The organism is Streptomyces sp. Isolate_45 (genome assembly GCF_024721315.2).
Taxonomy (GTDB): Bacteria; Actinomycetota; Actinomycetes; order Streptomycetales; family Streptomycetaceae; genus Streptomyces.
In genome coordinates this window covers 1-104,409 of sequence record NZ_JANFAK020000009.1, presented here as the reverse complement: position 1 = coordinate 104,409, position 104,409 = coordinate 1, and the positions used below count along the sequence as shown (strand labels likewise).

The 104,409-nt window shown below is 68.5% G+C and carries 88 protein-coding genes and 9 pseudogenes; 40 read left to right on the top strand and 57 right to left on the bottom strand.

Features of this window, described 5'->3' with window-relative positions; translation table 11 throughout:
• The first annotated feature begins 657 nt into the window (after positions 1–657).
• Together NOD94_RS05590 and NOD94_RS05585 are read left to right on the top strand one after the other, a co-directional pair.
• Complete coding sequence (locus tag NOD94_RS05590; RefSeq protein ID WP_281204574.1) at positions 658–1,026, top strand: hypothetical protein; 369 nt, start codon at positions 658–660, stop codon at positions 1,024–1,026.
• A gap of 45 nt (positions 1,027–1,071) precedes the next feature.
• Positions 1,072–1,506, top strand: coding sequence for a hypothetical protein (locus tag NOD94_RS05585; RefSeq protein WP_281204573.1), 435 nt, complete (start codon positions 1,072–1,074; stop codon positions 1,504–1,506).
• A 26-nt stretch (positions 1,507–1,532) separates the two neighbouring features.
• On the opposite strand, the pseudogene NOD94_RS05580 reads toward NOD94_RS05585, so the two are convergent.
• The 5 genes and pseudogenes from NOD94_RS05580 to NOD94_RS05560 form a co-directional block, all read right to left on the bottom strand.
• Positions 1,533–2,177: pseudogene (locus tag NOD94_RS05580) on the bottom strand (transposase); the annotation flags it as partial.
• Between the two features lie 86 nt (positions 2,178–2,263).
• Positions 2,264–3,072 (bottom strand): IS5 family transposase gene (locus NOD94_RS05575; protein WP_281204572.1). Its coding sequence is split into 2 segments (ribosomal slippage): positions 2,264–2,725 and positions 2,728–3,072, totalling 807 coding nucleotides; the frame shifts between segments, so codons are not numbered across the junction.
• Positions 3,073–3,147: 75 nt separating this feature from the next.
• Positions 3,148–3,750: a hypothetical protein gene (locus tag NOD94_RS05570; protein ID WP_281204571.1), complete on the bottom strand. Its 603-nt coding sequence runs from the start codon at positions 3,748–3,750 to the stop codon at positions 3,148–3,150.
• Between the two features lie 169 nt (positions 3,751–3,919).
• On the bottom strand, positions 3,920–4,144 hold the full coding sequence (locus tag NOD94_RS05565; protein WP_281204569.1) for a hypothetical protein: 225 nt from the start codon (positions 4,142–4,144) through the stop codon (positions 3,920–3,922).
• A 55-nt stretch (positions 4,145–4,199) separates the two neighbouring features.
• The gene (locus NOD94_RS05560; RefSeq protein WP_281204568.1) at positions 4,200–4,613 is read right to left on the bottom strand and encodes a hypothetical protein; all 414 of its coding nucleotides are present in this window, start codon (positions 4,611–4,613) and stop codon (positions 4,200–4,202) included.
• Positions 4,614–4,713: 100 nt separating this feature from the next.
• Between NOD94_RS05560 and NOD94_RS05555 the strand changes: the two are divergent.
• Both NOD94_RS05555 and NOD94_RS05550 read left to right on the top strand, forming a co-directional pair.
• Positions 4,714–5,484: pseudogene (locus NOD94_RS05555) on the top strand (transposase).
• Between the two features lie 125 nt (positions 5,485–5,609).
• The gene (locus NOD94_RS05550; RefSeq protein ID WP_281204567.1) at positions 5,610–6,890 is read left to right on the top strand and encodes an IS701 family transposase; all 1,281 of its coding nucleotides are present in this window, start codon (positions 5,610–5,612) and stop codon (positions 6,888–6,890) included.
• A 124-nt stretch (positions 6,891–7,014) separates the two neighbouring features.
• Here the strand turns inward: NOD94_RS05550 and NOD94_RS05545 are convergent, their stop codons facing one another.
• Both NOD94_RS05545 and NOD94_RS05540 read right to left on the bottom strand, forming a co-directional pair.
• Complete coding sequence (locus NOD94_RS05545) at positions 7,015–7,308, bottom strand: hypothetical protein (RefSeq protein ID WP_281204566.1); 294 nt, start codon at positions 7,306–7,308, stop codon at positions 7,015–7,017.
• On the bottom strand, positions 7,309–7,590 hold the full coding sequence (locus NOD94_RS05540; protein ID WP_281204565.1) for a hypothetical protein: 282 nt from the start codon (positions 7,588–7,590) through the stop codon (positions 7,309–7,311).
• Positions 7,591–8,936: 1,346 nt separating this feature from the next.
• Between NOD94_RS05540 and NOD94_RS05535 the strand changes: the two genes are divergently transcribed.
• From NOD94_RS05535 to NOD94_RS05510, 6 genes are all read left to right on the top strand, one after another.
• Positions 8,937–12,215 carry a DUF6603 domain-containing protein gene (locus NOD94_RS05535; RefSeq protein WP_281204564.1) on the top strand — a complete coding sequence of 1,093 codons (3,279 nt, stop codon included), beginning with the start codon at positions 8,937–8,939 and terminating at the stop codon, positions 12,213–12,215.
• Between the two features lie 6 nt (positions 12,216–12,221).
• Positions 12,222–14,450: a hypothetical protein gene (locus tag NOD94_RS05530; RefSeq protein ID WP_281204563.1), complete on the top strand. Its 2,229-nt coding sequence runs from the start codon at positions 12,222–12,224 to the stop codon at positions 14,448–14,450.
• Positions 14,450–18,091, top strand: a complete 3,642-nt coding sequence (locus NOD94_RS05525; RefSeq protein WP_281204562.1) for a hypothetical protein — start codon at positions 14,450–14,452, stop codon at positions 18,089–18,091. Before NOD94_RS05530 ends, NOD94_RS05525 begins: the two co-directional genes overlap by 1 nt.
• 26 nt (positions 18,092–18,117) lie before the next feature.
• Complete coding sequence (locus NOD94_RS05520) at positions 18,118–19,473, top strand: hypothetical protein (protein ID WP_281204561.1); 1,356 nt, start codon at positions 18,118–18,120, stop codon at positions 19,471–19,473.
• Between the two features lie 364 nt (positions 19,474–19,837).
• Positions 19,838–20,041, top strand: coding sequence for a transposase (locus tag NOD94_RS05515; RefSeq protein WP_281204560.1), 204 nt, complete (start codon positions 19,838–19,840; stop codon positions 20,039–20,041).
• A 36-nt stretch (positions 20,042–20,077) separates the two neighbouring features.
• Positions 20,078–20,305, top strand: a complete 228-nt coding sequence (locus tag NOD94_RS05510; RefSeq protein ID WP_281204559.1) for a hypothetical protein — start codon at positions 20,078–20,080, stop codon at positions 20,303–20,305.
• Between the two features lie 6 nt (positions 20,306–20,311).
• Here NOD94_RS05510 and NOD94_RS05505 read toward each other — a convergent pair whose 3' ends face one another.
• From NOD94_RS05505 to NOD94_RS05495, 3 genes are read right to left on the bottom strand one after another with little or no spacing between them, the layout of a single operon-like run.
• Positions 20,312–21,595, bottom strand: a complete 1,284-nt coding sequence (locus tag NOD94_RS05505; RefSeq protein ID WP_281204558.1) for a multidrug effflux MFS transporter — start codon at positions 21,593–21,595, stop codon at positions 20,312–20,314.
• 3 nt (positions 21,596–21,598) lie between these two features.
• Positions 21,599–22,243: an NAD(P)H-binding protein gene (locus NOD94_RS05500; RefSeq protein WP_281204557.1), complete on the bottom strand. Its 645-nt coding sequence runs from the start codon at positions 22,241–22,243 to the stop codon at positions 21,599–21,601.
• Between the two features lie 23 nt (positions 22,244–22,266).
• On the bottom strand, positions 22,267–23,019 hold the full coding sequence (locus tag NOD94_RS05495; RefSeq protein ID WP_281204556.1) for an MBL fold metallo-hydrolase: 753 nt from the start codon (positions 23,017–23,019) through the stop codon (positions 22,267–22,269).
• A gap of 81 nt (positions 23,020–23,100) precedes the next feature.
• Here NOD94_RS05495 and NOD94_RS05490 point away from each other — a divergent pair, with 81 nt between their 5' ends.
• The 3 genes from NOD94_RS05490 to NOD94_RS05480 all read left to right on the top strand — a co-directional run bounded on the left by NOD94_RS05490 (position 23,101) and on the right by NOD94_RS05480 (position 25,468).
• Complete coding sequence (locus NOD94_RS05490; RefSeq protein ID WP_281204555.1) at positions 23,101–23,730, top strand: helix-turn-helix domain-containing protein; 630 nt, start codon at positions 23,101–23,103, stop codon at positions 23,728–23,730.
• A 691-nt stretch (positions 23,731–24,421) separates the two neighbouring features.
• The gene (locus NOD94_RS05485; protein ID WP_281204554.1) at positions 24,422–24,673 is read left to right on the top strand and encodes a hypothetical protein; all 252 of its coding nucleotides are present in this window, start codon (positions 24,422–24,424) and stop codon (positions 24,671–24,673) included.
• A gap of 57 nt (positions 24,674–24,730) precedes the next feature.
• Positions 24,731–25,468 (top strand): protease inhibitor I9 family protein, encoded by a 738-nt coding sequence (locus tag NOD94_RS05480; RefSeq protein ID WP_281204553.1) that lies wholly within the window; start codon positions 24,731–24,733, stop codon positions 25,466–25,468.
• Here the strand turns inward: NOD94_RS05480 and NOD94_RS05475 are convergent.
• The 3 genes and pseudogenes from NOD94_RS05475 to NOD94_RS05465 all read right to left on the bottom strand — a co-directional run bounded on the left by NOD94_RS05475 (position 25,422) and on the right by NOD94_RS05465 (position 28,036).
• A complete protein-coding gene (locus NOD94_RS05475; RefSeq protein WP_281204552.1) occupies positions 25,422–25,784 on the bottom strand; it encodes an Imm51 family immunity protein in 363 nt (120 codons plus the stop codon). The genes NOD94_RS05480 and NOD94_RS05475 overlap by 47 nt on opposite strands.
• A gap of 85 nt (positions 25,785–25,869) precedes the next feature.
• Positions 25,870–26,013 (bottom strand): annotated as a pseudogene (locus NOD94_RS05470) (ATP-binding protein); the annotation flags it as partial.
• Positions 26,014–26,773: 760 nt separating this feature from the next.
• Positions 26,774–28,036 carry a TerD family protein gene (locus tag NOD94_RS05465; RefSeq protein WP_281204551.1) on the bottom strand — a complete coding sequence of 421 codons (1,263 nt, stop codon included), beginning with the start codon at positions 28,034–28,036 and terminating at the stop codon, positions 26,774–26,776.
• Positions 28,037–28,933: 897 nt separating this feature from the next.
• Between NOD94_RS05465 and NOD94_RS05460 the strand changes: the two genes are divergently transcribed.
• Together NOD94_RS05460 and NOD94_RS05455 are read left to right on the top strand one after the other, a co-directional pair.
• The gene (locus tag NOD94_RS05460; RefSeq protein WP_281204550.1) at positions 28,934–29,467 is read left to right on the top strand and encodes a hypothetical protein; all 534 of its coding nucleotides are present in this window, start codon (positions 28,934–28,936) and stop codon (positions 29,465–29,467) included.
• A gap of 355 nt (positions 29,468–29,822) precedes the next feature.
• Positions 29,823–30,422 carry a hypothetical protein gene (locus tag NOD94_RS05455; protein ID WP_281204576.1) on the top strand — a complete coding sequence of 200 codons (600 nt, stop codon included), beginning with the start codon at positions 29,823–29,825 and terminating at the stop codon, positions 30,420–30,422.
• Here the strand turns inward: NOD94_RS05455 and NOD94_RS05450 are convergent.
• A pseudogene (locus NOD94_RS05450) lies at positions 30,410–30,758 on the bottom strand (transposase); the annotation flags it as partial. The gene NOD94_RS05455 and the pseudogene NOD94_RS05450 sit on opposite strands and share 13 nt — an antisense overlap.
• Positions 30,759–31,084: 326 nt before the next feature.
• Here NOD94_RS05450 and NOD94_RS05445 point away from each other — a divergent pair.
• From NOD94_RS05445 to NOD94_RS05435, 3 genes and pseudogenes are all read left to right on the top strand, one after another.
• Positions 31,085–32,266, top strand: a complete 1,182-nt coding sequence (locus NOD94_RS05445) for a HEAT repeat domain-containing protein (RefSeq protein WP_281204549.1) — start codon at positions 31,085–31,087, stop codon at positions 32,264–32,266.
• A 605-nt stretch (positions 32,267–32,871) separates the two neighbouring features.
• Positions 32,872–33,777, top strand: a complete 906-nt coding sequence (locus tag NOD94_RS05440) for an alpha/beta hydrolase (protein ID WP_281204548.1) — start codon at positions 32,872–32,874, stop codon at positions 33,775–33,777.
• A 733-nt stretch (positions 33,778–34,510) separates the two neighbouring features.
• A pseudogene (locus NOD94_RS05435) lies at positions 34,511–34,743 on the top strand (IS481 family transposase); the annotation flags it as partial.
• A gap of 81 nt (positions 34,744–34,824) precedes the next feature.
• Here NOD94_RS05435 and NOD94_RS05430 read toward each other — a convergent pair.
• The 3 genes and pseudogenes from NOD94_RS05430 to NOD94_RS05420 all read right to left on the bottom strand — a co-directional run.
• Positions 34,825–35,191, bottom strand: a pseudogene (locus tag NOD94_RS05430) (MFS transporter); the annotation flags it as partial.
• Positions 35,192–35,623: 432 nt separating this feature from the next.
• Complete coding sequence (locus NOD94_RS05425; protein WP_281204547.1) at positions 35,624–36,163, bottom strand: hypothetical protein; 540 nt, start codon at positions 36,161–36,163, stop codon at positions 35,624–35,626.
• Position 36,164: 1 nt separating this feature from the next.
• Positions 36,165–36,719, bottom strand: coding sequence for a hypothetical protein (locus NOD94_RS05420; RefSeq protein ID WP_281204546.1), 555 nt, complete (start codon positions 36,717–36,719; stop codon positions 36,165–36,167).
• A gap of 665 nt (positions 36,720–37,384) precedes the next feature.
• Between NOD94_RS05420 and NOD94_RS05415 the strand changes: the two genes are divergently transcribed.
• The 3 genes and pseudogenes from NOD94_RS05415 to NOD94_RS05405 all read left to right on the top strand — a co-directional run.
• Positions 37,385–37,615 carry a hypothetical protein gene (locus tag NOD94_RS05415; protein ID WP_281204545.1) on the top strand — a complete coding sequence of 77 codons (231 nt, stop codon included), beginning with the start codon at positions 37,385–37,387 and terminating at the stop codon, positions 37,613–37,615.
• A 344-nt stretch (positions 37,616–37,959) separates the two neighbouring features.
• Positions 37,960–38,619: an MSMEG_1061 family FMN-dependent PPOX-type flavoprotein gene (locus NOD94_RS05410; protein ID WP_281204544.1), complete on the top strand. Its 660-nt coding sequence runs from the start codon at positions 37,960–37,962 to the stop codon at positions 38,617–38,619.
• Between the two features lie 553 nt (positions 38,620–39,172).
• Positions 39,173–40,063: pseudogene (locus tag NOD94_RS05405) on the top strand (SMI1/KNR4 family protein); the annotation flags it as partial.
• 1,278 nt (positions 40,064–41,341) lie between these two features.
• Here the strand turns inward: NOD94_RS05405 and NOD94_RS05400 are convergent.
• The 3 genes from NOD94_RS05400 to NOD94_RS05390 all read right to left on the bottom strand — a co-directional run bounded on the left by NOD94_RS05400 (position 41,342) and on the right by NOD94_RS05390 (position 45,061).
• Positions 41,342–41,623 carry a hypothetical protein gene (locus NOD94_RS05400; RefSeq protein ID WP_281204543.1) on the bottom strand — a complete coding sequence of 94 codons (282 nt, stop codon included), beginning with the start codon at positions 41,621–41,623 and terminating at the stop codon, positions 41,342–41,344.
• Positions 41,624–41,738: 115 nt separating this feature from the next.
• Positions 41,739–43,277, bottom strand: coding sequence for an MFS transporter (locus tag NOD94_RS05395; RefSeq protein ID WP_281204542.1), 1,539 nt, complete (start codon positions 43,275–43,277; stop codon positions 41,739–41,741).
• A 1,085-nt stretch (positions 43,278–44,362) separates the two neighbouring features.
• Positions 44,363–45,061 (bottom strand): triacylglycerol lipase, encoded by a 699-nt coding sequence (locus NOD94_RS05390; protein WP_281204541.1) that lies wholly within the window; start codon positions 45,059–45,061, stop codon positions 44,363–44,365.
• A 359-nt stretch (positions 45,062–45,420) separates the two neighbouring features.
• On the opposite strand from NOD94_RS05390, the gene NOD94_RS05385 reads away from it, so the two are divergent.
• Positions 45,421–47,217: an oleate hydratase gene (locus NOD94_RS05385; protein ID WP_281204540.1), complete on the top strand. Its 1,797-nt coding sequence runs from the start codon at positions 45,421–45,423 to the stop codon at positions 47,215–47,217.
• A gap of 315 nt (positions 47,218–47,532) precedes the next feature.
• On the top strand, positions 47,533–48,810 hold the full coding sequence (locus tag NOD94_RS05380) for a hypothetical protein (RefSeq protein ID WP_281204539.1): 1,278 nt from the start codon (positions 47,533–47,535) through the stop codon (positions 48,808–48,810).
• 232 nt (positions 48,811–49,042) lie between these two features.
• On the opposite strand, the gene NOD94_RS05375 is transcribed toward NOD94_RS05380, so the two are convergent.
• The 6 genes from NOD94_RS05375 to NOD94_RS05350 all read right to left on the bottom strand — a co-directional run bounded on the left by NOD94_RS05375 (position 49,043) and on the right by NOD94_RS05350 (position 54,207).
• Positions 49,043–49,597 (bottom strand): hypothetical protein, encoded by a 555-nt coding sequence (locus tag NOD94_RS05375; RefSeq protein ID WP_281204538.1) that lies wholly within the window; start codon positions 49,595–49,597, stop codon positions 49,043–49,045.
• Between the two features lie 426 nt (positions 49,598–50,023).
• Positions 50,024–50,260, bottom strand: coding sequence for an HD domain-containing protein (locus NOD94_RS05370; protein WP_281204537.1), 237 nt, complete (start codon positions 50,258–50,260; stop codon positions 50,024–50,026).
• 134 nt (positions 50,261–50,394) lie between these two features.
• A complete protein-coding gene (locus NOD94_RS05365) occupies positions 50,395–50,676 on the bottom strand; it encodes a hypothetical protein (RefSeq protein WP_281204536.1) in 282 nt (93 codons plus the stop codon).
• A gap of 373 nt (positions 50,677–51,049) precedes the next feature.
• Positions 51,050–52,168 (bottom strand): NADAR family protein, encoded by a 1,119-nt coding sequence (locus NOD94_RS05360; RefSeq protein ID WP_281204535.1) that lies wholly within the window; start codon positions 52,166–52,168, stop codon positions 51,050–51,052.
• A 313-nt stretch (positions 52,169–52,481) separates the two neighbouring features.
• A complete protein-coding gene (locus NOD94_RS05355) occupies positions 52,482–53,888 on the bottom strand; it encodes a hypothetical protein (protein WP_281204533.1) in 1,407 nt (468 codons plus the stop codon).
• Positions 53,889–54,000: 112 nt separating this feature from the next.
• Positions 54,001–54,207 (bottom strand): hypothetical protein, encoded by a 207-nt coding sequence (locus tag NOD94_RS05350; protein WP_281204532.1) that lies wholly within the window; start codon positions 54,205–54,207, stop codon positions 54,001–54,003.
• An 89-nt stretch (positions 54,208–54,296) separates the two neighbouring features.
• Here NOD94_RS05350 and NOD94_RS05345 point away from each other — a divergent pair, with 89 nt between their 5' ends.
• Positions 54,297–54,608, top strand: a complete 312-nt coding sequence (locus NOD94_RS05345; RefSeq protein ID WP_281204531.1) for a hypothetical protein — start codon at positions 54,297–54,299, stop codon at positions 54,606–54,608.
• 162 nt (positions 54,609–54,770) lie between these two features.
• Here the strand turns inward: NOD94_RS05345 and NOD94_RS05340 are convergent, their stop codons facing one another.
• The 16 genes from NOD94_RS05340 to NOD94_RS05265 all read right to left on the bottom strand — a co-directional run bounded on the left by NOD94_RS05340 (position 54,771) and on the right by NOD94_RS05265 (position 69,120).
• A complete protein-coding gene (locus NOD94_RS05340) occupies positions 54,771–55,778 on the bottom strand; it encodes a CU044_5270 family protein (RefSeq protein ID WP_281204530.1) in 1,008 nt (335 codons plus the stop codon).
• Positions 55,775–56,341, bottom strand: coding sequence for an RNA polymerase sigma factor (locus tag NOD94_RS05335; protein WP_281204529.1), 567 nt, complete (start codon positions 56,339–56,341; stop codon positions 55,775–55,777). Before NOD94_RS05335 ends, NOD94_RS05340 begins: the two co-directional genes overlap by 4 nt.
• A gap of 167 nt (positions 56,342–56,508) precedes the next feature.
• Entirely contained in the window at positions 56,509–57,180 is a 672-nt protein-coding gene (locus tag NOD94_RS05330) for a TetR/AcrR family transcriptional regulator (RefSeq protein ID WP_281204528.1), read from the bottom strand.
• A 91-nt stretch (positions 57,181–57,271) separates the two neighbouring features.
• Positions 57,272–58,477 carry a cytochrome P450 gene (locus tag NOD94_RS05325; protein ID WP_281204527.1) on the bottom strand — a complete coding sequence of 402 codons (1,206 nt, stop codon included), beginning with the start codon at positions 58,475–58,477 and terminating at the stop codon, positions 57,272–57,274.
• A gap of 188 nt (positions 58,478–58,665) precedes the next feature.
• On the bottom strand, positions 58,666–59,871 hold the full coding sequence (locus NOD94_RS05320) for an FAD-dependent oxidoreductase (protein WP_281204526.1): 1,206 nt from the start codon (positions 59,869–59,871) through the stop codon (positions 58,666–58,668).
• A gap of 137 nt (positions 59,872–60,008) precedes the next feature.
• Positions 60,009–60,848, bottom strand: a complete 840-nt coding sequence (locus tag NOD94_RS05315) for a patatin-like phospholipase family protein (protein ID WP_281204524.1) — start codon at positions 60,846–60,848, stop codon at positions 60,009–60,011.
• A gap of 488 nt (positions 60,849–61,336) precedes the next feature.
• Positions 61,337–62,332 (bottom strand): aldo/keto reductase, encoded by a 996-nt coding sequence (locus NOD94_RS05310; RefSeq protein ID WP_281204523.1) that lies wholly within the window; start codon positions 62,330–62,332, stop codon positions 61,337–61,339.
• A 51-nt stretch (positions 62,333–62,383) separates the two neighbouring features.
• Positions 62,384–63,643, bottom strand: a complete 1,260-nt coding sequence (locus NOD94_RS05305; RefSeq protein WP_281204522.1) for an MFS transporter — start codon at positions 63,641–63,643, stop codon at positions 62,384–62,386.
• Positions 63,644–63,645: 2 nt separating this feature from the next.
• Positions 63,646–63,885 carry a hypothetical protein gene (locus NOD94_RS05300; protein ID WP_281204521.1) on the bottom strand — a complete coding sequence of 80 codons (240 nt, stop codon included), beginning with the start codon at positions 63,883–63,885 and terminating at the stop codon, positions 63,646–63,648.
• The gene (locus NOD94_RS05295; RefSeq protein ID WP_281204519.1) at positions 63,882–64,961 is read right to left on the bottom strand and encodes a beta-ketoacyl-ACP synthase 3; all 1,080 of its coding nucleotides are present in this window, start codon (positions 64,959–64,961) and stop codon (positions 63,882–63,884) included. The genes NOD94_RS05300 and NOD94_RS05295 overlap by 4 nt, the downstream gene beginning before the upstream one ends.
• Positions 64,958–65,659 carry an HAD-IB family hydrolase gene (locus NOD94_RS05290; RefSeq protein ID WP_281204518.1) on the bottom strand — a complete coding sequence of 234 codons (702 nt, stop codon included), beginning with the start codon at positions 65,657–65,659 and terminating at the stop codon, positions 64,958–64,960. Before NOD94_RS05290 ends, NOD94_RS05295 begins: the two co-directional genes overlap by 4 nt.
• Before the next feature lie 142 nt (positions 65,660–65,801).
• Positions 65,802–66,674: a carboxymuconolactone decarboxylase family protein gene (locus NOD94_RS05285; protein WP_281204517.1), complete on the bottom strand. Its 873-nt coding sequence runs from the start codon at positions 66,672–66,674 to the stop codon at positions 65,802–65,804.
• Between the two features lie 86 nt (positions 66,675–66,760).
• Positions 66,761–66,988, bottom strand: a complete 228-nt coding sequence (locus NOD94_RS05280; protein WP_281204516.1) for a tautomerase family protein — start codon at positions 66,986–66,988, stop codon at positions 66,761–66,763.
• 13 nt (positions 66,989–67,001) lie between these two features.
• Positions 67,002–67,853: a hypothetical protein gene (locus NOD94_RS05275; protein WP_281204515.1), complete on the bottom strand. Its 852-nt coding sequence runs from the start codon at positions 67,851–67,853 to the stop codon at positions 67,002–67,004.
• A gap of 69 nt (positions 67,854–67,922) precedes the next feature.
• Positions 67,923–68,540, bottom strand: coding sequence for a hypothetical protein (locus NOD94_RS05270; protein WP_281204514.1), 618 nt, complete (start codon positions 68,538–68,540; stop codon positions 67,923–67,925).
• A 91-nt stretch (positions 68,541–68,631) separates the two neighbouring features.
• Positions 68,632–69,120 (bottom strand): AfsA-related hotdog domain-containing protein, encoded by a 489-nt coding sequence (locus NOD94_RS05265; RefSeq protein ID WP_281204513.1) that lies wholly within the window; start codon positions 69,118–69,120, stop codon positions 68,632–68,634.
• Here NOD94_RS05265 and NOD94_RS05260 point away from each other — a divergent pair.
• Both NOD94_RS05260 and NOD94_RS05255 read left to right on the top strand, forming a co-directional pair.
• A complete protein-coding gene (locus NOD94_RS05260; RefSeq protein ID WP_281204512.1) occupies positions 69,091–69,435 on the top strand; it encodes a hypothetical protein in 345 nt (114 codons plus the stop codon). The two genes, NOD94_RS05265 and NOD94_RS05260, sit on opposite strands and share 30 nt — an antisense overlap.
• A gap of 243 nt (positions 69,436–69,678) precedes the next feature.
• Positions 69,679–70,371 carry a TetR family transcriptional regulator gene (locus tag NOD94_RS05255; protein ID WP_281204511.1) on the top strand — a complete coding sequence of 231 codons (693 nt, stop codon included), beginning with the start codon at positions 69,679–69,681 and terminating at the stop codon, positions 70,369–70,371.
• A gap of 177 nt (positions 70,372–70,548) precedes the next feature.
• On the opposite strand, the gene NOD94_RS05250 is transcribed toward NOD94_RS05255, so the two are convergent.
• The gene (locus tag NOD94_RS05250) at positions 70,549–70,803 is read right to left on the bottom strand and encodes a hypothetical protein (RefSeq protein ID WP_281204510.1); all 255 of its coding nucleotides are present in this window, start codon (positions 70,801–70,803) and stop codon (positions 70,549–70,551) included.
• Positions 70,804–70,884: 81 nt separating this feature from the next.
• Here NOD94_RS05250 and NOD94_RS05245 point away from each other — a divergent pair, with 81 nt between their 5' ends.
• The 3 genes from NOD94_RS05245 to NOD94_RS05235 all read left to right on the top strand — a co-directional run bounded on the left by NOD94_RS05245 (position 70,885) and on the right by NOD94_RS05235 (position 72,443).
• Entirely contained in the window at positions 70,885–71,247 is a 363-nt protein-coding gene (locus NOD94_RS05245; RefSeq protein WP_281204509.1) for a hypothetical protein, read from the top strand.
• 256 nt (positions 71,248–71,503) lie between these two features.
• On the top strand, positions 71,504–71,920 hold the full coding sequence (locus NOD94_RS05240) for a hypothetical protein (protein ID WP_281204508.1): 417 nt from the start codon (positions 71,504–71,506) through the stop codon (positions 71,918–71,920).
• A 172-nt stretch (positions 71,921–72,092) separates the two neighbouring features.
• Positions 72,093–72,443 (top strand): hypothetical protein, encoded by a 351-nt coding sequence (locus NOD94_RS05235; protein WP_281204507.1) that lies wholly within the window; start codon positions 72,093–72,095, stop codon positions 72,441–72,443.
• A gap of 18 nt (positions 72,444–72,461) precedes the next feature.
• Here the strand turns inward: NOD94_RS05235 and NOD94_RS05230 are convergent, their stop codons facing one another.
• Positions 72,462–72,629: a hypothetical protein gene (locus tag NOD94_RS05230; protein ID WP_281204506.1), complete on the bottom strand. Its 168-nt coding sequence runs from the start codon at positions 72,627–72,629 to the stop codon at positions 72,462–72,464.
• 340 nt (positions 72,630–72,969) lie between these two features.
• Positions 72,970–79,389: an RHS repeat-associated core domain-containing protein gene (locus NOD94_RS05225; RefSeq protein ID WP_281204505.1), complete on the bottom strand. Its 6,420-nt coding sequence runs from the start codon at positions 79,387–79,389 to the stop codon at positions 72,970–72,972.
• A gap of 392 nt (positions 79,390–79,781) precedes the next feature.
• Between NOD94_RS05225 and NOD94_RS05220 the strand changes: the two genes are divergently transcribed.
• Positions 79,782–83,936, top strand: a complete 4,155-nt coding sequence (locus NOD94_RS05220; protein WP_281204504.1) for a LamG-like jellyroll fold domain-containing protein — start codon at positions 79,782–79,784, stop codon at positions 83,934–83,936.
• Between the two features lie 214 nt (positions 83,937–84,150).
• On the opposite strand, the gene NOD94_RS05215 is transcribed toward NOD94_RS05220, so the two are convergent.
• From NOD94_RS05215 to NOD94_RS05195, 5 genes are all read right to left on the bottom strand, one after another.
• Complete coding sequence (locus tag NOD94_RS05215) at positions 84,151–85,587, bottom strand: FAD-dependent monooxygenase (protein ID WP_281204503.1); 1,437 nt, start codon at positions 85,585–85,587, stop codon at positions 84,151–84,153.
• Positions 85,588–85,698: 111 nt separating this feature from the next.
• Positions 85,699–86,934, bottom strand: a complete 1,236-nt coding sequence (locus NOD94_RS05210) for an MAB_1171c family putative transporter (RefSeq protein WP_281204502.1) — start codon at positions 86,932–86,934, stop codon at positions 85,699–85,701.
• A gap of 154 nt (positions 86,935–87,088) precedes the next feature.
• On the bottom strand, positions 87,089–88,255 hold the full coding sequence (locus NOD94_RS05205; RefSeq protein WP_348652316.1) for an MAB_1171c family putative transporter: 1,167 nt from the start codon (positions 88,253–88,255) through the stop codon (positions 87,089–87,091).
• Positions 88,256–88,257: 2 nt separating this feature from the next.
• Positions 88,258–88,704 carry a toxin-antitoxin system, toxin component gene (locus NOD94_RS05200; RefSeq protein WP_281204500.1) on the bottom strand — a complete coding sequence of 149 codons (447 nt, stop codon included), beginning with the start codon at positions 88,702–88,704 and terminating at the stop codon, positions 88,258–88,260.
• Between the two features lie 274 nt (positions 88,705–88,978).
• The gene (locus NOD94_RS05195) at positions 88,979–89,653 is read right to left on the bottom strand and encodes a helix-turn-helix transcriptional regulator (RefSeq protein WP_281204499.1); all 675 of its coding nucleotides are present in this window, start codon (positions 89,651–89,653) and stop codon (positions 88,979–88,981) included.
• Positions 89,654–90,238: 585 nt separating this feature from the next.
• On the opposite strand from NOD94_RS05195, the gene NOD94_RS05190 reads away from it, so the two are divergent.
• Together NOD94_RS05190 and NOD94_RS05185 are read left to right on the top strand one after the other, a co-directional pair.
• Positions 90,239–90,583 (top strand): hypothetical protein, encoded by a 345-nt coding sequence (locus NOD94_RS05190; RefSeq protein ID WP_281204498.1) that lies wholly within the window; start codon positions 90,239–90,241, stop codon positions 90,581–90,583.
• A gap of 147 nt (positions 90,584–90,730) precedes the next feature.
• Positions 90,731–91,306: a dihydrofolate reductase family protein gene (locus NOD94_RS05185; protein WP_281204497.1), complete on the top strand. Its 576-nt coding sequence runs from the start codon at positions 90,731–90,733 to the stop codon at positions 91,304–91,306.
• Between the two features lie 369 nt (positions 91,307–91,675).
• Here the strand turns inward: NOD94_RS05185 and NOD94_RS05180 are convergent, their stop codons facing one another.
• Complete coding sequence (locus tag NOD94_RS05180) at positions 91,676–92,692, bottom strand: IS630 family transposase (protein ID WP_348652315.1); 1,017 nt, start codon at positions 92,690–92,692, stop codon at positions 91,676–91,678.
• Between the two features lie 570 nt (positions 92,693–93,262).
• Here NOD94_RS05180 and NOD94_RS05175 point away from each other — a divergent pair.
• The 4 genes from NOD94_RS05175 to NOD94_RS05160 are packed head-to-tail and all read left to right on the top strand — an operon-like array spanning position 93,263 to position 97,065.
• Positions 93,263–93,898, top strand: coding sequence for a hypothetical protein (locus NOD94_RS05175; RefSeq protein ID WP_281204496.1), 636 nt, complete (start codon positions 93,263–93,265; stop codon positions 93,896–93,898).
• 11 nt (positions 93,899–93,909) lie between these two features.
• Positions 93,910–94,479 (top strand): hypothetical protein, encoded by a 570-nt coding sequence (locus NOD94_RS05170; protein ID WP_281204495.1) that lies wholly within the window; start codon positions 93,910–93,912, stop codon positions 94,477–94,479.
• On the top strand, positions 94,479–95,675 hold the full coding sequence (locus tag NOD94_RS05165; RefSeq protein WP_281204494.1) for an MAB_1171c family putative transporter: 1,197 nt from the start codon (positions 94,479–94,481) through the stop codon (positions 95,673–95,675). The genes NOD94_RS05170 and NOD94_RS05165 overlap by 1 nt, the downstream gene beginning before the upstream one ends.
• A complete protein-coding gene (locus NOD94_RS05160; RefSeq protein ID WP_281204493.1) occupies positions 95,668–97,065 on the top strand; it encodes an FAD-dependent monooxygenase in 1,398 nt (465 codons plus the stop codon). The genes NOD94_RS05165 and NOD94_RS05160 overlap by 8 nt, the downstream gene beginning before the upstream one ends.
• A 253-nt stretch (positions 97,066–97,318) precedes the next feature.
• Here the strand turns inward: NOD94_RS05160 and NOD94_RS05155 are convergent, their stop codons facing one another.
• The 3 genes from NOD94_RS05155 to NOD94_RS05145 form a co-directional block, all read right to left on the bottom strand.
• Entirely contained in the window at positions 97,319–97,699 is a 381-nt protein-coding gene (locus tag NOD94_RS05155) for a DUF6009 family protein (RefSeq protein ID WP_281204492.1), read from the bottom strand.
• Between the two features lie 163 nt (positions 97,700–97,862).
• Positions 97,863–99,443: a phage/plasmid primase, P4 family gene (locus NOD94_RS05150; RefSeq protein ID WP_281204491.1), complete on the bottom strand. Its 1,581-nt coding sequence runs from the start codon at positions 99,441–99,443 to the stop codon at positions 97,863–97,865.
• On the bottom strand, positions 99,440–100,465 hold the full coding sequence (locus NOD94_RS05145; RefSeq protein ID WP_281204490.1) for a bifunctional DNA primase/polymerase: 1,026 nt from the start codon (positions 100,463–100,465) through the stop codon (positions 99,440–99,442). The genes NOD94_RS05150 and NOD94_RS05145 overlap by 4 nt, the downstream gene beginning before the upstream one ends.
• 810 nt (positions 100,466–101,275) lie before the next feature.
• Between NOD94_RS05145 and NOD94_RS05140 the strand changes: the two genes are divergently transcribed.
• The 3 genes and pseudogenes from NOD94_RS05140 to NOD94_RS05135 all read left to right on the top strand — a co-directional run.
• Entirely contained in the window at positions 101,276–101,398 is a 123-nt protein-coding gene (locus tag NOD94_RS05140) for a hypothetical protein (protein ID WP_281204489.1), read from the top strand.
• A gap of 193 nt (positions 101,399–101,591) precedes the next feature.
• Positions 101,592–101,747, top strand: a pseudogene (locus NOD94_RS41390) (DUF6879 family protein); the annotation flags it as partial.
• Positions 101,683–101,961, top strand: a pseudogene (locus NOD94_RS05135) (helix-turn-helix domain-containing protein); the annotation flags it as partial. The pseudogenes NOD94_RS41390 and NOD94_RS05135, both read left to right, overlap by 65 nt.
• A gap of 279 nt (positions 101,962–102,240) precedes the next feature.
• On the opposite strand, the gene NOD94_RS05130 reads toward NOD94_RS05135, so the two are convergent.
• The 3 genes from NOD94_RS05130 to NOD94_RS05120 form a co-directional block, all read right to left on the bottom strand.
• Complete coding sequence (locus NOD94_RS05130; RefSeq protein ID WP_281204488.1) at positions 102,241–102,456, bottom strand: hypothetical protein; 216 nt, start codon at positions 102,454–102,456, stop codon at positions 102,241–102,243.
• 23 nt (positions 102,457–102,479) lie between these two features.
• Positions 102,480–102,815 carry a DUF6233 domain-containing protein gene (locus tag NOD94_RS05125; RefSeq protein WP_281204487.1) on the bottom strand — a complete coding sequence of 112 codons (336 nt, stop codon included), beginning with the start codon at positions 102,813–102,815 and terminating at the stop codon, positions 102,480–102,482.
• Between the two features lie 385 nt (positions 102,816–103,200).
• Positions 103,201–103,422: a hypothetical protein gene (locus tag NOD94_RS05120; RefSeq protein WP_281204486.1), complete on the bottom strand. Its 222-nt coding sequence runs from the start codon at positions 103,420–103,422 to the stop codon at positions 103,201–103,203.
• A 579-nt stretch (positions 103,423–104,001) separates the two neighbouring features.
• On the opposite strand from NOD94_RS05120, the gene NOD94_RS05115 reads away from it, so the two are divergent.
• The gene (locus tag NOD94_RS05115; RefSeq protein WP_281204485.1) at positions 104,002–104,406 is read left to right on the top strand and encodes a transglycosylase SLT domain-containing protein; all 405 of its coding nucleotides are present in this window, start codon (positions 104,002–104,004) and stop codon (positions 104,404–104,406) included.
• Positions 104,407–104,409 lie beyond the last annotated feature (3 nt).

The window sequence follows — 104,409 nt, the reverse complement described above, 5'->3', positions numbered from 1 at the left end:
AGCGCGACCGCGTCCGCCTTGAACTCCGGCGGGTAGTGCTTCATGACCACGAGATGTCCGTTCTCAGATCCTCAGGATCCAGTGTCTCGTGTGTTCAGGATCCGGGGTCAAGGCCCTCCACCTCGCCGCCATCTTCATCTGGTCAGCGAGATGATCCGAAGGAAACGGCCTAAGCCGCCTCCTTTGTTCACCACGGCTGCTTGCACCTCGCCGCACTTCATTCCGCCCCCATCTTCTCCGGGACCGCTGGGTAACCCAGGGAAAGCACCTTCCTGGCGGGTGCACGACGCCGACTGCGGGCACTTTGGTGCGTTGCCGGAACGCCCCGAACACGCCCGGTATGTGGACGCCCCTCCGCATTGCGATGCACCGCAGCCGACGCCGTGCTCTGATCCGGCACGGTTACAGGACAACCCATTAGGTGGCAGCCTCGCTGCCCCCGACCGACTCGCCTTGATTAAGTGCAGAGAAGGGCATAACACTGACGATCACCGGCCCGACTCCGCAGGACTCTCGGGAATCCGGCCGAGGCGGATGTGTTCAGCGGGCCTTTCAGCGGTAAGGGCTCCAGCCGCCGAAGCGGACTGAGCGTTCTACTTGGCCAGTTGAGTGAAAGCCCAGCGTGGTTGGCGCATGACACGAGATGACCTCTGCGAGATGCTCGCCGAGCAGACGCCAGCATATGGCCGCGCGAGAGAGGCCCTGCTCTCGGGAGGCGCATTCGATGTCTGGGAGGGCCTAGTCCCCGCCGCCCGGCACTTCCATACCTACCGGATCCGCAGCCGGGTCACCCAAAGGCACGGGCTGGTGACCCTCGGCCTCGATGAGACGGTCGGCATCCTCAAGGGCGCAGGAGACGAACTTCTTCGCACCGGCTTGATCAGGGCGACAGACGGGGTATGGACGTTCACGCTCTTTTTCAACGCCGCCGCCACGACGGTGCTGGCCTGCGCTGGCGTCGCCTGTCGGCGTACTCGTCAATGTGCTCAGGCAAGCACGGACGAACGTGCCCAGTTTGAAGGCTGACCGCATGCGCGGAACGGCTTCCGGGGTTTGAGGCATCATGCCCGGGTGAGCAAACTGGTGGAGTTCTTCATAGCGCCTGATGACGTCGTGGCTGCCCTTGTGCTTCGAGGCGGACCGGGCCGTTCCTTGGAGTCGGTGTCTTGCGGGAACTTTGACCCCGAAGAGGCCGTGATCGAGTGGGAGTCCCTCTTCACCGGCAGGGGTTTCGAGGAGCTCGTGGATGCCGACGAGCCTCGTATTGTTGCTGGCCAGGACAACGATGGCAGTGTGGTCTTCGCCTTCTCGGACCGCTTGGTCTCAGCGTTGGGTGCTGCCGACGAGCCCAGGATCTGCGAGGTGACTGGGCTGTGGTCTCAGCTGCGAGATGAGGACGGAGAGTCCCTCGACGTGGCCGTAGCTGGCGAGATTCTGGGCGATCTGGCCCGTCTTGCCCGTGCCGCCGAAGGACAGGGAAGCGGTGTCTATTGCTGGGTTGCATGAGTCACGACCACCCCTAAGCTTGGCGTTTATGCAGGTGTGCTGCTTGTGATGGCTGTTGCGATGCTCGGTTTGGCTTGCTTCCCGACAGGGTGCTCGCGTGCACCCTGCTTGTTCTTCATGCCGGTTGGCCGGCCGGGGCCTGCGGTTGTGGGTTTCGGTGCACTGGCTGGCTGAGGGGTTTTCCCGTGGATGCGGCGAAATCCTCGACGGACGCGTGCGGGTGTCAGGCGCCCTTGGCGTGCAGGCCGTTCCCAGGGTTTGCGGAGGTCTTCTGCGAGGGGCCGGGCAAGTCGGAGCTGGGCGTGCGCGGCGAGGATGAGCCAGGTCCAGCGGTCAGCGGCGGCCGGCTCGCGGAGTTTGGGAGCGGTCCACCCCAACGTCTGCTTGAGCATCCTGAAGGTGTGCTCGAGGTCGAATCTGCGCAGGAACGCCTGCCAGAGCCGGTCCACGTCCCCGGCGGTAGCGGCGGTGGACGACCACCACAACCAGATGGGCCTGGGGCTGCGGTCTCCGCGAAGGTGGTCGACCTGTAGACGGATGACGGTGCCTTCGATGACCGGCAGCTCTCCTTCGGGGTGGTCGGCCCAGGCCGAGCGTCGGACCAGCAACGGGTGCAGGCGGTCCCAGGCAGTGGCGACGGCCGTCCCGTAGTGCGTGGTGTCGGTCACCGTGGTGATGGACGGGACCGGCTGAGTGGCCGCACACCGCCACCACACCCACTGAACTTACGAAAAGATCAGTAGAGCTCGTAACACGATCATGAGTCGGGCTTGTTGAGGCGTCGCCAGCAGATGAGGGCGCAGGCGAGGGAGACGAGGGCGTCGTGGAGTTCGGTGCGGCGTTCCCAGCGGACGGCGAGGCGTTTGAACTGGTGGAGCAGGGCGAAGGTCTGCTCGACGACGTAGCGGAGCTTGCCCATGCCCTTGATGTTCGGGGCTCCCTTGCGGGAGATGACCGGCAGGATCCGGCGTTTGCGCAGCTCATCGCGGTTGGGGTTGGAGTCGTAGCCCTTGTCGCCGAGCAGGGCGTCCGGGCGTCGGCGTGGCCGGCCGGGGCGGCCCGCCACGGGCGGGATGCCGTCGACCAGGGCGAGGGTTTGGGTGACGTCGTTGACGTTGGCCGCGGTCGTGATGACTTTCAGCGGGGTGCCGCGTCCGTCGCAGATCAAGTGGTGTTTGCTGCCCGTCGTCCGCCGGTCGACCGGCGACGGACCGGTGTCGGCTCCCCCCCTTTCGCGCGGATGTGGGAGCCGTCCACGCACGCCCTCGACCAGTCGAGCCGGCCGGCCGCGTTCAGCTCGGCGAGCAGGATCCGGTGCAGCTGGTCGAAGACCCCGGCCTGCTGCCACCGCTCCAGGCGCCGCCAGCAGGTCTGCCCGGAGCCGAACCCCAGCTCAGGGGGTAGAAGTTGCCACGCGATGTCATTGCAGAGCACGTACAAGATGCCCTGCAGACACAACCGGTCTGCCACCGGCCGCGGCCCTGGCGACCTCGTCGGCCAGGGCGGCAGCAGCGGCTCGATCAATGCCCACAAGTCGTCGTCCACGATCCACGGCCGAGTGCTCACGCATTCACGAACGGCCGAATCATCACACCGGTTACGCCCGACCAGGACATTTCAACAAGATCCTGTTACGAGCTCTTAGCAGTTCTCGGTGGTGTACTTCGTAGCGGGTTCGGTGCCAGTTCCGGTGTCAGTGGTCGGCAGTTTCCAGCGGGCTAGGCTGCCGTACTTGTCCTCGATCAGAAGAATTCCACCCTGCGCGGGCACATTGAAGTCCACGATCGCCTTATATTCTTCACCGGCCTTAATCTTGACAAATGGAGTGTATTCATCAATGCATCCTCGCCATGGAGCATCCTCGTAATCCCAAGCTTCCACCATCTCAGGACCTCGGGACCATTTGAGATGGTTATCCATCCTACCGAGCAGGCGACCTCCCGTCTCCGACCTCATCGTGAAGGCGACAACCAGTGCGTACTTTCCTTCCAAGGGAAGAGTCTTATCTTTCGCAAAAGCGTCTCTGTAAGCCACGCCAGTGGGAGTGACCTGCAATGGATGACCGCCATCGTCTCTTAGAGTCACGGTCTGACCAAGTTCCCTGAGCATCGGGTCAGTGGCGCCAGCTTCTCCAGGAACCTGGCCTGGATCCCAAGGCTCCTTGAATCCGTCTACTCCTCTGTTCGCTTCTCCATTCGATCCACAGCCGGAGACAGCAAAGATGATGACCATCAGGGCTGCCATTATTTTTGCCTTCATCGAAACCTCAAACTCTCTACGAAATTAGACATTCGGTCGCTGGTTGTGATTCATCACCTACGGCACGCCACCGATGTCCACATCGCTCGAATTGAACCGGACGAACAGCATTCATGATCCACCGATGAGGTTACGAAGCCTTGGGTCCCAAATATCAGCGCAGGATGCCGCTCTTTGGCAGGAGTGTGCTCAGCAGTTGGGCCGTCTCAGCTTCCATGTCCACTCCGCCTCCGAGACCTCCATTGATGCGGGCCAGCCGTGAAGCAGCGTCGCGGAGGGCATCCATGTCTCCGACGGCATGGTGGGCCAGGAAGATCTGCCGGAGGAGAAGTTCAAAGAGATAACCGCCCATCAAATGACATTCGGCAACGCCGCGCACACAACCGCGCCAGGACGCCGCTAAGAGCTGTCCCGTAATCCCAGTAGGTTGAGGGTCATGCTGTGTCCAGGTCGGCGCCGATGGCACCAGCGGAACGAAGCGAACGCCCGAGGTCTCCGGTGAGGATGCGGGGGTGTCTCCGCCACCACCACAGGTCGGGGCCGGGCAGCCTGTGGAACTGGTCGAGTGCCTGGCCGTCGTCGTCGGTCGTCGCGGCCTTGTACTGGTCGTCCAGGGCTTTGATCTGCGGGGTCCAGAGCTGGACCATGTGTTCGTCCAGCAGGAGCCACGCCTCGTGCAGCCAGTTTCGGCAGTAGAGGTCGTTGGTGTACTCGGAGATGTCGTCGCCGTAGCCCCGCTCGATGGCACTTACCAGGGCGGCCCACGCGTTCACCCGTTCAGCGACCGTGAATGCCGTCCGCCAGCCGCGCTGGTGCAACAGCTCTCCCACCTCAGATTCAGTAGCCACGGACGTGAGGCTCTCATGCCGAGTCCGTCCGGGCGACCGAGATGTGTACGGCCAGAGGCTGGCGGGCCCCGCAGCGTGATCAAGGTGAGACGATCTCGCCGTGGCTGATGTGATCACGGCGTCGGAGCCGTCTTGGATAGCCCCGTTCAGTGGGCTCAGCCCCCGGTAGTTCGGCAAGCTGGTGACGGTTCTGCGGCGCGAGGGAGCGGACGCGGTACGTAGGGGCCGGCCGTGGAGCCTTCCGCTGGAGGACCGGGCCCTGCTGGTCGCGGCGTACTGGCGCATGAACCTGACGATGCGGCAGCTTGCGCCGTTGTTCGGGGTGTCGAAGTCGGCGGCAGACCGGATCATCGACCACCTGGGGCCGATGCTCGTTCTCCAGCCCCGCAAGCGGTTCGCCAAGGACGCCGTGCTGATCGTGGACGGCACCCTGGTGCCCACCCGAGATCACACCATCGCCGCGCGGTCAAAGAACTACCGGTACTCCACCAACCACCAGGTCGTCATCGACGCCGACACCCGCCTGGTCGTCGTGGTCGGCCGGCCACTCGCCGGGAACCGCAACGACTGCAAGGCGTGGGAGGAATCCGGCGCCAAAGCCGCGGTCGGCAAGACCCTCACGATCGCCGACGGCGGCTACCCCGGCACCGGACTCGTCATCCCACACCGCCGTGAGCGTGGCCAGGCTGAACTTCCGGACTGGAAGGAGGAACACAACAAGTCCCACAAGCAGGTCCGGGCCCGCGTCGAGCACGTCTTCGCCCGCATGAAGACATGGAAGATCCTCCGCGACTGCAGCCTCAAAGGCGACGGCGTCCACCACGCCATGCTCGGCATCGCCCGCCTGCACAACCTCACCCTCGCCGGATAGGTGAGCGGGCCACACGACCACCGAGCACGCCAAAGACGACTCGGAGATCATTTACGGGACAACCCTTAGTAGGACTCCGTTAAGTCTTCCGATTGGGGCTGCTTCAGTGTGGGCATGCCGGATGTGTGGATGCGCGCGAAGTGGACCGTATGCGTGCCGAGTTGGCGTCGTATGTGGCTGACGTTTTCGCCTCGCTGAGGCGTAAGGACCAGCGAGCGAAGAGCGACTGCTACCTGCGGGGACTGATGCTGGACGGTCGGCGTAAGTCGATCCAAGCCATGGCCGGGCGGCTGCCGGACGGCAACGAGCAGAACCTGCAGCAGTTCGTGAACCAGTCCACCTGGGATCCGGTGCCGGTGCAGCGCCGGATCTGCGAACGCATGCTCCCGCTCATCGACCCGACGGCCTGGGTGATCGACGACGTTTCGCTGCCCAAGGACGGAAAGATGTCGGTCGGGGTGGCTCCGCAGTACTGCGGAGCCCTGGGGAAACGCGCCAACTGCCAGGTCGCGGTCAGTGTTCATGCCGCGACGGACGCCGCCTCCTGCCCGCTGCAGTGGAGGTTGTTCCTGCCTCGAGCGTGGGAAGCGGACGACGATCGCAGGACGTCCACCCGCGTCCCGTCCGAGGTCACCCACCGTGAGAAGTGGCGGTTGGCCCTGGACATGCTCGACACGCTGGTCGGCTGGGGCATGAGGCCTCCGGTCGTGGTGGCGGACGCCGCCTACGGCACCAACGCACCCTTCAGGGCCGGACTTGCCGACCGCGGAATCCACTATGTCCTGGCCGTTCGGGCGGACGTGAGTGTCTATCCGTTCGACGCCGAGCCCGAAGCTCCGCCCCGCAAAGGGACGGTCGGCTGCTGGCCCCAGCCGCGCTACCGGCACCCCGCGCCGTCGGTGGCGACCCTGGCCGCCGGTCTCGGGCCGGAGGCGTTCACCACCCTCACGTGGCGGCAGGGGACACGAGGCCGGCTGACGTCCCGCTTCGCCGCCGTGCGGGTCCGGCCCGCCGGCAAGGCCGTCGAGCGTCCGATCAAAGCCGCGGCCTCGTCCACTCAGGGCTGGTGGGACGGGGTCTTGCCGGACTGCTGGCTGCTGGTCGAATGGCCGGAGAACGCCGAGTCACCTACCGACTATTGGCTCTCCAGCCTCCCGGCCGACACCCCGATCGCCGAGCTGGTCCGGTTGGCCAAGGTCCGATGGCGCATCGAACACGACTACCGGGAACTCAAGCACGGCCTGGGCCTCGACCACTTCGAGGGACGGTCCTGGCCGGGCTGGCACCACCACGTCACCCTCGTGACCGCAGCCCAGGCCTTCCTCACAGAACAGAGGCTGGCCCCAAAAGTCCCAGCACCGGCCTCACCCTCTACCAGACCCTCGACACCCTCCAAGACATCCTGAGGTGCTGGACCGGCGTCTGCACCACCTGCCGCCAGCCCCTCCCGAACAGACCACACACCACACCAAGATCAAGAACAACCTAACGGAGTCCTATTAGCATTCGCAATTGACTCACAGAAAGATCTTACTGCAATTCACGAGGAACGAGGGAGCCGATCCGTTCCTGGATCTCCGCATCTGAGAGATCCCCACCAACTACATGCCAACGCGACAACCGTTTAGCATCCCAAAGCGACATATCAAATGCATCATGCATGCACCCTATCAGCGCAAACGCCACCTCGCCGATATCATCACGCGGGCCAATCAACGACACCAGCAAATACATTACAGAAATGCCAGATTTTTCACGCTCCCAGCACCCTTGAAGGTTCCGAACAATCCCCCTCCTTTTCGCGAAATATTCCTCTGAATCCATTCACCCTCCCGGACACGTGAAATTGACAACAAACTCTTCGTAATTTCCCGGATTACCCTTGCGACTATCCCAGTCGATCACGGCGTCTATAAATCCATTGCGAGCGGCAAACTTCCCGGTAGCCGTTCGCCAGACAGCTTGTCGAGCAGTCATCCCCATTTGCACGGCGGCATTGAGAGATGTCAAATTATCAGGCAGGCCGCCCCGGGCAACCCAGGCTCCACGAATTCCATCCACCGGCAGGCCCGCACCCTCAAATGCCGCTACAGCTTCACCGATCATCCGCGACCCCCCTAGGAACCCCTTCCACATTCGGTGCCCGCACCACCATTTCCAGGAATCCATAATCGTAGGTTGCTTCAATTCCCTGCTGACCGATGTTGCCGCTGTAGCTATTTACCCATTTCTCATTAAGCCTCGGATCCGGGCCGCTTCGCGGGCTGCCGACCACCGTACGTCAACCAGCGGCTGATGGTCGAGAACAGCCGGCTGATCGCCGCAGGCGCTGCAGAGCCAATGAACAATCAGTAAATGCCTGTCAGGCACGGTTCGCTGCGGGCTACTTACCTCCCAGGCGCTTGTCGCTCTCTCGCACCCGAGGTAATGCTGACAGCGTGGACGAGGCCCGATTCACGGACATCGAGCACCTGGAGTTTGACCTGTAGCAGCCGCGTCCCGCACTGCCGTGAGTCCCGAACCAGTCGGTCCGGGACTCACTTGCATGACCGCCGTGTGAGCCATTCCGCCCGATTTCCATCGTGAGTTAGTCAATGACCCACCGACCTATTCCACCCTCGCAACGCAGTGCAACGTCAATCCGCTGGCCGTGCAGGAAGTTGACCGAGGACGGCTCGGGAGACCTCTGACCCGCAGAACGGCGGCAGCCCATCAACTGGAACAATGAAGTGTGCCCTCGGCGCCCGCCGGCCGCCGAGTCCCGTCGGCGCCGCGCGGCCAGCGAACCCACCACCCGACGGATGTTCCAGAACGTCGACCCCGCCCGCACCTGCGCGGCACCGCTGCCTACCTGCTGGAACAGCGTCACGCCGACTACGCCCTGTCGGCCAAGGGCAACCAGGCGGCCCCGCTCGCCTGGGTCCACGCAGCTCTGCTACCCGCGGTCCCCGAAGCGGAGGAGCACGTCCAAACCGAGCGTTCCCACGGTCGCATTATCCGCCCGTCGGTCTGGACCGCCCCGCTACCTGATCAACTGACTTTGATGCTGTCCTGGGGTGCATGGCTGAATCCTGTAATTCGGTCATTCATTCGGGACGGCGGATCGCGAAGTGGGGAGGGCAGCGGGCAGCGGATTCGGTCGTCTGAAAATGCGCTGACCGAATCGATTCTCCGAACGGCCCTTCGGTCAGATATCCGCTTCCGGTGGCCCGTAGAATATTCCAAATCCCCTCACGTGAAAGCGCGTTTGGCGGGAAAGAGGTGTCCATTTCCAGGGCCCTGGCCAGTGTTTTCCAGACGTAATGGCCGGATGGCTGTGCCACGCACACGCTCCGTATTGATGTTTCCGTGACCCTCGCCTATTTTATTTTCCGTAACGGCACATAACGGCACAGGGGCCCCGCAGTTCCGCGGGCGCCTCACCCAACCGTGTCCACAGGCGGGGGTCACCCATGGCGCTGACGGTCGATGAACTGGTTGCACTGTTCCCGGCGGGGGGTGCCGGTACGTTCGAGCTCGACACCGGGCGGCTCGGGCTGAGCGGCGAGTCCGAGTCCCTGGAGCACCTGCCCAGCGGCATTCTGACCCTCACTGAGGCGACTGCCGACAGCGCCGCTCTGACACTGACCGGCAAAGTCACTTTGGCCGGTGAGGAGATGCCGGCCAGCGCCCGGTTCTTCGCCACCGGCACGGCGGTCGACGCGCTGCTCTTCGAGGCGAGCCCGGCGACCTGGCTACTCCAGACCGCCGTCGCCCGCGTCGACCTGTCCGGACTGTCCGGCGGCCGGTCACTGCGGGTCCTGCTGGCCGCCGGACAGGCCGCGGCCGCGGCAGGACGGTGCCCCGGCACCGGGCCCTGGGTGGGCTTCCAGCTCGGCGGGGCGGTCGCCGACCCGCTGGAGTTCCGCGCCGAACTGCGCAAGGAGTCCATCGGCACGGCCCAGCCCCTCGACGGACCGCCGCTGCTGATCACCCCGCTGCTCGAAGCCCTCGGCGAGTACGGCGTCGAACTGCCCGGACCGCTGGTCGACTGGCTGGAGCGGGTCCAGCTGCACCAGCACCCGATGGGCAAGATGGACAACCTGATGGTCACCGCCGAAGCGCCGGTGGACCACGGCACCGGCGCGAACCCGGTGGAACTGCTGGTGCTGCGGACCACGGTGCTCGGCCGCACCGGCCAGGACGGCAAACCCAAGGCCACCACCGTCGCCATGGTCCGGGCCCGCACGGACTGGAACGGTTCCGGGCTGCCGGTGGTCGGACCCATGATCGGCAATGGGCTGCTGTCCCTGCCCGCGCTCCAGATCATGTACGTCTCCGAGAACCTCAGCGCCGAAGACGTCATCAAGATCAACCGGGTCGTCACCGAGTACGACCTCGGCCCGCTCCAGCAGTTGCCGGTGGTGAACGCGGCGGCAGGGGTCCCGCTGGGTAAGAACGTGAGTGCGGCGGTCTACCTCGCGGTCATGGGCAAGCCGACCCCAGCACTGGTGATCACCGTCCCGCCGAAGTTCGGACCGGATCCGGAGAGCCCGGACAAGCCGAAGCTCGAATACGAGTTCGTGATCGGCAAGCAGTTCGGACCGGTCTACCTCTCGTCGATCGTATTCCGCCACGACTTCAAAAAAGGCCTGCTGATCGAGCTCCAGGGCCAGGTCACGATCGGTTCTCTCACCTGGCAGGTCGCCGGACTCGGCTTCTACGTCGGCATGAGCGGCGGCTTCCCGCTGCTGCCCTTCCTGCACGGCATGAACATCGAAGCCACCGCCGCCGACGGGGTCATCGGCCTCAAGGGCGGCCTGCTCAACAAGACACCTGACGACCCCACCCTTGACTTCGAACTCGCCGGACTGATCCTCGTCCAGGCGATGGCCGTCGAACTCGGCGCCCAGGCCGTGTGGGCACGCAGCATCGAAGGCTGGCACTCAGTCTTCATCTACGGCGAGGTCTCCCTCCTCGGCGGCGCCTCGGTCTTCGGCCCGCCGCCCTTCACCGTCACCGGCTTCTCCGCCGGATTCGGGATCAACAGCTCCTTCAAGAAGGTCCCCACCGGCGCCGAGATCGCCGAATTCCCTCTGGTGGCACGGCTGGACGCGGCCCAAGCGCTGCCCGGCATGCCGGCCCCGACGCCGTACACCCCCGAGGACGCGCTCAAGGCCCTCACCGGACCCACCGGCTGGATCCGCCCCACCGAGGGCCAGTATTGGATCGCCGCCGGAGTGAAGTTCACCAGCTTCGGCTTCATCGAGACCAAAGCCCTCGCCGTCATCGAACTCGGCGACTCCGTCAAGGCCATGCTGCTCGGCCGCACCTCCGTCAGCCTGCCGCGCACCCTCGACCCGAACGCCCGGGCCATCGCCAAGGTGAACATCGGCCTGAGCCTCGGCTTCAGCTCCGCCGAGCACTGCCTGTCCATGGACGTGGCCCTGCTGCCCGGCAGCTACGTGCTCGATCCGTCGATCGAACTCACCGGTGGCATTGCCGTCTACGTCTGGACTGGCGGAGGCCGCGCCGGGGACTTCGCCATCAGCCTCGGCGGCTACCACCCCGACTACAACGTCCCCACGCACTACCCCCGGCCCAAACGACTCGGGTTCGTGTGGTCCCCGGCCAGCGACATCACCGTGCGGGCCGAGGCCTACGCCGCGATCACCCCCGCCGCGTTCATGTTCGGCGGGCGCCTGGCCGCCGTCTACGACAAGGGCATCTTCTCCGCGTGGTTCACCGCACACCTCGACGTGCTGGTCCAGTGGAAACCCTTCTACCTCGACGTCCGGCTCGGCATCAGCATCGGCGTCGCGGCCACCATCAAGGTCTGGTTCGTCCGGGTCCGCATCTCCGTCGAGGTCGGCATCGACCTCCACCTGTGGCTGCCGCCCTTCGGGGGCCGGGCCACCGTCAAACTCTGGTTCATTTCCTTCAGCTTCGGCTTCGGCTCCTCCCGCGACAACACCCCCACCGTGGACTGGCCCGAGTTCCGCACCCAGATCCCCGCACCCGCCCGGGTCATCCCCAACGAGGGCCTGCTCGCCGACGCCGACCAGGGCGAGATCGCCCGGCGCGCGGCCGCCAAGGAACCGACCCTCGTCTCCTCGGCCGGATTCACCTTCACCACCGAAGCCGGCATCCCCGCCTCGCACCTCTACATCAACGAACGGCTGATCAAGCAGTCCGACGAGGGGACCATCGACATCCGCCCCATGCGGAAAACCGGTGTCACCTCCGCCCACCGGGTCACCATCACCAAGGACGGCACGACCTTCCACCCCACCGACCATCACTGGGTGGTCAAGCCGGTCACCGGCACGGTCGCCCCCGGCCTGTGGGGCAAGCCCCTGGCCAAACCCGGTGATGCGCTCGACGGCGACCAACTGCTCGAAAACCGCCTCACCGGACTGAGGATCACCCTCCCCAAGCCGGACTACGGCACCGACACCGGGCCCGTCACCTCACAGGCGCTTTCGTACGAAGGACTCCCGGACGGTCGCATGCCCCTGCGCGTGTCCGACCCCGCCGGGCCCGAGCCGCGGGCCGACGACCAGAGCGTCCGGACCATCGTCGACACCGTCGCCGCCGACACCGTCAAGGACCGCCGCACCGCCGTGCTCAGCACCCTCGCCCGGCTCGGCGCGGGACCCGGCGCCGACACCGACAGTCCGCTCACCGGCTACGCCGCGCTCGCCGGCCGCAGCCTGACCACCCCGCCCCTGACCACCACCGCGACGAGGTGACCGGCCGTGACCGCTGAACCGGATCTGCGCATCCACTTCCTCGACCACCTGATCCCGCGTGCCACCCCCGGCGACTACCGGGTCGTCGTCAAGAACACCCTCAGCGACCCCGGCGGCGAACTGGACGCCCAGGACAAGCTGCTCCCGTCCGAGGAGACCTTTGAGATCAAGGCCGTCCGCTTCGTCCTCGGCGAAGCGTCCGTCCACGCCTACTACCCGCCGCGCGAGAGCACCGGCGCCTACACCAGGACCCTGCCGCACATCACCCTCAGCCGGTCGATCCTGCCCTGGGAACGCAACCTCGCCGGAACGCGCGCCGAGCAGCCCCCGGCCCGACCGCCCTGGCTCGCCCTGCTCGTCTTCGGCGAGAACGAACTGCCCGACGACCCCGCCGCGTCCGGGGACACCGCGCTGCGCACCGTCGAGGAGCTCCGCAACCCTGCCGAGGCAGGGGTCAAGGGCCCGGACCTGCCGTCCGGCGGCGTCGACGAGGCCGAGGCCCGGAGCAAGTGCCAGACCATCGACGTCCCGGCGGACCTCTTCAACGCGGTAGCCCCGCGCGATGACGAGATGTACTACCTCGCCCACGTCCGCAAAGTCGTCGACGCTAACAAGACCCGGGCCGACGGCGAAGTCCTCGAAGAAGGGGAGTACGCGGTCGTCAACGCCAACCGCTTCCCCCACAACCCCGGTAACTACGCCGTCCACCTCGTCTCCCTCGAAGGCTTCGAGGGCCGCCTGTCCGGCACCCTGCCCGGCGGCACCACGGCCGTCCGCCTGTGTTCGCTGCACAGCTGGAGCTTCACCAGCAGCGAAGGACCCGCCGCCGACCCCGGAGCGCTGCTGGAGAACCTCGTCGCCCCCGGCGCCGAGGACCCCGAACAGCTCGCCCTGCGCCTGCCGGTGACCGCACCGGTCACCGACGACACCGAGGACGACTACGTCCGCGACCGCCTCGCACTCGGCTACACCGCCGTCCCGCAGCTGACCCTCTCCGGCGAACGCACCTTCGCCTGGTACCGCGGCCCGGCCACGCCGGTCACCGCCTTTGACGTGCCCACCGAGCACAGCCCCGGCCCGCACACCACCTCCGACCACGCGCTCATCTACGAGCCCGAGCACGGGATCTTCGACGTCAGCTATGCCGTCGCCTGGACTCTCGGTCGCACCATCGGCCTGGCCGACCCCGAATACACCACGGCCGTCGGCCGGGCCCGCCGCGAACTCGCAAACCGGGCGACGACGCTGATGGCGCTGGCCGGAGATCCGGCGCGCGCCTCGGTCGACCCGGATGCCCCGCCCGCCCTCGGCGCGCTGCGCGAACTCGCCTCCGCAGGCTTCCGCGAGCGGCTCAGCACCGGGCTCAAGAGCCCTCAGCTCCCGGACGACGCCGGACGCAGGACGCCGCAGCCGCGAGTGACACGTGCACAGTCATGGTCCGTGCTCGCGGAAGAACGCGCCGTCTCCCTGCTGCGGACCACCGCGGAACGCAACGCCGAGGCCATCGCCGCCTGGCAGGCCCGCCTCGGCCTGCTCCAGGGCGTGCCGTTCCACCACCTCGTGCCCGACCCGCGCATGCTGCCCCTGGAATCCCTCCGGATGTTCCGCCTCGACCAGGGCTGGCTGGACGCGCTCGTCGCCGGAGCCGCCGACGTCGGCGTGCACACCTCCGTCGACAGCCGCCTCGCCCCCGAGCTCAACCGGGCCACCGCCCGGTCGGGCAGCGCGAAGCGGGCCGCCGGCGGGCTGCTCATCCACTCCGAACTCATCCCCGCCTGGCCGGACATCAAGGTCAACGCCCACCTCAAGGACGGCACCGTCCTCACCGAACTGCGCCGCGCCAAACCGGACAAGAGGGTTCTGCTCGTGCTCTGGGACGGCGTTCCCGACAAGGTCGTCATCCGCGAACCGGGACAGGGCATCCACTACGGCATCGACTTCGGGAACCGCCTCGGCCTGCGCAGCCTTGCCGCCGACCCGCCGATCGGCACCCCGCTGGAGACCTACTACCCGGCCACCGGCAGCCTCTTCGACCTCCACCTGCGCTCCGACCCGGACACCGGACCCGCGGTGCTCCAGATGTTCGGCACCGGCGGCCTGGTGCCCGCCCTGGCCCGGGAGTTCGGGCTCACCGACCTGGACCCCGGACAACTGGCCCTGGAAATCGTCAACGCCCCGCTGGAACAGGAAATCCTCAGCCCCACCGGCACCGCTGCCCGGACGGAGACCGCCTGATGAGCGCCACGGACCTGATCGTCCCCGTCAAGGTGAACGCCCTTGTCGTCAACCGGCTGACCCGCACCGCCGAGACCTTCAACCGGTGGACACCGAACTTCGACGCCATGATCGAGGAGGGCTCGGGCGCGGAGCCGCCCCCCGGCGTCGGCACCGAGACCATGGGCCCGGACAGCGAAGGCGTCTACGTCCAGTGGCAGCTGCCCGAGGCGCTGGCCAATGGGCACTACGACCAGACGACGGGGGAGACGACCTTCCCCTTCGTCCCCAACCGCTGGCTGGTCGTGCGCTACAGCACCACAGCGGCGGCGGCGGACCGCAAGGCCGCCGGGTGGATCGTGCAGAGCGACTACCTGGAGAGCCGCCCGGTCCAGGACGCCGAAGGCAACGACATCTACGGCACCAACAAGCACCCGAACCCCGAATCGCCGGAGGGCGCTCCGCTGGAGCTGACCTTCCTCGGCCGCCGCCACGACCTCACCCAGGCGCCGTGGACCGAACCGCCCGCCCAGAAGCCGCACCTGACCGCGGCCGGGCCCGGACTGCCCGGCTTCGCGGCCTACCAGCCGTACAACAAAGACGTGTTCTCCATCCACGACACCCTTGAGGACCTCAAAGGCGGTCTGGACAACTACCCGCCCGACGCGACGCTGAGCTACTTCGTCGTCGGCTGGTACAGCGACGACACGCTCGACTACCTCAACCGCGCCGCGTCCGTGCCCGGCCTGCTCCCGCCGGACGCGGGCGGGACGGCCGACCTCCTCGAAGCCCTCGGCTGGGGAACCCCCGAAGGCACCGCCGCCGACGCCTTGGACCGCACCCTCTACAGCGGCTCGGCGCTGGGGGTCGACTGGCAGCGCGAAGGCGCCACCTACGAGTCCGACAAACCGAGCAACATCGAGCTCAGCAAGATCCTCACGCTGGGCAGCAGCAGCGCCGAGGCCCTCGGCCGGCTGGCCGCCCGCCAGACCCGGTCCGCGCGCACCGGGGACCTCGTACGCTCGCTCTTCCACGGCACCCTCGAAACACTCGACACCGCCGACGGCGAAGAGGACCTCGACACCCTCACCCATCACTCCTGGTTCTCCGGCTCCGACGGCGGCCATGTGTGGAAGGTGACCGCGCGCCCCGTCGAAGGCGACGACGAGCTGCCGCCCCCGCCGCCGGAGCCCGGGTGGCTGACCGAACTCAACGGTGTCCAAAGGCGGTACGACGACCTCACACCCAGGCTCCGCCGCTCCCAGCAGCGCCTGTGGAACATCTGGTGGCTGCGCAACAAGCCGGTTCCCGCGTTCACCCCTGAGCACCCCGCAGGGTTCGACGCCGCAGCCGATGTCGAGCTCGACGAGAGCGATGCGACGAGTCTGGCCGGGCGGACCAAGGCTTTGCTCGACGAGCAGTTCGTGCTGTCGAGGCAACTGCCCACCGGCGGCACCCCGGAGGAACTCGCGGCCGACATCGGGAAGTACGCGACCGAACGCGGACTCGACCCGCGCTACCAGCTGGAGCGCACCGCCCGCGAGTCCTACTACCGCCCCGCCGACCCGGTCGTGCTCATCAAGGACACCGGTGCCAAGGAGCCCCTCACCCGGGACACCCCGCTGCCCTGCCGCCTCCCCGAGGCCCTGATCACCAGGATCACCGTCGGCGGCACGACCTACGACCGGCCCACCACCCCGCCCAGCCCGGGACTGGCCGGACTCCCCGACGCCTGCACCCCGCTGCTCGCCGAGTTCGCCCTCCTGGACCAGGTGGCCCGGGTCCCCGGCGCTCTCGACGCGGCTCTCGCGGACCCCGCCGCCGTCGCCGGGCCCGTCCCCGAGCACACCGCGCCGTGGCGGCAGCCCTGGCTGCCCATGCACCTCGAATACGAACTGAATTACTGCCCCACGCCCTTCCAGGCCGGCGACACCACCTACTGGACCTTCAACGGCAGCCGCTACGAATGGTCCGGCCGGGGAGCCCAGCCCGGCGGCGGCGAAGCCGACCTGCGCTGGCTCACCTTCAAGAACCGGGCGTTCCTCACCCCGAGTGCGCCGTTCGTCCTGCAGAAGCAGATCGACCGCTACCTCGACACCTACTCCGGTGCTCCCACCGAAGGCCTGCTCGCCCTGCGCGAGGAACTCGGTGACCCCGGAATGCTCTCCCAGCGCCTCGACGGCTTCCACGACTGGCTCCTCCAGCAGGACGGCACCGCCAGGACCACCGTGCACGTCCCCGAGGCCACCGCCCGGCTCGTCGGCGACATCCAGAGCGTCCCGGAAGGCGGCCCGCTCGAACCGCCCGCCGACGACCCCGGAACACCGTTCCAGCCGGTCCGCGCCGGCCAGTTCGCCTTCCACGACCTGCGCATCGTCGACCGCTTCGGCCGCACCTACGACATCGTCAACAGCGGCAACCACGAACAGGTCTCCCTCAACCTCGCGGAGAGCGTTGCCCCTGACAGCGTCCTGCACGAGGACCTCATCGGCACAGCCCGCTTCGTCCAGCTCGGCCCGCGTCTCCTCCAGGGCGCCCGCGTCCGGCTGGAGACCGTACGCGCCGTGGACGGGCAGCGGCTCTCACCGATGGCCCGCGCGGCCACGACGGAAAACCCCCTGGCCGGCTGGCTGCTGCTCAACCATCTCGACCAGACCCTCGTCGTCCACGGACCCGACGGCGTCGCCCTCGGCGAACTCCGCGTCGTCAAGGACATCGACGCAGCGGACGACAGCGTGTGGCTACCGCTCCCCGGCTCGCCCCATCCCGACGTCGACGCCCAGGAGTTCGAGGACGCCATGCCGCACCTGGCCCGGTTCGTCCGCACCCTGAAGGACAAACCCGCCGCCGCCCTCACCGGTCTGCTCGACACCATCGACCAGACCCTCGACACCATCCTCGACGACGCGGCCCATGAGGACGGCTCTCCATTGCGGCTCATCGGCCGCCCGCTCGCACTGGTGCGCGCCGACCTGGGCGTCGAGCTCGAAGGACCGCTGCTGAGCAACCCGAGCTGGGACCAGGTACTGGGCGAGTCGCAGGAGGAGTACGACGGCTACCGCTGGCCGGTCCGGCTCGGCAACGAGAAGCGGCTCGGCGACGGCCTCATCGGGTACTTCGTCGGGGCGACCGGGCCCGAGCAGGAGACTTCGTACGAGCTCTTCCACGCGGTCATGCCCCAGGGCGGCGGGGGCTACCTGACCCCGATCGACAAAGGCCACGGCCTGGCCGTGCCCGCCCGCACCCCGGACCAGCCGGTGAAGCACCACCTGACACTGCTGATGGATCCGTACGCGGCGGTGCATGCCACCACGGACATCCTCCCGGTGACCAAGGTCCAGCTGCCCGACGACCTGGTGTCCGAGGCGATGCGGCGGATCCGGGCGTCCTTCCGGCTCGGCCCACTGCTCGCGGCCGAGCGGGTCGACAAGGCCGAGGAAGCCCGGCGGGCACGGGCGGGAGAGGAACCGACGGAGGCAGGCGTGGTGCTACCGCAGCCCGCGTCGTGGCACGGAACGTGGAGTTGGGCCGAGCCGCGCGGATCGGAGACCGAGTGGGTGGAGCTGCCGATCGTTCCGGCTGATTCCGCGGCGCACTTCGGGGATCCGCAGGCGGAAGCCCGGTACGGATACCTGCTGCTCGACGCGACCGAAACGTCCTGAACCTCCTTTTACAGAAAGGCTGTTGCATGAGCGTCATCATGGTGAACGCCACCAACCTGCTGCCGTACGAACCGTCGACCGATCCCAAGCCCTTGCGGGTGAGCTCCGCCGAGGAAACCGAATACGGCTCCGTCAACATCAATGTCGGCGGCGGCATCACCACGTCGGCCTGGTGCAACAAAATCACCGTCCGGGTGCCGGTCGGCGCGGGGGCCGAGCACCTCACCACCGAAGGCGCCGATATCAAGACCGGTGCCAGCACCGGCTGGACGCCGTCCGCCCCCACCGTCTCCGGCGGCTTCGCGGTCATCACCTTCACCCCGGCCCGCGCGGTGCAGTTCACCGGGCAGATCGTCACCCTCACCCTGTCCAACATCGCAGTCAACCGCACGGCGGGTCAGGTCTCCATCGCGATCATCGAAAGTTCGTCAAGGACGAACGGGAGCTTCACCAACAAGGACGCCGCGGTCGAGGTGGACAAGTTCCCGGCCGGGTTCGTGTTCCGGAATTTCGCGCCCGAGAAGATCATGGTGGAGAACGGTGAGGTCGCCGTGCTCCGCTGGGAGGGCTCGGACGCGAAGTACACGATGCACTGGGGCGACACCCCCGCCGGAGTCCCCCTCGACAAGGAACGTGTCTGGTCCACCCCGCGCGGCCTGACCACCGTCACCGGCTTCATGCTCCGCGCCGAAGTCACAGCCGGTGGCGTCACCCTCACCCACACCCTGACCACGGCGGTCACCGTACGCATTCCTGACCTCGTCGTCAGGAACCTAACCGTCCAGGGCCCGGCCACGTTCGCCGACAGCGTCAGCCTCAGCAACACCGCCAAGGACCTGACGGTCGCCGGATCGGTGCGGGGTGCGGGCAGCAACCCGCTGCGGGTCAGCCAGAACGCGGGCCTGAAGGTCGACGCGGTCCTGAACGTCACCGGGGCGAGCACCTTCAACGGCGACGTGACTGCCAACGGCTTTGTCACCGCTGTCGGGGCCGGGAAGGTCGTCCGGATCGCCGACCTCCGCGGCCCGTACGGCGAACCGCTCAAAATCAACAGTCACGTCAACGTCTTGCCCGGCAACAGCGTCACCATCACCGACAATCTCACCGCCAACGGCAATATTATGGCCGGAGGGAATCGGGTGCTCCGGGCGGGCGACTCGCTCCGCTTCGTGGGCTTGTCGAGCAGGTACCTTACGGAAGATTACGACTATGGCGGCGAGTCTTTGAGGGTCACTACTGATAGGACCCTCTACACAAACGCCCGTTGGAAGGCACAGCATGTCTCCTCTGCCAGCTCGTTTGAGGAGGAGCCGGAGGGAAAACAGAAGCCGGAAGACCGCGCACAGGATGAGCGGACCCTCACCCCAGACCCGGAACTCTGACCCGGCCGCCGGGGGCGCCGGCGCAGCTCACGCATTGGCCCCGGTCACCGTCAGTTCTGCCGGCGCGGGCACCATTCTGGTCGGTGATGTGTAAGAAGCCGTTGTCGTACCGATCTTGCTGGACGTGGGTTCGACGGTGGGAACGCGGTCGGGTGGTCTTGCCACATGCAGAGCATGAAGACAGGGCCTCTGGTGCAGCTCGGGGTTGTCGAGACCTTAAGCGCGCCAGGAGGCCCTGTTGTCGCAGTTGTACGCCCTCGCGCCAGTCCGCTCCAACTCGGCTGCCCGGGAGTGTGATTGCCTCGCCCACCGGTTCGGGAACGCCGGGAACAACCCGCACAGGCGTCCGAGATACCCCTCGGACATGACGGACGCGGAATGGGCCGTCGTGCGGGACGCGATGCCCGTGCCCTCCTGGCTGGAAGGCCGCGGTGGGCAGCCGGAAGGCTACTGCCACCGCCGGCTGGTCGACGCGGTGCGCTACCTGGTCGCGGGTGGCATCACCTGGAGGGCGATGCCGGCGGACTTCCCCGCCTGGGACCGCGTCTACGCGCTCTTCCGGCGCTGACGGGACAAGGGCCTGGTCGCCGAGTTCCACGACCGGTTGCGGGATCGGGTCCGCGAGGCGGCGGGCCGCGATCCGGAGCCGACCGCGGGCGTCATCGACGCCCAGTCGGTGAAGGCGGCGGCGTCGGTGCCGGCCGCAGGCCGGGGCTTCGACGGCCTGGAGAATCCTGGTCAAGCTGCGCTGCTGCCCGCGGGCCGAGCCACCGCAATCGTGCAGGCCGTCCTCGTCCTGCACCACGTCGAGTCACCGCGCTACGAAGGATGAAACGGCTCACTGGATGCCGGCTCGTCTGCGATCGATGTGCCGGCGCGGCCGCCGGTGCCCGGCAGGTCCTCGGCGAGCCGGCCTGCGAGTGCGGTCACCGGGCATCGACCGGGTGAGGACGCCGAGTGTGAGCAGAGCGAGCGCCGGCAGCACGGCGACGATGATTCCCATCGGCAAGGCGTCGGTGGCGCCACCCGCGCCGGCCAGCGGAGCAAGTGCTCCGCCGAACATGAACTGGCTGAAGCCGAGCAGAGCGGCGGCCGACCCGGCGTGTCCGCCGTGGTCGGCCAGGGCCTGGGCCGCGGCGTTCGGCATGACCAGGCCCACGCTGGAGACCAGGACGAACAGGCCGATCAGGAGCACGGGCAGGGGTGCCCGTGTCAGCACCGCGCCCAGGACCGTGGTGCCACCGGCTGTCGCGCCCAACAGACCGGCGAGCAGCAGCACGCGGGCGCCGGCCCGGGCCACCAGCCGGCCGCTGATCTGGGCGGCCACGATGAGTCCGGCGGCCACGATGAGTCCGGCGGCGTTGACGGCGAACACGGCGCTGTACTGCTGCGGTGACAGGCCGTGGATTTCCTGCAGGATGAACGGCGAGCCGGAGATGTAGGCGAACATCGCCGCGAAGACCAGGCCGTTGGCCAGGACGTACCCGGTGAAGACCCGGTCGCTGAGCAGCTGCCCGACGACAGCCGGCAGCGGCTGGCGTGACGCGGAGGGCCGGGTCTCCGGCAGTCCTGCGGCGGAGGCCGCCAGCATCACGGCGCCGAGTACGGCCAGGGCCACGAAGATTCCAGGCCAGGCCGTGACGCGCAGTAGCTGGCCGCCGAGGACCGGCGCGAACACCGGCGCCAGGCCGGTGATCAAGGTCAGTGCGGAGAAGAGACGTGCGGTGCGGGTTCCGGAGGTGCGGTCGCGGACCATGGCGTTGGCGATGACGATGCCGAACGCCCCGCCGATGCCCTGGACCAGGCGTAGGCCGACGAAGGTCCGGAGGTCGGGTGCCACCGCGCAGAGCGCGCTGGCGATCGTGTAGAGGGCGAGGCCCGCCAGCAACGGACGCCGCCGGCCGTAGGTGTCGCTCAGCGGCCCGGCGATCAGCTGCCCGATGGCCAGCCCGGCCAGACAGGCGGTGATGGTGAGCTGGGTGGCCGCGGCGCTGGCGCGCAGGTCGCCGGCGAGGTCCGGCAGTCCGGGCAGGTAGCCGTCGATGGACAGTGGTCCCAGGGCCACGAGCGCTGCGAGCAGGACGACGAATCGGGTGTGCCGGCCGGCGGCGTCGTTGCTCATGGCTCAGTACGCCACGGTGATGCGGTGGCGGATCGCGGTGCCGCTCTCGATCGTGTCGGCCAAGGCGATCGCGTAGTCGGCGTACGAGATGCGGCTGTTGCCGTCGTCGTCGGTGAGCAGGGTGTCCCCGGCGCTGCGGTAGGCCCCGGTCCGCTCGCCCGCTCCGATGACCGCGGCGGGCGACACGTACGTCCAGTCGAGGTCGTGCACGCCGCGGTAGAGGTCGAGCGCTTCGGACTGGGCCTGGGCGTTGGCCTTCCACAGCGCGGGGAAGTCCGGGTCGTCCATGACCCGGGCGCCGGTCGGCGTGCGCAGGCTACCGGCACCGCCGATGGTGACCAGGCGGGTGACGCCGGCTCGGCGGAGTCCGTCGATCAGCGCACGGGCGGCACCGACGATCGTGGCGCGGTCGCTTTCCTGGCCGATCCGGGGGCCGACGGCCGAGAGCACGGCGTCGTGGGAGGCGGCGAGGCCGGCGACCGCCGCGGGGTCGGTGACGTCACCGGTGGTCACGGTCAGGGCCTTGTGCTCGAGGCCGTCGACGTGGCCGGCTCGGGTGACCGCGGTGACGGTGTGGCCGCGCCGCAGCAATTCCTCCGTGGTGGGCCGACCGATGTTGCCGCTGGCACCGAACAGGACGATCTTCATGTGTTGCTCCTTGTTTCTGATGGTCAGAGGACGGGCTGGCCGTCGGCGATGATGGCCGCGGTGATGCCCCGCTCGTCGGCGGCTTGCTGAAAGCGCTGCTCGATGTCGGGTTGTTCGGTGTAGAACGGCGGGTTGTGGAACAGGCCGTAGTGCATGGCGCAGACGGTGCCGGCGCCGAGTGCGACGGCGGCCTCGACGCCCTGCTCGGGGGTCATGGTCGCCGGGACGTTGGCCGCGTAGCCCTCGAAGTGGGCGATGACGCCGTTGACCGGGACGAACGCGACGTCGAACGGGCCGTGGTCACGGGCGATCTGCCACCAGCTGCCGTGCCACTGGGTGTCGCCGCAGTGGATGACCCGCCGGCCGGCGCCTTCGACGACCCAGGCGACCTGGTCACAGTCGTTGCCGCGCCAGTCCAGCGAGGTCACCGGGGTGACGGTCAGCTTTCCGATGCGCCGTGACCGGCCCAGGTCCTGGGCAACGGGGGTGATGCCCGCCTCGCGCAGCCCGGCCGCGCTCGGGGTGTGGCAGCCGATCGTACCGGTGGCCGCGATCCGGGCGATCAGGTCGTGGTCGTAGTGGTCGGGGTGCAGGTGGGTAATGAGGGCGTGGGTGCCGGGCGGGGTATCGACCGGGTCGACCGGCCGGTGCGGCGGCCCCATCACCGGCGCCAGCGGAGCGACGTTCTCGAGCGGGTCTATCAGCAGGCGGGTGTCGCCGAGACGGATCTCGACGCCGGCCCAGGCCAGCCGACGCACGGAAAGGGTGGTGGTCATGGGCAGCGACGCTAGACCGACGTTGTTGAAAAAGTCAACAAGAGAGTTTTGAATCTCAACGTCGCAATGTAGGGTGGTGGCATGCGCACCTACGGGCAGTACTGCGGCATCGCGAAAGCACTGGACACCATCGGCGACCGATGGACCCTGCTGATCGTCCGCGAACTGCTCGCCCTGGGTCCTTGCCGGCACACCGACCTGCGCAACGGGCTGCCCGGGATCGCCAGCAACCTGCTGGTCGCCCGGCTCCGCGAACTCGAGGAAGCCGGCCTGATCCACCGCGAGGCCGCCCCGCCGCCGGTGGCCACCACCCTGTTCTCCCTCACCGAGCGTGGCCGCACGCTGGAGCCGGTGCTGCAGGAACTGAGCCGATGGGGAATTCCGCTGTTGCGTGAACCGGCCGGCAGCGACACCTTCCGCACCCACTGGCTGGACATGCCCGCCCGGGCACTGACCGACCACCGCCCCGACCAGCCGGCAATCGCCCTGCAACTGCACGCCGACGGCAACGAAGACCTGGTCATCGAAGTCAAGGACGGCTCGGTGCACACCCACGCCGGCCGGGTCGACCACCCCACCGCGTCACTGACCGGACCGCCGCACCTGCTGGCCGCGACCCTGCTCGGCGACCTCGATCTGAGCGCCGCAGTACAGCAAGGCCTGCGGCTCAGCGGCGAACACGAGGCAGTACTGCGCATCCTGCCCCGCTGAACGACCGGCCGCTCGCGAGACTGCGACCTCAAACTCTACCGAGTCTGCGCCGGTCTCAAAAACGGTCCATTGAGCGTTTTCCAACTGGCTTTGGGCAGCTGAAGGCGCGTATCGGGGTATAGCGCGGGGTCGGGTGAGGCTCCCGGTAGGTGCGACGCAACAGTGAGTTCGGCTCGGTGCGTAAGGAAGAGCTCCATGCCCTCCGCACTCCGGTCCCAGAACCCCCGGAAATCCTGACGTTTTGCAAGGAGCCCGTCAGGCCGGACCCGCTCCAGAATGGCGAGGGTCTCCTCTATCGCCGTCAGGATGGGGCTTCGCCACCACGCATCTGGATCTACGCCAAGGGCTCCAACACCCAGACCTTGGGGCTGCTCCGCACCGCTCCCGGCGCAAACTGGAGTGGATGGGACTGCCTCAGCTGCGCCGACCGCTGAGTCCTTCCCCGTCGCGGGGGCTCGACCGCGTTCGACCATTGCGAATGGCCCCGGGCGGTATGCGTTCCGCCCGCAGTGGCTGCGACATTTGCAGTCCCGACCCGCTGTAGCTCCACCGGCGGGCACGGCGGCGGCGATGCGGTCGCCGCAGGGAGGCCGACCGCAACGAAGCGCGCCGCCAGCCCCGACTGGAGAGGAATCCTCTTCCCCACGGCTATCGCGTGAGAAAGAGGTGTCCTCGTCGCCAGGTTCCGGGAGTGAAGGGCATCGGCGCCAAGACGGCCGGCGCGCTCCTGGCCGGCGGGCTCACCCTTGAGGCCCTGCCCGACTCCGGGCGCCTTACCGGAGCGAAGGGAGCGGCCATCACCGCGGGCTGGAGCGATGTGCTGCGGTGGCGCGAGCTCAGCCGGATGCGGCGGGACGTGCCCGTCACCTGGCAGGCCACCGGCGCCGTCAGCCCGCTGCTGCCCAAGCCCGCCGACGTCGTCGAGAAGCTGGGCCTGTGGTGACCCGCACCGGTTCATCCCGGGGGTCCGGCTTCCCGGACGCATGGTGCCCTCATCGGTATGACCGCACGCACCCGGCTCGCTCTCGCAGCCGCCATCACCGCCACCCTGTCCCTGGGCGCGCCCCTGGCGGCCGCCTCACCGTCCGCTTCTGCGGCCCCGGAGCCCACCCCGGCTCCTCTGGTCCGCACGGCCAACCCGGTACCGGGTCAGTACATCGTGACCCTCGACAGGCTCGTCGATCCGGCCAAGACCGCCCAGAAGCTCGGGCTGAAGCCGACGTTCCTCTACAGCAAGGCCCTCAACGGCTTCGCCGTCCCCCTGACCGATCTTCAGCTGACGATCGTCCGCCACAGCCTCGGCGTAAAGGCTGTGGAGGAGGACGCGAAGGTGTCCTCCCCCGCTTCGGAGGGCGTCCCCGCCCCTTCCGCTCCCCGCAGCCCGACCACGCTCTGGGGGCTGGACCGCATCGATCAGCGGAACTTCCCCCTCGACGACGACTTCACCGCCCAGGGCAACGGCGCCGGAGTGACCGCCTACATCCTGGACAGCGGCATCGACTACCAGCATGTCGAGTTCGGCGCCGCGCCACATTCGGGTTCGACGCGATCGGCGACGGCAGGAACGGCGCGGACTGCAACGGTGTCGGCGTACTCCTCTGACTGCTCCGCCAGGTACAGATATACGTGCCCCACTCGATGGTCGATGAGGTGGGCCCCGGTTCCGGCCTGCTCTGGCCCCACTCGCGGGTTCATCGGGGTAGGAACCGTGGGGCGGCCGTCAGGATGTACTCGCTGAGGCGTTCGCGGTTGTGGAAGGCGGAATGCAGGAGGACGGCCAGCTCCGTGAGGGCCTCGAGGTCGGGGCTTGTGACTACGAAGGTGCCGGCCTCTGATCCGAAGAATCGGAGCTTGTCGCCGTTTTCGGGCATCTGGGAGTGGGCCAGTGACTGGGCCAGGCCTTCCCAGCCGTGACCGTGGCATTCGGCGTTGTGTTCCTCGAAGACGTCGGCGACCTGCTCCATGTCACCGTCGAACAGATAGAGGCAGTGGGAGCCGTCGGACTCACTGTGTTCGTCCAGGTGGAACGGGGCCAGGGCTGATGCATCGGTCATGCGGCGATGGTAGAGATCGCCGTGTCCCGACGCCGGTCCGGTTGGTTTATCAGGATGAGCGGGTGTGCGTCCTGGCGATGATCGGTCAGGCTGCGTCGTCTCGTTCTCGTTCGATGGCGGCGAGTCGGTTCTTGAGGCGAGAGCTTGGGCCGTTGATGGAGATGACTCCGCAGTGGTGGAGGAGGCGGTCGAGGATGGCGGTGGCCAGGACCTCGTCGCCGAACACCTGAAGGTTTCGTCAGTGGCGGAGCCCGGTGCGGCCCCGTTGTCGTACAGCCGCCGGCGCAGGTGGAGAAGGGTGTTGGTGTCGGCCACCGCCGCGTGTTCCACGAGCAGGTTCCGGATCCGCGGATCGTCGCCGTCGTGCACGGCCCAAACGATCCCCTCGATGAGCCGACGGATGTCGGGTCGACGTGGTCTGGGTAGAGGCATCGGATGCTCTCCTTCACCCAGCCGGCCACCGCCGCATCGTCCGCGCTCGACCGCCCGGCGGGCCGGAATCTGGTGGCTCCAGCCGTGTCTCCGCATCTGGGAGATCCCCGACAGCGGAACCGCCGCCCGATCATGGTCGTGATCCGGGCGAGCGTCCACCGCCGATCAGGCCGGCCGTGAGCGATCGGCCCCTTGGCCTACTCCTCCTCTAGCACTGCGAACAGTCGGTCATTCAGCTTTGGACGGAACACCGGGCCGCGGGAACGAACCGCGTCCTGGCCTGCCTCCCCCAGGACCGTCGCCACCGCTGCACGGACCGAACGCTGACCCGTTACTCCTTCGCGATCCCCGTACTGCCCCGCCCATCGGGGAACAGCGCGACCGCTTCCATCCGGACCCGCTCACGGAACGCTTGCCTCTCCGCGGTCAGCCCCCCACCCCTGCGGATAGCTCACACACCCGGCATATCGCGACGATCACCGATCGTCAGCCCCTACGACAACCCACCTTCAAAGTCAGTAACGATCAGATGGTCGGCATGAATCGGCCGGGGCGGCTCAGCGCGCATCGCGTCGCAGCCAGCTCCGGGCCCTGCGGGGCTCGGGCAGTTTCGCCACGCCGCCGACGTCTTGCCACCCGCTGTGCGGCTGCGCGTTCCGCAGTCGCGCGTGCCAGGGACCGTCCGCCATGATCAGATGAACGAGGAGCGGACCCTCTGGCAGCGGCACGGTCTCCCGGCGGCCACCGATCTCATTGACGACGGCGCCTCCGGGATCCGGCAGCGTGGTGGCGTCCTCGTGCTCCGCCAGTCTGTGGATGAAGACGGCGAAGTTGCTGTCGCCCTGGTAGCGGAAGGCGACGTCGGCCGTCCCTCCGGTATGCAGCAGGATGTCGGGGCCCCAGCCCTTCAGCCGGTCCTCGGTCAGACGGCGGGCTTCCGCCAGCGGCAGGATCCGCGCCTTCCAGGAGCCGCGCGCCTTCAGCCGCAGTCGCAGACGCCCGCTTCCGGGGACGGAGGCGAGCACTCTGCCCCGGAAGTCCTCCTCCAGGCTGTTGACGAGGGCGTCCCCCTCTTCGTTGGACTCATCGAGCGGCTGCAGGGCTGTGTGTCCTTCACCCTTTACGGCCAGTTCGACCATGACCGGGCCGGGCGGGAGATCTACTGCGGTAATCACGTCGTTGTCCCGGCCGGTGATCGTACGTGGCGCGAAGACGGTCCCGAACGTCCAGCTCGACGGGCTGTCCGCAACGGGCGGGTCGGGGAGGGGGGTCGGGCTCTGGATCTTGGCGAGGGTCGGGATGGGGACCGGGGCCTGCGGCAAGTCCGCCGGCGCTTCCTCCGCCACGTCCACGCCGTGGTCCACCGCCAGGCCGACAAGGCCGTCCAGGTAACCCTGGCCCACCGCACGGAACTTCCAGCCGCCCGCCCTGCGGTACAGCTCCGCGAGGACCATCGCCGTCTCGCCGCCGGCATCCGTGACCTCGTACCCCGCGACCGTCGTCCCATCGAGCCCGAAGACCTCCACGGACAGCCCGGGCACGTCCCGCAGCACGCCATCTTCCGTCGACGCGACGATGAGAACGCGGGTGACGGCCTGCTCGACGCCCGCCAGGTCAATATCCAGCCAAACTATGCCGTCCTCGCCATCGGACAGCCGTACCGCGCCCGACGAGTGGACCGGCACGCCGTGGAACACGATGTCCGTGTCCCCCCGGACCCTCCCCTGTTCCGTCAGCAGCAACGCCGCAACATCCATATCGTTCCGGACGGCAACGCGCAGTGCCGTCGTCGGGACGAAGGCGTTGTCTCCCTTGATCAATCTTCTGAGCATGACCGGATCTTGCGACCGATTGCGGCCTTGCGCAAGGCTCCGGTCGCACAGGGCGACCGGAGCCTTGCGCAGTACCGCGAGTATGAGAAGCCGGTCGTGCCCAGCGAACCTGTCGGATGCCAAACGTCTTCGTCTCCAGAAGACGGTCACGCGGTCCACCCCCGGGTCCCGCCACGCGATGAAGATTCTTTCAGGAGAATTGGTTGGTCAAGGTATGTCAGAACGCCTGAAGGTGGTACGCCAAGACCGGCCCCTCGCCCCCGACGAATCCGGCCAACCCAGGACGGCTTCGCGCAGCTTGGTGACATACGCGGTGGGGGTGTCGAAGCGGGGGACGTCGGTGCGGAAGCGGACGTCGTCCCGGAGCTGGTCGACGACCCAGGTCATGAAGTCGGCGCCGGTCTACTCAGCTTGTTCCTATTCTTCCGGACACGTCCGCTGAACCCCCTCCTGAGCGATCAAGTTCGGGACGCCGTTCAAGGCCGGAAAAAGAACAAGCTCGCAGGCCGGGCCGGACCGCCAGGTAGCTCTCGCCCAGACCGGCCCCCAGCCGTGGACGTACGGCGCCTCGGCGTCCCCGCCGAGGCGGACCAGGAGGCCGGCCGCCATCAGGTCCCCGGCCCTCCGCGCCATCACCACCGGCCGGCGCACCGGCAACGAAACCCCCAGCGCGCGCCGGCCGCTCCGCCGCCGCGAACGCGTCCCGCACCACCAGGGCAGCGCGGACGCCCTCCACGTCGACCTCGTCCATCAGGTCGTCGGACCGGCCGGCCGTGGCCCGGACTGCCAGGCGGCGACTACGGTGCGCATCGGCTCCCACCCAGCGCCGGGGCGAAGGCATCTTGAGCGGCCGTGATGAGCTGAATACCTGTCTGGAAGGGAGATATGACCGTGACAGAGGACATGGACTGGACGGACTGGGCGGAGCGGACCTCAGAGGACGGGCAGCGCATATCGCGGACGCGGATGGGCGTGCGCATCGCCACAGAGGACTGGGGGCGCAAAGTGCTCCGGCTGAAGCTGCAACGGCTGACCTACCACCAGAGTGACGGTGTACGCCGGATCGAAGCACCGCGCATCTTCCAGGGCGAGGCCGGACTCGCTACGGGAGTCGAGATCCTCACGCCGGGCAGGCCTCGCCGATTCGTTTCCTTCGGTCAGGGGGGAAGCCGGATCCACCTGGACGACGGCGTGGAGTTCTTCGCCTACACCGAGCTCGACGACGGAGAGTACATCGTGCGCCTGAGAGAAGACGCGACGACCACCTGGACCATCGGCCACGAGTACCTCAAGGCCCCCTTGCCGCCCTACGAGTTCACGTTCACCATCGAGGGCAGCGCACCACCATCGGCCAAGCCCCGCCCGGAACCCTCGGCCTACGCCCCCGAGGGCGACCCCTACTTCCCCTCCTTGTGGTGACCGGCGGCCGCCGCCAGGCCGACGACCTACGCCCCCAGGCCCCCAGGCCCCCAAACACGGAAGGCCGCGGTCAGCTCAGGTACTCGTAGCGGGCCGGCCGCGAGCCGGCCGCCTTCGTGACCCCAAGAGCCTCCGCCGCCTTCAGGCCCAGCACTACCTGTGTCGCCGGCGCCTTCTGGGGCAGACGACTTCTACACGCTCAAGAACGAGTCGTCGCGCTACGAAGTGCCCGACGGCAAGTGGGGGACGGTTCCCCACGGGTAAAAGGTGTGGGCCTACAAGCCCATGGGTGTCTGCTTCAATCAATGGGCACAGTGAATAAGATTTGATTACGACCTGAATGAGGTGCAGCCCCATGGCTCGAGCCACACGCACTCTGGCCATCGGGGCTGCCACCATCTTCTTACTCGCCGGATGCCAGGCGGATAAAGAGAATGAACCGCCGGTCGATGAAGAGCGGAACTTTCGGCTGATCAAGCTGGAATCTACTCCCGTATCAGGCGACCCATTGACTGATACCAAAGGCCCCGTTCATGTTCTCGCCGAGCTAAAGTTCGGGCAGGATCGAATCATCGCGTATGTGAACAATAATTCCTGTGGAGTTCTGTCCGAGAGCGAAAGTCAAACGGATACGCTGCACCTGGTGTCGAAGTGGCCAACTCGATGGGAAGGCAGCAACCCCTACCCCGCTGGCCCCTACAACACTGTCTCCGGGGCCGGGGCTCCCGAGACCTGGGCGTCCATGCTGTGCAGCGAAAACGCCATGGTGATCGACTACGTTTCCACTGAACGTGCCACCCCCGACCAGATTCGTGGCCAGGTGTCCGTCACTCAAGTCAGCGAACATCCCGCCACCTTGAGGATCACGGTGGCGGAGCCCACCCTGCGCCAAAAGATCGAGGACAAGGCACAGCAGTCTCCCCAGCCCAGGCCCCAGGCAGTGTCTGACAAATGATCACGGGCTGGTTTCGCGGAGCCAGAGGATCAGCGAGGCCAGGACGACTCCGGCCCGGTAGCGGTCGGCGAGTTTGTCGAATCTGGTCGCGATTGCGCGGAACTGCTTGAGGCGTGCGAAGCATCGTTCGACCACGTTGCGGTCGCGGTAGACCTCCTTGTCGAATGCGGGGGGGGGCCGGCCGCCGTGGCGCCCTCGGCGCCTGCGGTTGGCCGCCTGGTCGCGGCGCTCGGGGATCGTTACAGCGATGCCGCGGCGCCTCAGCAGGTGCCGGATCGCCCGGCTGGAGTAGGCCTTGTCGCCCAGGACGCGGGCCGGGGTCGTGCGCGGGCGGCCAGTACACCCAGCTCCGGCTCGCCCGGCCACTCGCCGAAGACCTCCGCCGACCCTGTGTCGATGCAGGGTGTGGGCCTTGGCTGGTGTGCCTGACGCCACGATGTTGCATGCGATGCAACTGCGGCAGAGGGGCGACGGCGAGCTCCTGGTGACCGAATCCCTTGACTGCGTCGGCTGTGCCCGGTGCCGGTGGGCTGGATGGGGCAAACCTAGACTGAGCTGCGGGGACACGACGAGGGTGTGAGGTCATGGATGTGGGTGGGCGTGTGAGCGGTGTGGGGGAGCCTCCTCTGGTCGCCGCTGCTCGGGCGGGGGAAATTTTCCTGGTGAAGCGGATTCTGGAGGAGGACGGGGATTACGACGAGCGGGCCGCTGCGTTCGGTGTGGCTGTCCGGGCGTGGCGCGGGGACATCGCTCAACTGCTGCTCATACGTGGCGCCGATGCCGGCCAGTGCGCGCCGGACGAGCTGGTGTCCCTGCGTGAGGCGGTTGATTGGGGTTCGCCCGCGCTGGTCGAGGCTCTCCTGGACAACAGCATCCGGGACAGGTATGCCGAGTCCGAGCTGCTGGAGATGCGGGATCTCGTGCGAAGCTGGCACGAGGCGGGGGGCGAAGCCGAACTGCGGCGCCGCACGGGCTCCGGGGACGACGTCGTCCGGACCAGGGTCCAGGACGACGAGCACTACACAGTCGGCGAGCTCACTCTCGGCGGAATGACCGTACGGGACGGTCACGGGGCGATCCTCACATACCTGGAGGAACTACTCGGTATCCGCACCTCGTGTGAGGAGCTGATGGCACGCGCGTTGGAGCACGACCAGGACCACACGACGTGGGGACGGGCCGCCATTCTGCTGTCTCACCGACGTGATCAGGCGACCTGGACGGCTGCCGCGGCCTTGCGCGCTCATACGGACCCGGCTCACCGCTTGTTCGCTGCCGAGCTGATGCGGCTGATCAAACTTTTCGCCGACAGCCACGAGGACGAGTTCGCGGTCCTCGCCGTGGACGCCCTCACCGACTGGTCGGCCGAGGAGACGGACATCGCCGTCCTCACAGGGGTGCTGCACGGCCTTGATTCGTACTCCGGACCGCGCGCCGAAGCGACCCTCCTGGCCCACATCGGCCACCCCGATGCCGGTGTCCGGCAGGCGGTGGCCAACGGGCTCGGTACGCGGTTGGAGTCCGGGGCCTTGTCCGACGAGGCTCGTGAGGCACTCCTGTCGCTGATGACTGACGTCGACACGGACGTACGGGTCGCGGCCTGCCGCCAGGCCGGTGAGAGCAGGAACGGCGATCCCGTCCTGACCGACGCCATGGCGGCTCTCCTTCACCACCCGGAGCGCCGGGTCCAGCTCGTTGCCGTGTACGGTCTTGCGCTCCACGACGACGAGCGGTGCGTGGAAGCGTCACGACGTCTGGGCCCGCCGCGGCCCGGCTTCCGTGACGAGGAGATGGGCTACCTCGACGCGGCGTGGCGGTACGAGTGGCGCCGCGACGGCATCTGACGTCAACCTGAGCCTCTCAGGTGCTCCGGAGCCGGGAATACCGCACAGGTCGAATGACGCTCCCCGCCAACTGGGGCCTCGGCCTGGTCGGCGGCCCGCCGTGAGGCGTATGCCAACGACCAGGGTCAGGCAGCCTGCTGGACATCGCGGCGGGTTGCGGCGGAACCGCCGTCGAGTTCATCCCCGCCCCGTAGCCCAGTGACGGCAGTGCTGAGGGCGACCACTCCGCGACGGGTCCGTAACGACGTCCGCGCGACTTCGCCCGACGCCGAGGCTCGCGTCGCCCCCCACACCGAGCCGACCCCGGCCGTAGCGGCGGCGGCCCGGTGACCGCGCCCGCGGTCGACGCCGGCGTCATCGAGGCCCTCGAGCAGGCCCTCAAGCGCCAGGAATATGGTCTGCCGTCGCCGGAGCGCACCAGATGCCGCAGGCGGCTTATGCGCTACGGGACTCGGAGGCTATCGAGACGGCTCTGGCCCCGTTCGAGTGTCCGGCCAATAACGAGACGAAACGTATTGCATCACTCCGGGGTGTACGTCATGATGGTGACGCACGATGGCGAGACGATCCGTCTCGTCTTTGTCGAACATGTGGGGAGCGGTGCCATGAATCAGCGGTTCGTCCAGATCGACCCGACGGTGCGACTGTGGTCCGAAGTGCGCGGCGACCCCCGGAATTCCACCCTACTTCTGATCATGGGGGCCGGGGCGTCCGGGCTGGGCTGGCCGGAGGAACTGGTTGATGCGTTCGCCGTTCACCACCGCGTCATCCGCTACGACCACCGGGACACCGGCCGCTCCAGCTTGAGTTTCGACACGCACCCGTACCGCATCGTCGACCTCGCCTCGGACGCGATCGCCGTCCTCGACGCGCACGAAGTCAAGCGGGCGCACATCGTCGGCCTCTCCATGGGTGGGATGCTCGCCCAACTGTTGATCGCCGATCATCCCGAAAGGCTGCTCAGCGCGACAGTGATGGGCGCCGGCGCTCTCAGCAGCACCCCGCTGTCGCACCCGGACGGCTCCCGAACTCCCGTGGACCGGCTCCCGCCCATCGACGCACGAATACTCGAACTATGGTCCCACCCCCACGAGGACCGCGGCCTGGAGGACGAGCTGGACCACCGCGTGGAGCACTGGCGGCTGCTAAATGGTGATCAGATCCCCTTCGATCCCGAGGAGTTCCGAGCCTCGGAGCGCCGCATCGTCGAGCACTCCGGGCGCTACCAGGCACCCACGACCCACGGGCGCGCGGACCACTCCGGCATGGACCGCACCGAGGAACTTGCGCGCACCGAGGTGCCGACCCTGGTCATCTCCGCCCCGGCCGAGCCCGTCTTCCCACCGCCGCACCCCGACCATCTCGCCCAAGTGATCTCCGGGGCAAGGCTGGTGGAGATACCGGGCATGGGTCACGCCCTGCCCCGCGCCGTCCACGTACCCCTGGCCGCGGCCGTTCTCGACCACACCCTGGCCACGGACGCCCACGCCCGATCAGGGGCGGGGGCGTAACCTCGATCGCCTGATCGGCGAAGCGCGGCACCCGGCGAGGAAGACCCAGGTGGGTTCGTCAGCCGGCGGCGGACGGTGTGCCGTCACCAGGCCGCCGCTTTCGGATCATGCCTGTCTTCGGGACCGGCGGGCCTGGCCGTTTCCGAGGCGGGGGGCTCCGGAACTGTCAGCAGGGGCTGGCGGACTGGGACAGCCCTTTGGAGGGTGTGGTCTTTCCGCGCGGTCCATCCGCTGATGGACTGGTTGTGCGTATGGGAGGGGTCCTACGCGGGGCGACGGAGCCCCTCACCGACGGCGAGGTGGGGCGCCTGGGCATGCGAGCCCCCGGCTACGGCGTGTGCGGTGACGGAGGCGTGCGAGTCGGGGAGGACGGGTGCTGGCACCCCGTCCACGGGCAACTGGTGCACCGGCAGCATCCTCACGGAAGAAATACGCGGCTCGGCCCAACACCCCACCACGAACTTCTGCGGGGTAGCGCTAGCTGTATTGATCACGAGGGTTGTTGATAGTCGACGGGTGTGGTGGGAGCTGTCCAGGAACCCATTGCGCAACGGAGGTCTTCGTGTCCCACCGTAATGCCCGGCTGACCGCCCTCGGAAGGCGACTGCTGGTCGAACGTGTCCGCTCAGGCCGACCCGTCGCCACGTCGCGGCCGAGATGGGAATATCGCGGGCCACCGCCCACAAGTGGATGCGTCGGTGACGAACCGAGGGTGAGGCCGGGCTCCACGAGGCGGATTACCGACGGCGGTGGCCACAGGATCTGGGTCGCCAGGCCGGCCGTGCCACCCGCAACTCCATGGGCTTCGACCACGTCCACTCGGCGGTCGACGACCACTCCCGCCTCGCCTACAGCGAGATCCACGCCGACGAGAGGGTCGCGACCAGCGCAGCCTTCCTGGCCCACGCGGCCGCGTTCTTCCACCGCCACGGCATCACCCGTATCGAACGGGTCCTGACCGACAACGCGTGGGCCTGCCGCAAAGGCCTGGCCTGGAAGAACGTCCTCGACGACCTTGGCGCCACCGGCCAACTCACCCGCGTCCACGTAATACTCCAGCAGGACGCCGCCCACCACGGGGCCGAGGGCGCCGCCGTGCATGAAACTCACGGACCGGATGGTGATGGCCACCGTGCGCTGGTAGGCCAGCGGGAACATGTTGCGGATCAGGGAGAGCGCCGAGGGCGCCAGGGTGGCTCCGGCCACGCCCAGCAGGGCGCGTGACGATGAGCATCTCAGGGCACTGGGCGTAGGCGGTGGCGACGGAGGCCACGCCGAAGGCGACGGCTCCCAGCAGCAGCCTGCGGCGGCCCACCCGGTCGCCGAGGGTGCCCATGGTGACGACGAAGCCGGCTATGAGGAAGCCGTGGATGTCGGTGATCCACAACAGTTGCGAGCCGGTCGGATCGAGGTCCGCGCCTCGATGTCGGTTGAGGTCAACCGCGCAGCGGCGGTACGAAGTCGAGGGCACGGAGGCGGGCACGGTGCGCGAACTCCGTGCCCGCTCGTCTCGTGCTCTGGCGGCACACGTCGAAGACAAGGCACCGGACACAGATGGACAGCTTTTTCGGTGCAAGTCCGCAATTCAAGTGGCTTGTAAGCGAGTTGGCACAAAATGCAGCAGGCGCTGACGTCCGGAGCCGAACGGTGTCGCCGTGGCGCGAAAGCTCCAGCTCCACCGGCCCCGCACGGTCAGCCGTCGGGCAGGCCCTGTCCCTGCGATGGTCCCGAGCACTCGGTGCTTGCCTGATCCAGGAACCTCTCGGGTGCCCCCGCGGCCCGGGTGCGTCAGACCGTGGACAGCCGGAGCGGTCCCCGGTGCACTTCAGGGGCGGAGGGAATTTCCTCAGCTCGCGACCACGTCGTTGCACGCCGGCTCGACGTACTTCTTCGTCTGCTCGGCCTTCCAATGCTCGGCCAACACGGCAGCGGCCTTCCCCTTCGCCGGCCGCGCGAACACCACCGTGCCCTCCCCGGCGTCCGGGAAGACAACACCCTCCGCATACCGGCCCGGGGGCAGCTGCTGGACCGCCACCTCGAACTGGCTGCCCGGCTCCAACAGCCGGTTGTCCTCCTCCGTCGGCGCAGTGCTCTGCGTGATCTGCGTCTGCACGGGCAGCGTCCCCTTGAACACGCTGTCGGTGCGTACCTCGAACACCTGGACTCCGTCCGAGTCCTCCACCGTCTCGTTGTAGAGCTTCCTCTTCCCCAGCACGGTGACGAGGGCGACGACGTCGGAATTGCGCAGCACCGCGGCGTCCGAGGAGAGGTCCGTCGAGCACAGGCTCTCGGTGCTCGACGCTGCCCGGTCGTAGTAAACGAACCCGCCGGCGGCGGTGAGCACCGCGACGGCGCCGCAGGCCCCGAACAGAAATACCTTCTTCATCTCAGCCCCAGAGCTTCTTGTGGTTCGCCTTGTCCGCGTCCTGCGGCCGGTTCATCGAGATCCTGATCTCTTTCCACATCAGGGTGGCGACCTTGCCCTCCGGCTTGTGGCACAGGCCCAGGGCGTGCCCCAACTCGTGCAGTGCGACGTGACGCCCGTAGTCGGCGTCCTTGCCCATCCGCTGCTTGTTGAACACGATGTAGTCGGTGAAGCCGGGCGCCGCGCGGTACCGGTACTCTCCGACAGGCGCGTCCCTGCCGCTACCGAGGTTCTCGTCCCGGAACTCCAGATCGTTCACGGTCGTAGCGCTGTCGCCTAGGATTTTGATCTTCGTCCCGCTGTACTGCCAGGCCGAGATCGCGAACTTGCGCGCATCGTCGTAGACGGTCTCGTCGGTGAATCGGATCTCCCCGTCGTCGACCGCGGACCTGTCTCTGGACTCGGACTCACCCTTCACGCAGGGGAGGGGGTCCGCCGCGTATGCCGGCGTCGGAGGAGTGGCGAGCACTGCGCAGGCCGCTGCGATGGGGAGCAGTGGTAAGCGTCGACTGTTCACACAGGGCAGCGTAGTGGTTGCGCAGAGTGCCCATTCACCGGTTCGTACCAATGCGCCGCCCACGCTCGCGCGGCGGTGATCGTCTCGACCAACCCGGTCATCCGGTACGCCCGCCGGTGTTCGCCGTGCGGGCTTCTGCTTCGGTCCAACACGGGCCCGCCAGCACGTTGTCGGCGAGACCCTCAACGTCCCCGCCCAGCGGCCGGTATACCTCCCGGGCAGGCCGGAGCAGGTCCTTGAGGAAGCCGACGATCTGGCGGAGCGAGAGCAGAACCCAGGTCCCCGCGCCGAGTCCGCCGACCCCGGAACAGATCAGGGCCAGAAGGGTGTCATCAGCGCGTGCGGGCGCGGGGTGCGAGGCCCCATGTGAGCACGCCGCTGACAGGACCAGTCCTCTCGCTGCATCAGACCCAACTCGGCGGCCGCGTCCCGGAACGCCTTGTTGCAGTACTGGCCGGCCGAGCATCCGATGACACCACGGCCCTTCTCATGGTGGAGGGCGTCCCCTCGCGGGCCGCCCAACGGTTCGCTGCAAAGGCGCCGGTCACCGGCCGCCCCCTCCGTGCCGGCCGAAGCAACGGGCGCCACCGCCCGACCCGCCGACCCACCCTGGCAGACTGCGACCTGCGACCTGCGACCTGCGACCATGAACACGAAAGCTCCTGATGACGGTCACTGCGCGCCCACTCGCCGGCTACGCGGAGGGCGAGATCGCCCGGGCGGAGATGATCGAGACCGTCGCGTCATGGCCGGTGGAGAAGAGCGGCTTCGATCCGGCCAACACCCCGCCGACCCACCAGGACAACACCCCGGACGTACTGGCGACGGCACTCCTCAACAGCCGGATCGCCGAGGCCGACCAGCAGGAAATCAACCGCCGTCGACAGCAGCCCTGACGACACCGGGAGTGAGCGTGCGCCAGGGGCGCCGGCCGGGCGCGGTTGCGGTGCGGATCAGGTCGGAGCCCGCGGTGCAGCAGCGGGGCCGCGTCGGTGAGCGTGATCCGTTCGAACTGGCCGTGACCGTCGGCGGATCCCGGCACGCACCAGACCCTCGGGCATCGTGGACTTCAAGAGCGTGCGGCGCTCCTCGTGCGGGCGGTCCAGAGCTCCGTCCCGTCCGGCTGGAGGACGTCGAGGGCGATGAAGTAGGCAAGCTGGATCGCGACGAGGTGCGACAGCGTCTCCATTTCCCCGTGCTCACCGGCCAAGATCGAGGGCCGCCCATTAGGGTCGGGAACATGACAACACCCCTCACCGGCAGTGCCTTCGACTCGCTCCGCCTCGACGCCGTCACCGACCCGGAGGCGCTGCGCCGGGCCTACGCGCTCCCCAAGGACGCGGCACTGCGCAAGCAGATGACCGAACTCACCGAGCAAACTCGACGGTTGATCGGCTGCTCATCGCTGGTCCTGGTCGCCAGCGCGGACGCCGAGGGCAACTGTGATGTTTCCCCGCGCGGCGGGCCCGCCGGGTTCGTCTCCGTCCTGGACGCACGGACGGTGGCGATCCCGGACGCGACCGGCAACAAGCGACTGGACACCCTGCGGAACGTCATCGCCACCGGACGGGCCGGGCTGCTGTTCGTCATTCCGGGGCGCACCACGACACTCAGGGTGAATGGCCGGGCCTGCGTCTCCACCCGCCCGGAGCTGCTGTCGCAGCTGACCGCAGTGGGCAAGCCGCCGGCCAGTGCGCTGGTGCTGGGGATCGAGGAGGTCTACCCGCACTGCCCCAAGTCGCTCCTGCGCAGCGGGGCCTGGAAGCCGGAGCAGTGGCTGTCGACGGACGCCCAGCCGACGTCCGCGGAGGTGACGCTGGCCCAGCTGCGAATGCCGGAGCTGACGATCGCCGGCATCGAGCAGGACGAAGCGGACTCGCTGAAGTACCGGTACGAGTAACAGGCGACCTGCCCCTCCTGGGGCGCGGCCGGCCCCGAGGCCATGCGCTGCTCGGGATGGTCTTTCAGGCATCGGGGTAGGTCGGGATCACGCGGACGATGGCGATGAGGTGGAGGGGGCAGGGCGAGCGCGTAGAACCATCCGTCGGTGAGGAGGGGGATGCGGCGCACTCCGCCGGGGACATTCGGCGGGCTCCGTCGCCGATGTCGGTGACGTCCACGCCTACGTCTGCGAGCGCCACGAGTTCGCGGGCCAGGCGCTCGGCCTCGTCGATCACTTGGTGAGGCAGGCCTTTGACGATTTGTTCGGCATCCGGGTCGCCTGGATGTTCCCGCGGATCGCAGTCCTCGACGGCGGAGGGGCAGCAGGGCCGGATGCGGGGACGTGACCAGCAACGGGTCGGGGGGCCGCGACCACGCTGCGGCTGGAACGCGACGGGACGCTCTCCCTCCACCGCCACAGAACGCAGGACCACCCGTACCGGACGGCGCAGGCCTACCTCGCCGACCTCCGGGGCGGGGTCGCTGTCGGTGCGGGATGGGACCCTCGGGGCATGAGTCACGAGCCTTTCAACTGGCCCGACTTCCTGGGGCTGTGGCAGGAGGAGTGGGTCCCGCGCGCGGACCAGGACGACGAGGGCGGTCCGAGTGTCGAACTTCCCGGCCGGCCCGGGGCGGACGAGTCGGCGATCGCCGCGGCCGAGGAGCGGTTGGGCCGGCGGCTGCCGCCCTCGTACCGGGCGTTCCTGGCCGTGAGCGACGGATGGCACGTGGACCAGACCGCCGGGGTCTACCGGCTCGGCGGCGTCGCCGACGTCGACTGGTTCGGGGATCCGTTCGACATGACCCCGATGTACGAGGAGAACCTGGACGACGACGCGCGCCAGGAGGACGTCCTGATGGCCGGGATGTGGCGTCGGGCACTGCGTCTGGAGACGGACTCCGACATGACGTACGCCCTCCTGGACCCGGGCGACCGGGGCCCGGACGGCGAGTGGGCGCTCTACGTCTACAAGGGCTGGTGCGGTGAGTTCCCCGACCGCTACCCGTCGTTCCGGGCTTACATGGAGGCCATGTACCGCGGCTTCCACGCCGATCGGGTGGAGCGGGCCGACTTCGTGAACGCGACCACGGGCGCCCAGGACGACCGTGTCGACGAGGCCCGCCTGATGGCCTTGCGCGGACGGTACGAACAGGCTCTGCCGATGCTGGAGGAGGCGGCGGCCTTCGGACGGCCCCGCAGCGCGGTCCTGCTCGGTCAGCTCCGGCAATTGTCGGCCCGCGGCAGTTTCCACGGGTACGGCGGCCTCGTCGCGGACCCGCGCTACCTGCCGGAGATCCTGCCGATGGAGGCCATCGAGCCGGCCCGCGGTGAACGGCGGTCGGGCGGCGACGACCACTGGCTGGGGATGATGGCCGCGCGCGGGGCCGCCCGGGAGAGCAGTACAACGTCCCGACGTACCTCACCGAGGTGACCCTCTGGAAGCGCCAGTCCTGACGAGCTCGTGCATGGTGGGCGATGGCGCGTCGGCGGGTGCAGGTCGGTGCGGTGGTCGCAAGGTCGCCTCTCCTGAGCGCCTCGGGAGCCGGTGGCCGTCGCCCGGCCGGGGGAAGTCGAGACTGTGACGGCGCCTGTCACGAAGGCCGCTGTCTGGAGACGTCCCCTGCGGCGGCGGCCGCAAGCATCGCCCCGAACGGTGGCCGACGGATCAAACGCAGGGCACCAGGGCCAGTCGTAGGGCGAATCGTGCCACCGCTCCGAGCGGCATCCGAACATCCGCACAGTCGTAGCGGTGGCGATGCCGCGCCATTGATTGAGCTGGTAAGTGCCTGCTTGGCGAGGCGGCCCACCCGGGCGCCGACAACGCCGTACCGGGCGAACTCGTCGGCCCGACCTGACCTCCGGTGTCGGCGCGGCCCTCGCCTCGCTCCCTCCGGACGAATCCGTGGAGTTCGTGTGGGAGGCACAACGGGGAACGATCCACCACTCGGTCGTCGACGACATCGAGTACCAGGAGCTCACCGCCTTGGTAACCGACGCGCGGGGCGGCCTGTGCCCTGTCCACCTACCCCCACGAACGCAGCTACCGGGCCTACCGGTCGCGGCGGCGCGGGACTACCGTCCTTCGCCCGACAACGCTGGGCGTCCCCGCCCCTCGAATCGGGGCGAAGGCATGGGCTCAGGGCATGCTGGTGAGTGGCCAGAGGTTTGGAGCGCCGCGTCGGATCGCCGCGCGTATGTGGACCATGGCCACGACGGCACTCATGTCGGTCTTCCCCACGGTGTAACGGACGTGATCCTTGCAGAACCAGAGCATGTTCTCGGGATGTCCCTCACGGCCGGTGGGTGGCTCTATCGCACGGAAGCGTACGAGGGTGAAACTCTCGTAGTCCTGGTCATTGTGGGACGCAGTACAGATCGGGACTGCGCAGTACGGGGGCATCACGGCTGGTCAACTCCACTCCACCGAAAGAATCATGATGACAATGCTACGTTCACCCTGGTCACCGGTGTGCCCCGTCTCGCCGCGTCTCTCTGGTTTCGGAACTTCAGGTCCCACGCCTTCGGTGTCCTCGTCGCCCTCCCGCCGGGGCCTGACCATGCATGATCCAACTTCGACGACACAAATCCCTATCCGTCGAGGTTCGGTGGCCCAGGACAAGGAGGTCCGGAATCGGCGCCGGGCCGCAGCCGTCCTCCAAGCGAGGCATTCGTCGGCAAACTAGCCGGCGGTCGCATTCTCGGCATGGCGGGCCTCCGTGGCGGCAATCACTCGCTGACGTGCCAGCCGACGGGCTTGTTTGAGCTTGGCGTCGGCCAGCAGGAGGGGCGCGAACCAGATCCAGCCCCACACGCTGTAGGAGACGGTCCCGCTCAGCACCAGCGCCTTGTTCGTGGCGAGGACCAACACGAAAGTGGCAACGTAGGCGACCACCCGATAGCGGACCATGAGCCAAAGCGGGGCTCGCCAGGGGCCGGCCGGCAATTCGAGCGCGGCAGCCACCTCGGCGGCGCGTAGATCCTCTGAAGGCGCGGGTGCCCGGACGCCCTGCCCCAGGGCTTCGGCGACATCGATGCCGTGGGATACGGCCGGCGATCGGCGACCGGCCGGCGACCTCTCAGGCTTCCGGTCCGCCCGACCTCTCGGTGGCGGCGGTGGCGGCCGTGGCGGAGTCCTCGGTGTAGTAGGCCCGGAGGAGTTCCCGCTCGGCGTCCCCGTGCGGGAACTTGAAGAAGACCAGCAGCGCACCCAGGGCGATCGCGGCCAGGCCGACGGTGTACGCCCAGTCGTCGCCGTGGAGGAACGACTGGCGTGCTGCCGCGACGATCTGGTCGGCGTACTCGGGGTGCTGCTGGGCGACCTGCCCGGCGGAGGCGAACGACTTCGTCAGCTCGCTCTGGACCTGGTCCGACACCTTCTTGCTCTCGGGGGAAGCGGCGATCGCCGCACTGAAGGCCGAGGCGTAGCCGGCGATGAGGAGCACGCCCATGAAGGACTGCATGATGGCCCCGCCGAGGTCCCGTTGCAGGTCCGCCGTGCCCGAGGCCATGCCGGCCCGTCGTACGGGCACCGATCCGGTCAGCGAGTGCGATGCGGGCGTCCCGGCGAGGCCGGCGCCGATGCCGATGAAGACGTAGGCGAGGCCGATCTGCCAGTAGCTGCTGTGCTCGCCCCAGAACAGCAGCATCCAGGCGAAGGCGAGGAAGAGGAACGCGTAGCCGATCAGCAGGGTGATGCGGGCGCCTCGGGTCTCGACCAGTTTCGCGGACCGCGGTGCCACGAGCACCATCATCACGACGAGGGGGAGGATGGCGGCGCCCGCTTCGACGGCGTTGTACTCCAGCACGTTCTGCAGGTACTGCATGCTGATGAACGCCGACCCCATCATGGAACCGAACACGATGATTCCCGCGCATGCGGCAACCCAGAACGTGCGCCGGCCGGCGATGTGGAGGTCGTACAGCGGGTTGGGCGCCCGACGCTGACGCCAGAAGAACGCCGCCCCGGCGGTGAGGGCGACCACGATGAGGCCGACGGCCACTGCCCCCTGGTTGGGGACGACGGCGAAGTTGATCCCGAGCACCAGTCCCGCGATCAGGAGGACGGACAGGACGCCGCCGAGGTTGTCCACCGGTTCGGTCGACTCATTGGCGTGCGCGGGGACGAACAGCAGGGCCATGACCAGCGCGGCCCCGGCGAGGGGCAGCGTGACGAGGAAGACCGACCCCCAGTAGAAGTGTTGGAGCAGCGCGCCCGCGATCACCGGACCGAGCATGGAGATGCCGCCGCCCAGGGCCGACCACAGCGCGATCGACTTCGTCCGCGCGGGCCCCGCCCACAGGGCCGTGATCAGCGCCAGGGTGGTCGGGTAGGCCATGCCGGCCGAGAGCCCGCCGAGGATCCGGGCCAACACGAGGACCGTGTCGTTCGGCGCGTACCCGGCGAGCAGGCAGGCGGGAATGGACAGACCGATGCCGAGGAGCAGCATCAGCTTGCGCCCGTGGCGGTCGCCGACCGCACCCAGATAGAGCACCGACGCGGCCAGGCCGAGGGAGTACCCCACGGCGACCATGTTCAGTGCGGTCTGGGATGAGTCGAAGGCCTTCCCGATCGCGGGCAGCGCCACGTTGGCCACCGACAGGTTCAAGTTGGCCACCGCGGCGACGGTGATCAGTGATGCCAGAACGAGCGGCGCCCGCGCCGGGGCCTCACGCGGAACGTCGATGCCAGGCGCGCCACTTTTCGACATGGAACCTCCGGGGCGAAGTTGGGCTTCGCGAGAGTCTTGCCTGATCGACGGTGCCTCACATCGCCCCATTGGGATGACACGCCCACCGTCGCTGAGCCGGCTTCATTCACGAGGGCGGGAGGTGTTTGTCGACGAGTGCGGGAGGCACTCCGATGGCGGGCAAAGACCTCTCGTTCCTGTGCCGACCCGCATGGCGGGCATCCCGTCACCCTCCAGGATCATCACCGGGCCACGGGGACGCCTTGCCACCCGACACCGTAACCAGCCACCAACGGCCCAAACCGCCGGAGCCGCAGGAGCCGCAACGGACACCTCGGCTCCGCCGGCAGCGTGACGTACAGCGCCGTCTCGGCCCGATGGGTCAGCGTTCGCTCGCGCGCGGAGAGTGCCGGGGCCCAGGGAGGCAAGGGGGTCGTCCATCGCCGGAGGGGACGGACCACCACGAGGGCGAGGATCGCCCGCACCGTTGCGCCACCGGGACGCGGTCGTAGTGGGTAGTAGGTAGTGGGTTGCGGCATACGGCCAGTCCCCCCGGGCGGAACCCGCGCCCCCGTCGGCGCTCCGGTGGCGCAACGCGTATCGGGGCCACGACCGGGGGCTTCGCTCCCCCACCCAGAACCCTTCCGGCGGGCTTCGGGCGGTTCAATCGATCCAGGTCCTCCACCGCGTCGGCTCCTCGCACACCCCCGACTCGACAGCCTGCCGATACGCCTCCTTCCAACTGGTCCCCCCTCCAAGCAGCAATGTGCACCCCTGAGGAGCTGGCTGGAGCCCGTACCAGCAGGCAGATATGACAAAGATCGTCACGAACGCGGCGAAGGGATGCCTCCACGACGGAGGCCCCGCAAGAGGCTGGATCATCCCAAGACCCTAAGCACTGCCCCGAACACACCGCTCAAGGGGTGCGCCGGTTCGCCCTCCTCGCCACCGCGAACACGGCCGCAGCCGACGAACCCCCTACCGCGGGAAGCCTGCGCTCGTCGTTGGAGGGATCACCCGGGCAACTCCTGGAGGATGTGCGCCTTGACCTGGTCGTAGACCGTTCGGTCGGTGCGTAGTCCGCTGTGGTCGAGGCAGGTCGTGGTGTGGTTGGCGGCTCCGTCGAGGGCGACGCTGGTCGCGGGGTTGATGACGATGTCGCAGGGGGAGCCCCAGGTGGCGTAGCGGGGGGCGCCGGGGGTCTCGTCACCGGAGTTGAGGTCGTTCAGGAAGTTGGATCCCGGTCGCATCTCGACGCAGGCGGCGCCGCCGCACCAGTGTGCGGTCCCGGTGCCGTGGTTGGGTCCGGCAAGGGAGACCCACGCGTCGACCTTGGAGGTGCCGCCGAGGTTCTTGAGGTAGTGGCGGGAGGACAGGGCTCCCATCGAGTGGGTGACGACGTCGACCTTGGTGGCGCCGGTGGCGTGCAGGACGCGTTCGATCTCCCCGGCGAGCTGTTGCGCCGTGGTGGCGTTGGACTGGCTGGTGTTGTAGGTCCACTGGTCGACGTGTCCGGCCGGCCATCCATCGGCCCGGAAGCGGTCGGCCATGGTCTGCCAGGTGGAGCCGTCGGAGTTCCAGCCGTGGACGAAGACGACCGGGTCGGGGCCGGCGGCCCGCTGCCGGCTCTCGGCCGCGAACGCGGAGGTGGGGAGGAGGGGCATGAGCGCGAGGAGGAGCGTGGAGATGCTCCGCGACGGATTCCTGATCACGCGCGGTTTCTAACGTGCCGCCGGCAGGGATGACTGAACCTACGGGCGCGATCACCCGCTCGGGGGCAAGGATTCACCGCAGAAACGTAACGGCTCACCGGGCCCCCGGCCCCCGGGCCACCCGTGACGGACCTGGCCGTCGCGACACGCGCCGCATCGTGCTCGCCACCCGGCGGCGGCAGGTGGATACCCGTCGGGACTCCCCACCCCACCCCCCGGCCCGGCCCTGTCCTGTCCGCGACGCACGACCCACCCGGTCAATGCCGGTCCCGCGCTGCGCCGACCACCCGCGTCTCCGTCGATAAGACCGGTATCAGCAGATATGTTCCCGGTGTAGTCGGCCGTTGAGATATCCGGCCGTGGTATCCGTCCGGGAAGAGGTCACCGTGTACTACAGCAGCGGGAACTACGAGGCGTTCGCCCGCCCCCGCAAGCCCGAGGGGGTGGAGGGGAAGACGGCGTGGTTCGTCGGCTCCGGACTCGCCTCGCTCGCGGGCGCGGCGTTCCTGATCCGCGACGGGCAGATGTCCGGCCACCGGATCACGGTCCTGGAACGGCTCAAACTCGCCGGTGGCGCCCTGGACGGCATCAAGGAGCCGGAGAAGGGGTTCGTCATCCGTGGGGGCCGGGAGCTGGAGGACCACATGGAATGCCTGTGGGACCTCTTCCGGTCGGTCCCCTCGATCGAGGTCGAGGGCGCCTCGGTGCTGGACGAGTTCTTCTGGCTGAACAAGGACGACCCCAACTCCTCCCTCCAGCGGGTCACCGAGCGCCAGGGCCGGGACGCGCGCACCGACGGCCGGTTCTCCCTGAGCGAGCGCGCGCAGAAGGACATCCTCAAGGCCTTCCTCGCCACCCGGGAGGACATGGAGGGCAAGCGCATCGACGAGGTGTTCGGCCGGGAGTTCCTGGACAGCACCTTCTGGCTGTACTGGCGAACGATGTTCGCGTTCGAGGAGTGGCACAGCGCGCTGGAGATGAAGCTCTACCTGCACCGCTTCGTCCACCACGTGGGCGGGCTTCCCGACCTGTCCGCGTTGAAGTTCACCAAGTACAACCAGTACGAGTCCCTGGTGCTGCCGTTGACCCGGTGGTTGGTGGACCAGGGCGTGACCTTTCGGTTCGACACCGAGGTCACCGACATCGACTTCGACATCACGGCGGGGCGCAAGCAGGCGACGCGTATCCACTGGACGTCCGGGGGTGAGGCGGGCGGTGTCGACCTGGGCGAGGACGACCTCGTCCTGACCACGATCGGGTCACTGACCGAGAACTCGGACGACGGCGACCACCACACCGCGGCCCGGCTGTTGGACGGCCCCGCCCCGGCCTGGGATCTGTGGCGGCGGATCGCACAGCGCGATCCGGCCTTCGGCCGCCCCGAGGTGTTCTGCGGCAACATCCCCGAGAGCAAGTGGGAATCGGCCACCGTCACCACCCTCGACCCTCGCATCCCCCGGCTGATCGAGAAGATCACCCGGCGCGACCCCTTCAGCGGGAAGGTCGTCACCGGCGGCATCGTGACGGTACGGGACTCCAGCTGGCTCCTGAGCTGGACGGTCAACCGGCAGCCGCACTTCAAGCAGCAGCCCGCGGACCAGATCGTCGTCTGGCTGTACGGACTGTTCACCGAGCGCCCCGGCGACCACGTGAAGAAGCCCATGCAGGACTGCACCGGGCAGGAGATCACCCAGGAGTGGCTCTACCACCTCGGCGTGCCCATCGACGAGATCGACGAGCTCGCGGCGTCCGGCGCCCGCTGCGTTCCGGTGATGATGCCGTACGTCACCTCGTTCTTCCTGCCCCGCCGGGCCGGCGACCGCCCCGCCGTGGTCCCCGAGGGGGCTGTCAACTTCGCGTTCATCGGGCAGTTCGCCGAGACCACCCGGGACACGATCTTCACCACCGAGTACTCGGTCCGCACCGGCATGGAAGCCGCCTACCGGCTCCTCGGAATCGAACGCGGCGTCCCGGAGGTCTTCGGCTCCACCTACGACGTGCGCACCCTGCTGGACGCCGCCCTCCACCTCCGCGACGGCAAGCCCCTCGACCTGCCCGGCCCCGAGGCCGTACGCAGGCACCTCCTGGCCAAGCTGGACACGACCGAGATCGGCCGGCTGCTGACCGATTCCGGACTCCTTCCCGATACCCCGTAGCGCGGGCCTTGCGGCTGTCCGCCCGGTCGGATTCCGAGCGGACAGCGGCTTGATGGTGTCGGACGGCGTTCTTGGCTCGAAAGCGCTCTTCGAGGTGGGGTGGGAGGCCCTGGCGGGCAGACTGGCCATTAATGCACGGGGGGAACGAGCCTAGGAGCGTGCGGGGATGGGCATACGGGGGCGGCGCGTGGCGGTGGCCCGGTGACGGAATATCACATCAAATATCTACCGCTCGGGACTCTGCCCGAAGACGGTGTCCCCACCTGGTCCGTGACCCGGGACGGTGTCGCCTCCCGGTCCGTGTCCGGAGGCGGCATGGCCACCTGGGCCGTGGCCGACGCCGAACGGTGGCGGAAGGCGGCGGTCCCGACCGCTCTCGCCCCGACCGTGGGCGGTTGGGCCTTGGCCGTCCTGGTGGCGGCGGGGTACGTCCTGCTGTTCGCTCTCTCGTCCACGTCCGCGGCCTGGCACAGCGGGCCCGCGGACGGCACGGACTGGCGGAGGTATCCGGGGCTGATCCTGCTGACCGCCCTGCCCCTCTGGTACCGGTACGTTCCGGTCGCCGCGATACCGGCGGCCGTGTTCGTCGCCGGGGAAGCAGCTCTGACTTTGGCCCGGTCCGGCGACCTGGACCATCCGGCGAGGGCCGGGTGGCTGGTCATCCTCACCGCCGGGGCGGTCGCGTTCACAGGAAGCTGTCTGCGGCTGCGGGCCCGACGCCGGCAGCGGGCCCTGGCCCTCGCCGCCGCGGGAAGGCGCCGCTTCCCGCTGCCTCAAGGCACTCCGGAATCGGACGGCCACCGCGGACACCAGCAGATCTACACCGGGGTGGCGCTCTGCCTGGTCGCCGCGGCCATCCTCGCCGACGGCCTGTTCGGGGAACCGACCGCGTCCGGCGTCGCCTACGACGCCGTCGGGCACCAGGGCATCGGTCTGGTGCTCCTCGTGGCCGGTACGACCTCCTACGGCCGGGGCCAACTCGCCTACCGGGCGGCCCGGCGGATGCACGAGGAGCCACAACCGGCCCTGATCGTGGGCGTGCGAGCCGGAGCGGACGGGCGCCACTGGGTGTGCCCGGACGCCCGCACCCGCTCGGCGGCGCCCCTGATCGCGTACCTCCCCCGCAAGAACGACACCCGCGCCAGGACACGGCTGCTGGGCAGCGGCTCGGCTTACGGAGTGGGGAACGGGCACCACGACATCGATCCCACGCACGAGCCCTTCGAAGCGGTCCTTTACGGCACCCTCGTGGAGGGCGACGAAGTCGTCCTCGAATACGCCTGTGCCGAATACCACCGCCGGCAGGAGATGGGCCGGATGTACGCGACCGTGACCACGGTTCCGCTCCGTCCGGACCGCCGCCACGGTCTGGGCCCGTGGGAACCGGCGGACGGTCCTACCCGTCAGCGCGAGCGGCTCCGCGAGGAGCAGGAGAGGGCGGAGCGCCGGCGGGAGGCGGAGCGCGAGGCGGAGAACCGCCGCAGGAATCCACCGCGCGGCTCGTCGACCCGGGGGCGCGGGAGCGGCTCCGGCAACCGGCACACGGGGGGCGGCTGCGGCTCCGGTTGCGGGTCGAGCTGCGGGGGTGACTGAGCCTCCGGTAGCCGTCAGCATCCAGTATTTTCAGCGACCGGGCGTCGGCAGCGGGTTCCGGTTCCCACCCGGCACGGCACGGCTCAGTGCGCCCGGTCGAAGACGGCCGATTCCGGGTCGATCTGCGCGTTGCCCGCCGCCGAGCACGCTGCGGCCGTTCCGGAAGCGCGGCGGCGACCACCGCCCACCGGCCGCAGCCGCTCACGACGGTGCCGGTCCCCCTGACTGGTGGCTAGCCCTCGCCCAGCAGAGGGGCCAGCGGGTCCTCGGTGAGAGGGACCGGCGCGGCCACGGCCTCGTCGTAGGACGGGCGCGGGAAGACGTAGGGGCCCAGGGGCAGTTCGCCCCACTGCGGCCGGTGGGGTTGGTAGAAGCCGGACCAGGTGACCTCCCTCGCCGTGACGTGGACCCTGGCGAGCAGGGGCCAGCAGCCGTCGATCCCGCAGGAGCAGCCCAGGAGGAACAGGGCGCCGGTGTCGCGGTCGCGGAGGCGCGGTGCGGCGTCGCCCAGGAAATGGGCTCGGGCTCGGGCGCCGTCGTCGCCGTCGTCTTCGCCGTCGTCGTCCAGGTACAGCGGGGCGTGTTGGCGCAGCAGGAACTCGTCCCGCTCCTGCGGGGTGTCGTCGTCCTCGTCGAGCTCCCGGCCCCAGAGCGCACGGGTCGCCTCCGCGACCAGGACGCGCAGGTCGGTGCCTTCGATACGGATGCCCCAGGCCATGAGGTGCGGGTATCCGGGGTGGGGGTGCCGCAGGAACTCCACCCGGTGCTCAACGATCGGCAGACTCATACACCCCATCCTGCGGCGCCCACCCGACCGGATCCACCGAGTATCGCCGCGACGGGGGCACGGTTCGGCGGGGTTGCGGGATTCGCCCGTCCCCGGTGCCTCCGCGAACCACACAGGGGGTCGGGTACCGGATGTGTCCGTCATTCCGCCGGCGCCGCAAGAGAGGGGCTCCGGGCCAGATCGGCCACCGTCTGCGGCAAGGCCCGCGCCGGCGGCCACCCCGCGCCCGGGCATTCGCGCCGAGGTCGGGCGTCAAGGCATCGCCGAGGGCGCCCCGTCCTCCAGGTGGCGACAGGCCTCGCGGTGATGGGAACGCCGCTCGCGGGCCACGGGTGCCCATCAAGTCGCTGTACGTTGCCGAACCGGTCCGCCGGCTTGAGCACCAGGACCTTCGGCAGGGCGGGACACGGGCTCAGAGGGCCGCGGTCACGCGCCTCCGCAGGATCCCTCGTGAGCCTCGGGCTCCGGCGTCGTCACCCAGCCCACCCGCTCCTCGACCCGGTGGCCGAACCGCTCACCGACCTCCCCTGCGCGGTCGGTGTCCTCCACGACGTCGTGGAGTGCGGCCGCGACCAGCAGGTCCTCGTCGCCGATGCCCGCGCCCCGGGCGAGGATCTCCACCGGCTCCAGGAGACGCTCCACATACGGCTCACCGGCGGGCATCCACTGAACCCCATGCGCGTCTTCTGCGAACGCGACGGCCTCCCCGAGGCGCTGCGCCGAGCCTCCGGAGCGAGCACCGCCAACTGTCGGCGGGCGGTGTCCCGGTCGTGGCGGCGCGCCGAACACCCGATGGGTCAGGACGACTCTTGATCCGCGGCTTCCAGCTGTCTCCTGTATTCCGCCCACCGAGGCAGGGTCGACGGCAACTCGCCGGCCTTCGCCCAGCGGGTCTCGTACTCTCCGACGATGCGTCGACGCCGGATCTCGGTGGAGGCTTCCTTCCTGATCGACTTCATTTCCTCAGGAGATGCGCACTCCCTCTCATCGATGACGAAAGCCGCGAGCGTGAATCCGTCCGCAGTCCTTCTGCGGAACGTCGAGATCGCGACCGGCTTCGGGTCTGTCTCGTCCGTCACGGGTACCCCCTGCGAGTCTCTTCCTGATCCAACGCCGCCGCTTCTGCCCGCACGCGGTTGGAACGATGCCACATCCCGTCCCCCGGAAGATCGATCAGCTTCTCCCGGTCGGGCAACCGGCATTCGCCTGTCGGCCCGTCTTGCCGTCGGCCGGCTGCGTTCGACGCCCTCGGCTCGCGCCGGCTGCCGCCGGAACGCGGCGAAACCGCTGTAGGAGCAGGCGACGCCCCGCGACCTTGGCAAGCTCCAGGCCGTTCTCCGGCGCGAGGGTGCGGACGGTCCGCAAGGGCCGACGGTAGGGCCTTCCGCCGATGCTCGCGCTTCACCCGCGTGAGCCGTTCACCAAAAGCCTTGGAGGCCACACCTGGCCCGGTCACAGCCCGGGGATCCCGATTCGTCTCATGTGTAGTTCGGAGCGGACAAGTTCGAGGAGACGGCCGGTCCAGTTGCGGCCGCGGCCGGCGTTGTCACCCCAGAAGGCCGATTCGATGTCGTCGTAGATCACGGTGGCGTCGCCCGTCGCCAACAGGATCTCGGCCAGCTCGGGATGCTGGTCGTACTTGGCGCGGAGCAAACTGGTCATGACGGCGGCGCGGACGTGCTCCCAGCTCTCAAGGCGAGCTGTCGCAGCCGCGAGCTTGCGTGCTTCGGCAGCGGTGTCCGCTGCCGTGATCGCGCTGCGGGCATCGGGCTGAGTGACCGACAGGGCCCAGTAGGCGTGGGCGACGGAGGGGTAGACGACCTCTTCGACGGAGATGGGTGCGGGGTAGTCGTTGCGCAATCCGAGGTGGCCTGGATCGACCACCGGCTTGTTCGGATAGGAGTGACAGAGCTGGACCGCCGGGGCGTGCGGGGCCGCCGGGCCGTCGGCCGGGACGTGCGTGCCGCGCTCCGCACTCCAGCGGGCGCGCTCCTCGAAGTACGTGAGGGCCCTGTCGTAGCTCTCCTGTGAGACCGGCGGGTCATTCGCCAGGTAGGTCTGACCTCCGGGCCCTGCCACCAGGACCCGCAGCGGCCAGTCCTTTCTGTCCATGTCGCCCAGCGCGTAGCGGCGCCGCGAGGCTGGAATGGCCAGGAAGGCGGTGTGTGCCGCGGCCCGGTTCTCCTCTGTCCGATCTGCGAGGAAGGCATCGACGGCGGCCAGGCAACGGCCGGTCGAGTCGGGCCGCTGGTTCAACTGGTCTATGGTGTCGAGGACTTCGGCGAGCAACAGTTCAGGGGTGAGTCGGCTCCGCGGGTCGCTGAACTTCCAGCGCCCCAGATCGTGCGCGGCCGCTTCGGCACCGTCCGGGATGGTGGCGGCCACCCAGCCGGTCCGGAGCTTCTCCTCGAACTCCTCGATGGTGACCAGGCCCCAGCAGTCGATGAGTCCGTCGGCATAGATGAAGAGGTCGGTGAGGAAGTATCTGCCGTTGCGGATGAAGGCGTGCCGCCAGGTTCCGGGTATGCGGACGCCGTCCGCGGTGCGGTGGGTGATCCGTCTGCCGATCATCCCGTGATTGTGCCGCAGTGGCCGCCGAGTGGACCTCGTCCTTCCCTACGAGAGATCACCGAACGGCTCCGCGCCCATCGGGGCGGGTCCCACGGAGACACGCCACACGCCGCACGATGACGTCGGGGTGTGGGAGCGTACCCGTGCCCCGGGGCTCATGGCCGCGGCCCGGAACGCGCCGGTGCGCGACGTCCGAGGCCGGCACTGCCGTGCGGGCGAGCCCTCACCCGTCCAGCAACCCCAGAGCGCCCCGCTCCGGGCCGGCGCCCAGCGCGACGCGCCGCACGGAGTCCTTCGTGCGGCGCGTCGGGTCTCAGGTGGTGCGGCGACGTCGTCCGGTGCCGGCCACGAGGGCCGCACCCAGGGCGAGCGCCGTACCGGCGCCGCCCAGTGCCCAGCTGGTGGCCGCGTCGGTGCCGGTTTCCGCCAGTTGGCCGCCAGTACCGCCGGACGTACCGGACCCTGCGTTCGAACCGCTGCCCGCGCCGTCCACCGGCGTGCTACCGCCATCGGGCTTGGGGTCATTCCCACCGGGCTTGGGCTGGTGTCCGCCGTCGGGCTTCGGGGTGTTTCCGCCGGGACCGGGTGTGGCGTCCGAGTCGGCGGCCGTCACCTTCGAGGCGTGGCTGACTTCCTCGGAGTGCACCGACCCCTCGTCCCAACCGTTCTGCCCGCCGGTGTGCAGGGAAATGTCGTGCGGTGTCGTCTTGGCGTCGAACTTCAGCCGCAGCTTGAGGTCGAACACCTCGTTCTTCTCGATGTCGACGGTGGCGAGTTCATGCACCCACACTTCCTCGGATCCGTCGGAGACGACCGGGTGCCAGGCCCACGTGCCGGAGGCGTCCGGTGCGTACACCTCCAGCTTGATGTCACTCTGCCGGAAGGCTCCGTTCTTCACCCACAGGACGAGTTCGAGCTGGTAGTCGTCGATCGCCTCCTGGCCGGAGTTGTCGACGCGCATCGAAAACTCCCGCCAGTCACCTCCGGCCTTGAAACCGGCCTGGGGCAGGCCCGTCAACCCGATCTTCGGGCCGGTCGTGGCCGGCGTCTCCTCGCCATCGCCGCCCCCGGGCTTCGCGTCACCGACGCGGCTGTCGAAGTAGGTGCTGGGCGAGACGACCCGACCACTCTCATCCTTGCCGTCGCCGCTCACATACAGCTCGAACGGCGCGGCCGGGGTGCCGGCGACGAACCGGATCCGCACGTCGGCCGTGTAGTGGTCCCCGGGTGAGACACCACGGCTCGGGAGATTGATGTCGTAGTAGTTGCCCCCGCCGCCGGTCTGCGGGGTGACGGACTTCCAGGTTCCGTCCGCCTGGCGGACCTGCGCCTCGATGTGGCGTGCCTGGAAGAGGCTGTCGTACTGGGTCACTCCGACCGTCGCGACGAATTCGGTGACCGGCAGGCGGTCCCGGTTGTCGACGGTCACGGTCAGCTGAGTCCAGTCCCCGTCCGGCGTGAAACTGGCGGGGACGCCCGTCACGGAGACCTTGGGGCCGTCGTTGCGATAGCGCGGGCTGGCCACGGTCTTGTCCGCCGCCGCGGGGGGCGCCTGAGCGGCAGGCGATGTCGCGGGCGCGGTGCTCGCGTCCGAGTCGGCCTGAGGGGCCGTATCGGGAACGGTGACGGCAGGCCTTTCCTGGGCCATCGCGGGCCCGGCCAGCATCGTCGGTCCTACCACCGCGGCTGCGGCGACGGCAGCCATGCGCGTGAACTTCACTTGCTCTTCCCCCTGACTGACTTCCCGAGCGCGAACACGCCCGGTCTCCCCCGAAGACGTTCGAATCCGCTCAGGCTAAATGGTCCGGACAGCCCGTCGATCACTCAATGGATCACGAATCGGCGTCGGCTTCACGTGAGGGCTGGACAGGGGTGGTCGACTCGGCCACTTTCTTGATTTCGCGCCACTCGGGCAGCTTGAACCCGTCCTCCTCACCGCGGCACGCATGTCGGCCACCGCCATCAGTTTCGGGCGATTCCCTTGATAGAACTGCTTGATGAGTTCGAGCGACGATCGGATCACGCAGGTCGAGCAGCACTTCGGGTCCGGTTTCCGCAGGACTACCGGGACTTCCTGGGCACTACAAGCAGTCTGAGTAGGTTCGATCCTCCCGCTGAAGACTTCCTGGTGATCGACGGGCTGACCGAGCTCATCGACCTCGACGAGGCCGGAGGGTTCCAGGAGCGCTTCCCCGGCGTCGTCGTCATCGGTGGGGACGGAAGCCGCGAACTTCTTGTTTATGACTTTCGCCAGGACACCCCACCTCTGGCGGGTCTCGATGTCTCCGCGGAGAACTGGTCATCCGCCATTCACCAGGCACCGTCCCTCTCCGCCCCGCTGGAGCAGTTCCCCCGAACCGGATGGAAGGGGGACGAATCCGGTTCCCTGCCCCGCCTGGCCACCGCCCCTACGGGGATGAGTGTCGGGGCCGAGAAGTAGCAGCGGTTGAGCGGTGGGGCCCGGCCGGCCGAGTGGGGCGGGGTTCGATCCGTCGCTTCCACCGTGGAAGGCCGGCCGCCTCGTCGGGGTTGTTGGCCGTGTGCCGAGTAGCGACAGCCGGCACCGTGACCCACCCCGACGAGCCGAGGTCGGTGAGCACTCTCAGGGGGTCGGCAACTGTCCGGGAAGATCGGTGACTCCTCGGTCCACGATGGCGACCGAGGTCATCACCGTTCCGGCCTTACCCCAGGCGCTGTCCCTGAGTGCGACCTCGCGAGCTCCCAGCAGCCGCAGAGTCTGCTTGTCGAAGATCCACTCGGTTCGTTCGTGGTTGTGCTCGCGCGCCACCGCGACGCCCGGCCGGCCGGCCGCGTCCTTCGATTCGGGAACCAGGACGACACCGGGGATACGGGCAGCCGCACGGTAGAGAGCCGCACTCAGACCAGGCGGGGCCTCGAAGCCCCGCAACAGGTCGCCGATCGCGACGAACGCCTGCTGATCGGGCCCGGTGGTCGAACCGGAACCAGGTCCATGTTGGCTGCGCGTGTCTTCGTATATCAACTCCAGCAGCCGATCCGGGTCGGTGGGCAGCGTTTCGAGGAAGCGGTACGTGGGGTTGTTCAGGCTCGGTAGGCCCCCGTCGGGCGGGCGCGTCCCGGATCCTGTCGCGGTTCGCGTCGTCACGCCGGCCGATCCATCGACCGACAGCCAACGCTCGGCCGACTCATCGGTGGGGGAGGCTTCCATCCCCCCGCCGGGGACTTCGGACAGGGCAGTCGAGTGCCCGACCGTTTTCGTGTACATGAACTGGCCGTTGCGGACGGAGGGCCCGGGCGATGAGGCCGCCGCCAGAGCGAGCCGATCCAACAGTCTTACGGCCGCGGGCTCGGCAGGAGCGGCTTTGACCGTCTCACCAGGACCGGCCCCGTTCATGGTGAGGGCAACCGCCACGGCGCAGGCCGCTGCGGCCACTCCGATGGCAAGCAGCAGGGGACGCCTGACGCGTCGAGGGACGGCGACCAGGTCACCTCGTGCTACTTCACGCATCAGGTGCTCCTTGATCGGTTCGTGAGCGCCGAACGGCAGTTCCTCGTCGGAGAGCCCTGGGAAACGCTGGAGGAGTTCCTCACGAGTAGGCGATTCGATTCGTGCGTCATCAGCGGCGTTCACAGGTGTCCCTCCCGTGCGATCCGGGACACGGACACTTGCCCGGAAGTTGGATCCGCGGCCAGGGCGGCCGCGGTGAGTTCGCGAAGGCGGCTACGCGCCCGCGACAGCCGGGAGCGCACGGATGCCTCCGCGATGCCGCACGCACCGGCTATTTCGGCATGGCTCAGGCCCGACCAGACGGACAGGGCGATGACTTCGCGGTCGGAGCGTCGCAACCGGTCCAGGGCTGCCAGCGTGGCCACGGCCCTGGCCCTGTCCGTGATGCGGGACACCACCTCATCCGCCGGATCCGCGATCGGATCCGTGAGGGGTAGGCGGCTCATCGCCGCACTGTGTCGACGCGCGGCTCTGCGCGTGTTGCGCATGACATTCGTGGCGACCCCCAGCAGCCACGCACGATGGCTCGTCACGTTGTCGAGAGTTGCACGGAGCCTCCAGGCTTCGAGGAAGGTGAGGGAGACGATGTCTTCTGCCGCAGCGCGGTCGAAGGACATGCGGACGGCATGCGCGTACACCGCACGGGCGTGCGCGTCATAGATTTCCGCGAACAGTTGCTGGTCCACACTGGGTAATGTCCGCTCAAGGCAACTCGTTGCGTGTGACGCCGGTCACGCGCCATGGACTTGTTGTATCGGCAGGAGCCCTGCTGCCACTTGCGGTCACGCACCGGGGTCCTTGCCGCCACCGAAAGCAGCCGCGATCGCGACGGACCGGAGCGGGCCCGGTCGGGTCAGATCGGTCGGTGGGGGCCCAGGTCGAGGAGGACCGCCGCCAGTTGTTCCGCGGTGAGGGCCGGCGCGGGCAGGTCCGACGGGGGGCGCGGCGCGGCGCGCAAGCCGTCCAGGAAAAGGGCCAGTTGCCGGCGCCAGGCGTGCGGTGGCCCCGCGGCCGCCAGGGAGGGCACCGAGCGGCCGAGCGTGGCCAGGCTCAGGAGCATGTCCTCGACGGTGACGTCGGGGCGCATCGCGCCGTCACGCTGGGCGCGGTCCACGAGCAGGGCGATCGTCTCGTGGTTGTGGACGTGGACGGCGTCGAGGGAGGTCACCCCTTCGATCGGGGTCGTCATCAGGTCGTTCACGCCCCGGTCCGTCGCCAGAACGGTGAAGACCGCCTCCAGGTAGGCGCCCAGCCCCGCCCAGGGGTCGGCCGCGCCACGGGCCTCTTCCCCGGCGTCGACGGTGCCTTGGAGGGCGTCCCGGAACACCGCGTCGATCAGGGCGGCGCGGGTGGGGAAGTGCCGGTACAGGGTTGCGTTTCCGACGCCGGCCTGGCGGGCGATCTCGTCGAGGCGGGCGTCCAGGCCCTGGGCGGCGAAGGCCTTGCGTGCGGCGGCCAGCAGCAGCTCGCGGTTGCGCAGCGCGTCACGCCGTATCGGCGCCGGCCGTTCGGTGCCCGGGGTCACTGTCCACTCCTCGCGTCGTCGGTGCCCACTCGGGCGCCCTGCCGCCGGCGATCGTGGTCCGGTACGGATGCTATCGCCATCGGGGGCGGCGTCACGCGGGGAGCCTCCGCGACCAGCGCACCGGCAGGGTGGCGACGCCGCTGAGCATGGCGCTCCGGCGGTGCACGAGGGAGTCGGGTTCGGTGGCCGGAGCGAGGTCCGGGAGCCGCCGCAGCAGGGTCGCCACGGCGATCCGGCCTTCGAGGCGGGCGAGCGGCGCCCCCAGGCAGTGGTGGATGCCGTGGCCGAACGCGACGTGTCCCCGGGTGGCGCGACGGATGTCGAAGCGGTCGGGGTCGGTGAAGTGCTCGGCATCCCGGGAGGCCGCGGCCAGGGAGAGCATCACGCTGTCGCCGGCCGGGATCGGGACGCCCGCGATCTCCAGGGGTTCCGCGGCGTACCGGAAGGCGGCTGCGGTGACCGGCCCGTTGTGGCGGAGCATCTCCTCGACGGCGCCGTCGAGGAGGCCGGGGTCCGCCCGCAGCGCGGCGAGCTGGTCGGGGTGGCTCAGCAGGTTCAGGACACCGCCCGAGATGAGGTTGACCGTGGTCTCGTGCCCGGCGACCAGCAGCAGGAAGGCCATCCCGAGCAGTTCCTCGGCGCTCAGCCCGTCCGGTTCGGTGGAGGCCCCGACGAGGGCGCTCATCAGGTCCGGCCCGGGATCACCGGCCTTGGTGGCGATGAGCGCGGCGAAGTACGCGCTCATCTCCCCGGCGGCGGCGCCCGCCGCGGCGGGTGAGGAGGGTGCGACGAGCTCGGTCGACCAGGTGTGGAAGAGGTGCTGGTCCTCGACGGGGACTCCGAGCAGCTCGCAGATGACGGTGAGCGGCAGCGGCAGTGCGTAGTGGGCGACCAGGTCGACGGTCCCGGCCGGCGGGAGGGCGTCGAGGAGGCCGTCGGCGATCTGCTGCACGCGTGGTCGCATCGCCTCGATCCGCCCGGCGGTGAACTCGCGTGCGACCAGGGCGCGCAGGCGGGTGTGATGGGGGGCGTCGGTCTGCAGCATGTTCAGCCCGATGGCGTTGCCGCCGTCGCTCCCCCATGTCGCGGAGTGCCGTATGTCGTTGCTCAGCCGGGGGTCCGTGAGGGCGGCGCGCACCTCGTCGCGGCCGAGGACGAGCCAGGCGTCGCCGCTCCCGGGGGCGTGGACGCGGTGCACGGGGCCGTTCTCGCGCAGTGCGGCGTGGACGGGGTGCGGGTCGGTGTTGAAGTCGAGTCGTGTGCAGGTGAGTTCACCGGGTGTCGGGGCAGCAGGCATGGCGTTCCTCTGGTTGTCGGTGGGGCGCGAAGCGGGCATGGGTTCGTGTCCTGATGGGTGACGGGGGCGGGCTCCGTGAAGATCCACCATGGAGCCCGCCGTGGACCGGGATCCGTCCCCGGCCCGGATCGGGAGCCGGGTCAGGCGGGCGTCGATTCAGGCGGGCGTCGATTCAGGCGGGCGTCGATTCAGGCGGGCGTCGGGAAGCCGGCCCGGGTTGCGGCGCCTTCGGCCTGTACGAGCCGCCGCCGGGTGCCGCCGCGCTCCATGAGGTGGAGCTTGTAGCCTCCCGGCCTGTCGGCCTCGTCGGCGAGGTGCTTGACGACCCCCGTGCAGACGACCTCCTTGAGCTTCGCCCCGAGACGGCCGCCGACCTTGAACCAGATCGCGGTGTCGAACCGGTCCGCGAACTGGAAGACGCCGGCGCCCCGACCGAGGCTGATGCACTGGGCGCCGAAGGGCTGGTTGAACACGGCGGGCGGTTCGCCCCCGATCAGGCTGAGGACGGTGTCGGCCGCCCGGGCCCCCATCGGCATGGCGGCCTGGCAGCTCATCCGCACCGGCAGGCCCGACGGCGCCGCCGAGTCACCGGCCGCGACGATACGGCCGTCGTCCACGCTGATCAGCGTCTCGTCGGTGAGCAGACGGCCTTCGGGGTCGGTGCTCAGCCCGCTGCGTACGGCCAGGTCCGGGACGGCGAAGCCCGCGGTCCACACGGTCACCCCGCTCGGTATCTCGCGACCGTCGGCGAGCGACACGGCGGCCCGGGTCACGGCTGTCACCTTCGTTCCGGGGCCTTCGAGCACGCTCACCCCGAGCTTCGAGAGTCGGCGGGCGACCGAGCGCCGCCCTCGGGGGTGCAGGTACGGTCCGAGGGGCCCGCCGCAGACCAGCGTGACGGCGCGGCCCTCCTCGGCCAGTTCGGCGGCGGTCTCGATGCCGCTCGGGCCGGCGCCGACCACCGTCACGGCGGCCGTCGCCGGCGCGGCCTCCAGGGCCGGCCGCAGTACGGCCGCCTCTTCGAGGGTGGCGAGCGGGTGGGCGAACTCCGCGGCTCCGGGCACCGTCAGGTCGGCGCTGCCACTGCCGACCGCGTAGACCAGGTAGTCGTATGCCAGTGTGCCGCCGCCCGCGAGGACGAGACCTCGGTCGGCGGCGTCGATCCAGGTGACGGTGTCCACGACCAGCCGTACGCGTTCGGCCAGCAGGTCCTCGTACGCGACGACCGCGGTGTCCGTCCCGCCGACCAGCTGGTGCAGCCGGATCCGGTGGACGAACGTGGGGCGGGGATTGACGAGGGTGACCCTCACATCGCCGCGCCGGGTGAGGCGGTTGGCGGCCATGACGCCCGCGTAACCGCCACCGATCACTACGACGTCGGCGTTGCTGTTCATGATCACACTCCGGTTCGAAGGGTGCGGCGGAAGGGGCCGCGTGGGTCGGTGCTCATGGGGTGGTGGTTGCTCATGGGGTGGGTGGGCGGTGACCGGTCCGGAGCGGAGGCCGTTCCGCTCCGTACGCGTCCGGTGCGTCACGGGGTCCACACCGCGCGGACGGTTTCCGCGCAGGAGGCCGCCTGGGCGCGGCCGGCCCGGGCGGCGGCCGTACGACGGGTCTGGTCGAGCATGTTGCGGCCGAAGGCCCTGCGGGCCGCGCGGTCGGGGGTGAGGACCGCCACCAGCGCCCCGTCCGCGGCGAGTTCGGCTCCCTGGGAGGTGGCGCTCGGATGGGGACCGACGGCTTCGGGGATCGGGGTGATGGCGACGACGCGGCGGGCGCCGCGGGCGAGGTGCACGTTGGCCGTCGAACGGCTGCCTCCGTCCATCCATCGGCCGCCGGCCACCGATACGGGCGGCCAGACCACCGGTACCGCGCAGCTCGCCGCCACGGCGTCGGGCAGAGCGACGCCCGAGGCGGAGTCGAACGTCGCCAAGTCGCCGCTGCGGGCGTCGACGGCGGTCAGCCGCAGGTCGGCGCCGGGCCAGTCGCGTACGCCGGCCAGGAGAACGGCGACCGCGTCGTGCACGGCCGACTCGGGGACGGTACGGGAGGCCAGGGCGGCCCGCCCGAGGCGCCGGGCGGACCGCTGCGGATCACGCGAGCCGAGTGCGGCCCACAGGAAACGGGCCGTCTGGCTCAGCGTGACGGTGACGTCGAGCTTCGGGGCTCCGTCGATTTCCTCCCGGTACATCGCCTCGGCCCGGACGCCGGAGGCGAGTCGCGCACCGATCACGGAGCCGGCGGAGGTCCCGATCGTCACGTCGGCGCCGGAGAGGTCGAGGCCCTCCTCGGCGAGCCCGGCCAGCATTCCGACCGTCCAGGCGAGCCCGACCGCTCCCCCGCCACCGAGCACCAGAGCCGTGTTCGTCATGATCCCCCACCCCCACACCCTAAACGGGGAGTAGTCCCCGTTTCGCTGATGGACGGGACAGTAGCACGGAAAATGGGGACCAGTCCCCGTTTTGGCGCGGAGGGCATCCAGCGCGACGAGGACGGGCGGATCCTCAACGCCGGCAGCCAGAACGACGGCGGGGACCATGAGGACGACCACGAGCGGAGGCCGTCGGGCGACGTGGCTGTCGTAGGGGTGCGTAGGACTGGTCCGACCGGAGCGAGCGGGTGGCGACCGAGCCGGTCGTGGTGTTCGCGAGGGCGTAGGTGACGACGGTGCTCGCACTCATGTCATGCGTACGGTCGGCCGTCCGGACTCCGGTGGCACCGCTCTTCCCGCCTCGGACGCAAGGCGTCGGCGCACGCACGAACCCCCCTGGTGCGCCGGGATTCCGACGGGCCAGGGGGGTTCGTACGGTGCGCCGGGCGTCGGTGCCACGGCGCACCGTAAGAACTGTGGGCGCAGGGTCAGGTGTTCAGGAGGCGCAGGGCCGCGGGTGCGTAGCGTTCTCCCGACACCTCGGTTGCCGGGAGCGCCTGCTCAAGGTCGTGCAGTTGGGCCGCGGTGAGGTGCAGGTCTGCGGCGCCGGCGTTCTCCTCCAGGTAGGTGATGCGCCGGGTGCCGGGGATCGGAACGATCTGCGGGCCTCGGGAGAGCAGCCAGGCGAGGGCCAGCTGGACCGGGGTGCAGCCGATGTCGCCCGCGAGGGCGCGGACCCGCTCCACGAGGGCCAGGTTGCGGGTGAGGTTCTCTCCCTGGAAGCGGGGGTCGTTGCGGCGGTAGTCGTCCGGATCCAGTTGGCTGAGGGAGGTGAGGGCCCCGGTGAGGAAGCCCCGGCCGACGGGCGAGTAGGGCACGAGGCCGATGCCGAGTTCGGCGGCCGTGGGGGCGATGTCGCTCTCCACGTCCCGTTCCCACAGGGAGTATTCGGTTTGCAGGGCCGTGATGGGATGGGTGGCGTGGGCACGGCGCAGGGTGTCGGAGTTGACCTCGGACAGGCCCAGGTGCCGGACCTTTCCGGCGGTGACGAGCTCCGCCATGGCTCCGACGGTCTCCTCGATCGGGGTGTCGGGATCGCGACGGTGCAGGTAGTAGAGGTCGATGCTCTCCACGCCCAGCCGGGCCAGGGACGCGTCACACGCCTGCCGGGCGTGGGCGGGGCTGGAGTCGATCACGGCGCCGCCGGCCGTGCCGCCGGGTCCGACGCCGCGGATGCCGAACTTGGTGGCCACCACCGCTTCGTCGCGACGGCCCTTGAGGGCGCGGCCGAGGAGTTCTTCGTTGCGGCCGGCGGCGTAGGCGTCGGCGGTGTCGAAGAACGTCACGCCGGTGTCCAGGGCACGGCGGATGGTGGCGATGGACTCCCTTTCGTCACTGGTCCCGTAGTAGGCGGACATGCCCATGCAGCCGAGGCCGATCGCCGAGACCCGGAGTCCCGGGGTACCGAGGGTGCGGTGTTCCATGTGGTGCTTCTCCCGTGGTGTGTGGGCCTGCTGGTACGGCGCGGCGTACGGTCAGGCGTTCGTGAGGGTGGGGGACGGAGCGGGCTCGCGGGTGCGGGTGCCGCGGGCGGAGAGCAGCAGGGTCAGCAGGGCACAGGCGGTCAGCGCGGCGGCGACGGCGGTCACGGCGCGCGGTCCGGCGGCGGAGTCCACGAGCAGTCCGCCCGCGAGGGATCCCACGGCGATGGCGCCGTTGAAGGCGGCCACGTAGAGCGACGAGGCGGCGTCGGACTCTTCCTTCGCCAGTTGCAGCACCCAGGTCTGCAGGCCGACGGGCAGGGCCGCGAAGGCCAGGCCCCACAGGACGAGCAGGGTGATCGCCGCGGGCCGGGAATCGCCGAAGGCCCACAGAAGGGCGAGCGAGACCGTCATCAGGACGAGAGCGCCCGTCAGGGTGCCGTGCACCGAGCGGCCGACGACGGCGCCCGCGACGAAGTTACCCGCGAACCCGGCGGCTCCGAAGACCAGGAGCAGTACGCCGACCATGCCTTCGCTGATTCCCGTGATCTGCTCCAGGTAGGGGGCGATGAAGGTGAAGGCGAGGAAGTGGCCGATCATCACCAGTGCGGTGACCGCGACGGCGACGCGTAACCGGCCGTTGCGCAGGACGCGCGGCAGGGCGGCGAGGCTTCCGCTGCCCTGCGCGGGCAGGTTGGGCAGCAGGAGCAACACCGCGACGAGGACGACGAAGCCGATCGCGGCGACGGCGGCGAACGCGGTGTGCCAGCCGGACCGCTGACCGATCATGGTGCCCAGCGGGACGCCGAGCACCGAGGCCAGCGAGATCCCGCCGAGGACGAGCGCGGTGGCCCGAACGGCGTGCCGCTCGGGGACCAGGCGGACCGCGATGGCCGCGGCGATCGACCAGAAGACGCCGTGCGCGAGTGCCACCAGCACCCTGGCGGACAGCAGGGCGGCGTACGAGGAGGCGACGGTGGCCAGCAGGTTGCCGGCGACGTACATCACGAGCAGCCCGGCCAGCAGCCATTTGCGGTCCATGCGCCCGCACAGGGTGGTCAGCGGTGCCGCGGTGATCGCGGCGACGGCGGCGAAGCCGGTGACGAGGAAGCCGGCGGTACCGACGGAGACGTCCACGCCCGCGCCGATCGACGGCAGCAGTCCGATGGGGAGCGTCTCGGTGGTGACGAAGGAGAACGTGCCCAGGGAGAGGGCGATCACGGCCAGCCAGGCCCGCACCGGTGAGGTGCCGGGGCCGGGTGCGGCGGCGGGGCGTCGCCTGTCCGGGATGAGGGTGGAGGAGGTTCGTGTCATGGCTACCGGTCTCCGTGGATGGGGGCGGGGGCGGTCGTGCCGCCGGTGCGGGTGGGGATGGGGGCGGGGGTGGGGGTGTCCGACTGAGCGGCGGGGCTCCAACCGTGGGGGCAGGGGCCGGCGTCGAGGATGTCGCGTCCCATCGACCAGTGGGCGATGGCGCATCCGGGTACCGCGCACAGCACGTCGGACAGGGGGGCGGAGCGGAACGCGGAGGCCGGGCCGGTGGCGAGTCGGTTCATCGGGCCACGCTCCCGACGAGCTGCGCGGAGTGGGGCACGGCCGGGTGTCGGGGCGGCGTGGCGTCCCAGCGGACCAGGGCCGTGCCGACCCCCATTCCGCCGCCGAAGCCGGCCAACAGCACCAGATCGCCGTCCCGTAGCGCGCCGGACCGGTTGGCGTGGTCGAGTGCGAGCGGTATGGAGGCGGCACCGGTGTTGCCGTGCAGGTCGACCGGTAGGTGGGCCTGGGCGTTGGGCAGACCGAGATGGGGGATGACCTCGCCGACCATCACGCCGTTGGCCTGATGGGGTACGAAGTGCTTGACCTCGGCCGGGTCGACGCCGTGGGCGGCCAGCACTCCTTGGACGGCCGCCGGCAGGCGCTCGTTGACGAAGTCGCGGACCTCCCGCCCCCGCATCCTGAAGAAGTGCTGCCCGTCGGCCAGCGTGCCCGCGGAGGCGGGGTGGCGGCTGCCGCCGGCCTGGACCCCGATCAGGTCGTGGAGGCTGCCGTCGGTGCTGGTGCCGGTCCCGACGATGCCGAACCCGGGGCGGGCCGGGCCGAGCACGACGGCTCCCGCGCCGTCCCCGAACAGCACCGCGGTCTTGCGGTCGCTGTGGTCCAGGATCCGCGAGTAGACGTCCGCGCCCACGACCAGCGCGTACTTGGCGTCGGTGTGCTCGCCGATGCCCGCCAGCAGCTGCGCCCCGGTCTGCAGGGCGAAGACGAAGCCGGCGCAGACGGCGTTGATGTCGAAGGCGGCCGCCCGGGTCGCACCGATCTGGTTCTGTACCAGGCAGGCGGTTGCCGGCTGTGGGTAGTCGGGGGTGGAGGTCGCCACGATCACCCAGGCGACGTCGCGCGCGCTGATCCCGGCGTCTTCCATGGCGGCCCGCGCGGCGGCGGTGGCCAGGTCGGAGGTCGCCTCGTGGGGCGCGGCGCGATGACGTTCCCGGATGCCGGTCTTGCGCACGATCCACTCGGCGGTCACTCCGGCCAGTTCCGCGACCACGGAGTTGGGCACGATCTCGCTCGGGAGGTACGAGCCGGATCCGATGATGCCGACGGCGGTCGTGGCGGGTGAGTACACGGTCATCGCTGGTGCTCCAGAGGAGTGGGGGAAGGCCGGGCATCTAGCAGGGCGCGCAGGGCGGGGTCGTCGCCGACCACGACCGGGTGACCGACGCAGTCGAGCATCTCCAGGTCGGACGGGTGATCGCCGTACGCGTAGCAGTCGCGCGGGTCGATGTGCGGGCGGTCGGCGAGGAAGCGACGTACGGCGGCCGCCTTGTGCCGGCCGATCATCGGGGTCTCGATGAGGCCCGTGTAGGTGCCGGCGGTCCCCGGGCCGGCCGCGTCCGTCTCGACGAGGGGCCGGCTGCACAGCAGGTGCGCGGCGCCGACGGCGCGGGCGACGGGGTCCAGGCAGGCGGGGAACGACCCCGAAACCAGGACGAGTTCGGCACCCGCCCCGCGGTGAGCGCGCAGCGCGTCCCGGGTCGAGTCGATGAACAGGCCTTCCGCGGCACGGTCGGCGAACCAGCGCTCGCCCCAGGCGGCGATGGTGGCCTCGGACTCGCCGGCGTACGCGGCGTAGTAGGCGCGGTTGATCAGCTCGCGCGGTGTGCCGGCCGCGGCGGCCTGCTGGAAGCCGGCCAGGAGCCGGTCGTGTTCGGCGGTCCCCGCGGCCCCGTGCCGGCCGGTCAGGTGGTAGTTGAGGAAGTCGAACATGCTCTTGCAGTGGATGAGCGTCTCGTCCACGTCGGCGAAGACGAGGTAGGGACGAGCGGTCATGGTGGGGTCCCTCCTTCGGATGCGGGTGGGTGATCGGGATGCGGTTCCGGGGCCGGGGGTGGGGGTGGGGGCGAGGCCTCGGCGCCCGGTTGTGGCCCGTTGGCGTCCGGCCGGGAGGCCCGCTCGCGGCGTTGTCGTCGGCCTATCGCGTCCGGAAGACGTCGCGCGCCGCGTTCAGGCCGTTCACCGCCGCCGGGACTCCGGCGTACACGGCCATCTGCAGAACGGTCTCGACGGCGTCCTGCCGCGTGCCGCCGGCGTCGAGGATCTCGTGTACGTGCGCCATGAGCTGCGGTCGCCGCGTGCCGAGGGCCGTACAGGCGGCGACGGACACGATCGCGCGGGTGCGCGGATCGAGGCCGCCGCGCGGAGCGGCGGGATCCGGGTCGCCGAAGGCGTTCCCGATGAGGAAGTCGGCGAGGGCCGGGTCGATGGCGCGCACGGAGGCGAGGACCTGCTCGCCGGCACCGCCGGGGCCGTCGTGGCTGCCGGCACCGACGTGGCTGGTGAGGCTGGTAGGGCTGGTGGGGCCGTCGTGGGCTTTCGCCCCCGGCCCGTCTTCGGAACGGCCGATGGTCCGGGCGCTCCCGGCCTCGGCCGCGAAGACGGTCCTGACGACGCCCAGTGCCTCCAGCGTCGCGGGAAATCCGGCGTGGTCACTCAGGTGCAGGACCGTTTCGACGATGTCACGGCGGCCGCAGCCGACGTTGCGCGCCCCACGGACGTGGAACTCCAGTTGCGGGGCGGCGTTGCCCAGTGCGGTCAGCGCGGCGACGGTGACGAGCTGGCGGGTCGGCAGTTCCAGGCCCGGCCGGGAACAGACGTCACCGAACGCGAAGCCGACGATCAGCTCACCGAAGCCGGGGGCGATGTCCTGGAAACCGTCGAGGATGCCGGGGCGCTCGGTGGCTTCGATCCGGCGCAGTGTCCGTAGCCCCCGCTCCATCCGGTCGTGATCGTCGGCGAAGTCGTCGGACTCGACGGAGGGGGCGGAGGAGGCGGAATGTGCGCTCATGACGGAAGTTCTTCCTGGTACGGGACGGGTGGCTGGGTGGGTGGGGCCGGGCATCGCGCCCGGCCCCCGGACCGGCGAGGGCGACGTCAGACGGTGGAGGGCCTGCTGAGCCGGCTGAGCCGGGCGAAGTCGGGGTCCGACCCGACCGCGCCGCCCTCGGACCAGCGGTCGCGCGGCACTTCCCGGATGTAGACCGTGATCCGGTCGCGGGGTGCTCCCGTGACCCGGTGGACGGTCTCCGTGAGCTCTTCCATCAGCTCGTGGCACTTCTCGTCGTTGTCACTGGGCCATGTCGTTACGGAGATGATCGGCATGTGGTTCCTCTCGTCAGCCGGTGGTCGTGAATTCCTCGAAGCTGGGTCCTTGCAGCTTCAGCTGGGCGTGGATGTCCCCGCCCAGGCCGAACTGGCCGATCGCTCCGCCGTAGTTCTGCTGGTAGCTCATCCAGAGCACGATGACGTTCACGATGCGGTTGCCGCCGGTGCCGGGTGCCGGGAAGGGATCGGGGAGGGACGCCCGGTAGCGGCCCTTGCCGTCCTGGTCGGTGACGAAGGCGTTGGGTACGCCGAGCGGTCCGGGCCGGGTCGGCCCCGCCGGGTCCAGGTCGCGTGCCCGTAGCGACATCACCGTGTACAGGCTGTTGGGGAGCATCCCGGCGAACTCGAAGCTGAATTCCGCGGACTTCGCGTCGCCGGCCAGCCGCACCTCCAGCTCACCGCGCGCCCGCCCCCATGTGCCGAGCGTCACCGGTTCCGTCACCTTCGGCCCGTCCTGAGCCCGCAGGTCAGGCACGTCGACCTGGTGGAACGGATAGCTCGGGCGCACCACCTCCGACGCCTTCGGGAACTGCTCCGGGGCGAAGACCATCGGGTAGTTGCTGCAGGGCAGTGGCAGCGGCAGCGTGTACAGCACGATCTCGTTGTCGGCCGGACTGAACTGGCCGGGATGATCGGGCAGGTCACGGACGATGCGGTACGGTTCGTTGCCGCCGAACGGCGGCAGCGGGCTCTCGGCGGAAACGATGGCGCATCCCCAGCCGTTCGACACGCCGCCCGCGCCGTCGTCCCGGTTGATGCGGCCGATCACGACGAAGTCGCCGTTCGCGTCCATCACTTCACTGGGCGGGTAGGTCGGCCCCTGAGTGGTGAGACTCAGCTGGTAGGTGCGCGACGGTCCCATCCGCTTCTCCTTTCCTTCGCATGGTCTTCTTCTTGCGTCCTGCCGGTGACGGGCAGGTGGGTAGGGGTGCTACGACACGCGGGCGTAGATCGTGGTGTAGAGGCCGCGCTCGCCTCCCGCGATGAAGCGGTCACCGGCCTGCCGGACGATCTCCTGGTAGCGCGGGGAGGTGAACACCGCCGTGTACTCGGCCGGGTCGCAGCTGAATCCGGAGACGAACATGACACCGGGCTCGGTGCTCAGCACGGAGTGGTAGGCCTCGAAGACCTCGACCTCGTCAGCGGTGCGCACGACGTCGTAGATCGTCTCCTCGCGCCAGGCTCGGTACGCCGGGTGGACCCGCGGCGGCACCTCGATGTGCCGCATCTGTATGTAGGGGGTCTGCGGCAACGGAGTGTCGGCCGGCTTGGGCGCGTCGACGAAGCCCAGCACCTGGCGCCGGAAGTCACCCTCGGCCACCGGGGCCAGGGTGTCCCACAGTTGCGCCCAATCGGATCGCAGATCGGCGAACTGCTCCCAGCCGGTGACCGGGGCCAGCTCCAGGAGGCCGGCTCCCTCAAGGCTCCGGAACAGGGCGCGGCCCTCGAACCCGGATGCGGCGTGGTGGGCCTTCCAGGCGGTAACGGCGGCATCGACCTGATCGGGCTTGACCGACAGTTCCACGGCGGTGATGAGTGATGCGGACACGGCTGCTCCTCGGTGGGATGAGTGGAGTGAGTGGAGTGAGTGCTGGGTGGTGGTGGGTGGGCCGGTTCGGCGCAGGGGGAGCCGCGGTCGGTCAGACACCGGAAAGGGCTGCGGCCGGTATCCGGAGCGTGTGCTCGACGGCTTGGCGGGCGCGGCGGTCTTCCTTGGCCTCGATCACATCGGCATCGAAGGCGGTGAAGGCCAGGTGAGTGAGTGAGGAGCGACGGCCGGCCTGGTGGATACCGACCTCGGAGTGGAAGGAGAGCCGGGACGGATCCTGCGTACGGGAGTCGGTGATCCGGTACTCGATGGTGGAACACAGCGGGAAGAGGAAGTTCTCGAAGGCGGTGTTCATGTGCTCGATGACGAAGTAGTACTTGCGCTGCGGCCACTGAGCCGCGAAGAAGCGCTCCGTCACGGCCAGGAACATCTGCCGCGAGGCCTCGACCGCGACCATGCCCTGTACGTGCTGGCCGGTCTGGTGGTCGAGCAACAGCTCGTTGTCGTTGTGCAGCCGCAGTCCCGCTCCGAATAACGAGTCGTTCACCTGGTGCAGGTCCGCGATCAGCGCGTTGGCCACCTGGTGTTTGTGCACCTCACCGGCGCCACTGAGGGCGGCCGGCTGGAGCCGGATCTGCACGCGGTCAAGGCCGCGGTGGCGCAGTTCCTCGACGATGAGCAACACATCGGATTCGGAGACGCCCTGCGCACTTTCCGCGAGGACCGGCTCGCCTTCCGTCGCATATGCGCCGCGGCGCAGGTCGTCGATGAACTGAGAGACGGTGAATACGTTTTCCTGTGCGGCGAAACCGACAAACCGGTCTCCGACCAGGACGATGCTCTGGATCGGCTGATTGATGACGAACTCCTCGGTAGTGGAACCGCGCGGCATTGAATGTCACGACGGGTTTCCAGGGCGATGAGCATGCGGGAGAAAGGGCATTCGCGGGGCACTGCGCGCTTCGCGACGCCTGGCAGTACCCGGGCCCCGGGGGCCTTGGCGGAGGCGCCGGCCGGGCTGACGTCATCGACACTAGGGGAAGGCTCGAAAGGGCGCAACCATCTAGTTGGTTGGGCCCAACCATCCGGTTGGTTGGTGACCAACCATCCAGTTGGTTCGTCGTGCTAGGCTCGATGCATGGCCAACGATCCAACTCGCGACACGCCGACCCGTCTGCTGGACGCAGCCCGCAGGGAGTTCGCCACGTACGGCATCGCGGGCGCCCGGGTGGACCGCATCGCCGAACAGGCGGCGGCGAACAAACAGCGTCTGTACTCGTACTTCGGCAGCAAGGAGCAGCTCTTCTCCAGGGTCCTGGCCTGCGCTTACCAGGATCTGAGCGAGCAGGTTCCCGTGCCGACGACGCGGGAGGGTCTTGAGCAATACGTCGGCCAGGTCTTCGACTACCACCGGCACGACCCGAGCCTGGTGCGCCTCCTCGCATGGGAGGGCCTGCACTACGGAGACGCGAAGATTCCCGGCGAGGAAGAACGCCACGCGTACTACCTGAGCAAGAACGAGGCCCTCTGCAAGGCCCTGTCCCCCACCTCATCCCAAGAGGTCGGCCATCTACTGATGACCCTGATCGGGATCGCCTCCTGGCCCTTCGTGGTGGAGCAGCAACGTCGACTGATGGCCGGGCTCGTCGCCGGATCCGAAGAAGGCTGGAGCCAATTGCGCGCCAGCCTCACCGCATACGGCAGCGCGGTCATCCACGCCCGCCTGCCCGCATTCGATCCGGCATCCGGAATCACCTCCGGCATCGAATCCGGCCTCGACTCCGTTGTGATTTCCGAAGCGGACTCCTCCGAACTCGAAGGTCATCCATAACGCCTGATGCGGCACGTGAACGCGATGAGCGTCACGTGCCGTCGATGGTTGAGTGAGTTCGCGGAAGCCGAAGTTGAGGAGGAACGGGTCCTCCCCCGCCTCACCTCGTCACCGGGAACGTCCGTGCCCCCGCGGGCCATGGGCCGGCGGGGGCACGGTCGCTTCGTCGGAGGCCGGTCAGCCGGTGGCCACGGCGATGACGATGAACGTCGCGTAGAAGAGCAGGGACAGCGCCATCGGCACCGAGACGACCAGCGCCTCCGGACGCCGCCGCAACTGCTTGCCCGGGTCCAGCGGCGGACGGAAGCCGCCCTGCGGGGCCGCGAGCCCGGCGAACGTCGACCTCGGGCCGAGGTTGCGCAACACCGTGATCGGGGTGAGCAGCATGGACATCGGCGCCCACCAACCCTGCCAGAGCGTCTTCGCGGACATGCCCCGGACGGTCGCGGTCCCGCAGTCACGGCAGAACGGCCCCTGCACGCTCAGCGAGCGCATCATCAGGACCATGCCCTGGTGGCCCCGGACGGTCGCATGCGCCGCCGGCTGCGCCCCGCACAGCCGGCAGCCGGGGCCGCCGCCCTGCTGCGGTGCATGGTGACCCGGGTGGGGGAAGGGGCCCGCGGCGAACGGGTTCCCGTGGCCGGCGGGCTGCTGCGGGGCGCCGCCGGGCTGCTGCTGCGCGTACGGATTGCCGTGCCCCGGCGGCTGCTGGGGCTGCTGGGGCTGCTGCGCGTACGGGTTTCCCTGGCCGGGCTGTTGGGCGTACGGGTTGTGCTGGTGCTGCGGGACCGAGCCCTGCTGCGGTGGTGGAGTGGCCACGATGGTCCCCTCGAAGAAGTCGGTTCGGTCACCGGGTCGGTGACCTGGGCACCCTAGCGGGATTCATCATGTCCCCAACAACCGGCCGAGGGTCCGGCCGGGACGGGTCACGGATACGGAACGGGCCCGGTTGCGGGGGCGCGGGGGCGCGGGGGCGGACCAGAATTCGAAGGGAGCGCGCGATGCGCCCCCGACGGAGCCGGTGACGCATTCCCGGGATCCGTCCCGGCGCCCGGTACGTGCAGGTCACCGGGTGCCACGCCAGTGCGATGTCGAGTCGTGTCCGCGGGGCGAGCAGGGCATGGAGCCGTCCATGAATCGAGTCCCGAGGTCCGGCCCGTTCCGGCGCGGCCGACTGGTCGGGGCCGCCTGCCTCGCGCTCGCGGCCGCAGCCCTGGGAACGCCGAGCGTTGCCGTGCCCTCAACGGACTTCGCCCCGTACACGTGCGGGGTCGGGCCCGGCCCGTTCCAGCGCTGCGACAGGGTGTACGCGAGCGCGGGGGAAACCGTGACCGTGGCGGTCGCGGAGTCCGGAACGGTGACGCGGGGCGACTTCCAGGCGGTCGACCGCCGGACGGGCGGGGTGCTCGGCACCGTCCAGAACGTGACGCCGTCGTCCGGCACCGTCACCCTCTGGCGGAACGACACGGGCAGCGTGGTCATCGTGGACCTGAGCGTCACCTCGGACGACAGCGGCAGGATCAACGGAAGCCTGACCGCCGGTCCCTGACCACGTCACCACGAACCCACACGGAGCGCCCGTCAAGAACCTTTAGGGTGTTCGACGTTCGTCGTGATCGCGCAGGTCACACGGAGCGCACGCACCACGCACCACACTCGGGGGAATTCAAGTGAACAGGGTCAGTCCGCGTCCCGGCGTCCTCAGGGGGTCGGTCGGAGCGGTGAACAGCGTGTTCCACGCCGCCTTGGGAGAGGGCCGGCCGGCGCTGGACGAACGCCCGGAGGACAAGGTCATCAACGCGATGCGGCTCGGGCGGACGGTGCTCGGCATCGTCGCCGCGATCTGGATCGTCGTGGCGTATCCGCTGAGCGACGGGCGGGAGGAGTTCGTCCTGGGCAAGCTCGCCGAACTGGCCCTCTCCTGCGCCGTCCTGATGGCCGGAACGCTCCTCCAACGGGACCGTCGCCGTTCCCGGCATCAACTGGTCGGCAGGTCAGCGGCCGTGCAGTGCGATGTCCATCAGGAGGGCGTATCCCCGCCGTCCGCAGGCGGACGGGGCCACAGCCCGTAGGACTGTGGCCCCGTCATCTCACGCGCCGTCGACCGGCCGGCGGCCGGCGCCTTGGTGCAGCTTGCGAGCGGCGTTCATTTCGTGCACCTGCATGGACACGCGGGCGTTCTCGTCGTTGCCGACGGTGTATCCGGCCAGACCGTCCAGAGAGACCGACCGGCCGCCCTTCAGCTTGAGCACCGGCATCGCGGAGGTCAGAAGGGTACCGCCGCGGAGCTCAGTGGTGATCTCCTCTATGGCGGCCCACGGAATTCGGGTCGAGGAGAAGACCCCCAGATACCTGACTCCTGAGTGGTCGACCCATGCCGCACACAACGCCCCTCTGACGGACAACCACAGACCGCCGAGCAGGCACACAGTGATGGTGAAGGGTTCCTTACTCCACGGTATTTCGGAGGCCGTGGCAGCACCAACGAGGAGAGCGAGAAGCCCACTTCCGCACACGACGATGTTCCAAGGACTACGGAACGCTATCTTGCCATTCACTGCTGGATCCCTTCGGAGCCTGGAGGTTCTTCGGGCGGCGTCAGTTGTTGTCGCGGAAGGCTCCGACCACCGAGGGGACGGCTCCTCCCAGTGTATACAGCGGACTGTAGGCGCCCACCATGTCGTAAACCGGGCCGGCTCGCTCCGCAGCCCGCTCCCATGCCTGCGGGGCCGCTCCGCTCCAGGCCCTGCCCTGCAACGGATGGGGAGCGCGGAAGGGTTCCTTCAGGCCTGAGAGGCTGCCGAACTTCGCGTACCTGATGGAACTGCCCACGCCGAAGGTGCCCGCGGTGAAGATTGCGTCGAAGGTGTTGTCCTGCCATGTTTTGCCCCAACCACCACCTTCCGATGCCCGTTGACTCATGCGCGTGCCCAGGGCGATACCTGTTGCCACCGCGCAGACGGCCCACCCCAGGCCTGGGGTGAGGCATGCAGCGGTCGAGGCGATCGTCGCGAGAAGACCGCGATGCTCTATGGCCCAGTCCTTCGCAATGTTCAAGCCCCGCTTGACTCGCTCGGTGTTGTCGACGATCCACCGACCGCCTTGTCCCAGCAGCCCGTCCTTCAGACCGGACAGCGCCACTCTTCCCAGGCTCTTGCCTTTGCTCCGCTGGGGCTTCGAGACGCTCTTCGGAGCGCTGTAACTGCTCCGCCCGCAGCTGGGGTCGTGTCGGCAGGCGTTCTTGTTGCGAGTCTTCTGCCTCACGTACTCAGGCGCGAGAGTGCCGCGGTTGTTCGATACCTCTCGCTCATAATTGTTCCCGTAACCGGTCGGCCTGGTTCCGCCGTTGGTGCAGGTGTACATGCCACTGCGGCATTCCTCGAGGGCCTCGCCGGTCGGATCCCACTCGGTCAGGGGACTGTTGTTCCCGTACTGGTACCCGTGGTGCTGACGGGGATCGTCCACCGCCATGATCGGGTCCACGGAGAGGAAGCGGCCCAATCTCGGATCGTATTCGCGTGCTCCGAGGTGGGTCAGGCCTGTCATCGTGTCCTGTACGCCTCCCACGAACCCACGCTCGCCCGGCCATGCGGCGGGCTTCGTACCGCGATCCTCACCGAATGGCTTGGACCCACGGCGCTGGACCTGGAGGGTCATCGCGTCGATGGAGGTGACGCCCGTGTTGTGGTGGTCGGCGGCGACGTAGGACAGGGTGCCGGCCGAGGACCGGACGATGGTGGTCCCACCCGGAGCCGAGTAGTAGCGGGTACCGGTGACCTTGTTGGTGCCGGTTTCGAGAGTGAGTTCGGTCGAGCCGATGAAGAGGGTGGTCTTGCCCGGGTCACGGCGCAGCAGGCGCTTGCGGTCCGCGTCGTAGACGTACGTGGAGGTACCCGAGCTGGAGGTGGCCGATGCGAGCTGCCCCTCGGCCGTCCACGTGAGTGCCTGTACGCCTTCGGCACCGAAGGGCCGGGTCAGGGTATTGCCGGTCTCGTCGTAGGTGATCGCCTTGGCAGCCGACGAGGCAGCGCCGGTCCGGGTCGTGGTCGAGATCGGTGCGTGCGGGCGCGGGGTGCCCGCGTCCGGGAAGGTGTAGGTGTTGGTGATGTTCTTGGTGGGGTCACCGGCCGGGTCGTGGTCGGTGGAGGAGGTGCGGTTGCCGGTCACGTCATAGGTGAAGGACTGGTGGTAGGGATTCGAGCCGCCGATCTTGGCTTGTTGCGGGGAGGTATTGGCGCAGCCTCCGATGCCTGGGACGGAGGGCCCGGGCTGTGTCGTCGTGGTACCGGTGTCGGTCCAGGCAGCGGTGAGGCGACGGAGGGGGTCGTACGCGAAGCACTGCGTGTCGCGCGTGGCGCCCTGGGTGCTGGTGACCGACGTGACGTCGCCTGCCGCGGTGTAGGTGTAGTCGGTGGTATCCACGGCAACCGCGCTGTCCTGCTTGTCCACTCGGCTGTTCAGGAGTCGGCCGGTGGCCGGGTCCTGGATGTTCGTGACACTGACCTGCCTGGGGTCATCGCCGAGAGTGGTTCGTTGGACCGAACCGAAGGGGTCGTAGTCCGTGAAGTTCACGTAACTGACGTTGTCGGAGCCGTAGGAAACGGGCAGTCCGTTGACGTTGCGGCCGGCGCTGAGCCGTTCGGAGGGCAGACCGCCCACAGCGGGCAGCGTCGAGCGACGCTCGAGGCCCGTGATCGGGTCGTACGTGGTCGAGGCGCTGTAGGTACCGGTCAGAGCCCCTTCCCCGTCGGGCACGACCAGCTTGGTGTCCGTGGCCCGGTATCCGACGTCGTAGCCCGTGGTCTCCTGGCGCCAGGGCTTGCCATCGACCCAACTGGTGGATGCCGTGGGCCGGCCGAGGGCGACGGTGTCGTACTCGTACGTGGCAAGCTTGGGGCCGTCAGCCGCGCTGAGGTTGCGGGAGGTGGGGCGTCCCAGGATGTCGTAGTTGGTGAAGACGGTGGTGCCGCGGGCGTCCGTTGTCGACACCGCACGGTCGGCGGCGTCGTAGGTGATCGTGCCCGCACCCTTGTCGGGGTCGACGACCCGCACCTGGCGGCCGTGCAGGTCGTAGTCGTACGTCCAGGCGTTGCCGGCGGGGTCCGTGATTCGGGCCAGCTCGCCGTCGACGCTGTAAGAATACCGGGTGGCGTCGTAGTCGCCTTCCGGCTTGCCCCCCTTGAAGCGCCGCTGCTCGACCTTACGGCCACGGGAGTCGGTGACGGTACTGACCGCGGTGTCTCCCTTGGGTGGGGTGACGTCCGTGCGATCGATGCCGGGGTACGCGGTCGTGGTGCGCCACTGTTCGGCGGCCTTGGAGGAGAAGACGTTGGCCACCGGGCGTCCGAGCCCGTCGTAGACGGTGGTGTTTTGCCCGGGGACCGCGTTGTCATTGGCGAGGAAGCGAGTCTTGGCCGGGGCGGAGGACGTGTTGAAGTACGTCTCGTTGTTCTTGTGGACACGGCCATGGCTGTCATAGGCCGTGTCGGCGATCAGACGGGCACCGGCCGCGCCGTTCTGCGGCACCGACTGCTGCTGGATCTGCTCCCCGAACGCGTCGAGAATGCTGATGGTCGTGGCGTACGACTGGTCGGCGCGTAGGCTCTGGCTGGTGATCGAGCTGGTTCCGGTGTTCGAGAGATCGTACGAGAACACCTTGCTCGCGCTCTGGTCACGCGCGCGGCCGGGCAGCCAGACACTGGTGACGCGGCCGAGTGCGTCGTAGGACGTTTCGGTGGTGCGGCCGTTCTCGTCCACCGATTTGATCTCACTGGAGCGGAGGGCGTGCAAAGTGGAAGTGGTATTCCAGCCCTTGGGGTTGGTGGTCCTCACCGTTGTGGCGCGGGTGGGACCAGCCGGCTCGTACGCCGTCGTCGTCTGCGCGCCCACCGCGTCGGTGACGCTGACAACACGACCGTAGGCGTCGTAGGCCGTTGCGGAAATCCGGGTGTACTCGGGCTGGTCGCCTTCGAAGTGATCGAGCTCCTCGGTGCTGGTGACCTGGCCCGCGCCGGTGAGGGAGCCGTGGCTCTGGCCGTCGTAGTAGGTGCGGGAACGACCCAGTGTGTTGCCCACCTTGGGAGCGGTGGCGCAGTCGCCCTCGACCTGCACCGTTTCGGAGACGCGGTCGATCATCCACTTGGCGGTATTGCGGACGTAGGAAGTCGTACCGCAGGTGTCGGGCAGTCCGTCGGCTCGGTCAAGGATGCTCACGGGCATGCCGAACGCGGGATCGTAGGTGGTGACCTTCGACGTGCTTTGCCATGTCCTGTCGGCCCGGAGTGACCTCTTCTTGATGGAGCCCTCGCGATGCATCTGGGCAGTGAGGGCAGGGAGCTTGCCGCCGCGGCCACGAGTCGCGGTCACGGGCGAAAGCCAGGGATCCGACTGTGAGACCGTGACGAGCTCTCCAGCATCGGACGCAAAGGTCTGCGTCTCACGGACGGTTCCCGCCAGCGGGTTGGAGTCTTTGAGGGTCTGTCCGGAAATTCCCGTGAAGGTGGCGGTCCTCCTGCTGCCGTCCGCCTTGACATCGCCGTCCATGCCGCGCAGGTAGAAGACCGCGCTGCGGGAGACGACGTCGGGAGCACTGCCCGATCGGGTGATGACCTGCTCATAGCCGCGGAACTCGTTCCATGTGCGGCGCTTGTCCTCGGTCAGCTCCTCGTCGTCGCGGTGCCAAGCGGCCGGGCCCACGTACTCGTAGCGGACTTCCTGGGCCAGTGACCCTCCAAAGGGATCGAGCTCGGTGACGCGGGTGACGACGTACTTGTGGAACCAGTCCAGGGTCGGGTCGAGCGAGCTCTTCTCGTCCGGGGCCCAGTAGACGGGGTAGCAGCGCTTGGAGTTCGAGTCCTGGGCCGAAGGCAACCCGGTACCGGGCGCACAGTCCGGGTCGGCGTATCCGACATCGGTGACCTGACCGGTCTCGGACGTGATGCCGACGATACGACGACGGTTGAGCGCCGGCTTGTTGTCGGCGCTGGAGTCAACCCTGTTGTTCATCAGCCGGCCGGTGAAGGTGACCGGGGGTGTGGCCAGGGATCCCGCACCGTCATGGCCGATGTGGGTGAGCGAGGCGAGCCACAGCGTGGGCGCGGTTCCGTCCTGTGGGTTGGGGAACTCGTGCTTCAGCTCGTAGGAGTCGACCTGGTCGTAGCCGCCGGTGCCGTTGAGGACTTGAGTGCTGATCTTGCTCAAGCGCTTCGTTGTCCAGAACGTGGCGGAGTAGTTCTCGCAGGAGCCGGCGGCGGCGCAGTGCAGGTCGTAAGGCACGTCGGGCCACTTGGTGGCGTTGGCCTTGACGAGTTTGGAGTGTGCGCAGTCGAAGCCCGCATCGGGTAAGCAGCGCTGGGTCGTGTCGAAGACGATCTGCGCGGTCGGCTTGACGCTGTCCGCATCCGTGAGCTTTGAACCATAGGTGATCTTGGTGAGGTTGCCGCTGCGGATGTACGGCGTGAGTGTGCCCCCCGGGGCCGAGGCCGTGCTGCCGCGCTTGTAGTGGTTGGTCTCGGTCTCGTACCAGTGGGTGATCACACCACCGCGAGGATCGACGACGAAGTCGAGGTTCCAGCGCCAGGCCTGCTGGCACCAGGATGCCGCGAAGGTGGCCTGATGGCACTCCTCGCCGGCGTTGTTCCCATAAACCGGTGTGGTCCATGCCGAGTTGGTCGCCGGGGCGCTCGGGCTTCCCGGCTTGCGGCCCATGCCGAAGTAGTACTGGGTACCGTCGGCCGTGGTGACCTTCCAGTGTTCCCCGTTGTTGTCGCCGTTGACCGCGCCCGTCAGTCGCTCGACCTTCGATGCGTCATCGGCTTCCAGCCGCCAGACACCGGACGCGTCGTCACGGATCAGGGCAGAGGATTTCCCGTTCAGGGAGAGGGTGGCGTTCTCGCCGGCCATGCACTGTTCGCCGGAGCCGGTCTGTCCGTCCTTGGAGCAAGGCTTGAAGCGGCGCTCCACGAAGCCGGGAGAGTAGTCCCAACCTTCACCGATCCACGAGGACTGGTTGTTGGTGGCGGCCGTGCGGCCGTCCACTGACTGGGAGCTGTACCCGAGGGCGATGTCCGGCTTGGTGCTGCCGAGCCCTTCGGGGGTCACGATCGGATAGGTCCAGGAGAATCCTCCGGTGCTGCCCCCGCTGCTCCATGTGCCGGAAGGAGCCAGGCTGGTGGCCTTGTAGTCACCGGCGCTACCGGCGGGAGCCGCCGAAGCCGCCAGCACCGTCGCCCCGACCGAAGTGGCAGAAGTGCCCGCGGCGCCGGCTGACGAGGGCGGGCGCTTGTCCCCAACCGTGTCCGTGTTCGCCTTCAGGCTGATGTCCGCACTGAGCAGCCCGACCCTGTCGCCCTGCCTGGCAGTCACCACGGGTGTCTGCGTCCGGCATTCGGGGCGGTCGGGGGTTGTCAGAACACACGCGGGAAGAGAGATCAGACGCGCACGGGAGAGCCAATCGCCTCCGAAGGCCCCGGCTATGTGCGAGACGTCGACGGAAACCTTCACCGGGCCATCGCCCACCGCTGCGTCCTTCGAGGGCCGGACCGAGAGCAGAAGGCCCTGGACTCCGGCCTTCTCGGCAGTTGCCCGGTCGGCCAACTCGACATCCACCTTGCCCGCGGGCGACACACCGTTCTCCGATGCCGGACCGACCCATACGGGTGCCGTGCCCGCGCGGCTCGGATCGGCCGCCGGGGCCGTCGGTGGGCGAACGGGGACGGCCTTGGTGAAGGGTGCGCCGGGCGGAGAGACAGGCCGTTTCGCACCCAGATCGATCGCTGTTCGGGAGGCCGGGGGCCAGTAGACGTCTCTCGGCCGCCAGACTGCGGCGCCGTCGCCCTGCGGAATTCTCACCTCCGCCTTCGGCGCATTCTTTCCCGAAACAGAGTCGGCCCTCTTGAGAGCACCCTGTGACCAGCGACGCGGATCCTTTGGCTTGTTTTCCGCCCCCTGGGCCGCTCCCGCACTGATGAGCAGCGAGAATGCAGCCAAGAGTGGTACGCCGATATGTTTTCTGGCCATCGAACGTTTTCTGGTTGCATGAAGTTCGTGTGGTGCCGACACGGCACGCCCCCCCAATGTTGACCGAGTTGATCAATTGGCCTGAGATGTTAACCGGTAGACGGTTCGCGCATTTGGTTCCAATCCGGACAATCCAGCCCCCGTCATTCTCGAAGTTCGAAAAAAGGTCCGAAAGTCGACCGTTCGCATACGCGATGACCTAATCTTGGCGATCGAACGATCACGAATCCGGGGATTCTTCCCCGGGGAATATTGGATTCCATATTTCTGATCAAAAACGGATGGGTCTGTCACCTGTTAGCGTTCACGCCCATCCCGTCAACACCATTACTTTGGGGAGTCTTGCAGTGGGGGGCATACTCGAATCAGGGCGGCGACCAGTCCATCCGGTCGTGCTCGCGGGGCTGGTCACACTGGCCCTGTCCATCACTTCCTTGGGCGCCGCACCCGGCGCGGCCTTGGCCGTGGAGAGACCTGGCGCCGCGCCCAACGCCCAGACTCCGCCTCCGCGGCCCGCCACCCAACGAGATCAGGCTGAAGAGGCGGCGCTGGCAGAGGCCAGGCGCACCGGAAAACCGGTTCCGATCCCGGCCTTCACCACCGAGACGGACACAACGGTGGCCAACCCGAACGGAACACTGGGCCTGACCCGCAGCGTCGCTCCATTACGGACCCGACATGGCGACACATGGGTGGGCCTGGACGCCACTCTCGTCCGGGCAGCCGACGGCAAGCTGCGTCCGAAGGCCGCAACGAACGGTTTGACCCTGTCGGCCGGAGGCACCGGCCCGCTCGCCGTACTGGAGCAGGACGGCAAAAGGCTGGTACTGAGCTGGCCCGACCCGCTACCCGCCCCCGCGTTGGAGGGCGAGAGCGCCATCTACCGTGAAGTGGCGCCCGGTACCGACCTCAAGGTCGCGGCCGACGAGAGCGGGGGGATCTCTCAGGTCCTGGTCGTCAACTCCGCACAAGCCGCCCAACATCCGAAACTGGCCAAGCTCACCCTTGGCCTCAAAGGCGAAGGCGTTGCCGTCTCCGCCGACGGACACGGCAATCTGAAGGCCGCGGACACCTCCGGCCGTACCATCTTCCAGGCTCCGACCCCGACCATGTGGGACTCCAGCACACCCGCCAAGGCACCGGCCGGCAAAGCCGCGGGTGCCGACAAAGCTCCTCAGCTCGTCAACGCCCCCGCCCCCGTGAGTCGGGACGACGAAGCGGCCAAGTACGCCTCGGACAGCGTGGGTCCCGGTGATTTCGCCAAAGTGGCACGCCTGCGGACAGACCTCGGGAAGGAGTCCGTGGATTTGACCCCGGACCCATCCTTCCTGAATGACCCGAACACCGCCTATCCGGTGTACATCGACCCGGCCTGGACCCCCACCAACCGCGGCACGCAGCACTGGGCCTGGGTCCAGGAGGCATATCCGGCCACCACCAGTTACGACGATTACGGCGACACCTACGACCCAGGCGTCGGTTACCAGCGCTGGCGGACACGCACCGGACTGGAGAGGTACTACGTACAGGTCGACACCGGCGACCTACGGGACAAGACAGTCCGAAAGGCCTCCTTCTTCGCGACTCAGTCGTACGCTGCCGACGCCACATGCAGCCGGACGTACAACGTGGATCTGCATTCCACCGAGCCACTGCTCTCCAACATCACCTGGAACACCCAGCCTCGCGATTGGGAGATCCTGCGCACCACCGCGGTCAATAGCGCCGGCGGTCCCGGATGCACGGGTTCCACAACGCGTGGTGAATGGGACGTTCGCGACCACCTCATCGCGAACGAGTGGCGAGGAAGCCTCACGTACGGTCTGTTCGCTGCCGACGAGTCGAAAACCAGCGGCAACAATTCCTTCAAGCGGTTCACCAGGGACAAGAACAACCTGCCGTTCCTCTATGTCGAGTACAACCGAGCCCCCTACCCTCCGTGGAGCCTCGGCATGAGCCCGGCTCCCCAGAACCCGAACGGAAACGGCTGTGGCTGGGTGGGCGCCACCACGTACGCGAGCCTGAGCGTCGGTACGTGGATCGGCGACCCGGACAGCCAGCCGGTCTCCGCCCTCTTCAACATCAACGACACTGCCGACGGATCCCTTGCCCACGCCAGCGGGCAAGTAGGCCAGGCGACCGGCACCCATTGGGTGAGCACCCGACCCACCGGCCTCCTGGACGGGCACACTTACAACTGGCGGGTCGCCGCCCACGACGGAGAGTTGGAATCCGCTTGGGTAACCGGCTGCACCTTCAGCATGGACCTCCAACCTCCATCCGTCCCCGTGGTCACCTCCCCCGACTACCCCCCGTCAGGCAGCATGCCCGGCTCGACGAAGCACATCGGCCGGAGCGGCACCTTCGGCGTCAGGTCGGCCGATACGACCAGCGGGGTCCTCTACTACGAATGGGCCTTCAATTCGGCCATCCCGGCAGCGGGAGCCAACCGGGTGGACTCCGCAGCCGACGGCAGCGCATCCATTCCCTTGACCCCCACGACCTGGGGTACCAATCTCCTGCGTGTCCAAGCCGTGGACCGCGCCGGCAACCGATCGCAGCAGCAGACCTACGCGTTCTACGTGCCTGACGACCCGAACGCCAAGACCACCCTCGGCGACATCACCGGTGACGAGCGGGTGGACTTCATCGCGCCCACGAGCGACGGCGACCTCGTCGTATACCCGACCGCGCTCGACCCGGCCGCCGGCGGAATCATCGCCTCCAACTTGGCCAACAGCCCCGGGGGCAAGGGCTGGGGCAACGGCACCCTGACCACGCACCGCGGCGGCAACAGCATCCGCATCGATGATCTGTGGGCCTACCGTGACGGACAACTGACGCTGTACCGCAACTCCCTCACACAGGGAGGGCTCGCAGCGAACGACGGCCTGTATTACAGCGCTACCAAAGCCGTGCCCGTACAGCGCCCCTACAGACAGGACTGCACCCTGGCCGCCACAGGCCAACCCTGCGGCAGCACGTACGTCGAGGACTGGACCCGTGTCCATCAGATCCTCGCCGTGGGCGACGCCCTACCCGAAGCGGGCGTCGCTCCTCGCAATGACCTGCTCACGGTCGAGAAGAGCGGCACGAACAGCTCCCTGGTGCTCTTTCAGGGTACTGGCGCGACCGGCGAGTTGCGCGACCCGGTCGTGCTCGTCCTCAGTCCCTCGGGCTGGGACAACCTCACGCTGATTGCTCCCGGAGACGCCACCGGTGACGGTCTTCCGGACCTGTGGGCTCGTGACAAGGCCACTGGCGAGGTCTACCAGTACGCCAACGTCCCCGGAAACCCGGCGGCCCTGGGCGACCACAGCAAGCGGACCCGGATCGGCGGTGGCGTCAGTGCCGCCTCCCACCCCGTCCTCGGTTCCTCCGGAGACACCAGCGCGGACGGCACCCCTGACCTCTGGGCCCTGGACAGCCGCCATCGGCTGCTGACGTGGAACGGCACCACCACCACGGGAAGGGTCACCGGCTTCGGCAACGCACAGGCCATGGGCGACTCCCGCATCTCGGCCGGCGCGTGGAAGCTGAACGAGGGTTCGGGAACCGCGGTGGCCGACCTGCGAGGCAACAACAGTGCCGCCCTCACCGGTGCCGGTGCCACCTGGGCCGACGACACCGTCGCCGGCACCGCCACCAAGGTCGTCGACCTGGACGGTGGCGGGGCCACGGTCACCGCGGCAAAGCCCGGGGTGGACACCAGCCGTAGCTTCACCGTCTCCACCTGGGTCAAGGCCGACAAGGCCGGGGGCGTCGTCGTCAGCCAGGACGGACAGCGCTCCAGTGGCTTCATGCTCTGGTCCGACTCCGACGGCACCTGGCGCTTCGCCCTGAGCCGTACCGACGGCGACGGCTGGAACTACGACCAGACCGACATCCGCAACTCCGCGGCCCGGGTTCAGGTCGGGGTCTGGACACAGCTGATGGCCACCTACGACGACACCACCGGTCTGATCGCGCTCTACGTCAATGGCACGCTCGCAGCCACCGGCCACCACGCCAAGGCGAACACCTGGCAGGCCACCGGCCCCTTGGTCATCGGCCGCTACAAGGCCCAGGGCAACCCGAGCGTATTCCTCGACGGCCGCATCAGCGGCCTCGCCGTCCACAACCACTCCACCGTTCCGTCCGCCACCCGGACGTCCCTGGTGTCGGGAGTCAGCGACACCAAGTGCGTCGACGACAGCATGGGAGGCACGGCCGACGGCAACCGCATCCAGATCTGGGACTGCAACGGAAGCGCCCCCCAACAGTTCGAGCTGCGGGAGAACGGCGAACTTCGTGTGCTCGGCCGATGTGTGGACGCCCCTGAGAACAGCATCCTGGTACAGCTGTGGACCTGCAACGGAACCGGACCGCAGCAGTGGCTGCCGCTGGCCGACGGCAGCCTCTACAACCCGATGAGCAAGCGTTGCATGGATCTGCCGAGTAGTCGCACCGACAACGGCATCCAACTCCAGCTCTGGGAATGCAACGGTACGAACGCTCAGCTCTGGTCCGCACCGGGCCTTGCCTCGCCACTGGGAGTCGGCGACTGACAGAGGTACGTGACCGACGGTCCTGCCTTCCTGGCATTCCCCGGGGAGGCAGGACCGAAGCGCTGCGAACGCTCGGCGGGTTCTCAGCGGCCGGGTCCGCCCTCGGAGTCGGCCTCGGCCGCCACCGCGCGCCCGACGTGAACGGCCGCTCGGAGAGATGCCGGGCAGGCGGCCCGCAGCGTGCCGGCGAACAGCGATTGGTGCCCGAGGGAAGTCACTGGTCCGCAGGTCGATAGCCGCGGGCGGTCACCAACCCGAGTTCCCGTTCGGTCAGTGGCGGCCCGGTCAGGGGCGGGTGCAGCGGGCCTCGGGCGGCGGCGAGCAGCACACGTGGTTTCACGAGCGTCGTCAGTGGGGCCTGGAGTGAGGTCACGTCGGTGAAGTCGCGGACCATCGTGAAGTTTCCGCAGCTCGTCTTCAGCAGGCGGTTCACGTAGGTGGCCAGGATCCTGTCCTTTCGGCTCGGCGTGCCGCCCCGGACCTGCGGGTAGAAGACGTCCTGCCCCATCGCCAGGTCCCAGGCCGCGGCAACGGGCTTGGCCACCGCCTTCTGTATGCGCCGGGAGAGGCGGGGCGTGTCCATCTCGTTGGCCAACATCACGTTCCGGAGTGCCAGTGCTGATTGCGCGCCCACGGACATGCCGTGCCCGTAGGTGGGGTTGAACGCGGCGAGGGCGTCGCCCATCACGACGAATCGCTCCGGCCAGTTCTTGAGGTGCTCGAAGTACCGGCGCGTATTGCGGGTGCTCCGGTTGATCGCCACGCCGGTCAGAGGCTCAAGATGAGAGATGATCTCGCCGATGATCGGGTGCCGGAGGCCGCGGGTGAACGGCTCGAAGTCCTCGACGACCCCCGTGGGCTCGCCTCCTCTGGTGCCCAGTGCCGTGACCAGCCATGTGTTGTCTTCGATCGGAAGGATACTGGCCCCCTGCCCGGGCCGCCCGAGACGCGGATCCGACTGGACGCTGACTATGGGGAAGGCGTCGGCTCCTTCGGGCGCGCGGAAAAGGCGTGTCGCGTACACGAGGCCGAGGTCCAGTGATCGCTCGGGGGCGGATCCCACCCCCAGCTCCTGGAGGTATTGGGGTGTGCGTGAGCCTCGTCCGCCGGCGTCCACGACGAAGTCGGCCTCCAGGTCCTCCACGCGCCCGTCCGCCCCGCGCACCCGCACCCCGGTGACCACGGCGGCGCTGCCGGTCAGGCCTTCGACACGTGTGCGCTGACGGATGTTCACTCCCCCGGCTCCCAGAACGAAGTGGCGTACGACGGAATCCAGGAGGTCTCGACTGCAGGCGAGGATGAAGTGGGTCTCGGCGTTCCATCGCCGGAACCACCCCTCGCTACTGAATCCGACCATGCCGGTGGGAATCGGGATCCGGTTCGCGCCGGCCGCCAGCCAACGGTCGGTCACCCCGGGCAGGAGCGTCTCGGCGGCGAGTACGCCGCCGCTCCAGAAGGTATGGGCGTGTCGGGCCTGGGGAAGCCCCTTTCTGGGGAACGGGCCGTCGGGCAGCTCATCGTTCTCGACTATCAGGACTTCATCGGTCACTTCGCGCAGCGCGGCCGCTGCCAGCATCCCTGTGATACCCGCGCCGATGACGATGGCCCGCCGCTGTGTCGATGTGGGGCGGGTGTTGCCGGGGTTGGTCATGTGACAGCTCTCTGGTGGGCCGCCGCTGGGGCGGGCTGCGTCAGCGTCATGGTGCCGAACTCGCGCAGGCGGACGGCGGAGCGGAACGAGGTTCCTGGTGGAGTGAGCGGATCAGTCGCCGTCAACGCCCACGGGCCGTACCGACGGTCGGTCCGGGTGAAGTCCGCGCGGTCGACCGGCGGGCCGGGCAGGCCCGCGGTGGAACCTCAGGGGGGCGTGGTCGTCATGCACCATCAACACGCCGATGGCGTCGGAGAGCATGACGAGCCCCTCGTCATCGCCCTCCAGCACGCTCTCAACGCTACTGCCGGCGTGACCGTGGGGGGAGCGGGGCAAACCGGCCAACGCCGCGAGCACCATGGAGACGTGCCGGGCCGACTCCGGTTTGAGCGGGTCCGGGATCGAGGTGGTCGTCGCCTGCGCACAGGGGCTCGTATCCCGCTCGAGAGAGGAGTGGAGCAGTCTGAGGCCGTCACGGATGAGGATGGTCCTGCGCAGGTGCCTGATGCTGAGGGAGGACCACCAGGGAATGCCCACCGCTCCGTACGGCGTCACGGCCCGCATGGTCAGCCATAGGGGCCGGAGCCTTCTGTATTGGGACCATCGGTGCCATCGAATGGCCAGGCTTTGACTGACGGACGGAAGCACGAGCCCGATGGCCTGGGTGAGCGTGGCCAGGGAGGCCACAGTCGGGGCGACGGTCGTACTGATGCCGTCCCAGTCGTGGCCGGTCCACCGGGCGGCAACGGCGAGGAGTTTGCAGGCATCCCATGTCAGGCTCAGGAACGATCCGGCCACGATGAGCACCAACCCGATGCGCAGGAGGCCCGGGACCTCGCGTGCCCAGCGCCAGCACAGGACGGCCAGAGTCAGGGTCGACAGCGCGTGCCCGGCGATGTACAGGACGATCATTTCCCGGATGTACGGGGCATTGGCGTAGTGGGTGTCGAAATCGAGGAGGCGCTCCTCGGGTGAATCCCCGAGCGCGAACAGCGTGAACAAGGCAACGATGACGGCCCCGTAGACGCCGATGCACCATCGAGTGGCCGCGCGCCTTCGTTCCTCGGGCCCGCCACGCCACGTGATCATCAGGTTGACCAGGGCCGCGCTCAGCGCGGTGACGATGCCGTAGACGACCGGAGCCGAAAGGTTGGCCATGCCGGTGAGCTCGTTCACCCTGGAGATCGTCGGTGGCGCGGCGAAGAAGAAGACGGCCGAGGCCAGGGGCAGCAGCAATGACACGGCGCGGACGAACGGGTCCCGCCAGTGCCTGATCAGGCCGGGCACCCTCAACGCGAAGGCGAAGGCCAGGAGCGCGGCAAGTACGTAGTAGTGAAGGTTGGTCACGACGTGCACCCCTCGGCTCGCACGTCGCACAGCGGAGCCGGATCACCGGGGAGGTTGATGTCGGCGCGCGGTCCCACAGGAGTGGCGCGGCGTGTTGAGGCGGTTCGATCGACTGCGATGGTGTGGATGGTGCGGCGCGAAACGAGAAGGGCTCTCACGCGGGCTCCCGCGTCGTGTTCGGCCGGCCGGCAGCCGGGATCGAGGACAGCGACTGCGAGATGCGGACGAGGTCGCGGTCCTCTCCGGCGCCTTCCTGAAGGCCTTGTGACGTGGTGATCACTTGACGCTCGGGGTCTGCGCGCAGCGCCTCGACGGCGGCGACGATCATGGCCGCGTCGGCGGCCGCGTCGGCGGCCTCGGGGGCGACTCCGCGGGTGAGTGCGTCGGCGATCGAGCGGGCCCTGAGGGTGAGGTCGAAGTAGGGGTTCAAGGTGAGCAGTCCGTCATGGATGATCGATTCGAGTTGCAGGCGGCGGACGCCCGCCGACGAGAACAGTGGCATCCTGATGGTCGAGGCCGTGGGCGCGAGCCCGCGCAGCAGCCGCGCCAAAGGCCCCAGCTGCCGATAACGGGTCCACTCCCGCCAGGGTTTCCTGAGGCGCTGCACCACGTACGGTATGCCGAAGCCGAACGCGACGAACGGGGCGCTCGCCGCGGCTAACGGACGTGCCAAGTCGGTGCTCAGAACGTCCCAGTTCAGACCGGCCCATCGGGCGCCCACAGCGGCGAACTTGCACAGGTCGAACGCCACCGCGAGCGCGTATCCGGTCACCATGAGGGCCAGGCCCACGCGGAGTTCCCCCTTGACGCTGTGGAGCCAACGCCGGCACAGGTGGACCATGACCAGAACCGATGTGGTGTGGGCCGCCAGGTAGAGGGCGATCATTTCACGCACATACGGTGTGGTGGCGTAGTAGGTGTCGAAGTCTTCCAGTCGCTCGACGGGTGCCTCGCCCAGCATGAACAGGGCGAAGAGGGCAACACTGACCGCGGCGTAGGCACCCATGCACCAGCTCGTGGCCCTCCGGATGCGGTCGGGTGGGCCACCGCGCCAATTGATGATCAGGACGATGCCGGAGCCGGTGCACGCCATGAGGATGGAGTAGAGGAGCGGGGCCGCGAAATTGGGTGTGCCCGTAAGATCGTTGACCCTCATCAGCATCGGGATCGACCCGAAGACGAACAAGCAGGTGGCGGTGACCAGGTATGCCATGACGGCCTGGAGCATGGGGTCGCGTGGATTCCTGAGGAGACTGGGAAGCCTGAGAAGGCTTGCCAGGCAACCCAGCGCCGCGGGTACGTAGAAGCTCAGATCCGACAACGTCAGCCTCGTACGCTTCGGGAGCCGAGCGCGGCCTCTATTCGACCGGGTGTCGTGCCCCGATCAACAGATTCGGCGCCGGTGTCCGTGAGGAGGTGCTGGACCCTGTGTGCCAGCTCCAACCCGTAGCGCTCAGCCTCGGCCTCCTGCTTCTTGTGCCTCTTGGCGGCTGTGCCATCCGAGTTCCGCAGCGCGGGACTCCGACGTCCGGCGACCGACAGCGCCGAACGGACAACGCTCTGCAGATCGGCGTCGTGGTGGAGCAGACGGGCCGCCAGTAATCCCTCCGTCAGACGCATGTGACAGTGACCCAGTTCGAGGTGGCACAGTTCGTGTCCGGTGATGATGAGCTGATGCTCGGCGACGGTCCTCTCCTCCACGAGGACGAGGTCCTGTTCCCCGAGGTTGAGCGCGAGCCCACTGACCGTGCCGAGAGGGAAGGAAATCATGCGTAACTCGATCTTCCTTCCCCGACGTCTTCCCAGCGCCTCACAAAGCGCCAGGCAAATATCCGGGCCCGGAACCGGACCTTCCAAATGGCCGATTTCGCCCGCCAGGGCATCGATCGAATGCCGCATGTCCCATCGTTTGAACATATGCGTTCCCCTGCCCCTGTTCCCCGAAGGGCTAATCCACACAATGCGTCACCGAACGATTCCACGGAATCGAACGAATCGGGCCGGTGACGCCTCGACCCGATGGAACCTGGCCCCGGGCACCACCTCACGGCGAGCCCCCCACCGCACCCGCTTCCCCCTCCATGGGGTTCTCGGCCAGGTAGTCGTCCATCCACTCCAGCAACCTCTGGCGGCCCTCGTCGGGCATCAGGGCCGCGCGCAGGGCGATCCCGTCCACACCGTGACGGGCATAGATGCTTGGCATCCCGGGCGCGGCAGGAGTGCTTTCCGGCGCCTCCCGCTCGCTGTACTCCTGAAGAAGTGACTTCTCGATGACGACCAGCGCGGTATTGAGCGCATCGACGTCCTCGGCCTGGAGAAATCCTGCCGGCCTTCCGAAGAACTTCTCCAGCATGGAGCAGTGCTGCATCGTCGGGCGACGATCTCCCGCGAAGAGAGCCTGAATCTGCTGCCTGGAGGAGCCGCTCCGAGCAGCGATCTCCCCATGCGAATACTTTCGTCCCGTCTCATGGAGGTACGTTTCGTGAAGCAGACGCAACCTCTGCTTGAAGCGCTCCTGAAGATCAGGCTCACCTGCCTGCCTGCCCCGGAGGAGGGCTCGGACCACGTCCACGGGAACGCCTGAGGCCAAACTCAACCTCAATGGATCGAGGACCTCCTCGCGGCCGCGGCCCAATTTCGCCCCCAGGGCCGCGACCCGATCGGAGGTCGCGGCCAACTGCGCGGCGGCTGCCGGTGACGTGGGGGCGGCATCCGTCACGGATCGATCTCCCGGGAGTAGACAGAATGACCGCCCCCCGGCGCTATCTGGAGGACGGAGCCAGGGGGGACGCACACCGAAGACTCTGCCACAACCGTGGCAGGATATCCATGATCCGTATCCCAACCTGCCACGCCTGACGACAGGTTGCTGTTCGACCGGCGGGACCGCGTGCCCGCGACGGCAGACGGCTGGGAGCATCCGTTCGCCGAAGGAGCGACCCTGCGGGGCCCGCCCGAGCAGGGGCGCAGGGGCCCGTGCGGTGGCTCGTTACCGTACGGCGTCCCCGCGCCGGCGTTGCCCGACGCGGGCGATGACGATCGCCCCCGCAGGATCCGTCACGGGCGGCGGGCCGGTCACCGAGCCGGTGGGTGAGGGCGGGCGCCGTGCCGGCGAATGCGGCGTCAAGGAACCGGCGACGGAAGGGCCCAGCGCTCCGGCCGCGGCGGCAAGTGGGGGGAGCGAGGCCCCTGCGGTGCCCGCGACCATGAGGGGAGACGAGTGCCCCCAGTTGGGTACGCGGACCGGGCGAACTGAGTACGTACGCCCATGCCGAGGCGACGGGGCGGGCGGTGCAATGGGGGCATGAGAACGATTTCCACCCCGGTACCTCCGCCCGAACGGGCCCTCCGCTCGCCGTGGTGGCCGGCGGCCCCGGCCTTGTTCACCGTGACCGCGGTACTGGGCGGCACGTGGGGCTACCACTCCTCCCCGATCATCCACGGTGTTCCGTGGCTGGTGCTGCCGTACGTCATTCCACTGACCCTCGTGGCGGCCTCCTGGCGGGCCTCGGCCCACCGGAACACGCGGACCCGCGGCCTGGTGCTGGGCGGGGTCGGCGCCTTGATCGCCCTGATCTACGCGCACGTGGCCACCTTCGTGCTGTGCGCGCTGGCGCTCCTGCTGTGGGCCTTCCAAGGCGGTGGCTGACCCTCAAGGCCATCAGAAGTCCCGGCAGGTCCTGGTGGTTGGAGAACAAGCCGGAGCGGGTGGACCTGATGCGGCCCCGCGAGCCGTGACGAGTCCCGCGGCGTCCGGTGGCCGTAGGGTCGAATCCGGTACCCGAGGAGGACTTTGATGCGCAACGTGACCTACTCGATGAGTGTCTCCCTCGACGGCTACATCGTCGGGCCGGACGGCGACTTCAACTGGACGACGCCCGACGAGGAGGTCTTCCGCTTCTGGATCGACGAGATCCGACAGGTAGGCGTCCACCTGATGGGACGACGGCTCTACGAGACGATGCTGTACTGGGAGACCGCCGACCAGGATCCCTCGACCGGCGAAGCCGAGCTGGAGTGGGCCTCGCTCTGGAATCCGCTCCCGAAGGTGGTGTTCTCCACGACGCTGTCGGCGGTGCGGGGCAATGCCCGCCTGGCCTCCGGAAGCCTGGCGGAGGAGATCGAACGGTTGCGGGCCGAGCCGGGGGAGGGCGACATCGCGATCGGCGGCGCGACGCTCGCAGCCGAGGCGGCCGCGTCGGGTTTGATCGACGAGTACCGGGCCGTGGTCTATCCGGTACTGGTCGGCGGTGGCATTCCGTTCTTCCCCCGGGACGAGCGCCGGGTGGACCTCGAACTCGTCGAGACGCGCAACTTCAGTTCGAACGCCGTCCACCTCCGGTACCGCGTGGCGCGCCGGGCCGCCGTCTAGTGCTCTGACCGGATACGTTCACCGGGTTGCTACGCCCTGCCGATGGTGGCTCAACGCGGCGGCTGGTCCCGCCTTGGTGACAACTCCGGTCCACCAATCCGGTCGATCGGCGGGCTGCCAGGAGACTTCCAGCTCTCGGTGGGTCAGCTCTTGGGCCCTGAGGTGGAGGGCAGCCTGGGCTGACTCAGGGTCGCAGTTGGGGGCGGGGTGATCGAGGAAGCCGTCGGCAATGCCGCCCGGTGCTTCGAAATACACAGCAAACCGCCACCGATCTGGCGTGCGGTAGAGGGCGAGTGTCTTCGGAGTCCCAATCGTGCGCCAGTACGGCTTCCTTCTGCTTCCCATGGAGGAAGTATCGGCAATCGCTGATCAGGCAGCAGTAGCCAGTGCCCGTCCTCCCCAGCGCAGCCCCTTCTCGCTGCGGATGCGGGCGCGTTCGCGTCGTTGGGCGGCGAGGACGTCGGGGTGGCGGGCGTTCTTGTTGCGCCAGCGCAGGTAGGCGTGCAGGGCCCGGGTCTGGACGGTGTGGTTGGGGTGGTTCGAGTTGGCCAGGGTGAACTGCCGTAGGGGTCCGAAGTGGGCTTCGATCGGGTTGGCCCAGGAGGCGTAAGTCGGGGTGAAGCACAGCTCGACCTTGATGCGAGCCGCCCACCTGCGGATTTTCCAGTTGAGGTGGGCGGAGAGGTTGTCGAGGATCACGTAGATCGGGGCGCCGTCCGGGCGGGCGGCCCGGATCGTTTTCAACGCGGTCCAGGTGTGGTCGATGCCCTTGCGGCGCCGGTTGATCCCCCACATCTGGTCATCGCCGACCGAATAGCAGCCGTGGAAGTAGGTGATCCCATGGGTGCGCCGGTAGGTGGCCGGCAGGCGGTCGGGCCGGGTCCTCTCGGCCCAGCAGGAGCCGGCGGTGGGGCGGATTCCCAAAGGCCCGAACTCGTCGAACGCGAACGTGCGGTCCGGCCGCTCGTTGATCGCGTACTCGATCCGGGCGAGCTTCAAGTCGAAGTCGGGGTCCGGGGACTCCTTCCAGATCTTCGTGCGCTGGAAGGAGATCCCGCGGCGGGACAGTAAGCACCGCAGAGCCTCCCGGCCGATCCGGACGGGCCGGGCAGTGTTCCTGCGCAGGTGATCGGCGAGCTTGCGGATCGACCAGCGGGTGAAGGGCTTGCCCAGCACGGTTGGACGAGTAGTGGCCGTCTGGACGACGAAGTCCTCCTCGTCACGGTCGAGAAGGCGGGGACGGCCTCCCGCCCACCGAGGGTTCAGACATGCGAGCCCGGTCTCGTTGAACGTGTGGATCACATCGCGGACGGTGTCCTCGTCCGCCTGGACCAGGCGGGCTATGACCGGGACCGTGCTGCCGCCGGCCGAAGCCAGGAGCACCATCGCCCGCCGGAACCGCACCGAACTCGTGCTGCCCCGCCGGACGATGTGCTGGAGTTTCTGGCCCTCCGGCTCCGCCGATCGGTGGGGCGTTCGGGGTCGTCCGAAAACCCTTTGCTCCCTGGTCCGCCCGCTGGATGGGATGCAGGGGTTTCGGCGGCGGGAGGGGTACGGCTTGGCGGTGTTCGGGTGTGCGGGCCGCGGAGCGGCCGGGGTTCGGCGAGCCGGCCGGGGACCTGGTGCTGGTGCCGGTTCACCCTCAGACCGGGGAGATGTGGCAGCCGCGCACCGGGGTGGTGCCGGTGCCCATGGATGCCGCTCTCCGGGCCGATCTCGCCTTCCCACCGCCACCGGGACCCGGCTGCCGGTGGTCGGCGGGCTGCCGCCGGGTGTGGAACGGGACGACCCGCTGCCTCCGCACCCCGTGGCGCCACCAACTCCGCCGCCGCCAACGATCGTTGGTGATTCAGCCACGATCGTTGGCGGAGCCTGGCCGCAGGCCGATTCGGCAGCGTAGGGTCGCAGCACATACCAGCGAACCTGATCGTCACCTTCAACTCCGGGAGCACAAAGGTGAGTAGGCCCCACCCCCCTCTCAGCGAGACGTTGGCGCGTCTTGACGCGCTGATCACCGAGAGAGGCCTCGACCGTGCCGAGGTCGTCAACGTCTCGATGCTGTCCAGCCGCACCCTGTTGACGGAAGAAGAGGTCAACAGGCTGCTGGCGGGTGAGGAACTTCCGGAAGAGAGCATCAACGAACGCGTCAGCGGACGAGTCAAGATCCTCTTCGAGAAGCTTGTGGCTGAGACGGGAAAGCGGGCTACCGACGTGCGCAGGGAGATCGCCTCTCAGCTCAACCTGTCCCCCGAGTGGGTACGACAGCTGTGCCTCGGGATCAAGGTGCCGGCCATTGAACACGGGGTTCCCCTGCAGGAGTACTTCGAGAAATTCTTCGGCACCGAGGAAGGGTTCCTGTGGGCGACGAACTCACAGCTGGTGAACAGGGCGCTTCAGTCGACACTCATCGAACTCGAACGCGCACCCGACCAAAATCGACCTGAACGCCCCACGAACGACCGCATGCACGAGATCATGGAGGAACTTGGATTGTCAGGGGCCGCTACCCGCACCAAGGCCCTCTCGCATGCGAGAAAGAACACTCTCGCCAAGAAGATCCGTGAGTGGATGGACGAGGACGGCGACGAGTGAGCTCCAGGGCGATGAAGAACCTCTTATCGGATCTCGCCAGGGAGACCGCCGAGATCCTCGAGTTCCCCGCCGAGCCCGAAGCGTTGATGCAGACACTGTGCAGCGTGATGTCCGAGCAAATGCCTGAGAAAATGAGAAAACCCATCAGGTTACGAATTCGCGCGTTCCCCGACAGCACCGGGGCTTCCGGGCTCACCCTGGAGGGCGACAAGTTCATCTTGGTCATCGTGGAACAGCGCACGCATCCGGAGCATCAGCTCACGATCCTGGGGCACGAACTTTGGCACGTCAAGAACGGGGACTGCGGCCATCATGGAATTCCGGTCGCCGCTGCCGCCCGGCGCTTCGGTACGGATGATGACATCCCCTGGGAGGAACTGGTCAGGATCGCGGCACGCTCGGACTCACGGGCCGATCCCAACGTGAAGGCCGAAATGAAAGCCGAGGAGTTCGGGCTGCTCGTCGGCAGTCGATTCCGGTCGTGGCTACCCGGTCCGCGCGCCCGTGACACGATAACCGAGCGAACCCGGGCGGGCCGAATAGCCTCGTCACTCACGGCCAGAAACGGGCCGATGAGCTGATGGAATTGACCGACATACGCATTCCATACATCGTGCCTGCCGCCTTCTTCGTCGTGGCGCTACTGATCAAGCTGCCCACGCTCCGGCGCGCCTTTCGCGATCCAAATGTCCGCTCGACCAGCCTCATGATGTTCCTGGCTACGCTGATATTTCTCTCCATCGCCCCCACCTCCGTCCACAGGATCAACACGTTCATCGGCATCTCGAATGTCGCCGCACCGTGGACATATTCCCTGCTCACCGCCTTCGGCGGCTGCTGCCTCAGCATGCTCATCACCTGGCAGGACGGACCGGGGCCACGGCGTCTTCGGCGCACACGCCGCGTGTGGATCATTCACGCAGGGATAATCGCCGCTCTCTGGATTTCGTTCCTCATGGCGGATGTCCCCAGTGAGCGCATCACGGATCTCGACACCTATTACGCCACCACGCCATGGATGCGGGAGCACATTTTACTGTATCTGCTGGCTCATATGGCTTCGGCCATGGCCGCCGTCAGGCTGATCCTGCCCTGGGTCAAGGAGCTCGAATCGGCCTGGCTACGCATGGGTCTACGCCTGCTTCAGGCCGGCTATGCCTGCGGCCTCGTCTTCGATGTTTCAAAGTTGTGTGCGCTCGTTGCCCGGTGGTTCGGTACCCCCGACTGGGATTTCCTGAGCTTGCGGATCGCCCCCAATTTCGCGTTGCTCAATGGCATTCTGGTCGCCCTCGGCTTCATCCTGCCCCAGGCCGGCCCGTTCCTACGGGATCGCTGGACCGATCATGCGACCTACCGTCGTCTGAGGCCGCTGTGGCAGCTGCTCCACTCGATCGACCCGTCGCCCGTCCCCATCCGGGTTCGCCATTTCTCCCCCCTCCCCCTGCGTCTGATGCGACGACAGACGAACATTCGTGACGGTCTGTTGCTCCTGGCGCCTCATCTTGACGATCAACGTCGCGGTACCGCGTTCCACGCCGCCCTGGAGGCCGGGTACAAGGAGCACGACGCGCGGGGAACGGCCGGTGCGATCGACATCCTCGTGGCTGTTGACCTCTTCCGCACCGCGACACGGCCCGAGGGCGGCGAGGACTCCGCCCCTCTCAGCAGTGACCTGATCAGCGTGGAACCGATTTCGCTTGCTCTCCGGTCCCCCTCACGGATTGAAGCCATTCGCCGGCTCGCAGAAAACAGAAAGAGTAGTCACACCGATGGATGAAGGATCCAACACACCGCGGCGCACGGCAATAGTGGTCGGCGGAGGTATGACGGGCATGCTCGCCGCAGCCGTTCTCGCCGACTTCGCCGACGTCACCATCATCGAACGCGACGCACTCCCCGAAGGCCCCGAGCCTCGAAAAGGACTCCCTCAAGCACGCCACAGCCATCTGCTGTGGTCCGGCGGAGTCAAGGCGTTCGAGGAAATCCTGCCCGGAATCGTCGACAAGCTCGTAGCCCGTGGCGCCCGGCGCATACCGGTCATGGCGGGCCTCGTCTCGAAAGCCCCCTCCGGCCAGTGGTTCCGCCGCTTCGACGCCTGCCGGCACACCAACCTCGTCTGCAGTCGTGATCTGCTCGACGCGACGATCCGCGCGGAGGTCCTGAGGCGCCCCCGCATCACTTTACGTCAGGAGACCGAACTCCTGTCTCTGGAGGGTGACTCACGGCGGGTGACCGGAGTCCGCGTCAGGTCCGCCGGCGCCGAAACGTCACTGGCCGCCGACCTCGTGATCGATGCGAGTGGACGAGGTAGCCAGGCACCGACGTGGCTGGGAAAGCTCGGCGTACCAGCGGTGCGGGAGCGTGTCGTCGACGCCGGCGTCGGCTATGCGAGCCGGATCTACCATGCGCCCGGCACCACCGCCGACGGTTTCCCGCTCGTCAACGTGCAGGCGAACCCCAACGACGCGCCCGGCCGGGGCGGCATCATCATCCCGATCGAGAACAAGCGTTGGATGGTGACCCTCTCCGGCACCCGCGGCGGCCGGCCCTCGAATCGGAACGACGAATTCTTGGATTTCGCCAAGTCGTTGAGCGATCCCGTCATCGGCGAACTGCTCGCGAACGCGGAGCCGGTCGCCGATGTGGTCACCACCCGTAGTACCGCCAACAAGCGGCGATTCTACGAGAAGGCCGCTCACTGGCCTTCCGGATTCGCTGTCCTCGGCGATGCCGTTGCCGGATACAACCCCGTCTACGGCCATGGTCTGACCGTCTCCGCCCAATGCGCCGTCGCACTCCGGGACATGCTCAACAGCCACGAGATCGGTGACCCCGGAACGGCTCGCCGCGTTCAGCGAGCCGTCGCCCGCCCGGTGGGGATCGCTTGGGCTCTGGCAGTGGGACAGGACATCTTCTATCCGGGGGCCAGCGGGAAGCCGCCGACAAGGCTGGAGAAGTTCCTCGCGTCCTTCATCGACCGCGCCGTCGATGCCGGCGCACGCAACCCGCATGCCATGAGCGCTCTGCTGGACGTGATGAGCATGGAGCGGCCGCCCTCCCGGCTGTTCAAGCCCGACATGCTGCGGCACATGTTCACGGGTAGGAAACTTGCCCACCTGACTGCCGCTCCGATCTCCGAGAGCGAACGGAAGTCCGTCACCGCCTGAGGCCCCGGCCGGCGCAGACACCCGAGGGAGGCATCGCCCGGCAGTGACCCCCTGCGCACGCCTCGGCTGGTCGGTGGAGCAGGATTCGGTGTCCCTGCCCCTTCACGGTTCCCGGAGTCGACCCTCACCGTGGCGGCCGGGCCGCCTCGGGAGGCTTTCCGGTATATCCCGCTCCGGTTCCGCCCTTCGGTCCCTGGACGAACGCGCAGCTCAGAGTCCGTTCGACAGAACGGCAGGGACTGAAGGGACTGGATCAGGCAACTGTCTCGCCGGCTGCGAGTCCTCGCTGGGAGCGTGGCGTTTTGAGGCCGACCTTGCGGGGCTCGATGGTGCGCGGGTCGACGGCCTCGCCGGGGGCGCCCTCCTTGTACAGGCCGTTGGGCTCGGCGTCCCGGTCGTGCGGGAGGAGGTAGAAGACGCGGCGTTTTTGCAGGCCGCTGTCGGGGTCGGCCTCCGCCGTGTCGCCGAGTTCGGTGAAGCCGATCATGCGGCCGTCCCGGTAGTAGCGGGGCTTGCCCCGTCGGCGGGGCGTCTTGTCGAGGGCCTGGCGTACGTAGTCGAGTTCGTCGGGGTCCTCCAGCCACACCACTTTGTTCTCGTGGGCGAGATCGCTCGGTTCGAGTAGCGAGCTCATGGCTTTCGTCCCTCCTCGGTCTTGCGTTCCTGTCCGGTGGGGCAGGCGGCCCTGTGCGCGGCAGGTAGCCGCGTACCGGCTATGGGGTGCCGGGCTTGGGTCATGGTTGCTTCCGTCCATCGTAGGGGGCTGGGATTGCTGCGGACAGTACGCCGGGGTCGGTTCACGCTCGGGCTGCCCCGGTCGCCTCGCCCGGCGGGCTCTCCTCGGTGAGGAGGGCCAGGCCCGGGTAGAACTTCTGGCCATTGGATCGGAGCATCTCGCTGGGTGAGGAGATGCCGGCCTCGGCGCGGATGCGGGTGGCGAACGCGCGGGTCGTGGCGGGGCGCAGTCCTTCGCCTTCTTGGCACCAGGTGCTGTAGGCGCGGTAGAGGGCGCCCTGCTCGACTCGGAGGTCGCGGGGTTCGTCGAGGTCGGCGGTCGCGGTGCAGCATTCGGCGAGGAAGCGGCCGATGTGGTCCTCGGTGGTGGCGTATGCCTGGGTGGCGGTGCGGACGACGGTGGGTCCACCCAGCGAGGGTTTGGTCGCGAGGTAGGCCATGGCTCCGTGGACCATCCACTGGAGGATGCCGGGGCCCTCGTCGGCGACGAGTTCTTCGGCGAGGTTGTCGATCTTGCGGTGGTCGGGGACGACCCGATCGAAGGGGATGAGGCGGATTCGGCGCCAGAAGGCGTGACCGCCGGTGCCGACCTCGGGCCGGTGGTTGCCGAGGAGCCACAGTTTGTGGGTGGGTTCGAAGCTGAAGAAGTCCTGGCGCATCCGACGTGCCTTGAGTCGGTCGCCGCCGGTGAGGAGCTTGACGCGGGCCTCGTCGAATTTGTCGTGGGGCTTGAGCTCGCTGCAGACGAACAGTCGACGGCCGTGCAGTTCCGTGAGCTCGGTGCTGTGCTCGTTGAACTTGCCGCGCTCCATGAGGAAGCCGGGCGGGGCGACGTCGGCGTAGTCCCCGAGGATCTTGATGACCACGTCCATGAGGGCGGATTTGCCGTTGGCGCCGATGCCGTAGAGGAAGGGCAGGACCTGGCCGCCGACGTCACCGGTGATGGAGTAGCCGAGGAGCAGGTGCAGGAAATTGATCATCTCCCTGCCCTTGTCGTCGCTGCCGAACGTCTCGGTGAGGAAGCGTTCGAAACGGGGTGTGGGCATGGCTTCGGGGGCCACGTAGGTGGCGCGCGAGTGCAGGTCGCGCCGGGGGTCGGGCTTGCGGAGGTCCCCGGTGCGCAGGTCCACGACACCGGCGGGGGTGCACAGGGCGTACTTGTCGCCGTCGAGGGTGTCGGGGTCCAGGGCGAGCCCGGGCGAGGCCTTCGCCTGGGCGAGCATCGCCTTGACCCCGGAGGTGGACATCGCCCGCTTGCGGTGCTGGTTGAGCTCCCGGTCGGTGAAGACGCCGCGCGGGTCGTGCACGGGCATGTCCTCGGCCATGTCCCCGGCGGCCCAGATGGCGGCCTTCTCGCCACCGGTGCGCTTCCACCGGTATTCGTCCCAGACGTACCAGCCGAGTCCCTCGACATGCCGGAAGCGGTGGTTGTGCAGGTGGGCGAAGAGCTTGGCGTTGCCGCGATCCGTGAGGTTGCCCAGCAGCCCGGACTGAACGAAGTCTCCCGGACGAAATCCGTCGACGACGGCGCCCTGTTGAGCCGGCAGCTGCGGAGTGGCCGAGGGGGCGGCTTCGGCGTTGAAGACGGCGAGCTGCTCGGCCGCGGCGTGCGCGTCGAACCCGGTGCTGCCTGCGCTGCTCATGAACGTCCCTTGGGGTGGATCGGGCGGTTGCTGCCGGCGCGGAGTGCGGAGTCGATGACGAGCCGGTTTCTGCGGCCCCGGCGGGGGCGGGCGGCATCGGCGGCTTCGGTCAGGAGGCCGGCGCATTCGGCCTGCGTGATGTATCCGGCTCCGGCGAGACCTCCAGCGGTGAAGGCGGCTCGGTTGAGCTTTTCGGTGAACGCCGTCCCGGAGGGTGTGGTCGCACAGGCGCGGATCTCGTCGAGGAGGGGCTTGAGGATCCGGTGGGCGGCCGCGTCGTCCGACCGTGTGGGGCGGGCAGGCAGCGGCGCGGGGGCGGGAACAGTCACAGGGGTACCGGTGTGGCCTGTGCGGATGAGTTCGGCGCTCAGCCACAGGGGCAGGATGGCGGGAGTTCGAGCACCGGGCAGTGCCTGGTAGGTCCCTGAGGCGGTGCGGGTGCCGGGCGCGACGACGTAGCCGCCGGTGGCCCGGATGTCGACCTGCCAGGCGAGCGCGACACGGGGGCTGGAACCGCTGGAGGAGCGGTAACGAGGACCCCCGCACGGCACCCGGTACCAGACGTGCAGTCCGCCCGACGGCGTCCGTACGCGCAGGGTCTCGGTGTCGTCCGCCGGATTCGGCTGCGAGCGGCAGGCTGCGAGAAGCGCCAGGGTGTCGAACCCGGAGGCGAGGCCTGACAGGTCGACACGGTCGTCTATGCGGATCCCGGGAAGCAGCCGCTGCCGGTCCGGCAGGACGGGCGAGTGGGCGTCGATGTCGATGACGAGGAGTCCTGCGGGTCCGCAGGAGACCGCGACGCCGAACCCCGGCTCCTGACGCCACCACTTCTCGACCACCCCTTGGTCGGTCGTGGCCGCGTGGAAGCCATGGCACCAGAGGCCCTGTGTAACGCAGGGGCACGTCTGCGGCTCGTGTGACTGCGCGGGAGGTCGACAAGAGGGGCAGTTCGCCGGGGGCGTTTTCATGCCGGGCATCAGCGGGTGTACGGGATAGCCGTGTGCCGCGAACCAGCGTGCCACGCCCGGATGCTGATCTGACACAGCGGGAGCGGCTTGGGTCCGGTTGCCGGAGTGGGCTGGCACGTTCTGCTTCCTCGACAGTTGCCTGGGGTGTGTCTCGGTCCTGGGCGGGCGCCCGCTCCCTCTGACACAGGGACTGAAGGGACCAAAGTTTCAGTATTGCGGAGCCTAGCGCAGCTCATGACACGAACCCCGTAGCCCGCTGGACCGTAGTTACTTTTCAGTCCCTTGAGTCCCTTGAGTCCACGGCCAAGTAGGCACTCTGCAAAGAGCGTGACGGTTTGCTCCTTTGGCGATCCCGGGCGTGGCGCCGCGCTTGCGCGCCAGCCCCTCTCCCCACACCCTCCCTCCTCAGTCCCTCGGACCCTCGGACCCTGCGGAGTCCCGGGCACCCCCGGTCTTCCGCAACGGCCCCTCCCGCCGCACCCTCGACCAGGGGCTGGACTCCCATCGGACCCTTTCGGTCCCTGAGTTCTTCAGTCACTACGAAACCTGCTGGTCAGGGCTGTTCTCGGCTAGCAACAGGGACCGAAGGGACCGAATTTCCTAGTTATGACTCAACCAGAGCACAGGCTCCTTACGCGCTCGCACATACATACGCGCACACGAAGGCTGGAAGTAGTGAAACTGAGTCCCTTCAGTCCCTGACTCAAGGATGAGATTGCCCTGACCTGCAGTTTTAGGCAGGGACTGAAGTCAAGCGAGAGGGAAGGGACCAAGAGCGGCATCGGACCCTTTGCCTTCACATGCACCGGAAGCCCATGGATCCTTCAGTCCCTCAGCCGCAAGGTCGAGGAGACCGGCGGCATCGTGGTCGAGGGCGACCGCCTCACCGACGCCGAGCACCTCGCACAGCTGGGTGACGTCGGCGAGCACGAGACGTTCGTCGTCGACCCGCGAGAGCTGCTGACCCGTTTCGCGCCGAAGGGGTAGCCGTGCCCGTCCCGTTCGAGGCGATCGCGCACTTCTTCACGGAGTTGGAGCACACCGCGTTCCGGCTGGAGACCCGGCGCGGGTAGGACTAAGACCGGCAGGGCGACCGGTACCGGGCGTTCATGCGCGGGATCGACCTCCGGCCGGAGCCCGGGGAACCCCGTGGAACGTCAACGTCCGAAAGAAGGCCGCACCGGGCGCCCAGTGCGCCGGGGTCCGGATCGTCGACGATCCGCCCACGGACGGGCAACGGTTCCTGATGGCCAGTGCGGCCTGCAACACCGGTGCGGGCGAGGACACCAGGGTCCTGGCCCGTGCGGAAGCCGCACGGCTGGAACTGCCGGACTGAGGCGGGCCTCAACGGGAAGGACTTCGCGGCCCGCCTCGGATGGCAGCGTTCCAAGGTCTCCCGGCCGGAGAGCGGCAAGCAGACCGCCACTGAGACGGACACCGACGCGTGGGCCGCCGCCGCGGGAGCCCCGCAACGGGCCGCGGACCTGAGGACTCGGCTACGGAGCCTGGAGTCACAGCAGCGTTCTTGGCGACGGCAGCCGGCGGCCGGGTGGCTGGACGCCCCTGACCGCCCGGTCGGCTGCTGAACCCCGGGGCCCCTGCACCTTGCGGGTGCCCTCGACCGGTCGGGGTCGTGCTCGCTCGTCATCGGTTCGATTCGGTCGGCCTGCGCGGCGCAGGCGCGAATTCCTGTGTGGTGCGTCCGTCGCGGCGGTTTTACCCACGCCACCGTGGCGGCGAGGCGGGCGTCCCGGAGGTCGTCGCCGGCCGAGGCGGGGGTCTACCGTCCGTACGTGAGCGCGGCGTAGGCAGTGCGGGTCCTGGGCGGCTTACGGGTGCCAGGTGGCGGGGCCGCCGCCACGCCATTCGATGAGGCCTTCGCCGTACGGGGCGGCGTCGTCGGGGTCGATCCCGGCGCGGCGCAGGAATTCGAGGACATCGGCAGGGCCGAAGGCGCGGCCGAGCATCCGTCCGTCGACGCGGACACGGCGCCCGCCCTGTTCATCGGGCGGGTGGACGACGACGCGCAGTTCGTTGGCGGTCATGTCTCCACCCTGAACGCACCGGTTCATTCGAGCATGCCGAGGGCGGTGTCCGGGCGGCAGTGCGGGCAGGCCGGAATCCCCTCGGCGAGGGCGCGCCGGACCGCCTCCCAGGTCGCGGGCTTGCAGCGGCTGCGGGTGTCCCAGCAGGTTCCGGCGTGCACGCGCACGGCGGGACGGCCGGTCCCGATGCCGTGCTCGACCAACCACTCCGGCCGCGGTGGAGCGGGCGACTGCGCCGCGGTGGACGCTTCGCGGCGCTCCTCGGCGGCGATCCAGTCGCGGGTCCGTCTCAGGTCGTTGATCTGGACCTTTTCCAGGAAGCGCAGGAGTTCCAGGCGCGACGACTGATTATCGGACACAAGTTCGATTATAGGCCAGGGGTGAGGGTTCGAGTCCGATGTTGCGGCGTGTCCGGTGCAGTGCGGGACCGGTCTTGACCGGCCGGCGGCTCGGGGACTCTGCGCGGGAGCGGACGGGGCAGGACCCGTCGGTGTGAGGCCCCGAAGCTGGTGGCCCGGACACCGAGCGGCATGATCTCCGACTCGGCCCCTGTCTTCATCGAGAGGCTCTGCGCGTCGTCCCGGTCCGACCGGGCGATGGAGCCCGGCTCGCTGTCGGCAGAAAGCCCTCGACAACCGGACCGAGGTCGTCGCAAGCCACATGGGCACCGCTGAAAGGCAACGCGTCCGGCGGCACGGAACCGGTCGAGCACCGAAGCTGCCCGGCCTGCTCGTCGTGCCACACCTAGAACGTCGCCACCCCGAAGACCCCCAGATCGCGAATGCGTTCCCGGATGGCAGCAGCAGTCCGCTCGAAGGCAGCCACCACCTCGGCGACGGACAACGAAATCCTGTCCTCGTCCGTCGCACCCAGGGACCAGGTGTTGGTCTCCCGCTCCACCCGCCGGTCGGCCGGCTCCAGCACCAGGGGCTCGGCCGCTATCTCGGAGATCCACGTCAACAGCACCGGAGCAGTATCCCTGCGCAGTTCGGCTCGACCCGTCCGTCCCTGGCAAAGCGCCGCGGCATGCATTACCCCAGCCTCGTAGGTCCCCAGGCCCCCGGCCCCCACGTCAGCAGGTCAGCAGGTCTCGGGCCGCCCTCCCACAGACGCGGACGGAAGTCCTCGGAACAGGAGCCCCTCTTCGACCGGGGGTAATCCGGCATCCCGCACACCCACCCCAAACCGGTATATCTGGTTACTTTCGGTGAGATTCAGGTGGTTCCGGGGTGAGCCGTCCCATAGGACCCACGTCACACACGAGCCCGGATAGTAGACGCAGAAGGCCCGTACGAGCGCATCGCATCCGACTCCCACCTGCACGGATACCCCCGGGCTCGTGGACGGGTCGGGGGGCCCGGGCTGCGAGGGCGGGTAGTAGGTGGGCTCGTTGCCAGGCCGGTGGGGCGTCGGTAGAACTGGATGAGTCGCCGAGCGGCACGGGTGCTCCACCCGCCGCGGACGAACCCCTCTCCAGCGCGTGAAGGGATCACGCATGCCGTTGGCATGCCGCGACCGCCCTCGTCCCCTGTGGAAGGTTCCTCCGTGTCGAACACCGTCATCCGCCGCATCGCCGCCTCGAAGAAGGCCCTCGCGGGTACCGTCGTCGCCCTCGGTGTCGCCGGTTCGATGCTCGCCACGGTTCCCGCCCAGGCGGCTCCGACGAGCGCCAAGGCGATCGCGCAGCAGATGATCAAGGACCCGGCGCAGTTCGCGGCGTTCAACAACATCATTTCGCGTGAGAGCGGCTGGAACCACACCGCGACGAACTCCTCCTCGGGCGCCTACGGCCTCGTCCAGGCCCTCCCGGCCTCGAAGATGTCCTCCGCCGGCTCCGACTGGAAGACCAACCCCGCCACCCAGATCAAGTGGGGCCTGGACTACATGAACTCCCGCTACGGCAGCCCCGTCGGCGCCTGGAACTTCTGGCAGACCCACCACTGGTACTGAGCC

Bases quoted from the DNA above. Each gene is read 5' to 3' on its own strand.
- NOD94_RS05455 (WP_281204576.1), top strand. From the start codon at position 29,823: ATGGCTCGAGCCACACGCACTCTGGCCATCGGGGCTGCCACCATCTTC.
- NOD94_RS05475 (WP_281204552.1), bottom strand. From the start codon at position 25,784: ATGACCGATGCATCAGCCCTGGCCCCGTTCCACCTGGACGAACACAGT.
- NOD94_RS05190 (WP_281204498.1), top strand. From the start codon at position 90,239: ATGAGAACGATTTCCACCCCGGTACCTCCGCCCGAACGGGCCCTCCGC.
- NOD94_RS05150 (WP_281204491.1), bottom strand. From the start codon at position 99,443: ATGAGCAGCGCAGGCAGCACCGGGTTCGACGCGCACGCCGCGGCCGAG.
- NOD94_RS05300 (WP_281204521.1), bottom strand. From the start codon at position 63,885: ATGAACCGACTCGCCACCGGCCCGGCCTCCGCGTTCCGCTCCGCCCCC.
- NOD94_RS05460 (WP_281204550.1), top strand. From the start codon at position 28,934: ATGACCGTGACAGAGGACATGGACTGGACGGACTGGGCGGAGCGGACC.
- NOD94_RS05520 (WP_281204561.1), top strand. From the start codon at position 18,118: ATGAGCGTCATCATGGTGAACGCCACCAACCTGCTGCCGTACGAACCG.
- NOD94_RS05415 (WP_281204545.1), top strand. From the start codon at position 37,385: ATGACGGTCACTGCGCGCCCACTCGCCGGCTACGCGGAGGGCGAGATC.
- NOD94_RS05545 (WP_281204566.1), bottom strand. From the start codon at position 7,308: ATGGATTCAGAGGAATATTTCGCGAAAAGGAGGGGGATTGTTCGGAAC.
- NOD94_RS05540 (WP_281204565.1), bottom strand. From the start codon at position 7,590: ATGATCGGTGAAGCTGTAGCGGCATTTGAGGGTGCGGGCCTGCCGGTG.
- NOD94_RS05130 (WP_281204488.1), bottom strand. From the start codon at position 102,456: ATGACCGCCAACGAACTGCGCGTCGTCGTCCACCCGCCCGATGAACAG.
- NOD94_RS05290 (WP_281204518.1), bottom strand. From the start codon at position 65,659: ATGACCGCTCGTCCCTACCTCGTCTTCGCCGACGTGGACGAGACGCTC.
- NOD94_RS05495 (WP_281204556.1), bottom strand. From the start codon at position 23,019: ATGACCACCACCCTTTCCGTGCGTCGGCTGGCCTGGGCCGGCGTCGAG.
- NOD94_RS05180 (WP_348652315.1), bottom strand. From the start codon at position 92,692: ATGGTGCTCCTGGCTTCGGCCGGCGGCAGCACGGTCCCGGTCATAGCC.
- NOD94_RS05240 (WP_281204508.1), top strand. From the start codon at position 71,504: ATGAATCGAGTCCCGAGGTCCGGCCCGTTCCGGCGCGGCCGACTGGTC.
- NOD94_RS05525 (WP_281204562.1), top strand. From the start codon at position 14,450: ATGAGCGCCACGGACCTGATCGTCCCCGTCAAGGTGAACGCCCTTGTC.
- NOD94_RS05410 (WP_281204544.1), top strand. From the start codon at position 37,960: ATGACAACACCCCTCACCGGCAGTGCCTTCGACTCGCTCCGCCTCGAC.
- NOD94_RS05375 (WP_281204538.1), bottom strand. From the start codon at position 49,597: ATGAGTCTGCCGATCGTTGAGCACCGGGTGGAGTTCCTGCGGCACCCC.
- NOD94_RS05225 (WP_281204505.1), bottom strand. From the start codon at position 79,389: ATGGCCAGAAAACATATCGGCGTACCACTCTTGGCTGCATTCTCGCTG.
- NOD94_RS05160 (WP_281204493.1), top strand. From the start codon at position 95,668: ATGGATGAAGGATCCAACACACCGCGGCGCACGGCAATAGTGGTCGGC.
- NOD94_RS05310 (WP_281204523.1), bottom strand. From the start codon at position 62,332: ATGGAACACCGCACCCTCGGTACCCCGGGACTCCGGGTCTCGGCGATC.
- NOD94_RS05285 (WP_281204517.1), bottom strand. From the start codon at position 66,674: ATGAGCGCACATTCCGCCTCCTCCGCCCCCTCCGTCGAGTCCGACGAC.
- NOD94_RS05480 (WP_281204553.1), top strand. From the start codon at position 24,731: ATGACCGCACGCACCCGGCTCGCTCTCGCAGCCGCCATCACCGCCACC.
- NOD94_RS05570 (WP_281204571.1), bottom strand. From the start codon at position 3,750: ATGGCAGCCCTGATGGTCATCATCTTTGCTGTCTCCGGCTGTGGATCG.
- NOD94_RS05535 (WP_281204564.1), top strand. From the start codon at position 8,937: ATGGCGCTGACGGTCGATGAACTGGTTGCACTGTTCCCGGCGGGGGGT.
- NOD94_RS05440 (WP_281204548.1), top strand. From the start codon at position 32,872: ATGAATCAGCGGTTCGTCCAGATCGACCCGACGGTGCGACTGTGGTCC.
- NOD94_RS05305 (WP_281204522.1), bottom strand. From the start codon at position 63,643: ATGACACGAACCTCCTCCACCCTCATCCCGGACAGGCGACGCCCCGCC.
- NOD94_RS05315 (WP_281204524.1), bottom strand. From the start codon at position 60,848: ATGACGAACACGGCTCTGGTGCTCGGTGGCGGGGGAGCGGTCGGGCTC.
- NOD94_RS05490 (WP_281204555.1), top strand. From the start codon at position 23,101: ATGCGCACCTACGGGCAGTACTGCGGCATCGCGAAAGCACTGGACACC.
- NOD94_RS05230 (WP_281204506.1), bottom strand. From the start codon at position 72,629: ATGCCGGTGCTCAAGCTGAAGGGCGGCCGGTCGGTCTCTCTGGACGGT.
- NOD94_RS05370 (WP_281204537.1), bottom strand. From the start codon at position 50,260: ATGCCCGCCGGTGAGCCGTATGTGGAGCGTCTCCTGGAGCCGGTGGAG.
- NOD94_RS05515 (WP_281204560.1), top strand. From the start codon at position 19,838: ATGACGGACGCGGAATGGGCCGTCGTGCGGGACGCGATGCCCGTGCCC.
- NOD94_RS05425 (WP_281204547.1), bottom strand. From the start codon at position 36,163: ATGAAGAAGGTATTTCTGTTCGGGGCCTGCGGCGCCGTCGCGGTGCTC.
- NOD94_RS05590 (WP_281204574.1), top strand. From the start codon at position 658: ATGCTCGCCGAGCAGACGCCAGCATATGGCCGCGCGAGAGAGGCCCTG.
- NOD94_RS05280 (WP_281204516.1), bottom strand. From the start codon at position 66,988: ATGCCGATCATCTCCGTAACGACATGGCCCAGTGACAACGACGAGAAG.
- NOD94_RS05165 (WP_281204494.1), top strand. From the start codon at position 94,479: ATGGAATTGACCGACATACGCATTCCATACATCGTGCCTGCCGCCTTC.
- NOD94_RS05380 (WP_281204539.1), top strand. From the start codon at position 47,533: ATGGCCACCTGGGCCGTGGCCGACGCCGAACGGTGGCGGAAGGCGGCG.
- NOD94_RS05215 (WP_281204503.1), bottom strand. From the start codon at position 85,587: ATGACCAACCCCGGCAACACCCGCCCCACATCGACACAGCGGCGGGCC.
- NOD94_RS05275 (WP_281204515.1), bottom strand. From the start codon at position 67,853: ATGGGACCGTCGCGCACCTACCAGCTGAGTCTCACCACTCAGGGGCCG.
- NOD94_RS05295 (WP_281204519.1), bottom strand. From the start codon at position 64,961: ATGACCGTGTACTCACCCGCCACGACCGCCGTCGGCATCATCGGATCC.
- NOD94_RS05360 (WP_281204535.1), bottom strand. From the start codon at position 52,168: ATGATCGGCAGACGGATCACCCACCGCACCGCGGACGGCGTCCGCATA.
- NOD94_RS05255 (WP_281204511.1), top strand. From the start codon at position 69,679: ATGGCCAACGATCCAACTCGCGACACGCCGACCCGTCTGCTGGACGCA.
- NOD94_RS05200 (WP_281204500.1), bottom strand. From the start codon at position 88,704: ATGATTTCCTTCCCTCTCGGCACGGTCAGTGGGCTCGCGCTCAACCTC.
- NOD94_RS05500 (WP_281204557.1), bottom strand. From the start codon at position 22,243: ATGAAGATCGTCCTGTTCGGTGCCAGCGGCAACATCGGTCGGCCCACC.
- NOD94_RS05250 (WP_281204510.1), bottom strand. From the start codon at position 70,803: ATGTCCGCGAAGACGCTCTGGCAGGGTTGGTGGGCGCCGATGTCCATG.
- NOD94_RS05170 (WP_281204495.1), top strand. From the start codon at position 93,910: ATGAAGAACCTCTTATCGGATCTCGCCAGGGAGACCGCCGAGATCCTC.
- NOD94_RS05505 (WP_281204558.1), bottom strand. From the start codon at position 21,595: ATGAGCAACGACGCCGCCGGCCGGCACACCCGATTCGTCGTCCTGCTC.
- NOD94_RS05325 (WP_281204527.1), bottom strand. From the start codon at position 58,477: ATGCCTGCTGCCCCGACACCCGGTGAACTCACCTGCACACGACTCGAC.
- NOD94_RS05185 (WP_281204497.1), top strand. From the start codon at position 90,731: ATGCGCAACGTGACCTACTCGATGAGTGTCTCCCTCGACGGCTACATC.
- NOD94_RS05155 (WP_281204492.1), bottom strand. From the start codon at position 97,699: ATGAGCTCGCTACTCGAACCGAGCGATCTCGCCCACGAGAACAAAGTG.
- NOD94_RS05320 (WP_281204526.1), bottom strand. From the start codon at position 59,871: ATGAACAGCAACGCCGACGTCGTAGTGATCGGTGGCGGTTACGCGGGC.